This is a genomic window from Haladaptatus sp. R4 (assembly GCF_001625445.1).
In the GTDB taxonomy this organism is placed as follows: domain Archaea; phylum Halobacteriota; class Halobacteria; order Halobacteriales; family Haladaptataceae; genus Haladaptatus.
Window position 1 is genome coordinate 670446 of sequence record NZ_LWHG01000011.1, and the last position, 113322, is coordinate 783767.

The 113322-nt window shown below is 59.5% G+C and carries 115 protein-coding genes, 2 tRNA genes and 4 pseudogenes (1 of these 121 cut by a window edge); 75 read left to right on the forward strand and 46 right to left on the reverse strand.

The genetic code is table 11. The features are described 5' to 3' along the window. Positions 1-60: 60 nt before the first annotated feature. On the reverse strand, positions 61-957 hold the full coding sequence (locus A4G99_RS07090) for a complex I NDUFA9 subunit family protein (RefSeq protein WP_066141223.1): 897 nt from the start codon (positions 955-957) through the stop codon (positions 61-63). A 187-nt stretch (positions 958-1144) separates the two neighbouring features. Between A4G99_RS07090 and A4G99_RS07095 the strand changes: the two genes are divergently transcribed. Next, the gene (locus A4G99_RS07095; protein ID WP_190303713.1) at positions 1145-1372 is read left to right on the forward strand and encodes a hypothetical protein; all 228 of its coding nucleotides are present in this window, start codon (positions 1145-1147) and stop codon (positions 1370-1372) included. Positions 1373-1396: 24 nt separating this feature from the next. Here the strand turns inward: A4G99_RS07095 and pyrF are convergent, their stop codons facing one another. Further along, positions 1397-2194, reverse strand: coding sequence for an orotidine-5'-phosphate decarboxylase (gene pyrF, locus A4G99_RS07100; protein WP_066141232.1), 798 nt, complete (start codon positions 2192-2194; stop codon positions 1397-1399). A 74-nt stretch (positions 2195-2268) separates the two neighbouring features. On the opposite strand from pyrF, the gene A4G99_RS07105 reads away from it, so the two are divergent. Together A4G99_RS07105 and A4G99_RS07110 are read left to right on the forward strand one after the other, a co-directional pair. After that, the gene (locus A4G99_RS07105; RefSeq protein ID WP_066141234.1) at positions 2269-2931 is read left to right on the forward strand and encodes an HAD family hydrolase; all 663 of its coding nucleotides are present in this window, start codon (positions 2269-2271) and stop codon (positions 2929-2931) included. 147 nt (positions 2932-3078) lie between these two features. Next, positions 3079-3846 (forward strand): ZIP family metal transporter, encoded by a 768-nt coding sequence (locus A4G99_RS07110; protein WP_066141238.1) that lies wholly within the window; start codon positions 3079-3081, stop codon positions 3844-3846. Between the two features lie 45 nt (positions 3847-3891). On the opposite strand, the gene A4G99_RS07115 is transcribed toward A4G99_RS07110, so the two are convergent. After that, complete coding sequence (locus A4G99_RS07115) at positions 3892-4266, reverse strand: hypothetical protein (protein WP_066141241.1); 375 nt, start codon at positions 4264-4266, stop codon at positions 3892-3894. 24 nt (positions 4267-4290) lie between these two features. Next, the gene (locus A4G99_RS07120) at positions 4291-4737 is read right to left on the reverse strand and encodes a DUF2240 family protein (protein ID WP_066141242.1); all 447 of its coding nucleotides are present in this window, start codon (positions 4735-4737) and stop codon (positions 4291-4293) included. Between the two features lie 91 nt (positions 4738-4828). Here A4G99_RS07120 and A4G99_RS07125 point away from each other — a divergent pair, with 91 nt between their 5' ends. Next, positions 4829-5206 carry a 30S ribosomal protein S8e gene (locus A4G99_RS07125; protein ID WP_066141244.1) on the forward strand — a complete coding sequence of 126 codons (378 nt, stop codon included), beginning with the start codon at positions 4829-4831 and terminating at the stop codon, positions 5204-5206. Positions 5207-5423: 217 nt separating this feature from the next. On the opposite strand, the gene A4G99_RS07130 is transcribed toward A4G99_RS07125, so the two are convergent. Further along, positions 5424-6419: a phosphate uptake regulator PhoU gene (locus A4G99_RS07130; protein ID WP_066141246.1), complete on the reverse strand. Its 996-nt coding sequence runs from the start codon at positions 6417-6419 to the stop codon at positions 5424-5426. A 323-nt stretch (positions 6420-6742) separates the two neighbouring features. Between A4G99_RS07130 and pstS the strand changes: the two genes are divergently transcribed. The 5 genes from pstS (at position 6743) to phoU (ending at position 11331) form a co-directional block, all read left to right on the forward strand. Further along, the gene (pstS, locus tag A4G99_RS07135; protein ID WP_190303714.1) at positions 6743-7855 is read left to right on the forward strand and encodes a phosphate ABC transporter substrate-binding protein PstS; all 1113 of its coding nucleotides are present in this window, start codon (positions 6743-6745) and stop codon (positions 7853-7855) included. 15 nt (positions 7856-7870) lie between these two features. Then, positions 7871-8839: a phosphate ABC transporter permease subunit PstC gene (gene pstC, locus A4G99_RS07140; protein WP_082837725.1), complete on the forward strand. Its 969-nt coding sequence runs from the start codon at positions 7871-7873 to the stop codon at positions 8837-8839. Continuing rightward, a complete protein-coding gene (pstA, locus tag A4G99_RS07145) occupies positions 8840-9718 on the forward strand; it encodes a phosphate ABC transporter permease PstA (RefSeq protein WP_082837726.1) in 879 nt (292 codons plus the stop codon). Positions 9719-9795: 77 nt separating this feature from the next. Then, the gene (pstB, locus tag A4G99_RS07150; RefSeq protein ID WP_150123051.1) at positions 9796-10647 is read left to right on the forward strand and encodes a phosphate ABC transporter ATP-binding protein PstB; all 852 of its coding nucleotides are present in this window, start codon (positions 9796-9798) and stop codon (positions 10645-10647) included. Between the two features lie 6 nt (positions 10648-10653). Beyond that, a complete protein-coding gene (gene phoU, locus A4G99_RS07155; RefSeq protein ID WP_066141254.1) occupies positions 10654-11331 on the forward strand; it encodes a phosphate signaling complex protein PhoU in 678 nt (225 codons plus the stop codon). A gap of 624 nt (positions 11332-11955) precedes the next feature. Here phoU and A4G99_RS07160 read toward each other — a convergent pair. Then, complete coding sequence (locus A4G99_RS07160) at positions 11956-14178, reverse strand: CDC48 family AAA ATPase (RefSeq protein WP_066141257.1); 2223 nt, start codon at positions 14176-14178, stop codon at positions 11956-11958. 200 nt (positions 14179-14378) lie between these two features. Here A4G99_RS07160 and larC point away from each other — a divergent pair. Beyond that, positions 14379-15796: pseudogene (gene larC / locus A4G99_RS07165) on the forward strand (nickel pincer cofactor biosynthesis protein LarC). Positions 15797-15806: 10 nt separating this feature from the next. Here larC and A4G99_RS27040 read toward each other — a convergent pair. Beyond that, a pseudogene (locus A4G99_RS27040) lies at positions 15807-16534 on the reverse strand (hypothetical protein). Positions 16535-16726: 192 nt separating this feature from the next. Here A4G99_RS27040 and A4G99_RS07175 point away from each other — a divergent pair. The 4 genes from A4G99_RS07175 to A4G99_RS07190 all read left to right on the forward strand — a co-directional run bounded on the left by A4G99_RS07175 (position 16727) and on the right by A4G99_RS07190 (position 19451). Beyond that, positions 16727-17062, forward strand: coding sequence for a cupin domain-containing protein (locus tag A4G99_RS07175; RefSeq protein ID WP_066141260.1), 336 nt, complete (start codon positions 16727-16729; stop codon positions 17060-17062). A 121-nt stretch (positions 17063-17183) separates the two neighbouring features. Continuing rightward, positions 17184-18179, forward strand: coding sequence for a thiamine pyrophosphate-dependent dehydrogenase E1 component subunit alpha (locus tag A4G99_RS07180; RefSeq protein WP_066142431.1), 996 nt, complete (start codon positions 17184-17186; stop codon positions 18177-18179). Further along, positions 18179-19198, forward strand: a complete 1020-nt coding sequence (locus A4G99_RS07185) for an alpha-ketoacid dehydrogenase subunit beta (RefSeq protein WP_066141263.1) — start codon at positions 18179-18181, stop codon at positions 19196-19198. The genes A4G99_RS07180 and A4G99_RS07185 overlap by 1 nt, the downstream gene beginning before the upstream one ends. Next, the gene (locus A4G99_RS07190) at positions 19191-19451 is read left to right on the forward strand and encodes a lipoyl domain-containing protein (RefSeq protein WP_066141264.1); all 261 of its coding nucleotides are present in this window, start codon (positions 19191-19193) and stop codon (positions 19449-19451) included. Before A4G99_RS07185 ends, A4G99_RS07190 begins: the two co-directional genes overlap by 8 nt. Before the next feature lie 722 nt (positions 19452-20173). Here the strand turns inward: A4G99_RS07190 and icd are convergent. Both icd and A4G99_RS07205 read right to left on the reverse strand, forming a co-directional pair. Then, entirely contained in the window at positions 20174-21439 is a 1266-nt protein-coding gene (icd, locus tag A4G99_RS07200; protein WP_066141269.1) for an isocitrate dehydrogenase (NADP(+)), read from the reverse strand. A gap of 781 nt (positions 21440-22220) precedes the next feature. After that, entirely contained in the window at positions 22221-23609 is a 1389-nt protein-coding gene (locus tag A4G99_RS07205; protein WP_066141271.1) for a PQQ-binding-like beta-propeller repeat protein, read from the reverse strand. Between the two features lie 204 nt (positions 23610-23813). Between A4G99_RS07205 and A4G99_RS07210 the strand changes: the two genes are divergently transcribed. Both A4G99_RS07210 and map read left to right on the forward strand, forming a co-directional pair. Then, complete coding sequence (locus A4G99_RS07210) at positions 23814-24713, forward strand: isoaspartyl peptidase/L-asparaginase (RefSeq protein ID WP_066141273.1); 900 nt, start codon at positions 23814-23816, stop codon at positions 24711-24713. 67 nt (positions 24714-24780) lie between these two features. Next, the gene (map, locus tag A4G99_RS07215; protein WP_066141275.1) at positions 24781-25674 is read left to right on the forward strand and encodes a type II methionyl aminopeptidase; all 894 of its coding nucleotides are present in this window, start codon (positions 24781-24783) and stop codon (positions 25672-25674) included. A 95-nt stretch (positions 25675-25769) separates the two neighbouring features. Here the strand turns inward: map and A4G99_RS07220 are convergent, their stop codons facing one another. The 3 genes from A4G99_RS07220 to A4G99_RS07230 all read right to left on the reverse strand — a co-directional run bounded on the left by A4G99_RS07220 (position 25770) and on the right by A4G99_RS07230 (position 28528). Next, a complete protein-coding gene (locus A4G99_RS07220; RefSeq protein ID WP_066141277.1) occupies positions 25770-25970 on the reverse strand; it encodes a hypothetical protein in 201 nt (66 codons plus the stop codon). A 205-nt stretch (positions 25971-26175) separates the two neighbouring features. Then, positions 26176-27849: a TrkH family potassium uptake protein gene (locus A4G99_RS07225; RefSeq protein ID WP_066141281.1), complete on the reverse strand. Its 1674-nt coding sequence runs from the start codon at positions 27847-27849 to the stop codon at positions 26176-26178. Position 27850: 1 nt separating this feature from the next. Next, positions 27851-28528, reverse strand: a complete 678-nt coding sequence (locus A4G99_RS07230; RefSeq protein WP_066141284.1) for a TrkA family potassium uptake protein — start codon at positions 28526-28528, stop codon at positions 27851-27853. Positions 28529-28788: 260 nt separating this feature from the next. On the opposite strand from A4G99_RS07230, the gene A4G99_RS07235 reads away from it, so the two are divergent. From A4G99_RS07235 to A4G99_RS07245, 3 genes are all read left to right on the forward strand, one after another. After that, positions 28789-29325 carry an HIT domain-containing protein gene (locus A4G99_RS07235; protein WP_066141287.1) on the forward strand — a complete coding sequence of 179 codons (537 nt, stop codon included), beginning with the start codon at positions 28789-28791 and terminating at the stop codon, positions 29323-29325. A gap of 92 nt (positions 29326-29417) precedes the next feature. Then, a complete protein-coding gene (locus tag A4G99_RS07240) occupies positions 29418-30374 on the forward strand; it encodes a cation diffusion facilitator family transporter (protein ID WP_066142433.1) in 957 nt (318 codons plus the stop codon). Positions 30375-30464: 90 nt separating this feature from the next. After that, positions 30465-30989, forward strand: a complete 525-nt coding sequence (locus tag A4G99_RS07245; protein ID WP_082837727.1) for a plastocyanin/azurin family copper-binding protein — start codon at positions 30465-30467, stop codon at positions 30987-30989. A 56-nt stretch (positions 30990-31045) separates the two neighbouring features. On the opposite strand, the gene A4G99_RS07250 is transcribed toward A4G99_RS07245, so the two are convergent. Both A4G99_RS07250 and A4G99_RS07255 read right to left on the reverse strand, forming a co-directional pair. Further along, positions 31046-31360: a hypothetical protein gene (locus A4G99_RS07250; RefSeq protein WP_066141293.1), complete on the reverse strand. Its 315-nt coding sequence runs from the start codon at positions 31358-31360 to the stop codon at positions 31046-31048. 358 nt (positions 31361-31718) lie between these two features. Further along, positions 31719-32972, reverse strand: a complete 1254-nt coding sequence (locus A4G99_RS07255; protein ID WP_066141296.1) for a tRNA (N(6)-L-threonylcarbamoyladenosine(37)-C(2))-methylthiotransferase — start codon at positions 32970-32972, stop codon at positions 31719-31721. Positions 32973-33039: 67 nt separating this feature from the next. On the opposite strand from A4G99_RS07255, the gene A4G99_RS07260 reads away from it, so the two are divergent. Both A4G99_RS07260 and A4G99_RS07265 read left to right on the forward strand, forming a co-directional pair. Continuing rightward, complete coding sequence (locus tag A4G99_RS07260; protein ID WP_150123052.1) at positions 33040-33318, forward strand: hypothetical protein; 279 nt, start codon at positions 33040-33042, stop codon at positions 33316-33318. Between the two features lie 211 nt (positions 33319-33529). Next, positions 33530-34257, forward strand: a pseudogene (locus A4G99_RS07265) (hypothetical protein). A gap of 22 nt (positions 34258-34279) precedes the next feature. On the opposite strand, the gene deoC reads toward A4G99_RS07265, so the two are convergent. After that, complete coding sequence (gene deoC / locus A4G99_RS07270; RefSeq protein ID WP_066141301.1) at positions 34280-34915, reverse strand: deoxyribose-phosphate aldolase; 636 nt, start codon at positions 34913-34915, stop codon at positions 34280-34282. 515 nt (positions 34916-35430) lie between these two features. Between deoC and A4G99_RS25100 the strand changes: the two genes are divergently transcribed. The 5 genes from A4G99_RS25100 to A4G99_RS07290 all read left to right on the forward strand — a co-directional run bounded on the left by A4G99_RS25100 (position 35431) and on the right by A4G99_RS07290 (position 40712). Continuing rightward, complete coding sequence (locus A4G99_RS25100) at positions 35431-35613, forward strand: hypothetical protein (protein ID WP_150123053.1); 183 nt, start codon at positions 35431-35433, stop codon at positions 35611-35613. A gap of 37 nt (positions 35614-35650) precedes the next feature. Continuing rightward, a complete protein-coding gene (gene tgtA, locus A4G99_RS07275; RefSeq protein ID WP_066141303.1) occupies positions 35651-37123 on the forward strand; it encodes a tRNA guanosine(15) transglycosylase TgtA in 1473 nt (490 codons plus the stop codon). Between the two features lie 391 nt (positions 37124-37514). After that, positions 37515-37913 (forward strand): SPW repeat protein, encoded by a 399-nt coding sequence (locus tag A4G99_RS07280; protein WP_066141305.1) that lies wholly within the window; start codon positions 37515-37517, stop codon positions 37911-37913. Positions 37914-38054: 141 nt separating this feature from the next. Beyond that, the gene (gene arcS, locus A4G99_RS07285) at positions 38055-39806 is read left to right on the forward strand and encodes an archaeosine synthase subunit alpha (protein WP_066141308.1); all 1752 of its coding nucleotides are present in this window, start codon (positions 38055-38057) and stop codon (positions 39804-39806) included. Between the two features lie 102 nt (positions 39807-39908). Then, positions 39909-40712: a GNAT family N-acetyltransferase gene (locus A4G99_RS07290; protein ID WP_066141311.1), complete on the forward strand. Its 804-nt coding sequence runs from the start codon at positions 39909-39911 to the stop codon at positions 40710-40712. A gap of 605 nt (positions 40713-41317) precedes the next feature. On the opposite strand, the gene A4G99_RS28625 is transcribed toward A4G99_RS07290, so the two are convergent. The 3 genes from A4G99_RS28625 to A4G99_RS07300 all read right to left on the reverse strand — a co-directional run bounded on the left by A4G99_RS28625 (position 41318) and on the right by A4G99_RS07300 (position 43038). Further along, positions 41318-41440 (reverse strand): hypothetical protein, encoded by a 123-nt coding sequence (locus tag A4G99_RS28625; protein ID WP_255359054.1) that lies wholly within the window; start codon positions 41438-41440, stop codon positions 41318-41320. 89 nt (positions 41441-41529) lie between these two features. Next, on the reverse strand, positions 41530-42600 hold the full coding sequence (locus tag A4G99_RS07295) for an archaeosine biosynthesis radical SAM protein RaSEA (RefSeq protein ID WP_066141314.1): 1071 nt from the start codon (positions 42598-42600) through the stop codon (positions 41530-41532). 15 nt (positions 42601-42615) lie between these two features. Next, a complete protein-coding gene (locus tag A4G99_RS07300; RefSeq protein ID WP_066141318.1) occupies positions 42616-43038 on the reverse strand; it encodes a VanZ family protein in 423 nt (140 codons plus the stop codon). 196 nt (positions 43039-43234) lie between these two features. On the opposite strand from A4G99_RS07300, the gene A4G99_RS07305 reads away from it, so the two are divergent. From A4G99_RS07305 to A4G99_RS07315, 3 genes are all read left to right on the forward strand, one after another. Continuing rightward, positions 43235-44410, forward strand: coding sequence for a PQQ-binding-like beta-propeller repeat protein (locus tag A4G99_RS07305; RefSeq protein WP_082837728.1), 1176 nt, complete (start codon positions 43235-43237; stop codon positions 44408-44410). A 406-nt stretch (positions 44411-44816) separates the two neighbouring features. Beyond that, positions 44817-47123 (forward strand): PQQ-binding-like beta-propeller repeat protein, encoded by a 2307-nt coding sequence (locus A4G99_RS07310; protein WP_066141323.1) that lies wholly within the window; start codon positions 44817-44819, stop codon positions 47121-47123. A gap of 297 nt (positions 47124-47420) precedes the next feature. Further along, the gene (locus tag A4G99_RS07315; protein ID WP_066141326.1) at positions 47421-48641 is read left to right on the forward strand and encodes a PLP-dependent aspartate aminotransferase family protein; all 1221 of its coding nucleotides are present in this window, start codon (positions 47421-47423) and stop codon (positions 48639-48641) included. Here the strand turns inward: A4G99_RS07315 and A4G99_RS07320 are convergent. From A4G99_RS07320 to A4G99_RS07350, 7 genes are all read right to left on the reverse strand, one after another. After that, positions 48638-48907 (reverse strand): hypothetical protein, encoded by a 270-nt coding sequence (locus A4G99_RS07320; protein WP_066141329.1) that lies wholly within the window; start codon positions 48905-48907, stop codon positions 48638-48640. The two genes, A4G99_RS07315 and A4G99_RS07320, sit on opposite strands and share 4 nt — an antisense overlap. 24 nt (positions 48908-48931) lie before the next feature. After that, entirely contained in the window at positions 48932-49411 is a 480-nt protein-coding gene (locus tag A4G99_RS07325) for a hypothetical protein (protein WP_066141332.1), read from the reverse strand. Positions 49412-49493: 82 nt separating this feature from the next. After that, positions 49494-50459 (reverse strand): aldo/keto reductase, encoded by a 966-nt coding sequence (locus A4G99_RS07330; protein ID WP_066141335.1) that lies wholly within the window; start codon positions 50457-50459, stop codon positions 49494-49496. 157 nt (positions 50460-50616) lie between these two features. Then, on the reverse strand, positions 50617-50880 hold the full coding sequence (locus A4G99_RS07335; protein ID WP_066141338.1) for a hypothetical protein: 264 nt from the start codon (positions 50878-50880) through the stop codon (positions 50617-50619). Between the two features lie 219 nt (positions 50881-51099). After that, entirely contained in the window at positions 51100-51906 is an 807-nt protein-coding gene (locus A4G99_RS07340) for a ZIP family metal transporter (RefSeq protein ID WP_066141341.1), read from the reverse strand. A gap of 361 nt (positions 51907-52267) precedes the next feature. Beyond that, complete coding sequence (locus A4G99_RS25105) at positions 52268-52525, reverse strand: hypothetical protein (protein ID WP_190303717.1); 258 nt, start codon at positions 52523-52525, stop codon at positions 52268-52270. Between the two features lie 355 nt (positions 52526-52880). Continuing rightward, on the reverse strand, positions 52881-53744 hold the full coding sequence (locus A4G99_RS07350) for a winged helix-turn-helix domain-containing protein (protein WP_223301754.1): 864 nt from the start codon (positions 53742-53744) through the stop codon (positions 52881-52883). Positions 53745-53896: 152 nt separating this feature from the next. Here A4G99_RS07350 and A4G99_RS27045 point away from each other — a divergent pair, with 152 nt between their 5' ends. Next, positions 53897-56923 carry a S8 family serine peptidase gene (locus A4G99_RS27045; protein ID WP_223301755.1) on the forward strand — a complete coding sequence of 1009 codons (3027 nt, stop codon included), beginning with the start codon at positions 53897-53899 and terminating at the stop codon, positions 56921-56923. A 14-nt stretch (positions 56924-56937) separates the two neighbouring features. Further along, positions 56938-58722 (forward strand): NosD domain-containing protein, encoded by a 1785-nt coding sequence (locus A4G99_RS27050; RefSeq protein ID WP_223301756.1) that lies wholly within the window; start codon positions 56938-56940, stop codon positions 58720-58722. Positions 58723-58935: 213 nt separating this feature from the next. On the opposite strand, the gene A4G99_RS07360 is transcribed toward A4G99_RS27050, so the two are convergent. Then, a complete protein-coding gene (locus A4G99_RS07360) occupies positions 58936-59709 on the reverse strand; it encodes a lamin tail domain-containing protein (RefSeq protein WP_066141349.1) in 774 nt (257 codons plus the stop codon). Between the two features lie 674 nt (positions 59710-60383). Beyond that, positions 60384-60581, reverse strand: a complete 198-nt coding sequence (locus tag A4G99_RS07365; protein WP_066141351.1) for a hypothetical protein — start codon at positions 60579-60581, stop codon at positions 60384-60386. Between the two features lie 696 nt (positions 60582-61277). Here A4G99_RS07365 and A4G99_RS07370 point away from each other — a divergent pair. The 7 genes from A4G99_RS07370 (at position 61278) to A4G99_RS07390 (ending at position 67105) form a co-directional block, all read left to right on the forward strand. Beyond that, on the forward strand, positions 61278-61517 hold the full coding sequence (locus tag A4G99_RS07370) for a MarR family transcriptional regulator (RefSeq protein ID WP_223301757.1): 240 nt from the start codon (positions 61278-61280) through the stop codon (positions 61515-61517). 82 nt (positions 61518-61599) lie between these two features. Further along, positions 61600-62661, forward strand: a complete 1062-nt coding sequence (locus A4G99_RS07375; RefSeq protein ID WP_150123056.1) for a hypothetical protein — start codon at positions 61600-61602, stop codon at positions 62659-62661. 76 nt (positions 62662-62737) lie between these two features. Then, complete coding sequence (locus A4G99_RS25115; protein ID WP_150123057.1) at positions 62738-63409, forward strand: hypothetical protein; 672 nt, start codon at positions 62738-62740, stop codon at positions 63407-63409. 3 nt (positions 63410-63412) lie between these two features. After that, complete coding sequence (locus A4G99_RS07380; RefSeq protein ID WP_066141360.1) at positions 63413-64162, forward strand: hypothetical protein; 750 nt, start codon at positions 63413-63415, stop codon at positions 64160-64162. Between the two features lie 23 nt (positions 64163-64185). Then, a complete protein-coding gene (locus tag A4G99_RS25120; protein ID WP_150123058.1) occupies positions 64186-65163 on the forward strand; it encodes a hypothetical protein in 978 nt (325 codons plus the stop codon). Positions 65164-65707: 544 nt separating this feature from the next. Then, a complete protein-coding gene (locus A4G99_RS29800; protein WP_082837729.1) occupies positions 65708-66061 on the forward strand; it encodes a WYL domain-containing protein in 354 nt (117 codons plus the stop codon). A gap of 207 nt (positions 66062-66268) precedes the next feature. Then, entirely contained in the window at positions 66269-67105 is an 837-nt protein-coding gene (locus A4G99_RS07390) for a hypothetical protein (RefSeq protein WP_150123059.1), read from the forward strand. A 222-nt stretch (positions 67106-67327) separates the two neighbouring features. Here the strand turns inward: A4G99_RS07390 and A4G99_RS07395 are convergent, their stop codons facing one another. Continuing rightward, complete coding sequence (locus A4G99_RS07395; protein ID WP_066141368.1) at positions 67328-67567, reverse strand: hypothetical protein; 240 nt, start codon at positions 67565-67567, stop codon at positions 67328-67330. A gap of 547 nt (positions 67568-68114) precedes the next feature. Next, positions 68115-68396: a hypothetical protein gene (locus A4G99_RS07400; RefSeq protein WP_066141371.1), complete on the reverse strand. Its 282-nt coding sequence runs from the start codon at positions 68394-68396 to the stop codon at positions 68115-68117. Positions 68397-69032: 636 nt separating this feature from the next. Between A4G99_RS07400 and A4G99_RS07405 the strand changes: the two genes are divergently transcribed. The 7 genes from A4G99_RS07405 to A4G99_RS25835 all read left to right on the forward strand — a co-directional run bounded on the left by A4G99_RS07405 (position 69033) and on the right by A4G99_RS25835 (position 73356). Next, positions 69033-69683 carry a hypothetical protein gene (locus A4G99_RS07405; RefSeq protein ID WP_150123061.1) on the forward strand — a complete coding sequence of 217 codons (651 nt, stop codon included), beginning with the start codon at positions 69033-69035 and terminating at the stop codon, positions 69681-69683. An 86-nt stretch (positions 69684-69769) separates the two neighbouring features. Continuing rightward, entirely contained in the window at positions 69770-69940 is a 171-nt protein-coding gene (locus A4G99_RS25825; RefSeq protein WP_190303718.1) for a hypothetical protein, read from the forward strand. Continuing rightward, positions 69940-70176 (forward strand): hypothetical protein, encoded by a 237-nt coding sequence (locus A4G99_RS25125; RefSeq protein WP_150123062.1) that lies wholly within the window; start codon positions 69940-69942, stop codon positions 70174-70176. The genes A4G99_RS25825 and A4G99_RS25125 overlap by 1 nt, the downstream gene beginning before the upstream one ends. Positions 70177-70420: 244 nt before the next feature. Continuing rightward, on the forward strand, positions 70421-71668 hold the full coding sequence (locus A4G99_RS07410; RefSeq protein ID WP_066141378.1) for a site-specific integrase: 1248 nt from the start codon (positions 70421-70423) through the stop codon (positions 71666-71668). Between the two features lie 263 nt (positions 71669-71931). Further along, on the forward strand, positions 71932-72096 hold the full coding sequence (locus A4G99_RS25830; RefSeq protein WP_190303719.1) for a hypothetical protein: 165 nt from the start codon (positions 71932-71934) through the stop codon (positions 72094-72096). 314 nt (positions 72097-72410) lie between these two features. Further along, entirely contained in the window at positions 72411-72647 is a 237-nt protein-coding gene (locus A4G99_RS07415) for a hypothetical protein (RefSeq protein WP_066141380.1), read from the forward strand. Between the two features lie 535 nt (positions 72648-73182). Next, positions 73183-73356: a hypothetical protein gene (locus A4G99_RS25835; protein WP_190303720.1), complete on the forward strand. Its 174-nt coding sequence runs from the start codon at positions 73183-73185 to the stop codon at positions 73354-73356. A gap of 371 nt (positions 73357-73727) precedes the next feature. Here the strand turns inward: A4G99_RS25835 and A4G99_RS07420 are convergent, their stop codons facing one another. Beyond that, on the reverse strand, positions 73728-74744 hold the full coding sequence (locus tag A4G99_RS07420; protein ID WP_066141382.1) for a hypothetical protein: 1017 nt from the start codon (positions 74742-74744) through the stop codon (positions 73728-73730). Further along, positions 74741-75352 carry a hypothetical protein gene (locus A4G99_RS07425; protein ID WP_150123063.1) on the reverse strand — a complete coding sequence of 204 codons (612 nt, stop codon included), beginning with the start codon at positions 75350-75352 and terminating at the stop codon, positions 74741-74743. The genes A4G99_RS07420 and A4G99_RS07425 overlap by 4 nt, the downstream gene beginning before the upstream one ends. Before the next feature lie 117 nt (positions 75353-75469). Here A4G99_RS07425 and A4G99_RS07430 point away from each other — a divergent pair, with 117 nt between their 5' ends. The 14 genes from A4G99_RS07430 (at position 75470) to A4G99_RS25840 (ending at position 85399) form a co-directional block, all read left to right on the forward strand. After that, positions 75470-75940 (forward strand): hypothetical protein, encoded by a 471-nt coding sequence (locus A4G99_RS07430; protein WP_066141392.1) that lies wholly within the window; start codon positions 75470-75472, stop codon positions 75938-75940. Positions 75941-76025: 85 nt separating this feature from the next. Next, the gene (locus A4G99_RS07435) at positions 76026-76217 is read left to right on the forward strand and encodes a hypothetical protein (protein WP_066141395.1); all 192 of its coding nucleotides are present in this window, start codon (positions 76026-76028) and stop codon (positions 76215-76217) included. 2 nt (positions 76218-76219) lie between these two features. Next, complete coding sequence (locus A4G99_RS07440) at positions 76220-76549, forward strand: hypothetical protein (protein ID WP_066141397.1); 330 nt, start codon at positions 76220-76222, stop codon at positions 76547-76549. Then, positions 76546-77109, forward strand: coding sequence for a hypothetical protein (locus tag A4G99_RS07445; RefSeq protein ID WP_066141400.1), 564 nt, complete (start codon positions 76546-76548; stop codon positions 77107-77109). Before A4G99_RS07440 ends, A4G99_RS07445 begins: the two co-directional genes overlap by 4 nt. Positions 77110-77111: 2 nt before the next feature. Then, positions 77112-78188: a hypothetical protein gene (locus A4G99_RS07450; RefSeq protein ID WP_066141402.1), complete on the forward strand. Its 1077-nt coding sequence runs from the start codon at positions 77112-77114 to the stop codon at positions 78186-78188. A 1-nt stretch (position 78189) separates the two neighbouring features. Continuing rightward, entirely contained in the window at positions 78190-78690 is a 501-nt protein-coding gene (locus tag A4G99_RS07455; RefSeq protein WP_066141406.1) for a hypothetical protein, read from the forward strand. After that, positions 78675-80933 (forward strand): hypothetical protein, encoded by a 2259-nt coding sequence (locus A4G99_RS07460; protein ID WP_066141409.1) that lies wholly within the window; start codon positions 78675-78677, stop codon positions 80931-80933. The genes A4G99_RS07455 and A4G99_RS07460 overlap by 16 nt, the downstream gene beginning before the upstream one ends. Then, entirely contained in the window at positions 80921-81208 is a 288-nt protein-coding gene (locus tag A4G99_RS07465; protein WP_066141412.1) for a hypothetical protein, read from the forward strand. The genes A4G99_RS07460 and A4G99_RS07465 overlap by 13 nt, the downstream gene beginning before the upstream one ends. Positions 81209-81215: 7 nt before the next feature. Next, the gene (locus A4G99_RS07470; RefSeq protein ID WP_066141415.1) at positions 81216-81491 is read left to right on the forward strand and encodes a hypothetical protein; all 276 of its coding nucleotides are present in this window, start codon (positions 81216-81218) and stop codon (positions 81489-81491) included. Beyond that, the gene (locus A4G99_RS07475; RefSeq protein WP_066141416.1) at positions 81491-83029 is read left to right on the forward strand and encodes a LamG domain-containing protein; all 1539 of its coding nucleotides are present in this window, start codon (positions 81491-81493) and stop codon (positions 83027-83029) included. Before A4G99_RS07470 ends, A4G99_RS07475 begins: the two co-directional genes overlap by 1 nt. Further along, positions 82980-83972 carry a hypothetical protein gene (locus tag A4G99_RS07480; RefSeq protein WP_066141419.1) on the forward strand — a complete coding sequence of 331 codons (993 nt, stop codon included), beginning with the start codon at positions 82980-82982 and terminating at the stop codon, positions 83970-83972. Before A4G99_RS07475 ends, A4G99_RS07480 begins: the two co-directional genes overlap by 50 nt. Next, a complete protein-coding gene (locus A4G99_RS07485; RefSeq protein WP_066141421.1) occupies positions 83972-84328 on the forward strand; it encodes a hypothetical protein in 357 nt (118 codons plus the stop codon). The genes A4G99_RS07480 and A4G99_RS07485 overlap by 1 nt, the downstream gene beginning before the upstream one ends. Position 84329: 1 nt before the next feature. Then, positions 84330-84644, forward strand: a complete 315-nt coding sequence (locus tag A4G99_RS07490) for a hypothetical protein (protein WP_066141423.1) — start codon at positions 84330-84332, stop codon at positions 84642-84644. Next, entirely contained in the window at positions 84641-85399 is a 759-nt protein-coding gene (locus A4G99_RS25840) for a hypothetical protein (RefSeq protein WP_066141426.1), read from the forward strand. Before A4G99_RS07490 ends, A4G99_RS25840 begins: the two co-directional genes overlap by 4 nt. Positions 85400-85583: 184 nt before the next feature. On the opposite strand, the gene A4G99_RS07500 is transcribed toward A4G99_RS25840, so the two are convergent. The 3 genes from A4G99_RS07500 to A4G99_RS07505 all read right to left on the reverse strand — a co-directional run bounded on the left by A4G99_RS07500 (position 85584) and on the right by A4G99_RS07505 (position 87952). Continuing rightward, the gene (locus A4G99_RS07500; RefSeq protein ID WP_066141429.1) at positions 85584-87287 is read right to left on the reverse strand and encodes a hypothetical protein; all 1704 of its coding nucleotides are present in this window, start codon (positions 87285-87287) and stop codon (positions 85584-85586) included. Beyond that, complete coding sequence (locus A4G99_RS28630) at positions 87284-87415, reverse strand: hypothetical protein (protein ID WP_255359055.1); 132 nt, start codon at positions 87413-87415, stop codon at positions 87284-87286. The genes A4G99_RS07500 and A4G99_RS28630 overlap by 4 nt, the downstream gene beginning before the upstream one ends. A 385-nt stretch (positions 87416-87800) precedes the next feature. Next, positions 87801-87952 (reverse strand) — tRNA-Met (locus tag A4G99_RS07505). A gap of 192 nt (positions 87953-88144) precedes the next feature. Between A4G99_RS07505 and A4G99_RS07510 the strand changes: the two genes are divergently transcribed. Further along, positions 88145-89212, forward strand: coding sequence for a hypothetical protein (locus A4G99_RS07510; RefSeq protein ID WP_223301758.1), 1068 nt, complete (start codon positions 88145-88147; stop codon positions 89210-89212). A gap of 140 nt (positions 89213-89352) precedes the next feature. Here A4G99_RS07510 and A4G99_RS07515 read toward each other — a convergent pair whose 3' ends face one another. Next, positions 89353-89688: a DUF5830 family protein gene (locus tag A4G99_RS07515; RefSeq protein WP_066141433.1), complete on the reverse strand. Its 336-nt coding sequence runs from the start codon at positions 89686-89688 to the stop codon at positions 89353-89355. A 114-nt stretch (positions 89689-89802) separates the two neighbouring features. Between A4G99_RS07515 and A4G99_RS07520 the strand changes: the two genes are divergently transcribed. Further along, entirely contained in the window at positions 89803-90450 is a 648-nt protein-coding gene (locus A4G99_RS07520; RefSeq protein WP_066141436.1) for a TVP38/TMEM64 family protein, read from the forward strand. Here the strand turns inward: A4G99_RS07520 and A4G99_RS28635 are convergent. Next, on the reverse strand, positions 90444-90566 hold the full coding sequence (locus A4G99_RS28635; protein ID WP_255359056.1) for an HVO_2523 family zinc finger protein: 123 nt from the start codon (positions 90564-90566) through the stop codon (positions 90444-90446). The genes A4G99_RS07520 and A4G99_RS28635 overlap by 7 nt on opposite strands. A 182-nt stretch (positions 90567-90748) precedes the next feature. Between A4G99_RS28635 and A4G99_RS07525 the strand changes: the two genes are divergently transcribed. The 4 genes from A4G99_RS07525 to A4G99_RS07540 are packed head-to-tail and all read left to right on the forward strand — an operon-like array spanning position 90749 to position 93198. Continuing rightward, positions 90749-91063, forward strand: coding sequence for a PGF-CTERM sorting domain-containing protein (locus A4G99_RS07525; protein WP_066141440.1), 315 nt, complete (start codon positions 90749-90751; stop codon positions 91061-91063). 2 nt (positions 91064-91065) lie between these two features. Continuing rightward, positions 91066-92598, forward strand: coding sequence for a molybdopterin-dependent oxidoreductase (locus A4G99_RS07530; protein ID WP_066141445.1), 1533 nt, complete (start codon positions 91066-91068; stop codon positions 92596-92598). 40 nt (positions 92599-92638) lie between these two features. Next, positions 92639-92914, forward strand: coding sequence for a winged helix-turn-helix domain-containing protein (locus A4G99_RS07535; RefSeq protein WP_066141447.1), 276 nt, complete (start codon positions 92639-92641; stop codon positions 92912-92914). Beyond that, positions 92911-93198, forward strand: a complete 288-nt coding sequence (locus A4G99_RS07540; protein ID WP_066141450.1) for a hypothetical protein — start codon at positions 92911-92913, stop codon at positions 93196-93198. Before A4G99_RS07535 ends, A4G99_RS07540 begins: the two co-directional genes overlap by 4 nt. 51 nt (positions 93199-93249) lie before the next feature. Here the strand turns inward: A4G99_RS07540 and A4G99_RS07545 are convergent, their stop codons facing one another. Then, positions 93250-96333 (reverse strand): adenosylcobalamin-dependent ribonucleoside-diphosphate reductase, encoded by a 3084-nt coding sequence (locus A4G99_RS07545; protein ID WP_066141453.1) that lies wholly within the window; start codon positions 96331-96333, stop codon positions 93250-93252. A 349-nt stretch (positions 96334-96682) separates the two neighbouring features. Between A4G99_RS07545 and A4G99_RS25845 the strand changes: the two genes are divergently transcribed. Next, the gene (locus tag A4G99_RS25845; RefSeq protein WP_190303733.1) at positions 96683-96838 is read left to right on the forward strand and encodes a hypothetical protein; all 156 of its coding nucleotides are present in this window, start codon (positions 96683-96685) and stop codon (positions 96836-96838) included. 10 nt (positions 96839-96848) lie between these two features. On the opposite strand, the gene trpG is transcribed toward A4G99_RS25845, so the two are convergent. The 4 genes from trpG to trpD are packed head-to-tail and all read right to left on the reverse strand — an operon-like array spanning position 96849 to position 100709. Continuing rightward, entirely contained in the window at positions 96849-97460 is a 612-nt protein-coding gene (trpG, locus tag A4G99_RS07550) for an anthranilate synthase component II (protein WP_066141455.1), read from the reverse strand. Further along, a complete protein-coding gene (trpE, locus tag A4G99_RS07555) occupies positions 97457-99073 on the reverse strand; it encodes an anthranilate synthase component I (RefSeq protein ID WP_066141458.1) in 1617 nt (538 codons plus the stop codon). Before trpE ends, trpG begins: the two co-directional genes overlap by 4 nt. After that, positions 99070-99708 carry a phosphoribosylanthranilate isomerase gene (locus tag A4G99_RS07560; protein ID WP_066141461.1) on the reverse strand — a complete coding sequence of 213 codons (639 nt, stop codon included), beginning with the start codon at positions 99706-99708 and terminating at the stop codon, positions 99070-99072. The genes trpE and A4G99_RS07560 overlap by 4 nt, the downstream gene beginning before the upstream one ends. Next, positions 99705-100709 (reverse strand): anthranilate phosphoribosyltransferase, encoded by a 1005-nt coding sequence (gene trpD / locus A4G99_RS07565; RefSeq protein WP_066141464.1) that lies wholly within the window; start codon positions 100707-100709, stop codon positions 99705-99707. Before trpD ends, A4G99_RS07560 begins: the two co-directional genes overlap by 4 nt. 166 nt (positions 100710-100875) lie before the next feature. On the opposite strand from trpD, the gene A4G99_RS07570 reads away from it, so the two are divergent. Both A4G99_RS07570 and A4G99_RS07575 read left to right on the forward strand, forming a co-directional pair. Continuing rightward, positions 100876-100949, forward strand: a tRNA-Val gene (locus A4G99_RS07570). Between the two features lie 441 nt (positions 100950-101390). Further along, the gene (locus A4G99_RS07575; protein ID WP_066141467.1) at positions 101391-101597 is read left to right on the forward strand and encodes a hypothetical protein; all 207 of its coding nucleotides are present in this window, start codon (positions 101391-101393) and stop codon (positions 101595-101597) included. Positions 101598-102434: 837 nt separating this feature from the next. Here A4G99_RS07575 and A4G99_RS27055 read toward each other — a convergent pair. Then, positions 102435-102863 (reverse strand): hypothetical protein, encoded by a 429-nt coding sequence (locus tag A4G99_RS27055; RefSeq protein ID WP_223301759.1) that lies wholly within the window; start codon positions 102861-102863, stop codon positions 102435-102437. Positions 102864-103274: 411 nt separating this feature from the next. Further along, positions 103275-103577: a lycopene cyclase gene (locus tag A4G99_RS07585; RefSeq protein WP_066141470.1), complete on the reverse strand. Its 303-nt coding sequence runs from the start codon at positions 103575-103577 to the stop codon at positions 103275-103277. 95 nt (positions 103578-103672) lie between these two features. Here A4G99_RS07585 and A4G99_RS07590 point away from each other — a divergent pair, with 95 nt between their 5' ends. Beyond that, positions 103673-104815: a CBS domain-containing protein gene (locus A4G99_RS07590; protein ID WP_066141473.1), complete on the forward strand. Its 1143-nt coding sequence runs from the start codon at positions 103673-103675 to the stop codon at positions 104813-104815. 77 nt (positions 104816-104892) lie between these two features. Here the strand turns inward: A4G99_RS07590 and radB are convergent, their stop codons facing one another. Then, entirely contained in the window at positions 104893-105591 is a 699-nt protein-coding gene (gene radB / locus A4G99_RS07595) for a DNA repair and recombination protein RadB (protein ID WP_066141476.1), read from the reverse strand. Positions 105592-105776: 185 nt separating this feature from the next. On the opposite strand from radB, the gene A4G99_RS07600 reads away from it, so the two are divergent. The 6 genes from A4G99_RS07600 to A4G99_RS07625 all read left to right on the forward strand — a co-directional run bounded on the left by A4G99_RS07600 (position 105777) and on the right by A4G99_RS07625 (position 111835). Further along, positions 105777-107423: a CTP synthase gene (locus A4G99_RS07600; protein ID WP_066141479.1), complete on the forward strand. Its 1647-nt coding sequence runs from the start codon at positions 105777-105779 to the stop codon at positions 107421-107423. Then, the gene (gene guaA / locus A4G99_RS07605) at positions 107423-108340 is read left to right on the forward strand and encodes a glutamine-hydrolyzing GMP synthase (RefSeq protein WP_066141482.1); all 918 of its coding nucleotides are present in this window, start codon (positions 107423-107425) and stop codon (positions 108338-108340) included. Before A4G99_RS07600 ends, guaA begins: the two co-directional genes overlap by 1 nt. Further along, positions 108340-108660: a CTP synthetase gene (locus tag A4G99_RS07610; RefSeq protein ID WP_066141485.1), complete on the forward strand. Its 321-nt coding sequence runs from the start codon at positions 108340-108342 to the stop codon at positions 108658-108660. The genes guaA and A4G99_RS07610 overlap by 1 nt, the downstream gene beginning before the upstream one ends. Positions 108661-108732: 72 nt before the next feature. Beyond that, on the forward strand, positions 108733-109134 hold the full coding sequence (locus tag A4G99_RS07615; RefSeq protein WP_066141488.1) for a GNAT family N-acetyltransferase: 402 nt from the start codon (positions 108733-108735) through the stop codon (positions 109132-109134). Between the two features lie 256 nt (positions 109135-109390). Next, positions 109391-110347 (forward strand): DUF5787 family protein, encoded by a 957-nt coding sequence (locus A4G99_RS07620; protein ID WP_066141491.1) that lies wholly within the window; start codon positions 109391-109393, stop codon positions 110345-110347. 78 nt (positions 110348-110425) lie between these two features. Further along, positions 110426-111835, forward strand: a complete 1410-nt coding sequence (locus A4G99_RS07625; RefSeq protein ID WP_223301760.1) for an arylsulfotransferase family protein — start codon at positions 110426-110428, stop codon at positions 111833-111835. A 3-nt stretch (positions 111836-111838) separates the two neighbouring features. Here A4G99_RS07625 and A4G99_RS07630 read toward each other — a convergent pair. Both A4G99_RS07630 and A4G99_RS07635 read right to left on the reverse strand, forming a co-directional pair. Next, a pseudogene (locus tag A4G99_RS07630) lies at positions 111839-112656 on the reverse strand (MBL fold metallo-hydrolase). 3 nt (positions 112657-112659) lie between these two features. After that, positions 112660-113322, reverse strand: partial view of an ATP-binding protein gene (locus tag A4G99_RS07635; protein ID WP_066141494.1) — the 3' end only. It continues 666 nt past the right edge of the window; 663 of the gene's 1329 nt are visible here — the last part of the coding sequence; the start codon falls outside the window, past its right edge — the gene reads right to left on this strand; the stop codon is at positions 112660-112662.

Sequence of the window (113322 nt, forward strand, 5' to 3'; positions counted from 1 at the left end):
TGATTTGTATCATATGCCCCCTCTTTAAGTCTGCATATATCCAGAATGGTCTCGTTCGTGTTATGTCGGATCGACGGACTCAACCCCGAGATATTCCTCCAACGTAGTCAATTCTTCGGATTTAATGTCGAAGTTCCGAACATCGTTGTCCGACGTCGTATTGTCGAACTTCAGTGATCGATACTGGTCCGCACCCATCGGGAATCCCGGAATCGCGCCGCCGACTTTCAGCCCGACGCCCGCGAGTTCCATCGGTATCGGGAGCACGGTAACCGATTGTCCCTCGGCCCGTCGAGCGAGTTTCGCAACCTCCGCCAAGGTCAACACTTCCGGACCGCCGATTTCGTAGATTTTCCCGTCGTGGGATTCGTCCAGTCCGTCGGCCAGTATCGGCACGAGGTCGTCCACCCAGATGGGCTGAAACCGCGTTTTGCCCCCGCCGGGAAGCGGCGCGAGGTACGGCGGCGTGAGTTTCTTCGTGAACGAGACGAACTCACCGCCGTCGCCGAAGACGACCGACGGGCGGAAAATCGTCCACCGACAGTCGGACTCCTCCACGACTTCCTCGGCCCGCCCCTTCGCTCGGATGTACTCCGTCGGGCCGTACGGATCGGCCCCCAGCGCGCTCATCTGGACGATCTTTCCGACGTCGTGTTCCTCCGCCGCCCGGACGACGTTCCCCGTCCCGTCGAGGTGGACACTCATGTGCGACAGCCCGCGCGGCGGTTTGAACAGCGGCGAGAGCGCCACGAGGTTGACGACCGCATCCTGTCCCTCGAACGCCTCCTCGATGGAGGCGTACGCCGTCACGTCACCCATTGCCGTCTCGACGCCGTCCGGGAACTCGGCTTCGTCCGGGTTCCGCGCCAACGCCGTCACCTCGTGGCCGCGTTCGTGCAGTTCGGGGACGAGGTTTCGACCGATGAATCCGGTGCCGCCGGTCACGAGAACTTTCATACCGTAGATATATGCTCCACTGCTGGTAAAGGTATCTCCCAACGAAACCGGCTGGGAAACGCGAGTAATCGGTAGCGGAAGGTGTGGCCCTCGCGATGCGGGACGGTGAGGTTCGGTCGTCCAAAACGTACGTCCCGTTTTCGACGCCGCCCGCAGACTGATGGTGGTCGCTCCCGTCTCTCGAACCATGAGCGTCAGTGGCCTGTGTCAGATCTGTGAAGCAGCGGAGGCAACACACGACTGTGACCGCTGTGGGGCACTCGTCTGTGACGAACATTGGAACCGGTCAAGTGGGTACTGCGTCGAGTGTGCGGCCGAGTTGGGTGTCGGCGGGGAGCAAAATCGGACACCGAGCGGGCCGGGGGCGGAGGACATCACGCCGCCGGATACGGACGACGAGACACACCAACTCTGAGTTTCGAATCCCCTCCGGCCCGGTTCATCGATACTGGTTCAGCTGTTTCTTGAGCCGTTTCGCCGCTTGTCCGGAGGCTTTGGCGAACTGCTCGCCCGCGTCCTCGCCCGCGAAGATGATGCCGCGTGAGGAGTTGACGAGTCCGGCACCGTCCGCGAGGGCGTAAGTCGCGGCGGCTTCTGTGTCGCCGCCCTGTGCGCCGACGCCGGGGACGAGGAACGGGAGGTCCGGGACGCGCTCGCGCAGTTCTTCGAGTTCGTCCGGGGTCGTCGCGCCGACGACGAGGCCGACGTTGCCGTTGCCGTTCCAGAGGTCGGCGAGCGAAGCGACCCACTCGTACAACGTCTCGCCGGAGGCCAGTTCGAGGTTCTGCAAGTCCGACCCGCCGGGGTTGGAGGTTCGACAGAGGATGAATACGCCCTTGTCCTCGCGCGAGAGGAATGGGTCGAGCGAGTCCCGTCCCATGTAGGGGTTGGCCGTGATGGCGTCGGCCGAATCGAGGAGCTTCGCGTACTGACGGGCCGTGTTTCCGATGTCGCCGCGCTTCGCGTCCAACAGGACGGGGACGCCCTTTCCGTGGGCGTACGCGATGGTTTCGGCGAGCGCGGCCCAGCCGTCGCCGTCCTCGTAGAAGGCGGCGTTGGGTTTGTAGACGGCCGCGTGTTCGTGGGTCGCGTCGATGATGCGGCGGTTGAACGCCCAGCGCGGGAGGTCGTACTCGTGGAGGTGGTCGGGGATGCGTTCGATGTCGGGGTCGAGCCCGATGGAGACGATGCTGTCGGTGGTCTCGATGCGGTCGGCGAGCCGGTCGAAGAAGTTCATATTCGGAGATTTTCGCGGTGGCTCAAGGAGTTATCGAACTGGTAAAGGCAGTTCGGACCCATGAGTTCTGTACAATGCCTGTGACCGCTGTGGGCTTCGACCTCGACGAGACTCTCGCCGTGACCGAGAGGGCGCGAGAGAAACTGCTCGCGGATGCGACGAAGGCAGTCGGTGCTCCATCACTCACCCGTGAGGAGTATCTCGATGCCCACAGTCGTCATTTGACGAGCGACTCGCGGAAACCCATCTTTGCCGACCTGCTCGCCGATGGCCTCGGAGCGGATGCGGAGGAACTTACCGACGCCTATCAACAGGCGATTCTGGACTCGCTCGCGTCGGTCGGCGACATCCCGTCGCTCCTCTCGGAGCTCCACCGGGAGTATCGTCTCGGCCTGCTCACGAACGGCCCGGTAGAGGCACAACGCGGAAAGCTTCACCAGTTGGGGTGGGAGGAGTACTTCGACGCGACGGTCGTCACCGGCGAACTCGAAGCTGGAAAGCCGGACCGCCGCGCGTTCGATGCGCTCTGTGAACGACTCGACGTCCGACCCGAGGAGATGGTGTACATCGGCGACAACCCGGAGGCGGACATCCGCGGCGCGGGCGACATCGGGATGAAGACGATACAGGTGCTGTTTCCCGACGGACCGGAACCGGAACCGTCGGCGGACGCGTACGTCGACCGTGAGGAACTTGTGTCCGCGCTTCCGAGGATAATCGCAGAACTAGGGGAGTAAAACGAAACGGAAGAGTACAGCAGCTCCGTTGAATCCTGTTGTTACGACACTCTCGACGGTGAAACACCCGGTACGTGTAATCACGGAATTATTTTGGCTCGCCTAAAACTCGCAATCTTTTTAGCAGCCCTATCTCTCAGAGGTCGTATGGCGCTTACGACGCTGGAAACGGTCGCACTCGGAACTGTCGCTGGTGGGACAGTCTATCTCGGGTTGCCGGTCGCACGATTTTCCGTTTCGAATCGAACCACTCATATTCTCAACGGCGGCGCAATCGGTGTTCTCCTGTTTCTTCTCGTAGACATCCTCCACGGCGCACTCGAACCCGTAGAGGAAGCCATCGAGGTAACCGCCGAGACCGGAACCCTTCACGTTGCGCTCCCCCTCGCGCTTCTGATCGGCTTCACGGGAAGTATCGTTGGCCTCGCTTGGTTTAACGACCGCTACGTCGGTTCACAGTCGAATCCACAGACGACCGCGCTGATGGTGGCCGTCGGTATCGGATTTCATAACTTCAGCGAAGGGCTCGCCATCGGTCAATCGGCAGCGACGGGTGCGATATCACTCGCAGCGGTGCTTATCATCGGCTTCGCCCTCCACAACGTTACCGAGGGATTCGGTATCGCTGCTCCGTTGACGAATACCGAGAGTTCGGCATTCCAACTGGTGACCCTCGGACTGATCGCTGGAGGACCGACGTTTCTCGGTACCATTATCGGACAGAGCTGGACGTCGCCAGCGGCGTCAGTCCTCTTTCTCGCTCTCGCGGGAGGTGCACTCATCTACGTCATTCAGGAACTCTTCTGCATCGACCGTCGTGGCCTTGCTCGCAGCGTCCTGTTTTCCGCGGTTGCAGCGGGATTCCTCGTTGGCTTCGCTACCGAACTCGCCGTCTATCTCTCGATGGGGGGCTGAACTATCGATCGCGAAACGTGACTCCCGAGAATTTCGACGGAGCCATTACAACGACTCGACGACGGAATCCACGGCTCGTTTGACCTCCGCGCCGCTTTCCACGAACACGAGAACGCGGGGCGGGCGAACCGCCTTCGGGCGGACGCGAATGTCGGATTCAGCGGCTTTTCGTTCGACGGCTTCGACGTCCCCGGTCAGTTCGATACGGACCCTATCAGGATGGACGAACACCTCCGCGAACGGGTCGTCGTCCCCCTCGTGTTCGAGTTCGTAGGCGAGCGCCCCGTCCTCGGTCGATTCGACGTCCGGGTCGGCGTTCACGACGGCGACGGAATCGAGCGGTGGATCCTCCCTGCCGTCGAATTCGGAGGAGAGCAGTTGTGCGATCCGTACCCCGTCCGTAATCTCGTCAACGACCATGGTTCGGATTGGGAGAGCGTCGGTTTACGTTTTGAGATCCGAGAGCGCCTCGGTCGCTTCGGTGTTCACGTCGATACCTTTCTTCCGCGCATAGACGACCGCGGCGGCCTCGACGGTGATTCCGGCGTTCCGCTGGAGTTCGTTGATTTCGGCGACGGCGGTCTGTTTGGTCGTCCCGTGTGCGACGGTCTTGTCGAGCACCTTCTCGAAGGTCGATTGCTCCTGCAAGAGGCTCTCGTCGGGAACGAACTCCTCGGGAATCTCGACTGTCGAGGGGTCGAACTCCGCGACGAGTTCGTCGTCGTCGTGTGACAACAATCCCTGACTGCTGGCGACGTCAACGAGGCGCTTCGCTTGGTCGGGCGAAAACCAGTCCCTGTCGAGCGACAGCGAGACCACAAACTCGCTCTCACGCATGCGTTCGCGCCCCTGCTGCTGAAACGGCGTTGCGACTGCTATCCGCAGACTCATCGTCCGGCGAGACTGGACACGAGGGCCTAAATCTGGCGATGTGGGACTGCGAACCGAGCCATTGAAGTATTTCGTAGGCTACTTCCCCGATATGAAAGACCAAGGACGCTCCACGCGAAAGCGAACCGGTGGACGACTAAAGCCCTTCCACAAGAAGAAAAAGCACGAACTCGGCCGTCAGCCCACCGAAACACAGGTCGGCGAACCGCGTTTCCGCACCACGGACGCCCGTGGCCGTAACTCGAAGATTCGCGCGCTCACGACCAACGTCGCCAACGTGACCGACGGCGGCGAAACGGTCAGCGCGACGATTCAGGACGTGCTCGAAAACGGCGCGAACCCGAACTACGCCCGCCGTAACATCATCACGAAGGGTGCGGTCATCGTCACGAACGAGGGCAAGGCCCGCGTGACCTCCCGTCCCGGCCAGACCGGACAGGTCAACGCCGTCGCCGTCGACGACGAATAATCGACCCCGATTCTTTCGGTTCGCAGGGAACGTAGCGACTGCGTCGTTCCGAGTGAATGATTTGTGCAGTACTCTCGCTGCTGATCGAACTTCCCTGCTTGGCTTGCTCATACTCTTCGTCGCGCCGCCAGCGTCGGCACTGCTGTACGTCTGGCAACGGGGACGACACGCGAGCGTTCGAAAAGCAGTTGTCGAGTAGCTGTCCGGATTCGGTTTTCTACGGGCGCGGCGCGGCCTTTTGGAGCGCAGTCTCGGCGATGTTGCCGCCGTAGTCGGCACACCGAGAGAGCGAGTCGACCACCAGTCCGAGCAGTTGTGCCTGTTGTGGGTCCTGCTTGCGCAGGAGTTTGTCGATCGCGCGCGCGTGTTCGTCGATGTCGAGAATGGACTCTCGCGCGTCGTTCGCCAACTCCGTCGCCTCCTCGCTGTCGTCCGTGAGCAGGGCGTCCATCGCCTCGTCGATGACGGCCGTCGAATCCTCGTGCAGCGCCTCGTAGCTCTCGATGACTTCATCGTCTATCTCGGGGAGCTGAAGCGTGAGCTGGCCTATTTTGGCGGCGTGGTCGGCGATGCGTTCGAGCTGTCGGGCGCTCGAATGGTAGTCGAAACACACCTCGCGGGACATGCCGAGTTCCTCCGTCGCCTTCGCCGTGCGAAGCGTCGCCCGGAAGATACGCGAGACGACGAACCAGAGGCGGTCCACGTCCTCGTCGCGCTCGATCACGTCGCGGGCGATGTCGTTGTCGTTCTCCGCGAGCGCGGTGACGGCGTCTTCGAGCATCGAGAGGGCGATGAGTCGCATGCGCGTGACCGCGTTGTGGATCGACAGTTCCGAGGAGTCCAGCAAGTCCTGAATTACGACCTTGTTCCCCGTTTCTTCGAGGACTTCCAGTCCGACGAGGCTCTGGGTTGCGGCGCTGATCGTACGGCGCTGCTCGGTGGTGATCCGAGTCGCCTCCAGCGTGATGATGTCGAACCCGCTCACGTACATCGTGAACACCGCTCGCCGGAGTTCCTCGTCCTGAAGGTTCGTGATGTCGATCGAGCCTTCCAGTTGCCCGCGTTCGTTCTTCGGCGTGAGCAACAGCGAATCCGATTCGGGATAGAACTCGACGACGCTCCCTGCCTCGACGTCGTTCTCCGTCGCCCACGACTTCGGAAGCGAAACGGTGTACGTCGAACCGCCAGTTACCTGCACCTTGCGCGTCTCCATACCCGGGGAGTGGTTTGGCCGAGACCATAAATCCAACTATATCTATATACTATCTTAGAATTGCGAGTATATCCTCCGAGACTATGGTTCTCGCTCCGATCCTCGTCAGGTGGATGATGGTTTCACAGCAGTAAACGAACAAAATTAGAAAATACATACGTAGTACAAATAACGTCTCTCTGCCAAAGCGACGATATCCCACCGCATACGGCGATTGGTGGTGGATTATGAGATCGCCCGACGTTCGTAGAACAGTACCAAACAGAGGACTATATAGAAATAATAGCAACGTATTATTACGTTCTGTCCTTGGATTTGAGTGTATGTCAGGCAAGTCGTCAGGCGGTGTTTCACGGCGGAAGTTCCTCGCGGCAACGGGAACGACGGGCGCACTCGCGCTTGCGGGATGTAGTAGTCTCGGTGGATCAGGTGGCTCATCCTCCCTCGACGCTGCGGGTTCGTCGTTCGTCGCCCCACTGATGAACAAGTGGGCGGACGAGTACAACAAGAAAAACGATGTCGAGGTCAACTACCGTTCCATCGGATCCGGTGCCGGTGTGAGCAACCTGATGGACAAGACGGTCGTGTTCGCGGGTTCGGACGCGCCGCTCAGCAAGGACCAGTACAAGAAGGTCCAGAAGGAAGGCGGCTGTGTCCACATCCCCGAAAGTCTCGGTGCGATTGCACCCGTGTTCAGCGTCGAGGGCGTGGACAGCCTCAAGATCACCGGCGAAGTCCTCGCCGATATCTTCCTCGGCAACATCACAAAGTGGAACGACTCGAAGCTGAAGAAACTCAACCCCGACGCCAACCTCCCGAGCGCGAACATCACGGTCGCACACCGTTCGGACGCGTCCGGGACGACGTACGGCTTTACCGGCTACCTCAGTCAGGTTAGCAGCAAGTGGAAGAGCCAAATCGGACAGACCGAAACCCCTAGCTGGCCGGTCGGTGTCGGTGGCAAAGGGAACGAGGGCGTCTCGGCGGCGATGAAGAAGCAGAAGAACGCCATCGGGTACGTCGAACTCACCTACGCCAAGCAGAACGACCTCGACGTCTTCAAGATGAAGAACAAGTCCGGAAAGTTCGTCGAAGCGTCCCCGGAAGGCGTCTCGGCGGCGGCGTCCGGCGCGGCGAACGACCTCCCGAAAGGAACGGACGACTGGTCGGACGTCTCCATCAGTAACGCCCCCGGCGAGAAATCGTGGCCCATCTCGACGTTCACGTACGTCATCATGTACAAGGACTTCGGCAAGGCCTACGAGGATTCCTCGAAGGAGGAGATGAAGAAGGCGCTCAAGTTCGTCAAGTGGGCAGTCAACGACGGCCAACAGTACGCGCCGAAACTCCACTACCCGAAACTGCCCAGTCCTGCTGCCAAGCTGGACAATTCGACGCTTAAAAACATGACCTTTAATGGCGACACGGTGCTTTAAGCCGAATTGAGTATTATGTCCGGAACGAACGACGCCGAAACGACGCGGACGGCATTAACCACGACCGACGAGGGCGTGGCGATGGATTCCGCGTTCCGAACGCTTACGCTTTTGGCCGGTTTGGTCATCGTCGGGATTATCGTCGTCATCCTCGGTTCTCTGTTGCTTCGAGCGATGCCGTCGATAGAACAGTTCGGTGTAGGCTTTCTCACCTCCGCCAGTTGGAACTCGACCAAAGAGCAGTTCGGAGCGCTTCCGTTCATCAGCGGAACGGTGCTCACCAGCTTCATGGCGCTCATTCTCGGCGCGCCAGTGAGTATCGGTATCGCCGTCCTGCTCACCCAGTACACGAAAGGAATCGTCCGGGAGACGTTCGTCTTCCTCGTCGAACTGGTCGCCGCAATCCCGAGCGTGATCTACGGCCTCTGGGGATTGCTGTTCTTCGCGCCCATCGTCGATAAGTACGTCATCCCCGCCATCAACGCGACGCCGCTGGGCGTGCTTCCCATCTTCGGGCAGCAGTCCTACAGCTACAACATGCTGCTCGCGTCGCTCGTCCTGGCACTCATGATAACGCCCATCATCGCATCGTTCAGTCGGGAGTCGCTCATCCGCGTCCCGACGGACCAGCGCGATGCAGGCATCGCACTCGGGTTGACGCGCTGGGAGGTCATCACCGGCGTCGTTCTTCCGTACGCGCGCACGGGAATCATCTCCGCTATCATCCTCGGTCTCGGCCGTGCAATCGGTGAAACCATGGCCGTGACCATGCTCATCGGGAATAAGTATCAGGTGACCGCGGACTTCTTCAGTCCCGGCGCGACGATGAGTTCGCTCCTCGCGAACGAGTTCAACCAGAGTCCGAGCGTACTCCACAACTCGGCGCTGTTCGAAGTCGGCTTGGTGTTGTTCCTCGTCGCGTTCGTCGTGAACAGCTTTGCTCGGCTTGCAATCACCCGTCTCTCACACGAGGGGTCGAGCTAGATGTCCTTCGAAACCACCGGCAAACGACATCGGTACCGGAAGATGAAGGCCCGCGTGATGGTCGGTCTCTGCGTCATCGCGCTCCTGTTGGCCATCGTCCCGCTCGGAGCCGTCCTCTTCATGATCGCCACGAAGGGGCTCTCGATGCTCTCGCTGGAGTTCATCACGACGCTCCCGCAATCCCCGATGGCGGGTGACGGCGGCGGCGGTGTCCAGAACGCGATCATCGGTACCTTCTGGGTCGTCTTGGTCTCCTGTCTGTTCAGCATCCCCATCGGTATCCTCTCGGGAATTTATCTCAACGAATACGGCGACAATCGCATCGGACAGACCGTCCGATTCACCACGGAAGTCCTGTCTGGACTCCCGTCCATCATCGCCGGTGTCGTCGTTTACGGCATCGTCGTCGTCGCCATGGGCGGCGTTACCGCGTTCGCCGGTGGGATCGCACTGAGCCTCCTCGCCATCCCGTGGATAACGGTCGCGACCGAGGACGCGCTCGGATTGGTTCCGCAGGCACACCGTGACGCCAGCCTCGCACTCGGCGTGAACCGGACCCACACCACCCTCTGGATCGTGCTGCCGTCAGCGTTGGGCGGCGTCATCACCGGAACGATGCTCGCAGTGGCTCGTGTGGCTGGTGAGACGGCACCGCTGATCTGGACGGCCGGGTTCTCGAAGTTCGAGTTCCACGGCGTGTTCGACCAGACCGCGACGCTGTCGATTCTCATCTACAACTACGCCACCTCGCCGTACGATGCGTGGCACAACGTCGCATGGGGAGCCGCCGTTCTCCTCGTCGGCCTCATCCTCGTGACGAACATCCTCGCACGAGCGATCTGGGCAGTCAAACGGCGTTCAATGGAGGGTAGTCGATAATGTCTCAACAAAACCAAGACAGCACGGTATCGGAAGACCAAAACGGACCTGATCCGAAGAGCGATCAAGACGTATCAATGCGGTCCGTAACCACCGAACGTACCGGCGAGGAAGAGAACCGAGACCTCTCCGAAACGGAGACGAAAATCTCCGTCGAGGACTTGGACGTCTACTACGACGACGATCAAGCGCTCAAGAGCGTGTCGATGGACATCCCGGCCAACAGCGTGACGGCGCTCATCGGTCCGTCCGGCTGTGGGAAATCCACCTTCCTCCGGTGTCTCAATCGGATGAACGACGAGATCGACGCCGCGAGCGTCGAGGGATCGATAGAACTCGACGACGAGGAGATAAACGAGGCCGAAATCGACCTCGTGGAACTCCGACGCCGCGTCGGGATGGTGTTCCAGCAACCCAACCCGTTCCCGAAGTCCATCCGCGAGAACATCACCTACGCGCCGAACAAACACGGCGAGATCAAGACTGGTCTGCTCGACCGCCTGCTCGGACGTGCGAACACCGAGGAAGCCGAAAAGCTGGTCGAAGACAGCCTCCGCGGTGCCGCGATTTGGGACGAGGTGAACGACCGTCTCGACGAGAGCGCGATGGGTCTCTCCGGCGGTCAACAACAGCGACTCTGCATCGCCCGCGCCATCGCCGTCAGTCCGGACGTGATCCTGATGGACGAACCGGCGAGCGCGCTCGACCCCGTCGCCACCTCGAAAATCGAGGACCTCATCACGGACCTCGCGGAGGACTACACGGTCGTCATCGTCACGCACAACATGCAGCAAGCGGCCCGCATCTCCGACCAGACCGCCGTGTTCCTCACCGGCGGCGAACTCGTCGAATACGACAACACAGACAAGATCTTCGAGAACCCCGAAAGTCAGCGCGTCGAAGATTACATTACGGGTAAGTTCGGATAATAATCTATGCCACGAAACGACTATCAGGCGCAACTCACGGACCTCCGTGAGAACGTCCTCTACATGAGCGAGGTCGTGATGGAACGGCTCCGTCTCGGTCTCAACGCACTGGAACAGAAAGACCCGGAACTCGCCCAGGAGGTCATCGAGGGCGACGACGAGGTGAACGAGCTGTATCTCACGCTCGAACAGGACTGCATCGACCTGTTCGCGCTCCAACAGCCCGTCGCGAGCGATCTGCGAATGATCGCCGCGTCGTTCAAGATCATCACCGACCTCGAACGCATCGCCGACCTCGCGGTCAACCTCGGCGAGTACACGCTCGAAGCCGACCACGACGTGTTCCCCGAAGTCGACATTCAGGAACTGGGCACCATCACCCTCGATATGCTGGAAGTGACGATGGACGCCTACGCCGAGAACGACTCGCAAGACTGCTACGCCGTCGCCGAGCGCGACGAGGAACTCGACAATCTCTGTGAACGCGCGAGCGCCCTCGTCGTCCGTGACCTCATCGAGACCGAACTCGAAGAGAACACGGAAAAGGAAATCGAGCGACTCCTGCAGGACGTCTCCCGTCTCCTGCTCACCATCCGCGACCTCGAACGCATCGGCGACCACTCGGTGAACATCGCCGCCCGGACGTTCTACATGGTCGAAAACGACGACGAACTCATCTACTAGCACCTTTTTCTGCGGTCGGGAGCCAAATCAGCGCCACACGGCGCTGATTTCGGCCTACCTCCCTGGAAAAATCTGCACCAAAAGCACAGCGTCACCCCCTCCGAGGGTTCCTCGGCCCGGAAAATCGGAGATTTTCCGGCGTCTCAGAATCGCACCGCGATTTTGATGGCTCGAAAGACCGCAGGTCTTTCGGTGAGTGCGCTGGTCTCCGCGGTTTTGTCGCTGGCCGTTTCTGTCGGTTGTGTTTCCACCAGTGGTTGCGACCAGTCTCGCACAGTCGTTTTCCGAGCCAACAGTCACTTCGAGTTCGTTACCATCCGGGTCCGAGAAGTGAATGCTCGTCTCGGCCACCCTGACTTTGATGTCTCGTTCCCGAAGTCGAGCGGCTACCGGAAAGTGGACAAATCATGTATCAGCATGGGAATAACCGCTAGTCGCTAGAACTCTCTCCGGAAAATCGGAGATTTTCCGGGCCGAGGAACCCTCGAAGAAACGCGACGACTCGCGGAGCGAGTCCGTCGGCGTGACTGAGGGGGTGACGAAGTGCTTTTGGTGCAGATTTTTCCAGGGAGCCAGCAGGAACGACGCGGTTGTCGTTCCTGCCTGCGACCGCAGAAAAAGGTGCTATTGGAAGCCAATGCGGCCGCCGGTCTGGCGCTGCGGACTGGACGACCCGCCCTTGAACTCCTGTTCCATCTGGGAGTAGTAATCGAGCAGGTCCTCGGTGATGGTCGCGCGGACGCTCTCCATCGCGGCGCGGAAGTGTCGCATCTCGACCTCTTCGGCGTCGTCGTCCTCGCGCAGGGCCTCGATTGCGGCCTCGCGGGCGATGGATTCCAGGTCGCTGCCGACGTAGCCGTCGGTCATCTCCGCGAGTTCGCGCAGGCTCACGTCGGGCGCGAGCGGACTGTCCTCGGTGTGGATCTTGAGGATCTGTTCGCGGCCTTCCTCGTCGGGTTGACCGATCATGACGAGACGGTCGAACCGACCGGAGCGGATGAGCGCCGGGTCGATCATGTCCGGGCGGTTGGTCGCGCCGATGACCATCACGTCGCCCTTGTCCTCCAACCCGTCGAGTTCGGTGAGGAGTTGGTTGACGACGCGTTCCGAGACGTTGCTCCCGACTTCCTGTCCCCGTCCGGGGGCGAGGCTGTCGAGTTCGTCGAAGAAGATGACCGTCGGGCTGACCTGCCGCGCCTTGCGGAACGTCTGCCGGATGGCCTTCTCCGATTCACCGACCCACTTCGACAGCAGTTGCGGGCCACGGACGCTGATGAAGTTGGCGTTCGTCTCGTTGGCGACGGCCTTCGCCATGAGCGTCTTCCCGGTTCCGGGCGGCCCGTAGAGCAGGACGCCGGATGGGGGTTCGATTCCCATCCGTTCGAACTTCTCGGGCGAGGAGAGCGGCCACTCGACGCTCTCTTTGACCTGACTCTTGGCGTCTTCGAGGCCACCGACGTCGTCCCACGACACCTTCGGGAGTTCGACCAGCACCTCGCGCATCGCGGAGGGTTCGACCTCGTTCAGCGCGCCGCGGAAGTCCTCGCGCTTGACGATCATCCGGTCGATAAGCGACGGCGGAATGGACTCCTCGTCCAGGTCGATCTCCGGCAGGTAGCGCCGGAGCGCCTTCATCGCGGCCTCCTTGGTCAGGCTCTCGATGTCGGCACCGACGAACCCGTGGGTGTCGTTCGACAGGCCGGGGAGGTTCACGTCGTCCGACAGCGGCATCCCGCGGGTGTGAATCTGCAGGATCTCCGTGCGGCCCTCTTCGTCCGGCACGCCGATCTCGATCTCGCGGTCGAAGCGACCGGGGCGACGGAGCGCCGGATCGACCGAATCGACGCGGTTCGTGGCGGCGATGACGATGACCTGTCCCCGTGCCTCCAACCCGTCCATCATCGTCAGCAGTTGGGCGACGACGCGGCGTTCGACTTCGCCGGTCACGTCCTCGCGCTTCGGCGCGATGGAGTCGAGTTCGTCGATGAAGATGATGGAGGGGGACTCCTCGGCGGCGTCCTCGAAGATTTCACGGAGTTGCTGTTCGGACTCCCCGTAGTATTTCGAGATGATCTCCGGACCAGCGATGGAGAAGAAACTCGCGCTGGTTTCGTTGGCGACGGCCTTCGCCAACAGCGTCTTCCCGGTGCCCGGCGGACCGTGCAGGAGCACACCCTGCGGCGGTTCGATGCCGAGCTTTTGGAAGATCTGCGGGTGCTTCATCGGGAGTTCGACCATCTCCCGCACGCGCTGGATTTCGTTCTGGAGGCCACCGATGTCCTCGTAGGTGATGCCGCCGCCGGTCTTCTCGAAGCCCGATATCGGCTCCTCTCGGAGTTCGACTTCGGTGTCCTCGGTGATGAGACAGACGCCCTGCGGGTCGGTTTCGACCGCGATGAGCGGGATCGCCTGTCCCGGCGAGCGCATGAATGGGTGGTTCGTGCTCGACATGACGGGCACGATATCGCGCTCGACCACCGGGCGCTTCAGAATCTGTCGTTTGACCATTCCGGCCGCGTCGCTGCCGAACTGGACGCTCGCTTCCTCCGGCGGTGCGAGCACGAGTTTGTCGGCCTTGTCGGCCTCTGCTTTGCGGATTTCGACACGTTCGCCGATCCCGACGTCCGCGTTCTGGCGGGTGAAGCCGTCGATACGGACGGTGTCGGTGTTCCAGTCCTGTCGGTCGGCACGCCAGACCTTCGCGGCGGTCGTATCGCCTCCTTCTATCTCGATGATATCTCCGGGGCTCAGCTTCAGATGCAAGAGCGTGTCCGGGTCGAGACGGGCGATGCCGCGTCCCGAATCGTTCGGATACGCCTTCGCCACCTCCAGTTGCACTTCGTTCATGATTGTTCAGTCACAGGGGGGATAGTTGTGGGTGATAGTTCGCAGGGCATAAGTCCTGTGTTACCGGGAACTTCGGCCATCTCCGATACCGTCGGACGGTGCCCGCGTTCGATGGCTGTCACTACGTGGGGGCAGTACAAAGGGATAGTGGTGGCGACATGACCGCAGGGACTTTCCCGTTCCGCGTCGGGGAGCGACGTATGAGAGCGCTTGCGTTCGACGGGCGAATGGGTGCCAGCGGTGATATGATTCTCGGGGCGCTGCTCGACGCGGGAGCGAGCAGGGACGCACTCTCCCCCGTCGAAGACGCGTTGCCGGTGGCGTATTCGGCCGAGAAAACGGTCAAAAACGGGATTTCCTCGACACGCGTTCACGTTCTCCTGACGGAGGGTGATGGAAAATCGGATCGTTCCCACGACCACACTGACGACCACGATCATCACGACGACCACCATAACGACCAGCATCCCACGACGACCACACACACAGCCACCAGCACGAACATAGTCACGATCACGATCACCAGCATTCCCACGACGAGCACCACGACCACGAACACGACCACCACCACCACAATCACGACCACGACCACGATCATCACGATCACCACCACGCCGAGGGTGCCGGTCAGGCCCGAACCTACCGCGAGGTCATCGACGTGCTCGAATCGATGGAACTCGACTCACCCATCGAGCGGGACGCGAAAGCCGTCTTCCGGATCCTGGGCGAAGCGGAGGCGAGCGTCCACGACACCGACCTCGAATCGACGCACTTCCACGAGGTCGGCACCGACGACGCCATCGCGGACATCGTCGGCGCGTCGCTGCTGTTCGCGGACCTCGACGCCGAGCGAATCGTGACGACGCCCCTCGCGACCGGCGGCGGCGAGGTCGGGATGAGTCACGGAACGTTCCCGATACCCGCGCCAGCGGTGGTCGAAATCGCGGCCGGGGCCGAGTGGTCGCTCTCCGGCGGTCCCGTCGAAGCGGAACTGCTCACGCCGACCGGGGCCGCGATTCTCGCCCACTTCGCGGACGGGGTCGAAACCCTGCCGACGCTGAACGTCGAGGACTCGGGCTACGGCGCTGGCGGCTACGATTTCCCGGAGCATCCGAACGTCCTGCGGGTTCTCGTCGGCGAATCGTCGGGTGGCCTCGTGCGCGATGACATCTCTATCCTCGAAACGAACCTGGACGACACGTCGCCGGAGGTGCTCGGCGGGCTACAGGAAACCCTCGCGGATTCGGGTGCGCGGGACGTCTCGGTCGTCCCACTTTCGATGAAGAAATCCCGCCCCGGACACCTCGTGAAGGTCGTCGTCAAACCGGAGGACGCAGCGCGAGTGGCTCGAAAACTGGCCGAGGAGACGGGAACGCTCGGCGTTCGGCAATCGGGTGGCAGTTATCGGTGGATCGCTCGCCGGGAGTTCGAGACGGTGACGCTGGATATCGATGGATCGGAATACGACGTGACGGTGAAGGTCGCGAGCGACGATTCCGGGTCGGTCTTCGACGTGAGCGCGGAGTTCGACGACGCGCAGTCTGTTGCAGAAGAAACGGGAGTGGCGGTGCGGGAAGTCATGCGTCGAGCGGAAGGAATCGTTCACGAAAACGAGTGACTGCGAATTTTCACTCCTCGCGGTGTTCCGCGAGCGCCTCCTCGATGTCAAATCGCCCGCGGCGACCCGCCGTGCGAGTTCCTCGTCTATCTCGCGGTTGTCGGCCGACCGCTCGCGCGACCGGCGTTTGATCACGCCGAGTTCGCCCGCCGTCGGTTCGATGTCGCGCTCCTCCACGATTTCACCTTCCATTCGGGCGATGTTGACCGCCGCGAGAACGTCGCCCATGCCCCGCGCGCCGGTCCCGAGGTACGGCGTCGTTCCGGTTTCGTCCACCAGTTCCACTTGCACGTCTTCGAGTTCGCGGATGAGTTGCGCTCCTTGAAGCCGTGCCCCGTCACCGATTCTGACCACCGGGTCGATGGCATCCTCTATCTCCTCGTGGACCACCTCCGCGGCGTCCGCGAGCGGGACGTGAAACGACGCGATCACCATCTCGCCCGAGAGGACGGCGATACCGGGGCGCGTGCCGGGGTCGATGCCGATGACGGTCCGTCCGTTCTCACCACGGAGCGCGGTCAACGCTTCCTCGACGGCCTTTCGAGGCCGCTTCGGGTCGGCCACGATGACCGGGAGTCCGGTCTGCACCTCGTCGTCCTCCGCCCGGATGACGATCCGTGCACCATCCGGGAGGTCCGAACCCGGTTCGACCGTGGTGAAGCGAACACCCCTGTCGCGTAGCTCGCCGACCACGTCGTGGTACACCTCGAAGTCCTCCGTCGCAACGACGACTGTCACTACCGGGAGTTGGTCGGGGTGGAATAAAGTCGCCACGGTCGCGACGAACACGGATAGAAAACGTAGCGGGACGTTGCGTTCGGTGCAACGACAAAGCAAACCCGCTGACGATTCTCGAACTCGTCGTCGGTCTCGTCTTCGTGTTTAGCTGTTCGCCGGGGGATTTACGACGGTTGCATGTGAGTGTTCCCCATGGATACGAATGCCCTCTCGGATCGTGAGGCGACGGAAGTTGCGGACGGCGTGTATCTCGCACAGTTGGCCGTCGGCCAGCGGATGAGCATCCAGCACTTTCACATTGAACCCGGTGCGACCGTGCCGGAACACAGCCACGAACACGAGCAAACCGGCTTCATCTATGGGGGTGCGCTGACGTTCATCGTGGACGGCGAGGAGTTCACCACCGAACAGGGTGACTCCTACGCGATTCCGAGCGATGAACCCCACGCGGCGGAGAACCGAACCGACAAGCCGGTTCGCGGTATCGATATCTTCAGTCCGCCGCGACTCGACGTACCCTGGGAGTGATGGAAGTAGCCAGAATCGTGTCGGGTGCGATTCACGTCGCGTCGTAACTGAAACTTATTATCGTGAGGGTTGTCCCTCTGCGTGGTAGTGTGCCATGATAGGAATCAGCGGACTGGAGGAGATGTTCGAAAACATGGTGACGGCGCGTCACTACGAGGAACGACTACAGGAGGAGTATCTGGAGGGGAAACAACCGGCGTTCGACATTTCTGCCGGGCCGATACCGGGGGAGTTGCACCTCGCCGCAGGCCACGAGGCGTCCGGCGCAGGTGTGTGTCAGCATCTGCGTGACGACGACACGGTGACGGGACCGCACCGACCGCATCACATCGCCATTGCCAAGGGCGTGGATTTGGAGCGGATGACCGCCGAGATATTCGGCCGTGAGACGGGCCTCTGTCGGGGGAAAGGCGGGCACATGCACCTGTTCGATCCGGACGTGAACTTCGCGGCCAGCGGCATCATCGCCGAGGGGTGTCCACCGGCGGTCGGTGCCGGACTCGCGGCGAAGATTCGAAACGAGGACAGCGTGGCCGTGGCGTTCCTCGGCGAGGGAGCCATCGACCAAGGTGGGTTCCTCGAATCGTTGAACCTCGCCAGCGTCCACGACTTGCCGGTCGTGTTCGTCGTCGAGGACAACGACTGGGCCATCAGCATGCCGAAGGGACGCGTGACGGACGTGGAAAGCGGTGCCCAGCGCGCGGACGGGTTCGACATGCACGGTGAACGTGTCGATTGCGACGACGCGGTGGCCATCTACGAGGCGGCGGGTGAAGCCATCGGCCGCGCCCGGGACGGCAACGGGCCGACGCTGTTGGAGGTGCAGGTACACCGCCGGATGGGTCACTTCATGGGCGACGCCGAAGGGTATCGCCCGACGGAGGACACCGAGCGCGCACAGCGACTCGACGCGATCGACCGACTGGAGGAGGATTTGCGCTCGATGGGAACCGACGATGAAACCATCGATGACATCCGCTCGCGCGCAACGGAGCGCGTCGAGGACGCCATCGCGTGGGCGAAGGAGCAACCGGAACCCGACCCGGAGGAGGCTTACGAGGACGTGTTCGTGAATCCGCCGGACGGCTACGCGGAAACCCTGCGAGGTGATGAGTGATGGCTGAATCGGACGGAAAGGAACTGACGATGAGTCGTGCGATGGTGGACGCCATCGCCCACGAGATGCGCGAAAGCGACGACGTGTTCGTCATGGGCGAGGACATCGCCGACTACGGCGGCATCTTCGACAGCACGCAGGGACTCCTCGACGAGTTCGACCACGACCGAATCATGGACGTGCCCATCAGCGAAACCGCGTTCATCGGCGCGGCGGTCGGCGCGGCCCAACAGGGGATGCGCCCGATTGCCGAGTTGATGTTCGTGGATTTCTTCGGCGTCGCCATGGACCAGATCTACAACCAGATGGCCAAGAACACCTACATGAGCGGCGGGAGCGTCACCGTCCCGATGGTGTTGATGACGGCCGTCGGCGGCACGTACAACGATGCCGCACAGCACTCCCAAACCCTCTACGGAACGTTCGCCCATCTGCCGGGCATGAAGGTGGTCGTCCCGTCCACGGCGTACGACGCCAAAGGACTCATGCACGCGGCCATCCGCGACGACGACCCGGTCGTCTTCATGTTCCACAAGCGCCTGATGGGTATCGGGTGGATGCCCGCCCCGGAGGGACCGAAAACGCCCGTTCCGGACGAGGACTATACCATCGAGTTCGGCGAGGCGGACGTGAAACGTGAAGGCGATGACGTCACCGTCGTCACGCTCGGCCTGCACGTGCACCGTGCGATGGAGGCCGCCAAGGAACTGGCGGATGAGGGCGAAGTGGACGCGGAAGTCATCGACCTCCGGACGTTGGTGCCGCTGGATACCGAGACCATCGTCGAATCGGTGGCGAAGACCGGCCGACTCGTCGTGGTGGACGAGGATTATCACTCGTTCGGCGTCTCGGGAGAGATCATCGCGCGGGCCGCGGAGAACGGACTCTCAGACCTCGACGCGGTCGAACGCGTGACCATGCCGGACGTGCCGATTCCGTACGCCCGCCCGCTGGAACAGGAGGTCAATCCCGGAACCGAAGACATCGCAGACGCCATCCGCTCCGTGAACGATGAGTGACGGAGACCTCGTCCCGGTCGATTCGGCCGCCGTCTGGCCGGAGGATGCGATGGACGTCGAGGAGGCGGTCGTCTCGAACTGGTTCGTCAGCGAGGGAACGCAGGTCGAGGAGGGCGACACCATCGCCGAGATTCAGATCGAGAAGGTGAGCGTGGACGTGCCCGCGCCCGCGACGGGCGAGTTGATGGAACGACTGGTCGGCGAGAACGGTGAGTTCGAACGCGGTGACGCGCTGGCGCGAATTCGGCCTTAGCACGTCGCTGATTTCCGTTTGTTTTCAGAAAGATTTTATTATCGCTCTTATTTCATATCTACATGTCTCGGCTGACACGTCGGGGATTGCTCAAATCCGGTGGGGCGGCGTTCATCGTCGGTCTTGCTGGCTGTTCAGCGCTCAGCGAGCAGTCGCCACCCCCACTTCTGTCGAAACTAGAGGCCGTAAATCACGACCGTCGACCCCACACTCTTCGCGTCCTCTTTCTTGACGATGGAAAGCCTATCTACCGGGCTTCGAAAGAGATCCCCCCGGCCGACGGGTCCAATACGGGACCCATCCGTTTCGAAGGCTACCCGACCAAACCGGACGGGTATGTGCTCCACGTTCGCATCCAAGACCAGCCCAAATCCGGTTGGAGACGGTTCAATTTCGACCAACCGAACACCTCGTGTTACGGATTGTTGTTATGGATCAGTGCCAAGAACGGACATCCGTTCGTCGATCTCTGGCAGACAACTGGGACGCTCTCGTGCGAAGGAGTCCGAACGACGAACGAGAGCGAGTAAGGGAGTCATCCAGTTAACCGATAGCTCCGACGAGTCGAGCAGTAAGAATATAACGAGATAGTGGAGCCCAAAAACATTCTACGAAAGTTTCTCGATATTCCCAGAAATCTTCGATTTATGGGCGCACGAAAAGTTGTATATAACAACTTTTCGATGTCTTCGCGGCGGAGCCGCGAAGGTCAGAAAAACTCTCTACGAGAGTTTTTCTATATTCTCGACGATGGCGTCAGCGTACTCGCTGGTGGCGAGTTTGTTGCCGCCTTCGATCTGGCGTTCGAGGTCGTAGGTGACGTCGCCGGAGGAGATGGTCTCCTCGACGGCGTCGTAGACGAGTTGGCTGGCGTCCTTCCAACCCATGTAGTCGAGCATGAGACGGCCGGAGAGGATCATCGCGGTCGGGTTGACCTTGTCCTCACCGGCGTATTTCGGGGCGGAACCGTGGACCGGTTCCGCGAGACAGCGGTGTTCACCGAAGTTCGCACCCGGTGCGATGCCGAGACCACCGATTTGGGCACCGGCGGCGTCGGACATGTAGTCGCCGTTCAGGTTCATCGTGGCGATAACGTCGTACTCGTCGGTACGGGTCAACAACTGCTGGAGCATGTTGTCCGCGATGCGGTCCTTGACCACGATCTTGTCCTCGGGCTGTTCGCCGTCGTACTCGTCCCAAAGCTCGTCCTCGGTGATGGTGACGTCGCCGAACTCCTCCTCCGCGAGTTCGTAGCCCCAGTCACGGAACGCGCCTTCGGTGAACTTCATGATGTTACCCTTGTGGACGAGGGTGACGGAGTCGAGTTCGTTCTCGATGGCGTACTCGATCGCTTCGCGGACGAGACGCTTCGAGCCGAACTCCGTGATGGGCTTGATGCCGATGCCGACCGGACCGTCGTGGATCACGTCGTCGTAGCCCATGTCCTCCTCGACGAAGGTCTTGACTTCCTCGACTTCGTCGGTTCCGGCTTCCCACTCGATACCGGCGTAGACGTCCTCCGTGTTCTCACGGAAGAAGACCATGTCCATCGCCTCGGGGTGTTTGACGGGCGACGGGACGCCGTCGAGGTGGTAGGTCGGGCGCACGTTCGCGTACAGGTCGAGCGTCTTGCGGAGCGCGACGTTCAGGCTGCGGAAGCCCGCGCCGACGGGCGTCGTGAGCGGCCCCTTGATCGCGATGTTGAACTCCTTGATCGCCTCGACGGTGTCGTCGGGGAGGTTCTCGTCGTACTTGTCGCGGGCGCTCGAACCGGCGTAGACGCGCATCCAATTGATCTCTCGGCCGGTCGCTTTCGCGGCGGCGTCGAGAACTTTCTGTGCTGCCGGGCCGACGTCCGTCCCGATTCCGTCCCCGTGAATGATGGGGATGATGGGGTTCTCCGGTACGTCGAGTTCGCCTGTCTCCTCGTCGTACGTGATTTGGGCCCCGTCTTCTGGAACCTCTACTTTGTCGTACTCGTAGCTCATGAACGTGTGAACATCGGAAGGTGGAGGATAAAAGGCCTGCCGTTTGTCTTTGCGTGTGCGATATACTCCCTTTGATTCCTAGAATGTTGTGACGGGAACGGTCGCAATCTCCTCCCACACACAAAATATTTGTTCGGATAAAATTGAGCAACTCTCGATGAAATCAATAGGACCACTGAAACTTCGACGGTTGGGTCTCGTCGTCGCAGCGTTCGGGTTGTTTTTCACCCTGTTCGGTCTCTATCAAGTGTACGTCTTTTGGAACTCACCGCCTCCGTCGATCACTTCCGGAAATTCTCCTTCAGCCACGAAGATCGGAATCGTTTTGGCTGGAATCATCTTCCTCGTGGTCGGTTTATACCTCACATGGAAGATTTATCGGTGGTCTCTCGCCCCCCCAACCGGGCCTCGTTCTACAGCAGAGACATCTCCGACGGAATCGACGGTACCGCTGAAAATCCGACGATTAGGGCTTGCCGTCGCGGCGTTCGGGCTGTTTTTCACACTCGCTTTGCTTCATAAGGTGTACGTATTTTGGACCGCTCCACCTCGGCTATTCACTGCGCACACTTCGCCTCTCATCGTGAATGCCTCGCTCGTTTCGACGGGAATCATCGTTCTCGTGGTCGGCCTGTACGTCACGCGGAACATCTATCGGTGGTCCGTCGCAACCCCGGACTCTCGTCGTTCCGAGTAGCCGCTTCGGATTCGCTCTCGAATCACTGTCCGAGGACGATTACGACGTATCCTCCAACACGATCAAAAATATGAATCGCGTGCGTCAGCAACCGTCGTCCGAGTCGTCGGAACCACCCTCATCGGAATCGTCGGAGCTGCTGTCTCCGCTTCCGTCGCCGGACTTGGCAGCGGTCAACGCGACGAGGTCCACCCCCGCAGCCGTCATGTAGATGGTGTTCCCGACGGGAATCAACTCCTCTGGAAGTGTATTCTCGAACGTATGCTTCGAGATTCGTTCACCGGTCTCGGCGTCACAGGCGACGATGGAATCCGGCGACGGGTCGTACGTCGAGTCGGGGTCGGGGGCTGGTGCCTCGGTGTAGTACACCACATCGCCGCTGACGACGAGTTCCTGCTGTCGTTCGCCGAGGTCTTTTGTCCACAGTTCGTCCCCGGTTTCCGCGTCGAGCGCGTGGTGTTGCGTACTCTCGACGTGTAGGTGTACCCGTCCGTCGCCAACCGAACGTACGTCGATGTACTTGTTCTCCGGTTCGCCTTGCGGCGTGTACGTCCACGACCAGACCGTCTCTCCGGTTTCGGGGTCGAGGGAGAGGAGTTCGTCGAATGCGTCGTAGAAGAGGTCCGACTCGGTCGCCAACAGTTCCACCACCCCTACGTCTTCGAATTCTCGGCCCCACTCGGTCTCCCCAGTGGCAGCCGACAAGGAGTACAGTGTCCCCGCCTGGCCATCGTCGGACTTGACGGAGACGTACACTGAGTCGTCCGTCGCTACTACCAGACCGTCGAATCTACTCCCGAAGTCTTGCGTCCACTGTACGCCCCCGTCTTTTCTCGATACGGACGTGAGGCCTCGCCCTCCGACCGCATCCTCGAAGACGAGTCCGTCGTGGGTCAAGACGAGCCAGCTGTTTCCGTTCTCGATCGACCACACCTCGTCACCAGTTGCCGCGTCGAACGCCCGTGTTCCCTTGCCCCAATCTTCGTTCCAGCTGAGATAAACCCGACCGTCGGCGACGGCGAGGTTGTTACTACCGAAGTTCTTTTGAATACCACCCGCTTCGACTTCGACGTTCCACCGTTCTGTACCAGTGGCCGCATCGAGCGCGTACAGCGTTTGTTTGTACGGTTCGCTCGTGGCATCGTGAATATTGGTTATCGCGTAGACGGTGCCGTCCGAGACGAGTGGCAAGTCGATGCCGTCGTCCGAGAGGTCGAACTCCCACCGCGACGTCACCGCTCCCGTCGGGGGATTCGGATTCTGATTGTAGCGCGTCATACCGCTGTCCTGCTGCAGTAGCGCCCACCCCGTGTCGTCGAAGCTTAGTTCGAAATCGGCGTACTCGGCAAGAACGGACTTGGAGGAACTGGTACTGTTGGCGGTTCGTTTGGCGATGGCGGTCCCGCTTCCGACGAGACCGAGGGCGGCCATCGACAGCACGGTTCGTCGGTTTGCTTTGAGTCGGTCGCTCATGCAACTACTGATGAATATTAATACATTTTAATTATCAGTATTATAATTAAATATCCAGGCAAAATACTCCATTAGCAGTCAGATAATCCAACAGTATCCGTGGGAATATTGTCGTATCCATTGAACTGGTTCGAAGGGAAACGAATTCGCGTACCGGACTGCCGTTTGACGTGTATTTAAGCCACCGCACGCGAGAGCACCCCCATGAACGTCATCGTGCACGGCGGTGCGGGCGGCGAACCCGACGAACCGACACCTCGACAGGGCGTCCTCGACGAAGCGGCGCAGGTCGGCGGCGAAGCGGAAACGGTCGTGGACGCCGTCGAAGCCGCGGTCCACGTCCTCGAATCCTCGCCGCGATTCAACGCCGGTGTCGGCGGTGCGGTCCAGAGCGACGGGGTAGTCAGAACCGACGCGGGAATCATGACGAGCGACCGCGAAGCGGGCGCGGCCTGTTCCATGCCCGGCGTCGAACACGCCGTCAGCGCGGCCCGCGTCGTGATGGAGGAGACGCCGCACGTGTTCGTCAGCGGCGAGCACGCGGTGGACCTCGCCGCCGACTTCGGCGTCGAAACGGGCGTCGACCTCTGGAGCGAAAAAAGCCGGGAGCGATGGGCGGAGGAGGATACGCCCGAGGGGTCGCCGAGCGAGCATCTCGATTTGCTTCGCGAGAAATTCGGGGGGAGCGCGGCGCGCAGCGCCGCGGAGGAGTCGAGCGGGGGCGACCCGCGAGACCACGATACGGTCGGCGCTGTCGCCTACGACGGCACGCAGTTCGCGGCGGCGACTTCGACCGGCGGTAGATGGCTCGCGCTCGCTGGGCGGGTCGGCGACGTGCCGCAAATCGGAAGCGGGTTCTACGCGGCCCCCGCCGGTGCGGCGAGTTCGACCGGTGCCGGTGAGGACATCGCCAAAGCGACGCTCACCCGCCGAGCGGTTCGCCACCTCGAATCGGGATACGATGCAGGGGAAGCGGCGGACCGCGCAATCGAGGAGTTCGCGGAACTCACCGGATCGGAAGCGGGCGTCATCGTTCTCGACCGCGATGGTAATTCCGGAAGCGCGTTCAACACCGACGCGATGCAGACCGCCGTGAACCGGTAGATTCGTCGCATTGCCCCCGTTTCGCCGTAACGCAAACTCTTTCCGGCGTTCGGATGAATAACGGAGTATGAGCGAAGAGGTAGACCTCTCTGCCGAGAAGTACGAAAAGCATCGGGAAGCCGGTGAAATCCTCGCACAGGTGCGAGCGGAGGCGGCCGAAAAAGTCGACGTCGGCGTGACCCACCTCGAAGTCGCGGAGTTCGCCGAGGACCGAATCCGCGAACTCGGCGGGAAACCGGCGTTCCCCGTCAACATCAGCATCGACGAGGAGGCCGCCCACGCGACGCCGGGCATCGACGACGAAACCACGTTCGGCGAGGACATGGTCAACCTCGACATCGGCGTCCACGTCGATGGCTGGCTGGCGGACACCGCGATTACGGTGGACCTCTCCGGGAACGACGACCTCGTGGAGGCGAGCGCGGAAGCGCTCGACGCCGCGCTCGAAATCGTCGAACCGGGAGTCGAGACCGGCGAAATCGGGGCGAAAATCGAGTCCGTCATCGACGGATACGGCTACAACCCCGTCGTCAATCTCTCGGGACACGGTCTCGCCCACTACGAACAGCACACGGACCCGAACATCCCGAACCTCGCCGTCGAACGCGGCGTCGAACTGGAAGTCGGTGACGTTGTCGCCATCGAACCGTTCGCCACGGACGGCAGCGGGAAAGTCGGCGAAGGAGCGGAGGAGGAGATTTTCGCCCTCGAACGGGAATCGTCGGTTCGTGATCGAAGCGCCCGGAAAGCGCTCTCACAGATCACCGAGGAGTTCCGTACCCTTCCGTTCGCCACTCGGTGGTTGGACGTCTCCCGACCGACGATGGCACTCCGCCGCTTGAAGATGAACGACATCGTTCACGGCTACCCGGTGCTCAAGGAAGAGGACGGCTACCTCGTCAGCCAGAAGGAACACTCGGTCATCGTCACCGAGGACGGTTGTGAAGTGTTCACTGAATAATCAACTTTTCTGTAGTCATATTTCGGTGACACGTGCTCCGGAACGACCACGAGATCGAGGATAGTGACTGCCGCCGACTAGAATCAGCGATTCGATTACGCGTTGTTCATCCGCTGGCTTTTCTCCTCACCACACGACTGACATCGCGTGACTCGGTACGGTTCTCGGGAGAACTCGGCGTTTTCCCGTTTCTTGCTCTCGGTTCTGATTTCCACGGAGACCTCGTGTGACGTCTCGCGGCCGCAATTATCGCACAGTTCTACCATTGCCGAGAACCCCTGATTTTTTGTTGCCATAGTGACTTCCTGCTCGGATCATACAAGCCCTGACACGAGCATAAAAACCCCTCTCTGTTGGGTGGCGTTCGAACCGTTTATTCCAACGCCTTCTTGCGGTTTTGCCATTCCACGGGTTCTGAGTGTCCCATTTCGTTTATAGAGCTCCCTGAACCGTTAATGAGGCTGGAACACTCTACAACAGCCGAATACTTTAAATACTTGATTAGGGGTTAAGTCCGAGGACGGCCGAGCGGAGAAATACGAGAACCGGGATTATCTCCAGACGACCGACCCACATGTTAAGAACGAGCATCCCCTCGCCGAGCGACGACATCGTCGGGCCGACGATTCCGGTCGAGAGTCCGACGTTCCCCTGTGCGCTGGCGACTTCGAACAACGAGTCCGCGTAACCGTGCCCCGGCGCGACGTTGACGAGAACGAGGCTCCCCGAGATGAGCAGGATTATCCACAGCATACTCACGATTGACGCCTCGCTGAACTCCTCGAACATCTGGTCTCGCTTGAGCACGCGGTCCCCGATTCGGACGTTGACGACGGCCGAAGACGGGAGGAAGACACGGGTGAACTCCCACTGAATCCCTTTGCTTATCATGTAGCCACGGATGATTTTGATGCCGCCGACCGTGCTCCCGGCGGCCCCGCCGAGCACCATCGCCGCGCTGAGGATGAGTTTCCCACCGGCGCTCCACTTCCCGATATCAGAGGACTGAAAGCCGGTGCAGGTCAGCGCGCTCACGAACTGAAACGTCGCATCGCGGGCCGCGTCGGCCGCCGTCGGCGACACTCCGAGATTTCCGAGTCCGATCCAACCGACCGCGCCGAACGCCTCGCTCGCGGTTGGGAGTGCGACGATGTTCTGGATGGAGAGACCGAGGATGCCGACGGCGTAGAGGATGAACAGCCAGCGCGTCTGGGTGTCCGAAATCAGCGGTTTCGCGTCCCTGTTCCGAAGCATGACGTAGTGAATCGGGAACGCGATTGCGCCGAGCGTCATGATGGGGAGCAACACCCCTTCGACCAGCGGCGAATCGTAGGACTGGATGGAGTTGTCCGTCACGCTGAACCCGCCCGTCGAAAGCGCGGTCATCGCCTCGTTGAGCGCCTGCCAGAAGACGTCGAACAGCGGTAACTCCGGCTTTGCGACGAGGATGGCGAGAAACAGCGCCGACACGGAAATCGCGGTGTAGAGCAGGAAGATACGCCACACGGTCTGGACGGTGTGGATGATGCTCGGATGAATCCGCTCCTCCCGTGCTTCCGCCCGGTAGAGCGCGTAGCTCCCGCTCCCGGGTCGGGCGAGGATTGCGGTCGTGAGGACGATAACGCCGACGCCGCCGACCCACTGGATGAACGACCGCCACCACTGGACGGCACGCGGCAACGACGGTTCGTGTACCGCCATCGTCAGGCCGCTCCCCGTCCACCCGGACATGCTCTCGAACAGCGCGTGAAGCGGGTTTTGGAAGTACGCGAGGCTCGACATCGTGGTCGCGCCGCCGACCTGGATCGGTTGATACTCCGCCCCGACCGGAACGTAGGTGTTCATCACCGAAACCGGCGTGAGGTGTGCGGCGAGAAACAGCGGCAATCCACCGAACACCGCGGTGGCGAACCACCCTCCGGCGGCGATGACCATCCCGTGTTTCATCACCGGATCGGGTGCGTCCTCGAAGAGCCTCCGGGCCGCACCCCCCATTCCGGCCGTGATTCCCCCGGAAAGCAGGAACGCGAGCGCCACGTACCACTCCCGAAACGCCAGCGCGACGACGACGGTGAACGTCATCATCACGGCCTGTATCAGGACGAGTGCACCCACGTCCCGAAGGATGGTTGCGAGGTGTGCCGGAACGCCCGCGACCGTATTGCGTCGAACCATCTCAGCCGTGATCCTCGTAGTGACCGAAGATGTCGGTCACTTTCGGCGTCGCACCGTTTTCGGAGAAGACGGTGACCACGTCTCCGCCCTCTATTTTCGTGTTTCCGCGGGGCGTGATGACCTCGTTCTCGCGGTCGATAGCGACGACGAGCATTCCCTCGTCGAACAACCCGTCGTCCGCCGCTTCCGACAGCGTGAGACCGGCGATGGGGGCGTAGGAATCGACCGTGATTTCGAACACCTCGGCCGTCTTTCCGACCTTCATGTAATCCTTGATGGACGGGCGTTTGACCGCCCGATAGAGGTAGTTCGCGATGAGTCGTTGCGGGTTCTCGATGACGTTCACGCCGAGTTGGCGGAAGATGCTCATGTGCTCGGTGTTGTGCACCACCGAGACGAGCGACGGGATTTCCAGTTCCTGTCCCAGCAGGCAGACCATGATGTTCGTCGCGTCCTGGTCCGTCGTACTGATGAGCGCGTCCGCGCGGTTCGCCCCCGCTTCCTCCAACGTGTCGAGAATCGTCGCGTCGTTGTGGAGGACGAGACAGTCGAACTCCACCGACGCGCGTTCCGCCCGCTCGGCGTCCTTTTCGATTACCACCACGTCGTTGTTGTCCTGTGTCGCAATGCCGATGAGTTGCGAGCCGATATCGCCCGCGCCGACGATGATGAGATACATTCGTTACTCCTTCCTCCGGAGTCATCGGTTGAAAAGATACTGTTGTCACGTCTCTCTGACATCGTCCTCCGCCGGTCGTGACGGCGGTTCGATTCCGGTAAGTGTTCCTTTCGACACGGTTATGAATGGCTTAAATCGACTGTAACCGCTGTTTAGAGGGAAATTCGTTCACTTCGGGACTAGCCCTGCACTTCCCGCTCGAAACGACCGCCCCCGAGACGAGTCTGAAAACCTAAACCGTCCCCCGACGACATCCCGATATGAAACAGGTCTTCGCACCGTGGCGGATGGAGTGGGTCGAGCGCGATAGCGACGAGGAGTTCGACGGCTGTGTTTTCTGCGAGTTCCCGCGTCGGGAGAACGCGCGGGAACATCTTGTCGTCGCGCGCAACGACCGCGCGTTCGTCATGCTCAACAACTACCCGTACAACCCGGGGCACGCGATGGTGATTCCGGACGTGCACGAGAGCGACTACGCGAACCTCGACGACGAAACACTGCTCGGCCACGCACACCTGAAACAGCGGACGTTCGACGCGATGGAGGCCGCGTTCGGGCCGGACGGCTTCAACGCCGGACTGAACATCGGCGAGGGGAGCGGCGGGTCCATCGACCACCTGCACACGCACGTCGTCCCGCGCTGGAGCGGCGACACGAACTTCATGCCCGTCATCTCGGACACGAAAGTCATCGTGGAGGGGCTCGATGACACCTACGAGAAACTGCACGCCGCGTTCGCCGAACAGGAGGGTGCGACCGTGCCGAACCCGGACGCGGCGGTTTCGTTCGAGGAGTGAGTTCGTCGCCGACTCCCGCCGACAACGATCCGCCCGCCGACAACGACCCGCCCGCCGACATACCCATACGGCGTGCGGTCCAATCACGAACGATGAATCGGGCGGGGGCTATTCGAACGGCGGGAGCCATCATCCTCACGGCGAACCTCCTCTTAGCCGTCGCCAAAGGAGCCGTCTGGTTCCAGACCGGGAGTCTCGCGGTCGGTTCGGAGGCCATCAACAGCCTCTCGGATGCGATTTACAGCGTCGTCGTTCTCGCCGGATTGTACCTGACGACACAGCCGCCGGACTTCGAGCACCCGCACGGGCACGAGCGAATCGAGCCGTTCGTCTCGCTGTTCGTCGCGCTCGGGGTGTTCGCGGCGGGCGGGTTGGTGCTGTGGCGGGCCGGAACCTCGATCCTCTCCGGCGACATCACGACGACGACGAGCGTTCTCGCGGTCGTCGTCCTCGCCGGTACGGGCGTCGTGAAATACGGACTCTATCGCTACTGCCTGCGAGTCGGTGAGGCGGTCAACTCGCCCGCGGTGGTCGCGGCCGGGTTGGACAACCGAAACGACATCCTGACCGCCACGGCGGCCCTCGTCGGTGTGCTCGGCGCTCGGATCGGGCTTCCCGTCCTCGACCCCCTCGCGGCGGGCGTGGTCTCGTTCGGGATTCTGTACACCGGCTGGGAAATCGTCCGCGACAACGTGGACTACCTGGTCGGCCGCGCACCGCCGGAGGACCTCCGTGCGATCATCGTCCAACGCGCGCTCTCACATCCGGACGTCGAGGGCGTGCACGACGTCGTCGCCCACTACGTCGGCCCGGAAATCGACGTGAGCATGCACATCGAGGTGGAAGGCGACCGGACGCTCATCGAAGCCCACGACATCGAAACCGACCTGATGAACAGCATTCGGAACATTCCAAACGTGGACGACGTTTTCATCCATATCGACCCGAAGGAACTCGGCGAATGGAAATCGGACGCCGAGGCCGACAGGTTGGCGGAGACGCCGGTCGGCGACGAGGAGGGGCGAACGGATGGGTCATCATCGCAATAAACTAAGGAGAAACGTCCTTCGGGTTTTCAGTAACTGAGAATCGGTATCAGTATTCTTTTATCGAGAGGAGAGAGTGACGAACGTACTCTCATGACTCCCTCTCTTAGCAGGCGGATGCTACTGAAGGCGACCGGAACGACGGTCGTCAGCGCGACGCTCGCTGGCTGTTCGAGCAGCCAGCCCGAGCCGGACGAGACTCCTGCGGACACGACTGTGATAGTCGGTGCGAACGGCAACTACCGATTCGACCCCGAGAACCTCACCATCACCGCCGGAACGACGGTCGCGTGGGAGTGGAAATCGAACAGACACAACATCGTCGTCAACAAGCAACCCAAGGACGCGAACTGGGAGGGGACGCCCGGCGGGAAGGGCAAACTGTACCACGACGGCTATCGCTACACCCATTCGTTCGACGTTCCCGGCTACTACCACTACTACTGCAACCCCCACCGTTCCATCGGGATGGTCGGCTCCGTGACGGTGAAGGAGAGTTCGAAAAACGGCGGGACGAAAACCAACGAAACGGACGGCGGTAGCGGGAAGACGACGACGGGAAGCAAAGCGACGACGACGTCCGGAGAGACGACGACAACGACCGGAAACGGGAACTGACTGACGTCCTTCGATATCCATCGTCCTCGGTTCGTCCCGCCGCTCCGATATTCGTTCTACTCCTCGACGTCTACTTTTGCGGTGCCGGTCACGGCCCCATCGATGCGAGTGCTTACCGTCCCGGTCGTGTACTCCGTCCCGAACTCCTTCGACCACTCGACCGTTCCGTCGGCCGCGACCGAGCGCTCGATGATAGTCGATTCGTCGTCGTCGGACATCTCGTCCGTCGGCCAGTACAGCGCCGCGAGGAACCGTCCGTCGTTCTTCGAGACTTTTTTCGCCGTGAACGTGAGTTTCGCGTTCGAACCTTCCATCGTCGCGTCGAACGACTGGAGTTCGAACTTCGGAGCAGGCTTGGAGAGTTTCGCCACCGCGTCGTCGGGGAGCGACCACTCGGCGCTGTCGTCGTTGTACCGACATCGAATTCGTCCGCATAACCCATGCCGTAACGAACCTCACCACGTTCCGCGAACCGTCGGGTTTACAACGGCAACCCACGCCTCGCCGACGGCTCAGAAGCCTGACCGTTCGCGGAAAACATAATTGAATAGTTGAACAGCTATTCAACTGGCAGTATCGGTCTCGAAACCGTCCGCCTGATCACGCGAGCGTCGCTCAGTGACTTCGGTGATTTCTGGACCGGTATCGGAGTCGCTACTGAAATCGCGGGAAAACAGAACGCGCTCGCTCGAAGAAAACGATAGAGCCGAAATCCCCGCTATCGACGCTTCAGACCGGTTTGCCGAACGCGTAGACGGTCTGGTGGCTGGTGATCTCCACGTCGAGGAAGTCGCCGGGTTCGATGCCGTGCTCGGAGGCGTGCTGGACGATGATCTGTCGGTAGGCTCCGTCCCGGCATTTCACGGAGTCGCCGGTGCCTTCCTCCACGACCATCACGCGCTTTTCGGTGCCGACCATGTCGTCGTAGGCCGCGCCGACGATGTCCATCTTGAGTTCGGACATCGCCTTGGAGCGCTCCTTCTTGATCGTCCCGCCGAGACCCTTCATGTCCGCGGCGTCGGTCCCCGGCCGCTTGGAGAACCGGGTGACGTTGAGCTTCTCGGGGCGCGTTTCTCGCAGGAGCGCCATGCTCTGTTCGTGGTCCTCGTCGGTTTCGGTGGGGAACCCGACGATGAAGTCCGTCGAGAGCGTCCAGTAGTCCAGATACTCGTCGAACGTCTCGACGATTTCGACGTACTCCTCGACCTGATGCTGACGGCGCATGTCGCCGAGCACGTCGTTCGACCCGGACTGCACCGGCGCGTGGATGAAGTTGTACAGTTCGTCGTTCTCGGCGAACACCTGTGCGAGTTCTTCGCGGATGCCGTGAACGCCCTTCGGGTTGGCCATGCCGACCCGAACCCGGAAGTCGCCCTCTATCTCGTTGCAGATGCGGTCGAGCAGGACGTGGAGTTTCCGCTCGCCTTGGTCCCATCCGTAGACGCCGGTGTCCTGTCCGGTGATCCGGAGTTCCTTCGCGCCCGCGTGGACGAGCGCCCGGGCCTTCTCGACGTTCTCCTCGACGGACGGCGACTCGATTCTGCCCGTCGCGTGCTTCGTGATGCAGTACGAGCAGTTCGACATGCACCCGCGGGCGATGGGGAGGATGCCGACGACGCCGTCCAACACGGGTTCGACGCCGGGGCCGGGGGTCGGACATTCGCCGTTCGTGACGGCCGTGGGCACGTCGTCCCAGTGGAGGATTTGAGCGTCCACGCCCTCGGTTCTGAACTCCTCGCCCTGTGCGAGCGCCATACAGCCTGTGATGATGAGATCCGCCGTCTCCGATTGCAGTTCTTTGGCCCGGCGAACCATGTTCCGCTCCGTCTTCTCGACGACGGTGCAGGTGTTCATGATAGCGACGTCCGCACCCTCTGGTCCCTCGACGCGGTAGTGGCCAGCGTCGCGCAGCGCGGACTCTATCTGGCGACTCTCACCTCGGTTCGAGGTGCATCCGTAGGTTTCGATGTGATACCGGGCCATTCACTCCTCGCTTTCGCCTACGCGGGCAAAAGGGCGACGATTGGGTGGCGTTCGTGCCGCAAACGGTGTGATACGTGCACATTCCGCGATGGAGAACTCGGGCGGCGGGGACACCCGGTTCGACGCGAAGCGTTGGAAACGCGAGTTCGAGAATTCGGTCCGGAACGCGTCCGTCATCGCGGGCGGAACGCCGTTCGTCGCCACCGAGGAGACGGGGGACTGCATTGATGTTGTACGCGCTCCGAGAGGACTGAATCTTCCCCAAATCCTGTCATCGGTTTCGCATCCGACGGTAATGGTTCGTGTCCCCGCACCCGGAGACGACCGAAATCACAGCGAAGGCTGACTCTTTCGTCCACGCCGTTTCGCGCTCAGATTGTCCTTATTCTGTCAGTATTCCGGATTTCGTTCCCTTTTTCGGACACCATTCGATGAGAAACGTAACCGGATTCATTCGACGTTACCCTTCTACTCGCACGATTTAGGCGGCCAACAACAAACTGGCTGTGGCCCAACCAACGTGTGAACCACGCGACTGCGTGGGGAGAGAACAAACCATGACACAATACGACATCCTTTTACAAGCTAGTGGACTCCCAGGATGGGTCCAAGACCCCGTTTCGGGGTTCATCGCACTGCTTCCGCGTCTCGTCGGCGCGATCGTCATCCTGCTCATCGGCTGGGTTATCGGTCGCGGCGCGGCCGCCGTCGTCCGCCGAATCGCCGACAGGATCGAACTCGACAGAATGGTACTCGACACGCCGCTCGGCCGGATGCTCGGCGGAACGGAAAGCGCCGTGTCGGGCGCGTTCGGCAAACTCGCCGCGTGGTTCATCTACGCACTTGCCATCCTCGCGGCGGCGAACGTGCTCGCCATCTCGACGCTGTCACTGTGGGTTTCGACGGCCGTCTCGTACCTTCCGGCGCTGATCGCCGGACTGCTCGTCATCGTGCTGGGCTTCGTCGTGGCCGACTTCATCGGCGACGCCATCATGCGAACCCGCGCGGCGACCACACCGACTACACGACGTGGTTCGCCACGGGTACCCGGATGTTCCTGTACTTCACCGCCATCGTCATCGGCCTCGATACGATGGGAATCGACGTGGGCATCCTCTACCTCTTCGCTCGCGCCCTCGCGTGGGGCGTCGCCGCCGCCATCGCCATCGGTGCCGGTGTGGCGTTCGGTTGGGGCGGACGGGACTACGTCGCCGAGCACATCGACGGCTGGATGAGCAGCGCTCGACAGGGCACGCCCAGTCCGCAACCGAGCGACGACGACTGAAAGATGGGTGGGTTTTCGCGGCCTATCCGCGGAAATCCTCGACGATTTCCACGCCGCTGCTCGCGCCGATGCGCTCCGCACCGGCGTCGAGCATGGCCTTCGCTTTTTCGTAGTCGCCGATACCGCCGCTGGCTTTGACCGGCAGGTACTCCGCCATCAGTTCCACGTCCTCGACTTCAGCGCCGCCGTCGGCGAACCCGGTCGAGGTCTTGACGAACGCCGCGTCGGCCTCCTTCGCCAACCGGCAGGCGTCGTGTTTCTCCTCGTCGGTGAGGAGCGCCGTCTCGATGATGACCTTCACCGGGACCGGCACGGCGGCGACGACGTCCTCGATATCCGCCCGCACCGCGTCGTGTTCGCCCGCCTTCAGTCGTCCGACGTTGATGACCATGTCCAGTTCGTCCGCGCCGTCGTCCCACGCGACCACCGCTTCCTCGCGCTTCGCGTCCGTCGCGTGCTGCCCGTGCGGGAACCCGACGACCGTCGCGAGCGTCACGTCCGGTTGATATTCGGCCGCCTCGGCGAGGTAGCACGGCGGAATACAGGCGTTCATTCCGTACTCCTCCGCTTCGTTCATCACCTTCTCCACGTCCGAGAGGGTCGTCTCCGGTCCCAACACCGTGTGATCGATTTTTTCCGCGAGTTCGGCTTCGTTCATAGCCGGTGGGATGGACCCGCAGGGTAAAAATCCCGCTATCACGATGGTGATGAATGGGTGTTTCGTGGGTTGGTGGCGGTTCGGTTCCAGTTTACTTGCGACGAACCGACGTTTTCGATTCTTCCGCGGCTTCTGTTGCCGAGAGGAGACTTCGTCACGCTCGCTTCGAAATGACCCTACTTTTCGTGAGAACACAGCTACTGCGACGAAGTCTTAGAAAGCCCCTGTCCGGTTCACGAGGACTTCGCGTGCCGCAGCGGCTGTTCGTCTCGATCAGCTCGTCCAACAGGGTGGCGCGCGGGCAGCAGGACGAGGATGAATACTATCCTCGGTCCTGCTGGCTATCGTGCGAGGGATGACGGAGGGAAAGCTTTGCTCTCCCGGAGGAATCGGCTGGGGAGGTGTGTGGTCCGGTGCTGTCGTGTGGGTGGGGGTGAAAGGGGCCGCCCGTTCGCGCACCGCCTGGTCGTCTCAGTGACCCCTCTCGCCGAGGCAGGCGGTTATGCCGAGGCGAGATGTCGCTGAGCGACCGCGAGCGGGCGGGGGCTTTCGAGGAAGTCTTCCTCGTAATTGCAACTACACATCAGCCAGACACGACCCGTAGCGAACGGACGGGGGCTTTCTCCGTCTCCCTCGAAGACGCTGTGCTCCCGATAAAACGACCACCCAACGAATCGAATCCGTCATCCATCCCGTAGCGCAACCCTTACCCACGCGCTCTCGCAATCGCGGGTAATGAGCAGAGAGAACTTCGAGATCCGCGATCAGGACGGCGGGGGTCGAATCGGCGAACTCACCGTCCCACGGGCGGGCGTGACGGTGGAGACGCCCGCGCTGTTGCCGGTGGTCAACCCCCACATGCAGACGGTCGAACCGTCGCGACTCGAATCCGAATTCGGGGCGGAAATCCTCATCACGAACTCCTACATCCTCTACAAGAGCGAGGACTTCCGCGACGAGGCGCTCGATGTCGGCCTGCACGAACTGCTGGACTTCGACGGGGCCATCATGACGGACTCGGGGTCGTTCCAGTTGGCAGAATACGGCGAAATCACGGTGACGACCGAGGAAATCCTGCAGTTCCAACACGACATCGGTTCGGACATCGGGACGCCGGTGGACATCCCGACGCCGCCGGACGTGGACCGCGAACAGGCGGAGGACGAACTCGCGACGACCCAAGAACGCCTCGAACTCGCGGAGACGGTCGATGTGGGCGACATGCTCGTCAACGCGCCGGTACAGGGATCGACGTATCCTGACCTGCGCGAGGCGGCGGGCCGCCACGCGGAGGACACCTCGCTGGACGTGTTCCCGGTCGGTGCGGTCGTCCCGCTCATGAACGAGTACCGCTACGGCGACATGGTGGACGTGGTCGCGGGGGCAAAGCGCGGGCTGGGCGCGGACGCGCCGGTGCACCTGTTCGGTGCGGGTCACCCGATGATGTTCGCGCTGGCGGTCGCCATGGGTTGTGACCTGTTCGACTCAGCGGCGTACGCGCTGTACGCCCGCGACGACCGCTATCTGACGGTTCGCGGGACGGAGCAGTTGGAGGACCTCGATTACTTCCCCTGCTCGTGTCCGATCTGTGCGAACCACACGCCCGCGGAGATTCGAAGTCGTGGCGACAAGGAGCGGGAGCGACTGCTGGCGGAGCACAACCTCCACGTCACCTTCGAGGAGATTCGGACCATCAAGCAGGCGATTCGGACGGGCAACCTGTTCGAACTGGTCGAGAACCGCGCGCGCGCCCACCCGGCCATGCTCGACGGCTATCGGGCGCTCGGCGACCACGCGGCGCAACTCGAACGCACCGACCCGGCCTCGAAGGGAGCGTTCTTCTATCTCTCCGGCGAGAGCGCGGCCCGGCCGGAAGTCGTCCGTCACCATCAGCGACTCTCGCGGCTGAATTCCGAGGGACGGGTGCTCCTGACCGAGGGCAACCCGAGCAGTCGCTACGACGAATCGTGGAACGTCGTCCCGCCGTTCGGTCCGTTCCCGCGTGCGCTCTCGGAGACGTATCCGCTTACCGCCGAGATTCCGGACCGGATGGACACGGCGGGGTACGAGTCGGCGGCCCGCGGCGTGGCTCGGTTGGTCGAGGAGAACCCGGAGACGGAGTTCACGCTCGCACACCGTGGCTGGCCCGAATCGGCGCTCTCCGTCGTTCCCGATGCGGTGCGAACCGTAGACCTCTCGACCGTTTGAGCGACCGCGGATCCTCGTCGGCATATATATTCCATTAATTCGAAAGCGAAACCATTGGGACGGCTCCATCCTTTATTTCAGGTGCCGGGATGGTATGGGTCCCGGTACTGGACAACTTATATTGGCTGTCACGGACTCGCTGTGGAGGGCGAGTACCTTCCGTGACCAGCGTTGCCCATCCGGGTCGGTGGCGGCGTCAACTCACTTCGACCCGACGGCTACGCTGTCCTTCTCTTCGGCCGTTACTTCTCGCGATCAGTAGCGTGGCTACTCCACGGAGCTTTGGACCCCTCGTCGTTCAGATAAACTGCCTGCCATGGAAGCCAGAGTTCCCCTCCGGACGCATACCGTAGTAGGAGTGCCGGGAAAACCCGGTACGAGGTGACTATCAATGAGTTCGACCAACGAATCTACACCGTCGAAATGGGTGTCCGGTGCGAACGTTCTGCTCGGGTTGTGGCTGTTCTTCGTCCCGACGTTCGTTTGGTCGGCCAGTGGCACGAGCTTCTGGAACGACATCATCATCGGTGCGGCCATCACCATCATCGGCGCGTACGGCGTGTATAGCGCGACGAACGGCGGTTCACCGGCGAACTGGAGCAACGGACTCAACACGCTACTCGGCTTGTGGATGATCGCGTCCGCGTTCATCTGGGCTGTGACGAACCTGTTGTTCTGGAACGACATCGTCGTCGGCGTCGTCGTCGCGGTCCTCGCCGGGTTCGCGACGTTCACCGGTTCCGGTACCCGGACGGAGACCAGTCAGGAAGCGAACGCGGGCAGTGAGTAAGTATCGTCTCCACCCAGTAGTTGCCCTTTTTTCGAAAACGATAGTTCGAGGGAGTCACGTCCCCTGCCGGACATCGCGGTCTCGATGACGGACTCGCGGAGTTACGCAAGATAGTTCAATCCGCTTCCCCGAAACACGGGTATGACCGACTATTTCGAGGTTCACGGCCGCGACGGGGCGGCCCGAATCGGGGAACTCCGCCTCTCCGAGTCAGTGACCACGCCCGGACTCGCTGACGACGTGGTTTCCGACGGCGGAAGCCTCTGGTTCAAGGAGCGCGACGTGCCGGAGGGTGACGAGTCGAAACTGACCGTACTGCCACACCGCGCGTTCCCGAGCGGTACCGACGACGAAGTGATGGAGTCGTTCGCCGTGGACTACCCGGACGTGGAGTTCCCGAGCGCCGCCGTCGTCTCCCCCGAGACGGCCGAGGACTTCGGTGCTGACGCCTACATCGTCTCGGGTGCCCGTGGTTTCGTCGGCCACGGAGCGGGATTCAAGGATGCCGTCATCGAAACCCGCGACGCGATTCCCGGCGACAGCGCGCTCATGCTGTCGGGCGTCGCCACGCCGGAAAACGTCGCCACGCTGGTGTACGCCGGAGTTGACCTCGTGGATTCGGATTTGGCCGTCGTCAAGGGAACCCAAGGCAAGTATCTCACTACCGAGGGTCAACACTATCTCGACGACCTCCACGAACTGCCGTGTTCCTGCCCGGCCTGCCAGCGTCCGCTGGACGAGTTCACGCGCGAACACTGCGTCGAACACAACGTCAACGCGCTCCGGGCCGAGTTGGCCATCGTCCGCGAGCGAATCCGCGCGGGGCGACTCCGGGACTACATCGAGGGGCAGGCCCGCCACGAGCAGTGGCTCACCGCGGCGTTCCGCGAGTTCGACCAGGAGTGGAGCTACGTGGAGGAACGCACCTCAGTCATCCGCAATTCGGAACTCGCGGCCGCCACCGAGGACAGCCTGCGCCGCGTCGAGATTCAGCGCTTCGCCGACCGCGTGACGACGCGCTACCGAAATCGGTTCGACCGCCCGCTGGTGCTTCTTCCCTGCTCCGCAAAAAAGCCCTACAGCGAATCCCAGAGCCACGGTCAGTACCACGACGCCATCCAGTTCCGCGCGCACAAGGTGTCGATGACGAGTCCCATCGGCGTCGTCCCGCAGGAACTCGAACTCACGTACCCCGCACAGCACTACGATTCGGTCGTGACCGGTCGCTGGAGCGAGGACGAAAAGGAGTTCGTCGCGGAAGTCCTCCGGCGGTACTTGGAGCGAAACGAGTACCCGAGGGTCATCGCGCACGTTCCCGGTGAAGGCTACCGCGACGTCTGTGAGCGCGTCGAGGACGCGCTGGACATGGAGTTCGAGTATACCGTCGAGGACCACCCGACGACGACCGAATCGCTCGCCAACCTCGCCAGCACCCTGACCGGCGAATCGAAGTACGGCAAGCGCGACCGACAGCACAACACCGTCCGGGCGATGGCCGACTACCAGTTCGGTGACGGCGCGGGCGACGAACTGTTCTCGGAACTCAACATCCAGAGCCGCTACCCGAAACTGCGCGTGCACGACGACGACGGCGAGCAACTCGCCGCGATGGTTCCCCAGTACGGAATCCTCTCGTTCACGCTCAACGGTGCACGCCACTGGGTCGAGAGCGGCGCGCCGGTCAAGCGCGTCGAAATCGACGCCTTCGCCCCGCACGGAAGCGTCCTCGCACCCGGCGTCGTGGACGCGGACGACGACATCCGCCCCGGCGACGAAGTCGTCATCGAGGGCCCGAAGGCGTTCGCCATCGGCCGCGCCGAGATGAGCGGCCCTGAAATGGTCGAATCCACCCGTGGCATCGCCACCGAGGTTCGACACGTCGAAGAAAAGTAGGCTGATTCGCTCAGAATTTATAATTCGTTCGCGAGTTTATAATTCGAGGCGCGACTTTTTAGGCGATAAATAATAAATCCCCTCGGGGTGGTATCCTCTCCTATGGGAGCACCTGCCGACCTCGAGTTCGAAGACGCGATTCAACAACGTATCTACCACCACGTCGAGACCAGCGGGGCGGCCACCATCGGGGAGGTTCGCGACGAGGTCCGAATCGACTCGCCGTCCGGGTCGAAACCGGCCCGCTCGGGTACGACCGAGCCACGGGTTCGAATCCCGGCGGAGGAGTTCCACAACTCCGTCGCCGCGCTCGTGGATTCCGGTCTCCTCGTCCAGAGTGAAGGGGAACTCCACCTCGCGATGGACGACGACGTCGAGGAGTACGACGAAACCGACCTCTCGTACCGAATCCGGCAAGCCCACCAGTCCGACTGGCGGGGCATCGAAACCGCGATTCGTGAGGTCGCCGACGAGGGCGCGTCGATTTCCGCCAAACGCGTCGCGGCCGACATCGGCGACGAGGGCGCGCTCCTCCGGCGCAACGACCGCCGCTCGCGCATGTTCTACGTCGCCACCGTCACCGGCGGCGAGAACGACGGCGAAGTCGCCGGATGGGTCCACTTGGACGCGCCGGAACTCGACGAACTGCGCCACACCGCCGAGTTGACCGTCGGCGTCCGCGGCCCCTACCGCGAACACGGCATCGGCGGCCGCTTGCTCGAACGCGCGATGAACTGGGCCGCGGAGACGGATTTCACCAAGGTTTACCAGAGCCTCCCCGCCACCAACGAAACCGCCATCGAACTGCTGCAGGACTACGGCTGGGAGACCGAGGCCGTCCGTCCGGACCACTACCTCGTCGGCGACGAGTTCGTTGACGAAGTCATGATGGCCCGAAAGCTCTGATTCGAGAAATACGTCTCCGATAAACGTGACAAGCCGTGGTCTTCGTGTTTTTCGTCAGTCGTCAGTGACGACGAGATGTGTTTGGTGGTTTTGCGATTGCAGTTGCTAGGAGGTAGACCCCGAAAGCTCGCCCGTCCAAGCGAGTGGCCGCGCGCGAGAAACGCGTGCGAGGGATGACTGAGCGACCTAGAACGAGCGAGGGAATCGGCTGGGGAGGCGTGTGGGCGGTAGTGGTGCTGTCGTTTGGGTGTCCCTGTGAGTGTGCGAACTGGCTCGTCGGAGCGTGTCTCCGACGGGTGGATTGAAAGGGGCCGTCCGCTCGCGCATCGTTTAGTCGCTGTGGAGGCCCTATCCGCGCGGTTGTGTGGAGAGCGCGGATATCTTCCACAGCGACCGCGAGCGGGCGGGGGCTTTCGAGGAAGTCTTCCCAGCAACTGCACCCGTAAAAGTACCAAAATATCTCCGACGAAACGAACGTAGCGGGAGTGTTCGAGGACGTCGTTGTCGGTCTGTCTATCGCGTCAGCAGTTTCCACACTGCGCTGACGATGAGGACGCCGACGAAAAGCAGGACGAACGGCCACAGAGCGACCGGTTCGACGTACATCAGCGCTGTACCTCGGTCGGTGTGTCCGTGGCTATCCACTCCGCGGTTCGCTCCGGATGCCGTATTTCCATCCAGCCGTTCGAGCAGAACACCGTCTCGTACGTACCCCCTGTCTTCGTCATCACTACGGGCTGGTGCCCATCCCCCGTCCGACGAATGGCGTGGAACGTACTTTGTTATCCACGCCGTAGCCCCGATAAGTCGGCCCTGACTACCGGGCCAGCGGGAGGCTATAACTCGTTTCCCGCTCCATGACCGCGTCCCACGTGTGCTCACACTCGCAGGTCACTTCCTCGAACACGGAGGGGTCCTGGCGCAGGTCGAAGTCCTTGATGGCCTTCTGGACGAGGTCGTCGCACTCGCCGCAGTTGTGTGCGCCACGGTCGCTGCCGTGCCCGACGGGATCGGAAACGACGATTGCCGGGGCGTCGGCGGTGTCCTCCAGCACGTCACAGACGCTCCAGAGCCACGGCGGACGGTAGCCGTTCCGGAAGTACAGTTCGTCGACCATCGTGTACCGTTGGACGTTCGTCGGGTTCATCGAGACGGTGTGGGCGTACTCGGCGCACTTCCGGATGGACTCCTTCATGTCTTGGACGGCTTCCGGTTCCGAGAGAAACGGCGGCTTCATCAGCAGGTATGCTTTGATACCCGCACCGACCGATGCGGCGTTCTCGCTGGCCTGGATGAAATCGTCGAAGTCGAAGTACTTGTTCACACAATCGTGGCGAACGCGGTCGTTCGCCGTCTCCAACCCGATGGCCACGTCGGTCTCCAGTCCCTCCTCGCGGAAGTCCCGTAGCTTCTCGGGGGTGACGAAGTCCGGCAGGCTCTCCACGACGATCCGGTCGCGGTCGGAAAACGTCTCGGCGATGGCCTTCCGCGTCTCCGCGTCGACTTCGCGCTCGTCCAAGAACGACCCCGAGGTGTAGATTTTGATGAGGCCGCTCTTTTCGTCTGTGCCCTCGCGTTCGTGTTCGAGACAGACACCGATCTGATCCATCAGCGCGTCGTGGGGGACGCTGCCCCCCTCGACGGATTCGGCGACGTACCCGCACATCGTACAGCCACCGGCGCGCGCCCAGCGACAACCGCCGGTGTTGAGGATGATGGTCAAACTCTGGTACACGCCGTCGGGCGTGTTGTCCTCGTCCAACCACACCCGCGTCGGTTCGTGTGGGTCGTAGTGCTTCTCCTTCCGGGAGCGAATATCGCGCATCACGGAGTTGTGGGCGTCCATGCCCTTGCCCCGCTCGTAGCTCTCGGGCGTCGGCGTACTCATTGTCGGAGAAAACGGTTACGAGCGTAAATCGGCTTCGTCTCGTCGGGCGACGCGCCGCGAGCAGGCGAGGGCCAGCGCGCCGACGATTGCTCCGACCGTATCGGCGAGCGCGTCCCACACCGACGGGTCCCGAGGGACCGGTATCTGTGCAATCTCCATGGCGATGCCGAAGACGACGGCCGCCACGACCCCGACCGCGAAGACCACGACCCGTCGATAGTCGGGGCGAGACGCCGAGAGCGCGGCGGCGATGGTGGCGGCGAGCACGGCGTAGCCGCTCGCGTGAAACCACTTGTCCCGGCCGACGACCCCGAGCGGACCGAGTTTCTCCACGCCGACGTCCGGCGACGCGAACACCGAGAAATAACAGATGACGGCCGCGACGAAGATCACGAGGAGCCATCGGAGGCGGGCGGATTCGATTCGGGGCCGGGTCATTCGTTCGACTCATTGGCGGGAGATTTGTAAAGGACGACGGTTCTCCTGCGAACACGGTGCGACGCTGGTCAGTTCTTCGATCGCCGGTCCCCCACTCCTTCATTACAGATCTCCAATCCTCGATTGATTATATGTATTCAAATAGTCAATTTAACGGATAGATAGTAAATATAGTATCTGTCCATCTTCATCACGCATGCGTAAGAACTCACGTAGAACGTTCCTGAAGGTCGCCAGTGTGACCATCGGTGCTGGTTCCCTCGTCGGAACCGGCGCGACGAAAAGCGCGGTTCGAGCCGCGGACCTGCGGGACGCATCTTCCGATTCGGAGAACGACGCTCCCGCCGATTCGAATCCCGATAGTAACTGGACGGTTACCACATCCAGTACCATCTACGAACCGGCGGCCGTCTCCGACGAGGCCGTCTTCGCAGGGTCGATCGATGGCTTCGTGTACGCGATCGACCGGGCGACGGGCGACGAGCGCTGGACTGCCCAGCCGAACGACCAGCCGAAGTTCACGCCGGTTTACGCGGACGGAATGCTCTATACGAGGGGGAACACGACCTTCTCTGCGTTGGACGCCGACTCCGGAAGCGTCGTGTGGAGTACGACCATCGAAGACGGCACCTCCGCGGAGCCGGTCGTCCGCGACGGCGTCGTGTTCGTCCCGTCACCCCACTTCGACGCTCCGGAGAAACTGTACGCGTTCGATGCGGAGACGGGCGAGACGAGATGGACGTTTAAGGGAGACGGCTGTAAGTACGCCCGTGGCACTCCTGGCGTGCAGTTCGCGGGCGACGAACTTCTCCTCCTCGACGAAAAGACGCTCTGGAAGCTCGATCCGGACGACGCGAGCGTCCTGGCATCGTACAACTATGGGAAGTACGACGACTTCTACAGGTTGGCGACGAACGGCGAAATGGCGTATCTCAGTACGAGTACCGACACCCCGACGGACACGTTGGCGATCGATGTGAGCGACGGGTCGAAACGGTGGATGAAATCGTTCGGGACCGATACCCCCGTCCACACGATCTCGATGGACGACACGCTCTACGTCTCGAACGCACAAACCGGCGACAGTCGGCTCTTCGCGCTCGACGCCACGACCGGCGACCGACGCTGGCGGTTCGACGAACCGCGCGGAAACGTCAACATGACGCGGGCAACCGTCCGGGGCGATGCCGTCTTCGTCGGATCCGAGCGACGAGTGTACGGACTCGACCCGAGCGACGGAAGCGAACGAACCCACTGGGAGACGTCTGCGAGCGTGACGACCACGCCAGTCGCCACCGAGGATGCGGTCTACTCCACCAGCCACGACTTCGACGGCAACGGCTACGTCTACTCCTTCGAACGGGACGAGTAAACGCCGTCGAGTTCTTTTTCTGATTCACTGCGGTGCGTCCGTCATCCTGCGAGAATCGTCGCCGTATCTGTGTATATCGACATGTTCACCAACCGCGACTCAGCGAACGAAATCCACCGGTTTATTCATCATTATCGGACAGTTAGATGTGCAACGATGAGAGGAAAACTGACAACGTGTTCGATCCTGATTTTAAACAGAGTAGATGGATGGAGAAAAATCGTCCGTCAGTCGATGTCGTCGAGAAGTTGTCGAGGATCCCTTGATGACAAATGTACAACTGTTGTCTGCGATCTAGCACCCATCTGACCTATATCTACGATATCACTTATGGTGACCAGAAATCCGGCGGGAGAGTATTTAGAAACTCGATAGCAAAGATGGTTCGGTTGAATGAACTATCTGTATGTCCAAGGATACACGACGGACGTTTCTCAAGACGGTCGGTCTCGGCGTCGGGACCGTAGGTATCGTCGGTGCGGCCACCGAAACGAATATCGGCGTTCTCGCTGACGACGGTACCCCCTCCACACCCCCCGTATCCGAGGAGAATTGGTCCACGTTCCAGTACGATGCCGCGAACACCGGTCACTCACCGGGTAGTGCGCCGTCGGAGTATCCCTTCGTCGAATGGAGCAAGCAAATCGGCGACGGTGGATACATCATCTCCCCGCCGACCATCGTCGACGGCACGGGATACACCGTCGACACCAACGGGACGCTGACCGCGTTCGATTTGGAGACGAGGGAAACCGACTGGCAGGTATCGCTACAGAACGGTACGCCGCAGAAAGACGGACAGCAGACGCACAATCTCAGTCCCACCGTCGCCGGTGACGTGGTACTCGCGTCCGTCCACGGCGTCCTCCACGCTCGCAATATCTCCGACGGAAGCGTAAAATGGACGAAGTCCTTCGACAACGCGGACACGGAAAACAACTGGATCCTCTCCCCGACGACGGTCACCGACGGAACGGTGTACGTCTCCGCGGACGAGGACGGACTGTACGCCCTCGATTTGACGGACGGATCCGAGCGATGGTCCGTCGACGCCTCGGGGGAGATGTACGCTCCCGCCGTCGTCGATGGAGTGGCCTACTTCGTCGCGGACGACGGAATCCACGCACTCGATGCCGACGACGGTACCGAACAGTGGCACGTCGAAGAAAATCGCAACCCGCACGCAGCACTGACCGTCGCCGACGGCCGTGTCTACGCGGACAATCGAGAGTACGTCATGGCGTACGACGCGGACGACGGAACGGAACGCTGGTCGTACGATGGCTCCGACTATTTCGGCGGTTCGTCCGCGTACGCGGACGGAACGCTGTTTTGCATCACGGAGTCGGGTAATCCGTTCGCTCTCGACGGTGCGACCGGAACGAGGTTGTGGCACTCGTCGGAAGTCGGTGGTTCGTCGTCGTCGCTCAGCGTCGCCGATGGCGTCGTGTACGTCGTTAACGACGGCGTGTTCGCCACGAACGACGAAATCGGTGCGTTCGGACTCGACGCGAAAACCGGCGACGTGCTGTGGCGATACCAACCGCGTGACGTGAGTCACTACGCCTACCAACCCGCGTCGCCGACCATCGCGGACGGGACGCTCTACGTCGGCGACGACATGGGCTACGCCTACGCACTCGCGCCGACGGCACCGGACGGCACGAACTGGCGGTTCGAAATCGCGTCCGAGACGACAGAGGAATTCATCCGGAATTCGCACCTTTCACCCGCCGTCGGCGAGGAGACGGTGTACAGCAGAACCGGCTGGGACGTGGTCGCCATCGACGATGAGAGCGGAACGGAACGATGGCGGTTCGAGGAGGAAATCGAACTCTATCTCGCTCCCGTCTCCGCCAACGGAACCGTTTTCGTCGTCGGCGAGGGCGACAACACCGGCGAGGACTTGCTGTACGCGCTGGACGAACAGGCCGGAACGGTGCAATGGAGACACTCGTTCGACAGTCGAGTTCATCAGATAACCGCCTCCGAGGACGGAACGGTGTACGCGTACTCCGACGAACAACTCTTCGCGCTGGACGCCGACACCGGAAAACAGGAGTGGGTCCTCACCGGCGATGATTGCTCGCCCATCCACTCCCCCCGAACCGACTTCGTCGTAACCGACGACGACATCCTCTATGGGGCGTACAGCCACCTCTACGCGATCGACCGAACCGACGGGACGATTCGATGGTCGGAGTACCACCGTCTCATGTACACCGGTCTCGCCGTCGAGGACGGAACCGCCTACGTCGGCGTCAACGGCACGAGCGACGACGAACCGAACAACGTGTTGGCGTTCGACGTGGCCGACGGAAGCGAATTGTGGAGTACCCAAGTGACAGACATGCCTATCGACGGAATCGCCGTCGACGGCGATTCCCTGTACGCGACGCTCGGGTTCGGGAAAACACCGCTACTCGTCCAACTGTCGGCCGACGACGGAACCGAACGATGGCGGTTCGAGGGCAACGCGAAAGGAGATGGCGTCGTCACCGCACCCGTCACCGTGGACGATACCGTCTACTTCGCGGCGAACAGGCGGGTGTATGCGTTCGACAGTGACGGGAACCGAACCGAACGCTGGGAGACGACCGGGACGATAGCCGAACCACCCGTCGTCGCGGACGACGCGGTGTACGTCCCGAGCGTGGAACAGGTCGGTAGTGGACTCCTCTGCTTCGTCTACTCCTTCGACCGCAACGAATAGCGACGGGCACGCTCCGGACCCGTTCGTTTCTCCTCGTCTTGAAGTGACCGTTCTTCCGTCGCCGACGCGGTCATCCTAACCGGTATTGAACCGCACGACGTACAACCGGAGAGCACGCGCGCGAGCGAATCGCCGTCCGAAACCGCCGATTCGACGCCTGAGTTTAGCCGAAACACCTCGGAAATTTTCCATCCCGATGTCCCACGATAATTCAAAATAAATCGCCATTCTCGCGGCGCATGGCAACATCTGCCGGATCGAAAGCTTCTAAGTCTGGTTCTCGAACGGGACGATAGGATGTCCGACGAATCCGGAGACTCCCCGAAATTCGAAACGATGGCGGTGACGCACGCGGAACAACCGCCCCACCACGAACGAGCAGGCGACGTGACGATGCCGATTCACCTCGCATCGACGTACGAGGCGGGCGGTATCGACCCGGACGTGGGTCTCGAGGATTTGGATCCCGACGAGAACCAGTATCTCTACTCGCGTCTCGCCAACCCGACCCGCAATGCGCTGGAACACCGACTTGCGGCGCTCGAAGGCGGCGACTACGGGATGGCCTTCGCCTCCGGAACCTCCGCAATCGTCGCCACCATCACGGCGTCGGTTCGGCCCGGCGACCACGTCGTCGCGTTCGACGACCTGTACGGCGGCACCAAGACGATGCTCAAGGAGTTGTTCCGCGAGCGCCTCGACGTGGCCGTGGATTTCGTGGACGCCCGGGACACCGACGCCGTCTCCGACGCCGTCCGGGACGATACCGCTCTCATCTGGATGGAGACGCCGACGAACCCCCTGCTCCGACTCTGTGACATCGAAGCCATCGCCTCCATCGCCGAGTCCGTCGATGCGACCCTCGGCGTGGACAACACCTTCCTCTCGCCGTACTTCCAGCAGCCACTGGAACTCGGCGCCGATGTGGTCGTCCACAGCACGACCAAGTACCTGAACGGCCACAGCGACTCCATCGGCGGTGCCGTCATCACGGACGACGCCGACCTCGCCGACGAAATCGGCTTCCTCCAGCAGGTCGGCATGGGCAACATGCTCGCGCCGTTCGACGCCTTCCTCACCCTCCGCGGGTTGAAGACGCTCCCGCTCCGGATGCGTCAGCACGAGTCCAACGCCGCCGAAATCGCCGCGTACCTCGACGAACACGACGCGGTCTCGACGGTGTACTACCCCGGACTCGAATCCCACCCGCAGTACGAACTCGCCCAGCATCAGATGGACGGCGGCGGTGGCGTCCTCTCGTTCGAAATCGACGGCGGCCTCGAAACCGTGGAGCGCTTCGTCGCCGAACTGGAGGAGTTCCCGCTGGCCGTCAGTCTGGGCGGCGTCGAATCGCTCATCGAGCACCCGGCCAGCATGACCCACGCGCCGCTGACGCCGGAGGAACGTGAGGAAATCGGCATCTCGGATTCGTTGTTGCGCGTGTCCGTCGGCGTGGAACACCCGAAGGACCTCATCGCCGACCTGGAGTCGGCCTTCGAAGCGCTAGAATCGCGTTAGAGGTACCAGAACACCGCCATTCCGACGAGGAACGAAGCGGCGGCGAGGGCTAAAATCGCGAGTCGCTGTGCTACGCTCGCGGACTCCGGGTCCGCGACGCGGTTCGAGCCACGGAACTGCATGACGCCGATGGCGACGAGCGGTAGCCCGACAATCGAACCGAGTATCGCGTACGGCGAAACGAGAGTGGAACCGACGAGAAACGCGAGGGCCGTCGTGACACCGATGATGATGGACCCGATTCCCCGCTTTTGATGTCGTTCCATACGTGAATTCCCCGTTCGAATCAGTTAGTCGTTCGGTTGTCTCGATGACACCCGCTTCGAACCGAGTGCACCGGTGAGGACACCAACCAGCAACAGACAGACGACCGTTCCGGCGAGGACGGTGATGTCGCTGTCGGCGACGAGCCATTTTCCGAGTTCCGCGACCAGTCCGTCGCCCCCGACGAACAACGCGGACCCTCCCGCGAGAATCACGAGCGATATGGCGGCGGTGAGCAGTCCGTGAACCCCACCGCGAACCGAATTACCCCCGGCGAATTTCCCCGTGACGTAGCTACCGACCGGAAACGCCAGCGTGCTGGCCAGGGCCGCCGCGCCGAACAGCGTGTCGAACACGCCGACGAGCACGAGGAGCGCGGGAACGAGATGTGCTCCCAGCGTGATGATCAGTCCGACTGCGACCGCCCCGCCGTCGATTCGGGACGGTGCCGACGGCCGACTCTTCGCCCGGCGAACCCTGGTCAACGGCGGGTCGTCGTCGCTCATTCGTCATCCCCCCGTTCGATGGTCGGTTCCGTCCATACTATCGAATCGTTCGCTATCCCTCAAAAACGCTTGGCTCCGGAGATTACGCCGATTTCGCGTCCGTCAGTCGTTTGAACTGGTCGTCGGTGAGCGACACCTCGGTCGCGGCGAGGTTCTCGTCCAACTGTTCGACGGTTCGTGCGCCGATGATGGGTGCGGTGACGGCGTCGTGTTCGAGCAACCACGCGAGGCTGACCTTCGCGGGCGTCGTCCCGATTTCGTCGGCCACTTCTTCGACGACGTCCAGCACGTCGAAGTTCTCCTCGGTGAGGTAACTGTCACGGAACTGCTGGTCGGTCGCACCGCGGGTGCCCGCCGCCGGTTCCTCGTCGCGTTCGTACTTGCCGGTCAGGAAGCCACCGGCCAGTGGCGACCACGGAATGATACCCATGTCGTACTCCTCGCACATCGGGATGTAGTTCGGTTCGGTTTCCCGGTTGACGAGGTTGTAGCGGGGCTGTGCGAGGCGGAACGGCTCGTACTCCATCTCGTTGGCCTTGACGACCTTCCACGCGTTGGGTTCGAGCGTCGAGGTGCCGAGATAGTTCACTTTCCCGTCGCGGACGAAGCCATCGAGCGTCCGCATGAACTCGTCCGCGGGCGTGTCGTCGTCCCAACGGTGGATGTAGAGCAGGTCGACGTAGTCGGTGCCGAGGCGGTCCAGAATGAGGTCCATCTGTCGTCGCAGGTGCTTCCGGGAGAGACCGCGGCCGTTCGGGTCGTCCTTCCGGGTCGGCCAGTATATCTTGGACGCGATGACGAAGTCCTCGCGGTCGCGGTCGGCGAGCCAGTTGCCGATGTATCGCTCGCTTTCCCCGTTGCCGTACATGTCGGCGGTGTCGATGAAGTTCCCGCCCGCGTCGGCGTAAGCGTCGAGCAGTTCGTGAGCACGGTCCTCGTCGATTTCGACCTCGCCTTCGTCGTTTTCGTGACCGAATCGCCACGTTCCAAACGCGATTTCGCTTACTTTCGTTCCGGTGTTCCCTAGCGATACGGTTTCTAGCTCCATATCGCATCGTATTCGTGCGTGACGGTTAAATCGAGCGAAGGAAGGCGGCTAGCCGAGCAGAACGGCAGGGACCGGAGGGCGACAGCGGGGACCGGAGGGCGACGACGGGGACCGAAGAGCGACAGCGGGGACTCGAATGGGGCGGACGAGTGGTCTGTTACTTCCGTCCGTACGCGTGTCCGATGAGGAGGGAGACGACGTTACAGCCAAGCAGGCATAAGAAGGCGGTCATCTCTGCGTCAGAGAGACCATTCAGGAGTAAAACGAAATAGCAGAACGGAAAGACGACTGCCGACCAGAAGCCAACGAACTGGATCGGCGTCGTCAGCGAATGCTCGTTGAATCGCGCGTGCAGTGCGGTGAGTTTCCGGCGGCCGACGGCGAACGACTCGCCATCGTCCTTGTAGGTTGTTCCCGACATGGTAGCACACCCGTGCCCGGCTAAATCGTAGACGAGATACCCCTTATAACGGGCAGAGCGTTAGGATGGATTCACACCGTTTACCGTTGATGAACGGACCTGTCTATTCCCCTCTAACTCCCTCCAATCGTCCTATTTGATTTAAAATCGTTTTTGAACCGGTCTGAGAAACCGCGTTTTTGTGAAGGACCGTATCAGTGGACAGGTTTGCATCAGGGTTCAGATGAACGCTAGCGGGAGCATCAACAGAACGCCGAGGGTGAGCCCTGAAACCAGTTCGCGGTGTCCATCCCCCGGTAGGCTCTGCCCGACTTCGAGCGCTTCGGGGATGAACTCCGAGAGGACGAGGTAAATCATGGCACCCGCGGCGAATCCGAAACCCATCGGAAGGAACCCGCGTGCGCTACGCACGAAGTAGAAGGCGATGACCGCACCGATCGGTTGCGGAAGGCTGGAAAAGACCGACCACCAGACCATCCGCCACTTTCCCACGCCCATCGCGTTGAGCGGGATGGAAATGGCGACCCCCTCCGGGATGTTGTGAATCGAGATGGCAGCGGTCATGAAGATGGCGAGCAGGGGGATCACGAATCCGTCGAAGTGGTAGCCGCCTTGGAATCCGAGGTCCGCGAACGAGACGCCGATGGCGACACCTTCCGGAAAACTGTGGACGGTGAGAACGCCGAGGATGAGGACGAGTTTCTTGAAATCCGCCTCTTCGTACTTCTTCGGGTTCACGTCCGCTCCGGAGATTACGTAGTCGCTGACGACGACGAGTGCGACGCCGACCAGTAATCCGATGACGACGCCCTGTACGCTGCCGCCGTTTGCACTCGATAACCCTTCGGAGATAAGCCCGAAGACGGATGCCGAGACCATGATTCCCGATGCGAGTCCCCAAAGGACGACGTTCCAGCGGTCGTTCACCTCTCGGACGAGAAAGAACGGGAGCGCACCGATCCCGGTCGCCAGTGCCGTGATCAAGCCCGCGATGAACACCAACGTCAGATTCGCAAAGAGATCCATACTTCGGGTAGGTACTCGATGCGGTTAATAGTTATCATCCTAGTTACCATTTTTTGGTGGGCCTAAACTCTATCGGGCTATTGTGGGAACAACAGTTTAAGAATAGGAAAAATTACTTTCGTCATTCTCGGATATGTCTCGTCAAGCGAAGTTCCTCGGAGGCAAAAAACGAGTGACCGACGACGAGAATCGATGGCGAACCGATGGCGAACCGTCGGAAGATATCCGGAGTATCGAGACGAAGCCGGGAAAATAGAATGTCGGGGAGTGGGGGCGTAGATTCAGGGCGTGAAACCGGGGGGTGTTGGCACGGGGTTGGTGTCCCGATGCAGGGGACACGGGCGATTCGTGTTCGTCGTCCTCAATCGCTCTTGTAGCCGTGGCCGACGAGCATCGCGACGAGGTTGAGCACGAGGAGCGGGCCGAGCGCGTCGATGGAGGGGGCGAAGCGGCTCCCGTAGAGCAGGGGGAGGTATCCGAACGGAAGCGCGACCGCCGACCAGAAGCCGACGAATTGGACCGGGGTGAGGAGTTTTTTCACCGCCGTCCCGACGCCGCGCTGGTCGGGGAATTCGAAGTTCGATGCGCGTTCGTTCCGTAGCGTTGGAGGACTGGACATGATTTCTCCGGGATGTATTTCTCTCTATGACTGGAGGGGACATATAACAGGTCGAGAGTAAACAGAAATTCACGACATTTCACCCGCCTCTGTCGATTTAGCGACGTTTCATAACGGCTTCAAAATTCCTTAGACCTTTTAATATTCGATTAGAACCCATATCATCGATCTGGTAGTGTATGGATCAGTTATTGACATTCTCGGCTATCTTGACTGATTCATTCTGTGTCGGATCGAATTACATTTCTTCCCGATTGGTCGCGTACTGATCATTGGTCGCTCTCCGCGCCGTTCCAAAATCGGATCCCATTCGGGCGGCGGAGGAGGGACGGGAGAATCGTGGTCGATCGCTTCGTTACCGTTCGAAGTTCGGGAGCATCTCCACCCGATGGCCGTCCTCCCGTCGTGTCTCGTACGTGTTCGTTGCCCACTCGATCAAATCAGTACTTTCGCCGTCGAGACACGCCCGTACGTTTCCGAGGTCGTCGAACACGCACACCAGAACCCGTTCGCCGTCGAGGATCAACACACCGAACGGGAGTTCCCCCGCGACGCTGTGGAGGTCGAAGTCATCGATCGATTCGGCGGGTTTCAGTTCCGTGGAGCGCTCCATGGACGATCTGAGGCTCTCTTCGGAGACGACGAGTTCCGTTCGTGCCCCGTTATCGAGGAGTTGCCGACCGGCGTCGGCGAACAGGGGACTCATTATGGGCGTGAGTCCGCGAACCCGCTCGATCGATGGCGTCGTGAGCACGTCGATGAGGTACGTGATCGTTCGATACGGATCGCTTTTCGTCGACGCGACCATCGTCGCATACGTCGTCGCGTGTATCGGAAACGGGTCTTCGGTGTCGCCGAGGTGCGTGAGAAACTCGTCGTACTCTTCGACCCACTCTATCGTTCGGATCAATTCCTCGTACGCGCCCAAAACGAGTTCACCCGCTTCTGTAAGCCGGTATGCGCCATCGACACGCCGAATCCAGCCATAATCGGTGAACGTTCGGAGGGTTCGGTGCACGGTCGAACGCGACATCGAAAGGGTGTCCGAGAGCGCCCCGACCGTTTCCCCATCCTCCTCGCGAAGCGCCTTGACGAGGCGGATTCGGTTCGACGAACTGGTGAGAAACGCGGCGGATTCGTACGACGTCATCCGTTTTCGAGACCCGTTCCTGCCGAGTAGTCCGTAGTGAGACCCGCCACTTGCTGCTGTTCGTTCCATGCCGCGTGTCGCATCCATCGACTGTGTGTGTCACGGTCCGCATCGCGTCTCAGATATCGAATTGATTGCATCGTCTGAAGTTTTATTCATTACATAGATATATATTAATTATGTGTGGACATCGTTATGTGCTACACAAAAAACGGAAAATAATGGCACTCGCACTCGTTTGGGTGCTTCTGATTTCATGCAGTGCGCCGTTCGCCGGTGCCGCTGCAAGCGCACAGACCGAAAAAACGACCACGACTCTCGATACCCGGGGGACGTCGGTGGCCGATACGTCCGCCGCACCGATCGATCCGGCGCTGACCAAAGCCTCCGGAACGGTGACGGTCGTCGTGAGAATGGAGGAAGCGAATCCTTCGGTAAGCGCCGACCGTGCCGCCGCGATCGACACGCTCCGAACCCACGCGGAACGGAGCCAACGTCCGGTTCTCTCGTACGCGAAGCGACACCCGGACAGCGTGACAGTTCTCAACCGACTGTGGATCACCAACGCCGTCGTCCTTCGCGTCGACAAGAGTACCGTCGACCTGAAGAAGATCGCAATGATCGACGGCGTCACACAGTTACACGAGAACTTCGAACTCACGCTCCCGAAACCCGTCGATTCCAGCGCGGACGACACACCGGTTGGGATGTACGGCGCGAACGCGTCCGACTCCGCCGAGTCGAGCGAGTACAACACCACCTACGGTCTCGACCAGATCAACGCGACGGACGTTTGGGACGCCTACGGCACGAAAGGTACCGGCGTCAAGGTCGCGGTGCTGGACACCGGCGTTGACGTGGACCACCCGGACATCGACCTGTACACCGAAAACGAAAGCGACCCGACCTATCCCGGCGGATGGGCCGAGTTCGACAGCGACGGAAACCGCGTGCAGGGAAGCGTCCCGCACGACACCGACACGCACGGGACCCACACGAGCGGCACCGTCTCCGGCGGAAGCGCCAGCGGCGAATACATCGGCGTCGCCCCGAACGTCAGCCTCATGCACGGCCTCATCCTGCCCAGCGGGAGCGGGTCCTTTACCCAAGTCGCTGCGGGAATGCAGTGGGCGGTCGAACAGGACGCCGACGTCATCAGCATGAGTCTCGGCGCGACCGGGTACTACAGCCAGATGATCGACCCCGTTCGGAACGCCGAAGCGGCGGGTACCATCGTCGTCGCCGCTGCCGGAAACAGCGGCGAAGGGACGAGCGGGTCGCCCGGCAACGTGTACGAATCGTTCGCCATCGGCGCGTCGAACGAGAACCGCGGCATCGCGTCGTTTTCGAGCGGAGAGGAAGTCGATACCGCGAACGACTGGGGAAGCGACGCACCGGATTCGTGGCCGGATTCGTACGTCGTCCCCGACGTTTCCGCACCCGGAGTCGACGTGAAAAGCTCCGTCCCCGGTGGCGGCTATGCGGAGTACTCTGGAACCTCGATGGCGACGCCACACACCGCCGGTGCGGTGGCGTTGATGATCGCCGCGGCGGGCGGTGACCTCCAACCGTCTCGGATTCGGTCCGCCTTCCGAGAGACGGCGACCAAACCCGAAAGCTGCTCCCCGAGTTGTTCGCCGCGCGACGGGAACGACACCCGGTACGGTGCGGGTATCATCGACGTGAAGGCGGCGAGCGACCTCGTCGCACTCGAAAGCGGCATTACCGGAACGGTGACCAACCAAAGCGGAGCGCCCATCGCGGGGGCGTCCGTCTCCCTCGGAAACGGCCACTCGACCGTGACGAACGCGTCGGGCGGCTACACGCTCCTGGAGGAACCGGGGACGTACGACGTCACGGTCGATGCGTTCGGGTACCAACCCACGACTGCGACGGTCGATGTCGAAAACGAGACGTTCACCGATCACGACGTCTCGCTGTCACCGGCACTCGGCGTTCGCCTCCTCGACGGCCAGTCTGACGCGGTCGAAGGCGGGGATTCCGTCACCGTCACCGCCGCCGTCCGGAATCTGGACACGTACACCGCCGACCTCACCGGCGACTACGACACGGCCAACGCGACGCTGCTCGTCAACGGCGAGGAGCACCCGTTCGGCCAAGCCATCGACATGGACGGCTACTCCGGCGAACTCAACGTGACGGTTCGGACGAAATCCGGCACCCACGGCTCGTTTTCGCTCGCCCACACCTTCGAAGGGATGGGTGACAGCGTCGAGAAAACGACCGGCCCGACGAACGTCTTCGAGGAGTTCACGACCATCGCCGTGGTCGATTCGGACGAGGGCTACGGCGACCAAACCGCGGCCGCCCTCGATGCGTCGCTTCCCGCGAACTACCAGGTGACGGTCGTACAGGACGAGAACGCGATGGACGCCGTCGGCGAGTACGACTCGTTCGTCATGCAGGACTTCGACCCCGCGCAACTCGACGCACAAGCGTTCGTCGATGCGACGAACAGTCCGAGTACGGGTGTCGTCTGGCTCGAACAGTGGGGTGACGCGAGCGACACCGTCACGTCCCGGTCCGCCGCCGTGGGTGACCCGGCGAGTACGGACGACGAAGGGTTCGGTGCCGGAAACCCCTACTTCACCATCACGAAGTCGAGTCCCCTGTTCGAAGGTGTCGGGTCGGTCGGCGACAACGTCACCGTTCACACCGGAAGTTGGGGCGACCACGCGTGGTACAGCGGCTACAGCGGCACCACCGTCGCCACGGTCGGCGACGACGACGGCACCAAAGGGTCCGCCATCGGCGTGGACCGACAGACCGGAACCGTGCTCGCGTCGTCTCTCGGTCGAACCTCCTACGTGGGGAACGACGACTACACCGAAGAAGCGGACCTGATCCTGGCGAACGCCGTGCAGTACGTGAGTACCGCCCCGGCGGTCGTCGTGAAATCCGGACAGCCACGGCACGTGAACCCCGGCGAGGAGGTGCAGGTGAACCTGTCCGTGAACCAACTCCGCGATATCGAGGTCGATCTGAGCGAGAACTCTACGCTCTCGGAGGACGACCTCTCCCTCTACATCGACGGTTGGGGACCGCTCCCGTTCGGCCTCCCCATCCTCGAACGGCCGCCGGAAACGACCGACGACTACACCATCACCGTCGTACCGGACGAGGACGCGGTCGGTTCGTTCTCGCTCGAAACGACGGCGACGGCGGGCCCGACGCGGAGCGGGTTACGCTCCGAACCGGACCGACCGCCGTCTACGACGCGCCGATAAACGTCCCCGGCGACGTGAAGTCGCTGCAGGAAGCCGTGGACCTCGCGCCCCCGGGCGCTGAAATCGTCGTCGGAAACGGCACGTTCGCCGAACAGGTGGACGTGGACACGCCCAACGTCACCATCCGCGCCGCCGACGGTGCCAGTCCAGTCCTCACGGCGCCCGAGAACGCGACGGGAAGCGTTCTCACCGTCTCCGCACCCGACGTGACCCTCGACGGCTTCACGGTGGACGCGGGCGGACGGACGACCGGTCTCACCGTCGATGGTGCCGACGATGCGACCATCGACGACGTCACGGTTCGTAACGCGACGACCGGAATCGCGCTCGATGCCGCGAACGGCGCAGTCGTCGACGGCAACGCAGTCCGGAACGCGGCCGTCGGCATCGACGCGAACGCACCCGGTGCATCCGTCACCGACAACACCGTCGAGGACGTGACCACCGGTCTCAGGTTCGGCACCGCGAACGCGACCGACGTGCGGCAGAACGACGTTTCGGCGGAGACCGGCGTGCTCGTGGACGGCGCGGACGCCGACGCCGTCTCGCTTCGATTCAACGACCTCGAAGCGACGGACGTCGCGGTCGAATCGACGGTGGACGAGACGTTCGACGCGCGACTGAACTACTTCGGCGACCGCGGTCCGGCGAACACGACGTTCACCGGCGACGTGGCCCACGAACCGTTCCTGACCGCACACCCCGAGAACGTGAACACCGACTCGCCGACGAAAATCGGTGTCGACCTCGACATGCCCGCGACCGCGGGTAACGGGCAGGCGACCTACTACACGGTCGGCATTCCCGGCCCGACGGACCAGACCGTCGGCGACATCTTGGGTCCGTTCGACGGAACGGTCTACGGCTACGACGCTGGATCGAGTCAGTGGGAGCAACTGACGGACGACTCGTCCGTCGATGCGCTCGATGCGCTGTTGGTCGCGACGACGAGCGACGCTCGCGCCATGCTGACCTTCCAGCACACGCAGGGACCGCCGTCCCCGCCGGGACAGGCGACCCTCGGTGAAGGCTGGAACTTCGTCGCGGCACCGCAGTACGCCGGAGCGGACGACGCGTTCGGCGTCTCCTCCGGCGACCCGTCGCTCGTGCAGGAGTACGCGACGCAACCGAACGGGCAACTCGGTCCACGCAGCGAACTGACCGGGACCTACGAACTCGGAAGCGACGAACCCGGCCCGAATGTGAGCGCGTTCACGGGTTACTACGTCTACTCGGAGTCCGCTGGAACGCTCCCGACGTATCTCACGAGCGATCCGACGATGCAGGAACTGTACGACGGGCTGAACATCGCGACCGACGACCGCGGACTCCCGATCAGTGACGCCTCGGTGACGACGATGCGAACCGTCTCACCCGAGGACGTTACCGTCGATTCGAAGGCGAACGCCGAACCGCTCCCTTCGCTCCCGGCGACGTTCTACGGGACCGTCACCGTCGACGGCGAACCGGTACCCGCCGGAACGACCGTCACGGTCAAAGTCGGCGGCGAGAAGCGCGGTACGTTCACGGTCGGCGAGAACGGTAAACTCGGGGTCGCGAGCGGAACGGCGAAGAAACTCGTCGTGGCCGGAACGAAGGACGACGCGGGTGCTCCCGTGACGTTCTCCGTGGACGGCACGACGGCGACCACCGATTCGAAAGTCACGTGGCATCAGGGACAGGTCGAATCGGTTCACCTCTCGGTCAAGTCGGGCACGTCGTCGCGAACGAGCGACGATTCGAAGGCGTCGTCCGACGAGAAACAGCAATCGAAGGAACGCCACCCACTGCTCGCATAATCGCCATCCTCGGCGGTTTTCACGACGGCCGATGACGACCGGTTGACGAACAGTGAACCGTTCCGTCCTCTTTTTCTATCGACGCTACCGCTCGATCCTTCGTTCGATGAGTTCCCCTGCCGGACCCGGACTTCACGACTTCGCTACCACGGTCCGCGTGAAAAAACGAACAAAACCGTGCGTTCTCAGAAAATCGTCCGTTCTCGGCCGTCGTTAGCAGTCGTCCGTGTCACCGCTGTTCGAGTCGTTCGACGATGTGCTGATGTCGGAATCCGACCCGCTGGAACTGTCACTGGTGGTGGTGTCGCTCGATCCGCCGGAAGTCTCGTCGCTCGTCGTGGTCGTCTCGTTACCGTCGTCGGTAGTGGTCGCCGTTGTCCCGTCGGTATCGTCAGTCGTGGTCGTTTCGTCGCTCGTCGTGGTCGTCTCTTTCGTCGTGGTCTCTTCGCTCGTTGTCGTGGTGTCCTCCTCCGTCGTCGTGGTGCTTTCGTCCGTGGTCGATGTCTCGTCGGTCGTCGTCGAGGTGTCGTCGCCACCGCCGGAACCACCGGAACCGCCACCGAACATGTCGTCCTCGCTGTTTGCGACCTCGTTGCCGTTGGAATCGAGGAGTGCAATCACGTCGCTGCGATTCCGCTCGATGACCCGTTCGTCGAACGACGGTTGAACGACGACGTCGGCGTCGTCGACCGATACCGCACCGGAGGCAATTTTGATTATCCCACCGGACCCGACCGTCGTCCCACTTGGAATCGTGCCGGTCTGGTCCACGCTGTCGTTTCCGTATTCGAAGTCGACGGTCCACCCGGAGAGATCGACCGATCCACTGCTATCGTTGTAGAAGGTGATGGTATCCTCGGTTGCCGATACGTTCAGCACCTTGAACGCCGGTGTCCCGTCCTGCTGTCCGAACGCTTGTGTTGCACCGCCGCCGATCGCGAGTGTCGCTCCTATCCCAGCAAGAACTGTTCTTCGAGTGGGTTCCATGATACATTCGCACCAACACAGATTATACACTTAACATGATTTGGTCACTGAAGTTCATATCTACGGGAATATAATTTAGGGATGAGTTGACAACTTTAGCGATAAATTCCTAAAATTGAGCTCATTCCATTGAGTCACTAACGGTGTCGTCCGGCGATATTGGGGTGGTATCGCGGATGGACATTTCGAATCAGAAACTAGACAATATTCTTCCAGGAATCTATTTTTGGATCGTGATGGGAAATAAAATCACGACAGATCGCCGTTATGTGGTTCGCTCAAGAAGGCGGCGTTTCGTGTCGAAAGAACCCGATGTACTAGCCGTTCGACACCATTACACGACCGACCACACCTTCGGCTACGAAGGAGTAGTTTTTCGTAAGAATACGATGCCCGGGGAGGGCACGGAACACGAAGTTCCGAATCCCACTTTAATAGTATAAGTCAGCACCCGATTTTGGCCTCGATCCGTCATCGGTCGTCCTCCGAGTAGTACGCGCCACCAGAAGCACCGCCGTTTGGGAGATGATCGGGACGGTTAGGGCAACCATAACGGTGACCCACTTCGAGATTTTCTGGGGTACGGGTACAGCGAGCCCGGCAGGTCGAACAGCGGAACTCATTCTCATGTTCAACTGAACGCGCGTACGAGGCGAGCAGTTTCTCGGTGGACATCACCCCATCACCTCCTGGGCGAGTTCCAGTTCGCGTTTGACCTGCTCGATGTCGGGATCGCTTCCGCAGTGCATGAGTGCCGTAAGTGCACAGGCGCGTGCAAACTCATCGTCACAGTGACGGAGGATACTCACCAACGTATCCTGATTCTCCTTTAACCAGCGCCGCGCGTCTTGGGGTGTATCGAATCGGCTCATCGGGAATCACCTCCCACCCGAGACTCGAGATTCACTTTCGATTCGGTAGCAACTCTTAGGTATGTGTCGTGTTTCTGTCTGCATGCTTCTCTCGCAAGGGAAGTGCGGTCTCGGTGCTTCACCACCGAGGTTTTGTCATGAGTGCACTCCGATATGTCTCTTTGAGTACCTTCGTTATCAAACCGTGCCTTACGTCCAGTGAAAGTGAAATCGTTGCCGTCCTCAGCTGAGTCGGCGTTTTCAGGCACAATATCTTGAGAGCTGATTGCAAGCTCGCGTGCGGTGATCGGGCTGACCGGACAACCACACGGGCTAAGAATGTGCGCGGATGGCCCACACGTGACGAGCGCAAGGGTCGGTTCGTCGCAGTAGGGGCAGTTAGTAGTCGATTCGTTCGGACAGTCGGGGCTTTCAAGACCCCGCGAGTTTTCTTCGTACATGGCTTCCGTACCTGAGTTACGGAGGCTATCGCGGATCCGGTGCCCTAACACCGATCCGCTTGCTTTCTGCAATGGATCCATCGGAGCGACAGATCCGCGTGTAGCTTCCGTTATCAGACAAGTCTATAGACCGAGGTAATAAACCTACTGCATATACGTAGTTTACAACACACATTCATGAACCCGAATGGTAAAGAACAGTAGAACTAAGCGCGCTTCCTCTTGATTCTGGTTTATGCGCCCGCGAGTAGACTGGATGACTCGTGCAGACGATTACATCCTTGAGTTACTAGATGAGGCGGGTATCGCGGCAAATCCCAGTACAATCGGGTTCAATATCGACTACGACCGCCGATACGTTTCTCAACGTTGTCGGGTCCTCTCTAAGAATAGCCTGCTTGAGCGAGTCGATGAGGCGAAAGCCATGTACCAAATCACGGATAAAGGGCGGCAGTATCTTGCTGGCGGGCTCAATGCGGGTGAGCTTGAAGACTAAAATTCAGAACCAGATGTTCTGGATATCGTATTTGAAATCCACTACATTTATGTAATTATGTTACCAATCCAAAGATTAGCTAATGGCGGTAGATGATCAAGTACCTGAATCACGATTTAAATATGAAGGTCATCTAATATTCAACGGCCTTTATACAACAGAAGTAGAATCTATCTTCGATAAAGCTGAATCAAATGAGGCATTAGAAGCTCGTTTAGAGGATAAACTTCCCTCATTAAAAGAGAAATATAACGGCGGCCCACGCAAGGGCTACAGAGACATGGATTTGAGCTATCATCTCAATCTTGAGGAAAGTGACAGTTTAACATCTCACCACAAAAATCTTGCTGAGAAGCTGGTCGCAAAAGAATATCTTGATGAAGAACTCGGTGACGCGACAACGGTTTTTTCGGATGACAAGGGAAGAGTTTCTGGGAAGAGATTAGATAAAGATAATGCATATATCTACTGGTTGTTACCTAAACTTTTGATGGTACAAGGTTCTAAGCCAGAAGTAGAGACAACGCTAAGTGATCTCTATTCTTCACTCGGTCTTACGCAGGATCAGCAGGAAGCATATGCCACTCTTCGTCCAGTGGAGTTTGATAAACATTTCTTATTGTGGCTTGTTTACCGAGATTATATCGGAAAAGACATTGGAAAGAATGTTTCTCTTCATAGTATTAGTGAGATAACTATTAAAGGGGGCAGAGATTTCTTTGGTGAAAGTGCTCAGGTTACAGAATCGACTGATATCCTGCGCTCCACTGCTTTTATTGAAGGATTGTTTAAGAATAAACTGCCAGTGCATCTCAAAGCGATCTTCAAGGTAGGTGGGCAAAATCTCATGGTAGATATCTCCAAAAGCGGCCGCATACATATATTGTCTAAAGAAGATATAAATAGTTCAACGAAGTTAGAAAGAGTTATGATTGGGTTACACTTTGTGAGCGAGTTCACCACTCTTCGACAAGATTGGGAATTCTATGATCCTGATAAAAAATATGTTCCTCCAACATTCATAGAGGAACTAAATGATGTTGCTAAAGACCAAGGTGCCGAAATAACATTCCGCCGGGAAATCATACCAGAGTTGTTAGATAAGAGAGGAGAGGATCTGGAGGATTGGGACCTTGATTTTTAGAAGGGATAACGAAAGAGAGATGTGTTGCCCAAAAATATACCCTCTACCAGCGACTAGTCTAATTGGAGGATAGAAAATGCCTAGAACTCGTGATAGCGTTAGACAGGCTGATTTCTCTTCACTTCCAGTAGAAAACTCTATCCAAGATGTCTCTGATGAAATTGAGCTATATGATGTAAATACAATCTCCATCGAAGTCTATTTGGAAGACTCTGAGGAGTATCCATTTGAAGAACCAAAAAAAACAGAAGGGAAATTCAAATATGAATATTCAGACCAATTGGGTACTGAAACAGCGAGCGGGACGTTTCAACTTCGTCACTCATCTCAGTTGTTTGTTGTAAGGAAAGAAAGTGGCACTGCAAGATTAGATCGTATTGTTAGTGTACTTAATAATTCTTTAGATGATGCTTTAGAGAGCGATGTCACCATTCACAATCGTTTCCGACCTACTAGAGAAGGTATTTGGACGTTTATTGAGAACGCAACTTGGAGAAATTACGTGGAAATTCTCACAGATCTTGGTGAAGAGAAACGTGTGAGTGAATATTGTGAAGAAACAGGAAAGAGCTTCGAGAGTATTGTAGGTCGATATCCTATACTAAGAGCAGAATTTGTTCTAGAATTGCCTTGGAATGATTCAGTTGACGTGGTATATGATCAAGGACACTTAGAAATATCTACTGATAATATAGAAGACTACGAATATGTTCTACAACGTTTCGAGACAGATGTATTCAGTAATTAAACTATGACGATATTAGGTTGGGTTGCAAAGAAGATAAGCAAACGGACTTCAAAGCCATACGATTTGATTTATGAGAGCTTCCACGAATCCTATAAATCATCCTATCACAAACAACTTGCGCATACTCTTCAAACAGTTCTTTGGGTGATCGCTTCGATTTTGAGTGGATATCTTGCTTATCGAACTGGGGATGCTACTAAGCTACTCCCCACTCTTACATTCGTTATTATTGCTCTCTTGGGTGTTTTATTTGTATTCCCAATCTTTCCTTATATACATTGGAGATATGCGAAACCATTCAACTTTATTCCTAAATGGTTCCCGTTAACACAAGATCCAAAAGCACTCCAGCAAGCGCACTATGATAAGCTTCGACTTCCAGATGAAGATTCATACCGGATAGTAGTTTTCTTTGATATACCCGGTCATATTGAGGAATATGACTTCAAACTAATCTCTTCACATGAGGAGTTGGAATTCGAGGTCTTCCCAGAAAAGCAAGGAATGTCTCAAACAATCTATCCAGATGACAAGGGAATCTACAGTAGCACCGAAATCAATAATGACAATGTTTTCAATATATACACTGTTCAGAAGCGATCCCCCTTTGGAGGAGACCCAAGCCATTTTCTAGAGATTTTAGAGGTGTCAAATATATCTGGTTTAGCGCGTGGAGATTCTGGATATAATCTTGACGAGGAAATCGCTCGTGAAGAAGGAACTAATATACTGCACATTGATGTTGACGAATGAACCAACAATGCTGGTGATATAGAATGAGCGGAAAATCCTTCTCTTATGATGGGCACCTAATATTTAATCGCATTGCTAGATTCCCTAGTGAGCTAAATTCCGTATTAGAAAGGTTAGCATCTCATGATGAAGACGAAGAGTCAAATTACAGCATGAGAACATCATTCGAGGAATTAGAATTGTCAAAATATGATGGATTTCCCGAATTAGACCCATCTTTTCGGATTCTTTCTGAAGAACTTAATTTACTGCGATTTACTAAAGAAAGCGCCGGGTCTATTTCTACAGTACTTACTGAAGATGGATCACGGGTCAAGGCACGCCCCATCCATCAATCAGTTGTTGATGTCATTTGGAAGACACCAGAAAGAGTTTTTTTCTTCGGAGGCCGATCTGAGACGGATAATGCGTTCAAAGAGATCATAAAGCAATCTAATATAGATCGCCCTAAGCAAATATCGTTCAATCCATTCTTTTTCCTTTGGGTATTCTACAAGTATTTTGAAGATGACAAAATAGGGGACATAGATATACTCTCGCTGAAGGAGGCAAAATTTGATGGGGACGGGTCTGAATTTGGTCGCCAACTTTCAGTCAATGGGTCTGATTTAGAAAAAGATATGAGCGTCATAGCGGGTCTGTTAACGGGAAAAAAGTTAAATCAATTAGGAGGTGTATTTTCCATTGAAGGCCATTATGTTGATCTTACACTACATTCAAATGGCAGAATACATATCAAAGCTGCAGAGGATATTCAACGATCAAACAGTCTCGTACGCTATCTAACTGCTATCAATACAATCGAATCGATAACAAAGTTATACGAGAGTTGGACTCATAGACCAGATGAACGCCGATACCCTCCCCCTGATTTTTATTTGAATCTTCGAGAATATGCCAAATCAGAAGGGGTAGATATTCAGTACAATATTCGTCCCCCCATGGAAGAGCTGGCTCAAAAGCGAGGCAATGAATTGGATAGTTTTCTAGAGGACGATTAGCCAACAAGGACTCAGCTTCTATTGAACTTCAAAGGACGTCCTATACACTCTATAGCCGCTTGTAGAGATAATAATCTGTCAGCGTAGCACGATAGCTCGGCAGATCGAAAATTCTGACCTACCCTACTGTAACCCCCACGAAGTGCGACAACGTATTTCTCCCACCAACAAACGGCGGATACGCCAACAGGACCAGCACGTACCAAACCGACACAACGGCCCCGAGAACGAGTAGACCAACCGTAAATGATTGTCCGTGATGCCACCCACCGACTCGCAGTGAGCCACGAAGCTCGTAAGTCGCCTCGACGTTCCGCAGCAACCATGACGCGTAGCAGACCGGCACCAAGATCAGTACGAACGCCAGCGGCGTCGTCGTGTACTGAAGCACGTTCCAAAACGCGCCATCGAGCGCAAAATCTCGATTTTCTACCAAAGGGACTGCGTGGAATGGATTTCTGATGAATAGTTAGTACAGAATTAACTAGAATATGAAAACATTTCTAACATATGTATTTATATTATTGTGAGATAATTAACAACTATGGCACAATCGATTGATGAGATTCACTCACTGATTCTCGAAGCGATGGAGCGGCGCAAAACAATCACACTGGAGTATAAAGGCGAAAGTGAACAACGCTATCACGAGAGGGAGTTCGAGCCGTGGTGCTATGGGGTACACCGCACGACTGGAAATCGCGTCCTCCGCTGTTATCAAACCAGAGGTCACAGTGAATCTGGTATGCCTGATGAGTTGCCGTTCTGGCGACTTGCTCGGGTAGACCGGATGAGATCGGTTTCCATCACAGACAATAATATTCGTGATGACTCTCCCCCGTACTACAACCCCCAGGACAAGGATATGAGAAGTTATTTCGACAGTCTTCCGAAATAGATCCTGAATCCAGTCTCGATTCAAGGTGACTAGTTGTTAGTCCTGCCAACGAGGGCTAAAACAGCATCCACATCAGAGCTCATCCATCAGTCGTACTCGTACGCCCGCTTCTCGGTTTCTTCAACAGCGTCTGTCTTACCCATATCGATTGGTTTCATCTCGTTAGCGATGCTGTTTAGAGTGGTCCAGATTAATTGTTGATGTAGGATGGGAAAAGAGATGAATGAATACATCGTAAATCTGACTGGTTTAGAAGACTACAAAGAGTTCGTTGATTCATTTTCGATTGAACACACCGATGCGGCAACGCATAGAGCCCGAAGAATCACAAATAACACAAAATGGAGAGAGAGGACAGGTGTGGGTTTGATGTTATTAATGGTTATTTCTACCGTGCTCACGCTGTATAGTCATGATTTCGAAATAATATTAGCTGGCGCTCTTTTTATAGTATTTATTGTCGTGTTTGCCGATAATATACTTAATTCAGCATCAAGCTATCAAGCTCGAAAATCGGAGACAACAGATAAAGACCTCATATACTACGAATTTAATTGTGCTATACAAGACTACCAGAGTGAAGATTATAGGGAAGTCTACAACCATATGTCAAATATCAATTCCGTTATTAGAAGAGGGCAGAGAAAAAGACAGGGTCTTTCCTACCGATCATATCAGTGGTTTAGAATATACATTACTGCCTTAGAAAAAGCGCAAGATAAAGAACAGGCAATATCAGAGACATTTGGGCGGTTTGCCGAAGAGCAGCTAAAGAATCTCATGAATAATCAAACCGATTTGATAAGAGATATTGTTGATGAAATTGATTATGAAGAAGATAGTATTGAGATGAATGGAACATATAGGGCGATTCTAGATGTCTGGAAGACTTTCACAACGTTCGTATCAAGTGGAATCCTTGTGGCAGTTCTCTCGATTATAGGCGGGGTTGTAGTCATATATGTATTCGATGAAAAGGCAATAGGGATCGCAATCCCAAGCGTGATTCTATTGATGTATCAGATAAATCTTCAAGAGAAATAGTATGCTCTGAAATGTATGGTGTCCAATAATTGAAAACATCTACATACGCCCTATTTTCGGTCACCACGACTGGATTACCCCCTATAGTCGTGTAGCGCTATCAATTCGCTGTTTTCGATCTCCGGCTGAAGAATGCATCTCTCCGATCTTTGCTCGCTACATGAAGAGCGCTTGCTTAACTGAACACGCTAAGAAAAGACGCCCTACGCCTTCTGTAGCCGCTTATACAGATACCACACCCAACCCGAACGTCACACCGACCAGCAGCGGCCACGCATGCATCGGATCACCACCGCTCTCCGAGCGACGTATCGCCGTCACGTTCAGATACATGAAGTACGGGAGGTAGAGCACGCCTAGTGCGCCAGCGATGAGTCCCACCACGGAATTCGCGAGAATGTACGGTGGAAGGCCGTGGGTGATCAATCCCAAGCCGACGCCTCCAAGTGACTCTCTCGGCATGAATCGCTACATCGACGACCACTGTCCGACGTGCGGCCATCGTTTACTCCTCGGTGTGACTAACTCCAGTCACACGATTTGCCCTCGATGCCAGTCTCAGCTGTGTAGGTGTGCTGGCGCAACTGTGTCTTGCGGTCCGTAACACCAAGGCGTGTCGATGACAACCACTCACCACGGGGTAGCATCAGTATGAGCGAGAACGCGGCTACTGTTGTTCGTATGGTCGAGCACAATACGGACGAACAGAATCGAGAGACGATAGATCGCGACCTTATTGGTGTCATTGCACGCCATCACGGCCGCTTTGACGGGACCGAGAACTCAACCTTGAAGATCAAATACCGATAGCAGCTGGTGGAAACGGTTACTATGTCATCGAAACCGAGGACGAGCTCCAGCACTACATCGATAGCCTGGAAGGAAGGAAGGATGCTAAGTATTGCTGACCGGAAGTACGGCGTCCGCAGAGCGACGCAAGCATGGGATGGTGAAATTGAGCCCTCTGATGATCTCGACTTTCTCTAATTCAGAGTGAAGTGAAACCAAATTAGTGCTCTCTATTCCCGACTTCCCAATTCGTCTTGGCTTCAACCGGAAGCTCGTCAGTATCCAGCAGTTCCGCGATCTCTTCCGCCGTCACACTTCCCTGTTGTTCGGCTTTCTCCATCAGCTCGACGAACGCACCGTTCGGGACGGCAGCAGTGTCACCTCGCATCTGGAGATAGAACTCGGCGGCGCGATCGAGCGCCTTACTCTTCGTCTTCTCACCGGTCGCCTCGAGGAGATACTCCATCCGTCGTTCCCGCGTATCGGTCATTCGGAGACGCATATTTTTGCACACGTCCCCCCGAAACCTAGTTTCATCGGGTAACTGGAACAATGATCATTTATAAAGAACCCTGAGAATCGCTCGATCCGTCTCGTCGAATCGAGTTCGCTCCGATCGCGACCAGCCGGTTTTGCACACGGCAGTCCGAGTAAACGTGTGCAATTTTGCGGATTCGTTTCTCGCGTTCTACAACCCCCAGGAGAACGTCAGAAAAATCTTCATTCACGCGGTATCGAACTTCTAAGTGGAAGTAGACAATCCTCGGCTCCCTTGTCTCCATTTATGCGCCGCATTTCTAAGCCGCAACCTAAACTATGTGTATCTCTATACTAATACACTATTGGCAACTTGGTGCAGTACACTAAGTAGCGATGCTGGTAGCTAAGTACAGACAATTGATCTCCGAACCTTCTTTATTGAATATCAAAGTTACACGATGATATGCTCCTAACTCTCTTTAGTTCCAATCAGCACACGTTTATCCCCATTTATTCAACCGTGTCTGATGATCTCCTTATGACAAGATAATTCTCGTAATACCAGTCTGGGAGACCTGCAGAAATCTTAACAATGGTGTCATGACATCATATAATGACATAAAGCTATACTTATAGTGCTAACACTTGTGATGGATGTATGGGGAAATCACACATTCTCATGCGGAAGGTCAATCAGGTCAAGCCCGACAACTATGAGGAGATTCTTCAAATCAATGCGCCAAACGGAGGTCTTTCGGGCGAGGTACAGACTATTGCGATAACACATGTATTAAAAAAAGATGCTGAAATGTTAATTCAAGTAGATGGTGGGGGTGTTGAAGGTGGTCTTCTCTGTTCTTCGCTCCGTGAATACGATTCTTCTGATCTCTCGTTGGGCATCTCATTTGAAGAAGAGTTAGTAATCACTGGAAAAAATATCGCTAAAAGTCCGGGTTCCTTTACTCAATTTTGGGTTATTTACAGTGTTGATAAAGGAACTCTTCTCCCGAAAAGGTCAGAGACCACAAAACGACATGGAGTGGAGTATGAGAAGAAGTGGTTCAAAACTAAAGACGGAGTAGAATACTCCGTCGAAGTGCCTCGTGCTCTCGAGACTGTCTCCCGAACAATTGCTGATGAGGACACCGTCTTTAAAGAAAGGGATGAAGGCCGAATCACGGGTCGAGTAAAGGCCTATCTTCGAAGACAGGTTACTGAGGACGGTGGACATGATCTACCTTGGTATTATAATACTCCCAGCCAGCAGATGTCTACCAGTTTGATGATCAAGAACAAGACTGGGAATTAGAGCCTACTGACATCGAAGAAAAGCCAGAGTTATCTGTTACCCTACCTGGATCATCTCGGTCCATACTCACAGACGACCAAATAAATTTGGAAGATGAGGGGGTGGAGACTGACGAAGACGAAGGAACAGAAAGCCAGATATTCTCATTTGAATTCAATTTCTATGATACAAAGATCCCAAACTACCAGGGCCCACTCGAATTAAAAGCGACATTTGAAGAAGCTGAAAACATCCCAGCTATCATTCACTTGGTCTAATGGTCACTGAAACTACGCTTAAACTGGTCGGAGATTTTTGTCTCTTCTTTGCAGCAACAATTCCACTCGCCGCGCAAGTAATTGGTACGAAATTTGTCGATAAACCAATACCAGGACGATCGGAGGAGTATATTGATAAGTATGATGGATTACATGGTGGGGTTCTGATTATGGATGTGCTGTTTGCTGCTGCTGGACTGTTTATTAAAATCCTTATTTACGTTCAAGGACCCTAACAAATGAGTGAGCTTACTGGTTTGCTGGATCGAAAAATATCTCATCAGTATTTAACTGTATTATTTTCATTCATATGGTGGATGGTATTGCGGTTCCCTTCTATATGAATTTGGTATTGTGGATGCTTCTACAGGGGCAAAAAAAGATAGCAAACATACTGAACGGCTAACAGAGGTCGTGGTTTCGTTTTTCCCTGAAATTCCATGCCCACCCTTTAACCCTCATTTTTCGGAACCACCACTTATGACCGCTGACCCGGCTGGCTCTATCGAGAGATTGCGCAACCGCGTCGAAAGATCAGACACGATTACCCCACAAGATCGAGAGAACATCCTCGCGTTCAGTAATCGAATGGCACTACTTCGAAGCGAATACTCCGACCAACGCCACGAGAAACTGCTCGGCCATATCACTCGAATGGCTGAACAGATCGAGGACATCAGCGATGCGCTCGATGATCGGAAGAAAGCCGAGGACGTCGTCCGCTGGATCAACCGCAACTACGACAACGAAGAGACGAACAAGGACTACCGGATTGCGTTTCGTGTATTTGCCAAACGTGTCACCGACGGTGATGATACGCCGGACAGCATCGATTGGATTCCTTCCGGCTACTCGAACAACTACGATCCGGCACCGAACCCGAAGAACATGCTCCGGTGGGAAGGAGACATTCTCCCGATGGTCAAGGGAACGCGCAATTCTCGTGACGCTGCTCTCGTCACGGTCGCTTGGGATTCCGGCGCACGTCCTGGTGAGCTACAATCGCTCACCGTCGGCGACGTCACAGACTACAAACACGGACTCCAAGTCACGGTTGAGGGAAAAACCGGTCAGCGAACCGTCTCGCTAATTCCGAGTGTGCCTTATCTTCAGCGTTGGTTAACCGACCATCCTGATTCGGGCGATCCGAATGCACCTCTATGGAGTAAGCTCTCTTCCCCGGATCAACTCTCAAATCGGATGCTACGAAAGGCGCTGAACAGCGCGGCAGACCGAGCAGGTGTGAAGAAGCCCGTAAATCTCACCAATTTCCGAAAATCGTCGGCCTCGTACCTTGCGAGCCAAAATGTGAACCAGGCACATCTGGAGGATCACCATGGCTGGACTCGTGGGAGCAAAGTCGCTGCACGTTATGTATCGGTATTCGGTGGAGACAGTGACCGGGAGATCGCCCGCGCACATGGACTCGATGTCGGGGAAGATGAACCGGATCCGATTGCTCCATTAGAATGTCCCCGCTGTAAGCGAGAAACACCGCGCCAGGAGGAGTTTTGTGTTTGGTGTGGACAAGCAGTTGAACCCGGTGCTATCGAGACGATGGAGAATGATCAGCGAGAAACACGAGCTGCGTTACTTCGGCTTGCACAAGAGGATCCCAAGCTACTTGATAGAGTCGAGCAGCTACAGGATGTTATGGCCCTTACGGACGAACACCCAGACCTCCTTCCTGATGCTCAGCGATTCGTGAACACGCTTCGCGAGGACTAAAATCGGACACCGTACGTCGAAGTCGTTTTTTCGAAGGGGTCGAGCCGGTCGTGTCAAGGAAGATTCAAATTTGTCTCCCTGTCGATATGTTGTAGTTAACATCTTCTATGATCCCTGAATTTTGCATATGGGTTTGATGGCTGGTTGTACAATTCGGAGGCTTGTCTTCCCTCGTTTAATGATCAGCAGATGACACACACAAACCACCTTCCACAAGGGACTATCGAGTAAGTGTTAAGTCAGTTGGATTACCTAATTTAGGTGTGGCAAAAGCCAAACAGATTGAATTGAGGAAGAATCAACAAGAACGATTCAAACGGGCAAAGATGGCGTTACAACACGATTTGAACGGCCTTGACCTCAATGATAGCAAGACTGTGGAACTGTTGGAAGAACATTATTTCGTCGAGGGTTCCAGCGATGAGTGAATCTATTGGTGTTGAACGGAAAGGGCCGTTAGTGCGGTCATCCCCACCTGTGGCATTCGAATTTGAATTAGGTTCGTGCCAGCGTTGGACGGATGCGGACACAGACGCGATGGCAGTCAATATTGGCAGACATTTTCTTTCGGAGGGAATTGAACTTGCATGATATATAGTTCGACTCGGGTGGTTCTGACTCACTGCCGCTGAACGGTATAATGAGAAGTTCAAACCTGACACCACGGATTTAGGCGCTAAATCCATGATACAGATCTCTCGAAGGCATAAATTCATTAGTTCTAACTATAATACACTGTATCATGGCTCATGAGTGGATCAATCCAGACGGCCCATTCAAATCGTTGAGGAACCTACTTGGTGCGCTTCTCTTCTTAGGTTTTGGCTTGGGCGTTTTCACTCTATTCGCACCTGCATCGATGGGTGGGGATGACGGTGTGATTTTCCTCCTGATGCTGTTCATCATCGGACCTGGTATATTGGTACTTATCGGTGCGGCTTGGGTCATCGATAACATTCTCTCGTACATGAAGGGCTGATGAATTGCTGGCGGAACCGTACACTTCGAATTAGGACGAAAGAGAGAATCGAGACAATGGCACAACAAGATTCAGACACTAATTCACCCGGACGTAGTGTGCGGGCGTGACAGTAATATACCATAACACATTGGTTTCAAACGATGACAGCCTATGTTTTACCAAGAGCAGACAGGTACCACATCTCGACTGACTGCGAAGTTATTCGAAACGCGAAAAGCGATCATTACGAGATTCCTATTAAGAGAGCAGAAATGCAGGGCCTTGATCTGTGTACGAAGTGCGAGTCAAGAGACCGATATAATATCTAAGTACGGGTGATGAGACGATGACACAAACGTAACAGCAATTCTGATTACACGACTAAGCGGAATTTTCTCACGGTCTGATCCTGTCTTTTCTTAATGAATATAATCATGTTGAACAGTACTTAATAGAGGGTAAACTGACACCAGGACGAGGCACGACCTCAACCCCACCCATCATCATGTCAACACAACCACCGACGTTAGCCAACGACACCGAAGAACCATTGATGTCACTCACCGCCCAAAAACAAGGCGGCTCCATTGCCATCATCCTCCGCGCCGAAGGAGCCCGCGAAATCGGCCTGGAGCCGGGCGACCTCGACACCGGCGACTCCCTCAAATTCTTCTGCTCAAAATCCACCGTGTACGACGGCCGCCTGATCCTCGACCTCAAATCGTGAGGCTACGAAACCTCCCGGCAACCCTCCTTTTCCTCCTTGTCTACACCTTCGTAGTCGGCCCGCTCGTCCTGCTGGTCTACGTCGGCCACGCGATCGGCGTCCTCGACGAGTGACGCGCTGGTCACACGACTCTAATTTTCCCACGCGCACGCGAGAGAACCGCGACCGTCTCGCCACCCCTCGCGATCGGTCCGAAAACGAGTGTGGTAACGCCGCGCCGATCGTGGTCATCACCGAGTCGGTCTCCCCCGTTGGACCAGAAGCGCCGAGCGGGGTGCCTCGCGTGTATAGTAATATGTCTTCTATCGGGTTGGTAATTGGTAGTCGGTCAAAAATCGCATGCAGGCGTTGCATTCGACGCTGAATGACGATTAATCGCCCATACTTGGCGCTGGCTGTCCCTCTCGAAGCTGTTGCTTTACGTTCGACACATGGCTTTGACTCATCTTCGCGATATCGCCGATGTCTCCCTGTGAAACATCGAATTTCGGATGTTGGAGTATCCGAGAAATAATGGCATCGCGCTCGTCACGCCGTGCCTCCTCCCGCACTTGCTCGATAATAGCCTGATGCTCCGCCTGTTCGACGTAGCGGTCTGATCCGTCATCGCCCGGATTTCGGAGACGTTTGCGCTTCTCCTTGGTGAGTGCCCGATACACGGGATTACCCTTGTCGATGTCGGACCATTCGAGTCGCTGGACCGGCACAGGGTATTTTTTCTTCTCGAATGGGTTGTTCCGCAGGCTGTAAACCCGTGCGAGACCGCGCCTCTGGACCAATATCCAGTAATGCGCCAAATCGAGAATGTTCTTATCGATGTGATTCGAGGCGGGCATGTTCAGGGTCACATACTTCTGCTCGACCCGGCCCATACTGACGATCTCGCTCATCATCCGGTTAATCTTCGTCATCGCCTCCCGGCTGCCAATCCCGGCCTCCGCTTCGTCCAGGGCTAACGCACTCCCTTGGGGATGGTCGGTATACCCGTTAATCACCTTCTGCGGCACGATAGACGCCTTCTCGGGCGTAAATCCCGCGTCGGTTCGGTCCATTTTCTTACACAAATCAATAGTGAGAACGGTCTTGCCGGTACCCCTGTCGTTGTGATAATCCGAAATCAGTATCAGCAAGTCCTGGCCGTTCTTGACCCGTCGTTCGTAATCCTGCCAGAACGGCGTTGATTCGAACGGCATCCGCTCGGGTACGTCGGGTTGGATCGAAAGCAACGAGTCGGGCAACGACATGGCCGGAGGGCGCTGTTGGAGTTCCGGTGAGACCTCCTGGAGAGTTGTGGGTTGAGACGGTGCGAGCGGCGTCACGGGCGACGTAGAAGCTAACTCCCGGTCATGTTCGATGAATTCCGTCACGTCTTGGGTTTCGGCGCTCATTCGTCGCTACCTCCGTCCGCGTGGAATTTGGCCGGTTGCTCTTTCTTGAGGGTGTCCGGGGCGTCATCAAGGTGGCTTTCCGGCACATCGGAGCCGGGTTCGGCGGCGAACTCCAATTGAACGATCGCGTCCTGTAGAGCATCGTAGGCGTGAACCGCCATCTCTTTCGGCATATGAATCGGCCGCTCTTCGTCCTGCTCGCTGTTCGGCTCGCCTAATCGCTCTTCGGTGCTTGGTACATCAACCGACGAGAATCGCCAATTATCGAGCGAATAGAGACCAAACACTCCGATCGGCTGTTCACTGACCGACCCATCTTCATGCTTGATCGATCGGGTGCGGAGATTTCCCTCTTCGTCGCGTTCGAGATGCAACGGCTTTTGATTCGCCAATTCGGGAACGTGGGACAGATACGGCCGAACTCGGTTGTAGAGGCGCATCACGGCGATGTGAACGCTTTGGAGTGCATCGCGCTGTTGATCGCTTTGGCCGTTTTGGTGGGAGGCGATTAGCGCGTCGATCGCGTGATCCGCGTCGCGGCGGGCCTCGTGGATGTCGGTTAGTGCGTTTTGGGCGCGAAACGCGGCAATGTCGTGGTCATTCGCCATATCTATCGCCACGGTGTCAGAATCCAAAAGGAATGCTTAAACACGATATAATGGTGTTAAACACCGTTCTACTGTGTTTAAGATATATATTTTGTAGAGCAGATCAATCATAGTGATATGTCGGCAACGACAGTCAGCACGACCGAACGGAACGGCAAACCTGAGAACAACCATCCTACGATCGAAGCTCAGTCAAACGACGGCTTCGTGGCCAATCTCGCCGAGGAACATCTCTCGGAGAAACTCGTCGAAAACATCCGCTATGAAGCGGATATGTACGGCGCCTATCAGACCGAGAAAAGCGAGGAACTCGCCGCCAAGTACGCGGGCGCTATCGCGAAAACGCCGCTCTCGCTCAATCAGGCACAGGCCGTAATCGGCGGGGCGCTCGGGGTCATGGCAACGCTCATGATTGGCGTCGTGGTCTTGGGGAAGATCGACGGCTTCACGGGTGACCTCAACGGTCCGTGGCAGGAGACGGCGAACTCGACTTCAACGCAGTCACAACAGACGTTCGACTTCCTGAACCTGGTGCCGTTCCTGATAGTGGCGCTGTTCGTTCTTGGTATCATGGCGAGTCGGATGTAACGGTATCCGACTGAAACGCCCGAAACCACCACTCACACCCCTTCATTACCCTATTATGATTCGTGGACTTGCAGCAGCGATTGGAGTGCTCTTGCTCCTCTACGCCTTCGTTCCAGCGGCATCGACGGCCACGGACGCCGAAATCAGCAATCAATCCGCGACACACATGGACGAGTTCGCGCTCTCGCTTGCAAGCCTCACGAACGGCCTGGGGTCGCTCGTGCCGGTCATCGCGGGCCTCGTGGTCCTGATTGTGTTCTTCAAAGCATCCACCTAACCATGCTCATACAACTTTACCTCACCCTGGTTGTACTGGCGTTTCTCGCGTCGTATCACGCGATTAGCCGCCAAGATACGTACAAAAGCATCGCTGAGGAAACGCTCGCCTGCGCGGTCGGAATCTTCGGGTTCGGCCTCCTGGCGATTGCCTCCTACAATATCGAAATCGTGTCGCAGGGAAGTATCGTCACGACCACAAACGAGTATATCTCGCTGTTGTGGGTGGCGATGGCGCTTCTGAACGTCGTGTATCTCGTCGTGACGATTCTCGACGACCTCGCCGATGCGGGGAGTAACACGATGGGCGGCATGATTGGAGGGAACCGATGAGTTCGCCCGCGAGCGCACCGAGTGGGCCGAGTGGTCCCAGTGGACGCTCACCGTCGCGAAATGGTGATTCAGCATCCTCCGGGGGTATCGATCAGAAGACGCTCCAGAAAATCCTCTCGGGCTACGGGACCGATTCGGACGCCGATTATCTCGCGACCGTCGTGAAATCGAAAGTCGGCGCGAAGTACCTCCGCGTGATGAAACCCGAATTCGACCGCGCGAACGTGCTCGCCAACCGCTCGGACGCTGAGACATACGAGGCGAGGTGGTTGATTCGGCTCCGCACGAACGCCTATCTCCACGAACATCCCCCAGAAGGGTCGAAGATGTCCGGCTCGTTCCGGAGGCTCGTCTATGGGTCGGACAAAAAGGCGCTGTCGCCGGGTGAGGTGCGTGAAATCATGGCGATAGAACAGGTCTTGTTGGCCCGAGTCACGCAGTCGCGGAATATGGAACAGCAACGGATTATCAAGGAAATGCGCTCGGAGCAGTCGCTCACGCGTGAAGATTCACGGGCGACGGGCGGTATCGGCGCGAAAATCAAACAAGCATTCAAATAACCATGTTCGATGACATACCCAAACTCAAAGCAAGTCCCACCGCGAAGGTGTGGGAAATCGTCTGCAAACCGATGTGGCTCTTCGCCGTCCTCCTCCAAGGAACGACCGCGATCCACTTCGATGCCAACGGGATCGAATTCAAAAACGCCACGCGGATCGACGACCCTGACGGCGTGCTCGTAGACGGCGAGTTCATCCCGGCAGACGGGCCAGGGTCGTTCTACCGGCTCTATAACACCGATTTCGTGATTACGGTCGGTGATATGACCGAACTCCTCACACCGGGCGCACTCGCTGACCTCTCGCAGGTTGATGACGCCGTGGTCGCAGATGGCGGCATCGTCACGGCGGGCGACGGAATTCAGCTTGTCGTACCAACGAACGGGCGCTCTCTCGGGGCGCTCCTCGCGAAACCGATTTGGTTCGCGGCGCTCTCCATACAGGGCGCGACCGCCATCCAGATCGACGAGAACCGGCGACTCTCGTTCAAGAAAGCGAGCCGCGAGCGCACGCCTCAGAATGGCTACGTCGTTGACGACGAGTTCAAACGAGCGGACGGGACAGGCGCGGTGTTCACAAAATACGGGTCGGACGTCGTGCTCTCGCTCGAAGGGTGGGAATCGCTATGGAACCCGGCGACGCCTGAAATCCTCCGGGCGAAAGACGTGGCCGAAACGAACGGCGAGCAGATCGGCGCGAACGACGGAGAGAAAACCGTCGTCGAGTGTCGGCAGACGACGGCCGTCAACGTCGATCGTCTTGCCGAGTATCCGCCGTTTTCGATGCTCGACGGGACGAGTACGCGTCAACAGATGAACTCGGCGTATGAAGCGCGCTCGAAATACAAGGACGGTTCGACACTCGGGAAGATTCTCGCGATCCTGACGGCGTTCATGCTCGGCGCGATTAGTCCACGCTTGAACGGGGCCGTCAGTGGCGGCAGCGGCGGCGGCGGGAGCGGCTTCTCGATGCCGATGCCGTATCTGGCACCCCCACCGATGGACCTCTCGATGCCAGTAATGCACCTGTCCACGTTCCACCTGAGCAATGTCGCGATAGTCATGCAGGGGATGATGTGAGATGCGAATGGATGCAGACGGAACCGCTCGCGACGGGCGGTATCCGACCGATGAGACGGACGACACCGAGAAGACGGACGAAACGACCAACTCCGACCGATACAACCGCCATTACAACCAGAAACAGGAGCAGATCAAAGAGGGAAGCGACCCCGGCAGTACGGACACTCAACAAGCGACGGAACCACAGACGACGGCACCGATACGGACACCGGCACCGATACGGACAGTGGGCGCTATGACCACCGCTACGGGAACGGGAAATCGGAGCAGATCAAAGAGGGAAGCGACCCCGGCAGTACGGACGACTCAACAAGCGACGGAACCACAGACGACGGCACCAACCAACCGCCGGGCCTCACGCCGACCTCTCCCGAGGAAAAAGAGCAATCACTCGGTCCGGCACCCCACCCGAACTGGCACGATACGACGCCGTCGCCCGGTGCCACGCCTAACGTGGTGTTTCGAGATGATTCTACGACGACGGTGGACGACAATCTAAATCTCAACGATGAGAATGTCCAAACGGCCGTTTCGAACGCTCGCAACGAGTTCGAAGCCGAGTATCCCGGCCTGGAATCGAACGACTTTCAGATTGTCGTGAGCGGCGCAGCGGCCCACGTCGAACTCACCGAGAGCGGCAAACGCGAACTCACGGCTCGACAGACGCGTGAGAACGTCAAAGAGGAGACGGGCGCGGAATCCGTCCAGGTGTGGTTTTCGGACGACAAAGTCCACGCCAAACCGATCTTTGGAGACGAGCCGGACGAACTCCAAACGCCGGATGGCAAGTACCCGATGACCACGGGCGAAGGTGGCGGCCCCACAGTCGGAACGAAGGAGTTCGCCCGCGATTACGCGGAGGCAACCCTGGAACGCCATATCGGTCGCAATGTCACGGTCCAGTCGATCGATGACGACGGCCATGTAAACGCGATCGTTAGCGGCTCGCGATACGACTACTCGCCGCAGAAAAAGGCGCGAGCGGTGGAGTACGATGTTGAGCACCAGCCACAGCAAACGGGTTCCTCGCGCTACACCGGGCCGGGACGAATCCATGAGATGCTGCTGGAACGCGAAATCGAATCACAGCATCCGGATGTGGACGTGAATGTCTATCGGGATGCGAGTGGGTCGGTGAACGTCGAAACGCTCGGCCGAGAGGAACAGTTTGGAGATATCAAACTCACCGTTCCAGGGACGAACAAGCGCGTTGAGTCCTATCTCCGCGAAGGGAGCAATACGATTCAGCACGGGATTTCGGGTGTTGCGAGCGGTCTCTTCGACGAGGGTGGCGTTGCATCGGATTCGATCATTGCCGACGGTCTCCGGGCGACCGGGCATGATACCGCTGCCAACGAGTTCGAGCATGGGATTCGCTCGTTTGGGAAGGGACTGGTTGAAGGTGGTGGCGCGATCGCCGACGTTCCTGGCGTGGTCCTGGGCCTGAAAGAAGCCGGGGAATTTGCGGCCTATGGCGGGTCTGAAATCCTCTCGGGCGATTACGAGGATTTCAAATCGCAGACGGAAACCGCACTTGTCGCCGCGGGCAGTCAGGCGATCGCCTACGGTCAGAAAAACCCGTTCGGCGCGGCGGGGATGGTTGTCGGGTCGCTCGGCGGGAGTTCGACACTCATGAATGGGGCCGAACGAATCTCGCCGCGACTCGGGACCGCTGCTCGGTGGTCGATTCAACCCGGCGAAGAACTCGCCGGGTCGTTTGGCAGTCGTGTGACGCGGACCGTTGCCGGAGACCGCGCCGCGGACACGCTGTTCCCTGGCGGTGAACCCATCTTCATGAGCGAGGAGACCGCCATCCGGGCGGGCAAGCGGGCGAAGGCCGGAGTTAGCGACACGCTCACACTTGATGACGCAACGGTCGTGCGGCTCCGGTCCGGATTCGCGGACGAACGCGGGCAAGTTCAGATGCAAATCCAACGTGAACGCCCCTCGACGACCGTTGAGGAAGAGACGCCAACCAACGATGTGCGTGAGGTGACGCGTGCCGATTTCGAGGAGGAGGAAGCGCAATCGGTCTATGGAGTCGGGCGCGACGATCTTAATGAGCGACTGGCTGAGATGCGCTCGACCGTCCCCCGGAGCGATCTACGCGCGTCGGAGACGACCATCTCGACGGGGATGGGCGACGTGTTCGACGTGTGGCAACGCAAGCGCGAGGTTGGTTCGGCGTTCGATACCGATCGGTTCCAAACGACGCGCGCACGCCGTGCGTTTGAATCGGATTTCGAATCGACGGAACCCGCCGGATTCGAGACGGAGACGACCCAACGCCAACGCTTTCGAACGGAGCTCCGAACCGACCAATTGGTCGGACAGACGCAAGGGGTGAGTTCCGACGTGGGGACACATCTCGCGACGGATGTCGAGTCGGACCTCACGACCGATGTAGTGACGGGCCTGGATTCTGAGATTGGTGTTGAAGCGGAAACGCTGTTTGAGTCTGAATTAGCATCCGAGTCCGACCTCTCCACGGAATTCGAGTACGAGTCAGACTTTGCATCGGAATTCGAGTACGAGTCTGAGTCTGAACTCTCCACGGAATTCGAATACGAGTCGGAATTTGAATCGGAATTCGAGCAAGAAACCGAACAGGAAGCGGAGTGGACGCTCCCGAAGAATCCATCGGATACCGACCAGGACGCCGGAAGCGACTGGTCGGAATGGTCGAAACGCTATGAGAATGAAATTGCGTCGAGTGAGGAGGTGTTAGGATGGGAGTTCTAACCCGCTTCCGACGCGATACCGGCGGGTCGGGCTTTCACATCATCATCTTCTTCGTCTTCTTAATCGGCGTCTCGATCGTCATCGCGACGCTTTCCACGCCGATGCAGAAAGCAAGAGACCACAGTGCCAACGTGACGGCCGGGACAGAATACGCGGGGGACGCCGCGACGATGCGCGCCCGGACGTGGGACGCCTTCAGCGCGCTCCCACTCGTGGCGCTCGGGATGGGTTTCCTCTTCGTGATTGCGATGGCCCTCTTACGGAGTTCGAGGTGATTCGAAGATGGTGAACCCACTCAAACCCTTCGTGGTGCTCGCGTTCACGATCTTCGCGGTCATGCTCTTCTCGATGATCGGCCCGGCGCTGCTCGGCCCGCTCGGGCACCTGGCGAAGACCTCGGACGGGTCGGACGGCCAGGGCTTTTCGGTGTCGAATAAGACGATCGACCAGGGCGCGCATATCGCCTTAGTTGATGTGCCGTCGTTGACGATCGCCGGGATCGCCGTGTGGGCGTTGCTCGCGCTGTTAGTCCTACTCGCGTATTCGGGGGTGATCTGATGCGTCGCGCCGCAATCGTGGTCTTTGCCCTGGCGGCAACGTATCTGGCGGTCTCCGTCGCGCCAGTGAGTGCGGCCTCGGCAGGGCTGGCGGTCGGCAGTCGGCACACGACAACGAGTGATTTCGCGGCGGGCACCCTCGTTGATACCACCGCGGAAAATGACTCGGTGGTCTTTACCGGTAGTTCGGTGTCGAAGCCAACTCCGGCACATGCCTGGAACTTCGAGGCCGGGAGCGGCACCACGGCCACGGACTCGGTTGGGTCGGCCGATGGATCGATCTCCGGGGCCACTTGGTCGTCTGATAGCCCCTCCGGATCGTACTCGCTCGCATTTGATGGGGCCTCGTCGAAGGTTGACCAACCGGGCGTGACTGATGTTGGCGATACGTTTACGTTGGAAGCGCGGTTTAAATCTGCGTCTGATGTGCAAAGCGACAGTTACGCGATTGTGGCAATCAACGGCCACCAAGGAGGGCACCAGAATTTTAAGGTCATCCTCCAAGATGACGGCTCCGGCGGGTTACGTGCCAATATCGGTAGTGGGTCGTCGAAAGTGAAGGTCGGTCACTTCGATTATCAGGCGAACACATGGTATCATGCGTTTGTAACATATGACGGCACCACGTTGAAATTCTACGTCAATGGGGAGCTAGTCGGCCAAAAGGATGCCTCGATCTCGACCTATACCACCTCGGCGTTTACTACCGGCTATGGTGTTTCGGACCTCGATTCCGCATCCGATTATTGGGAGGGCAAAATAGACGCGGTACAACTCTATGATTCGGCACTCTCCGCGGGCGAAGTGACCGGAGAAGGCACGGGAGAATACACCTCGACGACGCATACTGCAGGCAATGTGAAAAGGGGGTGGGCGAATCTCTCGCTCACGAATACGACCGCGGCGGTCGAATGGCAGGGTTATGATGGCAATGCATGGCAGACGGTCAATCAGAGTTCGCACGCAGTGACCGGCAATTACACTGCTAACCTCTCGGGCGCTGCTTATTCACAGTGGCGCGTACAAGTGTCGTTCACCGCGACGGGCGAGAACGCGACAGGCATCCTCGCCGACGAAGGGGTGTTAATCCAACCCGAACCCCCAACGTTCACCGGCGGCGCATCCCCCGCGAACGGCTCGAATGCGATCGGTTCGAAAATCACGTTCTCCATTGGTGTCGATGATCCCGATTTCACCGGCAGTCTCAGACACCCTTACCGCAACCTTCCGCGTGAATGGGTTGGTGGTCGGCACCGATACCACCTCGTCGGCGGGCGTCGTCTCGACCGAGGTGAGTGGCCTGGATGGCGGCCCACACTCATGGTCAGTGACTCTCTCCGACTCATATGGCTATTCGGTGACATCGGCGACCCGAACTTTCTCCTCGCCGTTTGTGCTCCATATCTACGACGGCGCAAACAACTCCGAACTCCTCAAACAAGAGGTGAACCTCACAGCCAGCGGGATTGCGGTGTCGTCGTCGTACCACATGGAAACGACCGTCACAAATGGCACGGTCGCACTCTCACAATTCCCTGAAGAAAGCATTTACCTCCGGTTGAACACCACCGGGTACCGCGCGCGGCAACTCATGCTGGTCAATCCATTCGCAACGAGTAACCGCTATACCGTGTTGTATCCCGAAAACTCCTCATCGACCTTCAACCAGTGTTTCAGCCTCGATAACCAAGGCGCAGGCTTCGCACCTGATCGCTCCTGGCTGCTCGTGCGCGCGCACTTCGACGGCGACTGGCGGACCGTAGCAGGCGGTTACTTCGGCCCAACCAACCGGCTGTGTGTCGATTTGCAAGACCAAACTGAGTATCGCCTCGTCGTGCAAGATAACGACGATCGGCGTTCACTCGGCGGCTACGTCGCCGAACAAGCGTTTGGCAACCAAGTGATTCCGCTCCCGGTCAAAGGCTTTCAGCTGTCGCTCGACCGCGGGGACACGTATCGATGGGAGGCCAGCGCGTCGAAAACGGACTCGGGGGGGCAAATCATCTTCAAGTTTGATAGCCGGGAGACCACCGCGAAAAACCTCGACGTGCGGGTGTACGAACAGGGTAACGAGTCGAATCAGTTAGACGCGGCTAGCGTCCCTGGCACGATCGACCAAAATTCAATGTCCTTCAACCTCACGGAGGATCAAACCGCAACACGATGGGTCGTCGCGTGGAACGCCACCGTTGACGGCGCACCCGAACACGGTCAGTCGATCGTCTCGGCCGAACTCGGCGGTGCGGGCGTTGATCTCGGCCTCTCCGACGAAATGCAAAACGTCGCCATCGGCGGCTCGGTCATCCTCGTCGGAGGCTTGTTCGGTGCCGTCTCCGCGCCGATCGGCGCCGTCGTACTCGCCGGATACGGCGGGCTGTTGTTCCTGCTCGGCTTGCTCGATATATCGAGTGTCGCGCTCTTTGCCGCGCTCGGGATCGCGGCCGTTGGCTTTGCGGCCTCCCACTTCGGAGGTGCGCGCTGATGCGGGCCACAAATCTCGTCATCGGCCTCTCGTGCCTGCTCGCGACCGTGACGCTCATGAATGCCGCGCTCGGTCCGGCGCTCGGCATCAATCTCGTTACCGGCGAGCAGCACTCGGTGGACCACACCAAGAAAAACCTCACGAGCGACGTGGATACCGGCATCACCGACCAGGGGCGGCTCTCGCCACTCACGGCCGCGAAACAATTCGTCTCGATGATAACTCATCTCACGAGTTCGTCGAGCATCCTCTACAACCTGGGAGTGCCTGCCGCCATCGCCAACTGGCTGACCGGACCGATGGTTTTCGTGATGGCGCTCGGGTTAGTGGCGCTCGTTATCCGCACGAGGCTCTAACATGCTCGGCAATATCCTTCTCGGCATCGGTGCTTGTGACGCCTCGAACTTCACGAGTGGGTCGTGGATGCAGGGCGTTATCTGTCCGTTCCAACAAACACTCGGGCCGGTGTTCGTGATCTTCGTCGGCGTGACGGTGTTCGCGGGCCTCGCGATCTACACCCGAAGCATGACCATTCCGGCCATTGTGTCCATCCTCCTCGTGGGGATGCTCGCGCCGGTCCTGCCGGTCTTGGGCGCGTGGTTGCTCATGCGCTACGTCGTTATCGTGGCGGCTGTCCTCCTGTTCCTGCTCTATCTAGCGGTGAAAGGATGACGTCCGACCTCTCGCCGGAGCAGTTAACCCGCGTGTTCGCTTGCGGCATCGGTGGCCTCGAAGCGGGATTGATAGTCAATACCGGGGCACGCCTCTCACTCACGCCGACGGTCTGGCGGTCGGTGCTCGCCGCGGTCGGTCTGGGGGTTCTGCTCGTGACTGTCGCGGGCGTCCCGCTCGTCCTCGCGCTCCTCTCGCTTCGTGCGCGCGGTGTCCTGCCGGAGCGAGGGACCTCGCGCGGAGTGTGGGCGTCGGTGTGGGCACCGGCGAATCTCGCGCACGAAGCGACGCATGCGCTCGTGGCGCTCGTGCTCGGCGTCGAGTTCGATATGGTCCGGCGTGACGATGGGCGACTCGGGATTGACCTCGCGATTGATGAGACGGTGCCTGTCTGGGGCGTCGTGCTGGCGTCACTCGCGCGACACTCGTCGGGGGTGTCCTTGGCGCGGTGTTGCTCCCGTGGATTCTGGGGGCACTGTCGCCCGCTGTGGGCGTCGGGAGTGCGGTGGGGCGGCTCGTCGTTGGGATGTCTCTCGTGCGCTTTGGGTGGCCGTCGCGAGCGGACCTTGCGTTTCCAGCGTTCGCGGTCCGATACGTGGTCGCGAAGCGCGTCGCGGCGTGACGCCAGGGCTTCCGCTGTTTTTGCGGGGTGCGTTTCGAGTGTTTCGAGTGGAACGAGATTTCGGGTGCGGTGCGAAGGCGGGGCGGTGTATTTTTTCAAGCCGGAGGCTTGTGCCCTTAGGCACACTCCCTAAGGGGGTATTGCCATCTGCTGGAAACTGCATGTCCATTCTGTCGGCAAGGTGTCGGTTTCGATATAGGGAGAGTCATTGCCAAATACAAGTTGACTTGTGTAAATGTGCTCACGATGGCTGTTCTCTGAAATTTTACTTGTATAAGGAAGAGGGAGAGAAAGGGTTGCCACTCACACGGACGGCGCTACGGGAGAACGTTACTCACGCGATACGTCGCGACCCCTCCCTTTCCATCCGGACACTCGATGAGTGCCTGTCTGAATTCGGAGGGTTGGAAGTCGTTGCCCGTCCAGGCCATGAATCCCTGATCAATCACGTCTGGAAGTGACGGGACGCCAAGCGCACGCGCATCGTAGTCAGTGCGACCGAGCAGCGCCTCAATCTTGATGACGCGATCGGCGTGGACGGCATCGCTTTCGACGATCTCAACGCCATACTTCTGCATCCACTTGCGAAGGGTGGAACCGACATTTTTGAGGTTGCCATCCGCGAGCCGGAGCATCCTCTCGGTTGCTTTGCGTGCGTATTCGACTTGTCCCTCTGCAACCGCGAAAATTTCGCGTAAGTCCTCGTGGACTTTCTGACAGACGAACTCCAGCGTTCCGTTGTTGTTCTCGACGAGTTCGTTTAGACCGGACAGGGCACGGTACACGGTCGAAACCGACCCGAGTTCGTCGGCCAACGCTTCGTAGTGGGTGGTCCCACCGTCGGCCATGATTCGGTGTAAGGCATCGAGTTCGCGATCGTTGGCATCGGCGAGTGTGCGCACGAGTGCGCTTCGACGACTCGTCTCCATGTGAGGCGTTGGGTCTTCGGTGAGTTCGGTCGCGCGGTCGCTCGACTCCGGTGTGAAATGCAGGTCGGGAACGAACACGTTCGGCGCGTCTGGCTCGATCGGGATACCCGCCCAATTGAGGCTGTTAACGAGAAATCCCTCCAGTTCGGAGACGAGCTTATTGCGCTCACTCCAGGGCACCGAGCGGCTGTTCAGTTTGAGGTTGTCGTTTTTGTTCTTCCCGAGTCGGAACAAGACCTCATATTTCGGATGTGCGAGGGCGTCGCCTTCGGCTAAGAGTTCTTCGCTGCGGACGTTCTTCGGGTGGTACCATTCGAGCTTTACGCCGTGCTCCAGGCCGGGGAGTGGTTCAACCGAGTGGTCTGGGAGTTCGACCTTGTTCTGATAGCCAATCGTTTCGGTGTTGTCTAGATCAAAGCGGATATGAGAGCCTTTCTCGGTCGCATACAACTGTTGCAGTTTCGAGAAAATCCCATCGCCTTTGCACATCGAATCGGTGAACTGGCGATGAATACGGAGGTATCGCTCGTGTTGGAAGATTCCCGAAATCCAGGGCACTACGTCACCCGGTCGGAAGTGGCGGCTACTCCATCGTTCGCCGCACTCGTGGGCGATCGCGCGGCACGTCTCCTGAATGACGGTGATGTACTCGTCGGGTTCGAGGTTGCTGCCTTGGAGAAGCACCTCCACCCCTTCGGTATAGTCTGATTGGGAGTCGAAGGGCGTCGAAATCTGGTTCCCGCTTTCGACGTGGCGCATGTTTTTCCAGCGGGGTTTGATCTGCATCGAGACTTTGCGTTGCCCATCGCCGGTCCAGTGGAGATCTAGCTCCCACATTCCCTTATCGGGGTCGCGTGAATCCTTGAGACGGGGAGCGATTTTGCCGGTGTGATAGGTGAGCGAGATTTTCGCATCTTCCGGTCGTCCGTCTGGGCCGGTGGGTATCTCGGCGCGGATCGGTTCGTCGGCACGCGTCCCGCCATCGAGGGAACGAATGAACTTCCCGAGCGTAAAATAGGGAGCGATACTGGGCCAGTAGAGTTTGGCACCGAGTTCGTGGGGGGCGCTCGCGACGTGATACGGCCGTTTCATTGCGGGCCTCCTGTGAGTCCCCACACGAGTTGGCGGGCACAGCGAACGTGATACGCGGCGTTCTCGGGGTCATCGGTAAAATCGGCCGCGTTGAGATGGCGATCGATCTGCTCGAGGACATCCGCCATCATCGACCACCCTTCGTGGCGATGATATCCTTATCGCTGGTCCCTCCCCATCGTTCTGGATTGCTTTCCGGGTCGGGGATGCCGATGTCGAGACCGGCAGCACTCCCCCGCTTTACGCGAGTTCGTGAATCACATGCGTAGCACCGGTGTACGTAATCTTCGTCGTCTCCGAAGACGCGACAGAAGTGAGAGGAAACGTGGGCGTCACAGTGAAGACACTGATTTTTGTCCCGGTCGGGAACAAGTCGTGACGCCATCTAGAACTCACCCCTCTGTTTCTGGACTGGAAACGAAGGGCTCAGTAGCTGTGGCTGGCTTGTGGGTGAGAATTGGACGGGAAGTCGCCCCTGTCCTTTAAATTTCAGATCCGGAACGAATGATAATATGCCCGGGGAGGGCTCCGAACCCTCGATCTCCGCATGTCCCAGATTCGAGACCTGGCGGGGTCTCTCGGGCGCATGGGAGGCTTCCAAGGCCTGAGCGCCAAATCTCAGAACCCTATGAGTGCGGCGCTATGTCCAGCTAAGCCACCCGGGCTCAATTACGGGTAGGCAACTGGTACTCTTTAAAGTTCCCATCTCACTTGAGGATGTGAGAGTGTCGATTGCCACCGCGTCACTCGATTTTGTCCACGCGCGAACCGTCTCAGTTAGTGTTCGAGAGGATATGAGTTTTCTCCCTGTCGTGTCTACCCATCGGTTTTAAGACATGGGCATGACCATTCCCACCATGAACGTTCCGGGAATCGTCCAGTCCAGCCTCGGTGACGAACACGTTGCCGCCAAAGTGTCCCTCGGAGGGGAAGACACCCTCTACGTGACGCCGACGCGGACGCTCATTTACCGCGCCGACGGCTTGCTCAGCGACGAGTCCGTCGAAGAGTATCCGCACGACGCGGAGCGAATCACCGTCTCCGAAGGTCGACGGAAGTCCTCCATCACGCTCGACTACGGCATCGACGGCACAGAGCAGTTCAAGATTCCGACCAAACGCCTCCACGATGCGCTCCATCCCGTCATCGCCGGTGTGCTGAACGGCGCAGGTGTCACCGACTCGAACGAACAAGTCCTCCAGACCTACCAATTTAGCGAATTGACACTCGTCCTCACGAGCGCGCGCGTCGTGAAACACGTCGGCGAGGCTATCTGGGATACGGACTTCGAGCAGTTCCACTTCGCGGACGTGACGCGTCTCGATGTCGAGGAAGGAAACGTCTCCTCGCAGATCATCATCGAAGCCGACGGCCGCCCACAGCGGATCAAAACCCCGACCGACCGGACGCGGGAGGTTCGTGAACGAATCGAGCAGGGACTGCTGTCCTACCACGACGTGGGAAGTTACGCCGAGTTCGAGCAACGCGTGGCCCCCGAGGACCCGGAACCGGACCCCGACGAGAACGTCTCGCTCGAAGGTGACGACGTGTTCGGTGGTGGCGTCAAACCCCTCGACGCGAACCCACCCGAACTGGACACCGAGGGGCAGATAATCGACACGCCCGGCGACGACCCGCTCGGCGACAGTGAACCGCAGACGACGGCCGAATCGCAAACGACGGCTGAACCGCAGACGTCCCCCGCCGCCGAAACCGCACCCACCGAGGAAGCGTTCGATCGGACTGAGGTGACGAGGGCGGCAACGTCGGGCACGGCGACCACGGCGACTACGACGAGCGGGATTGCGACCGAACCGGAACCCGAGGAACCTCGTCGGACGAACCCACCGGATTCGCCGACTCGGGTTTCGAGTCCGCGAGCGAGAATCTGGACGACCCCGTCGAATCGCAACTCGCGGCGCTGACCGAAACGGTCGAACGACAGAACGAACTGCTCGAACGACAGCAGAAAACCATCGAGCAACTCATCGCCGAACTCAGCCGCGCACGGTAGGAACCTTCGATCCGATTTCTACCCTCGCTTATCCTCGTTCCCACTTACACTCTATTCCCGCCCGGTTACCTTTCGGATGCAGGAGGAACCGAACGGGCCGAGTTCGCCCGCGTCGAGGCGGATGAAATGACCCGTCGAGATGCCGGTGCCACAGCGACGGCAGGTAAAATCGCCCTCCTTCGTCACGACTTGGCTCTCGAAGCGGACGAACCCGCCGCCGCTCGGTCGGATGATTCCGTTTTCCCGGTCGATGACGCCGCGTTTTTCGGCCTCGTCGAGGATCGTTCGCGTCGTCGTCGGGTCGGTCGTGATCGTCTCGATACGGTCCACCGCCTCCGCGACCGATAGCTCGGGTTGTTCTAGCTTGCTCAACAGTTCGACCCCCATCCGCCACGGGGTCGGCGTCCGCGTCCATCGTTTATGGCTGTGATACGAGGCGGATTAAGCGTTGCGCGCTCGGGTGGAAAGAACTTAACCACTCCTCCGGCAACGATGGGTCAGATGGAACTCTCGGGGAATCGACGACAGGTAACCGGAATCGCGCTGGTCGCGGTGGTCGTCGTCGCTGGCGTCCTTCTCTCGCCAAAATTCCTCATCGAACAGGTAAAGCACGTCAAGCAGACGCCGCTTCTCGCGGGCGGACTGTTTCTCGCCGTCTATCTCGTCCGCCCGATGTTTGCCTGGCCGACGACGGTGGTCGCCGTCGCCGTCGGCTACGTGTACGGGCCTGTCGTCGGGTTTCCTGCCGCGCTCTGTGGGACCGTGATGAGTGCGTATCTTCCGTTCGTGGCGGCCCGGTACTTCCGCGTCGATTCGGGCATCTTCGGCCGCCTCGGTGACTCCGGAGAACGGTTTTTCGACACGACGGGAGATCTGCGCGGGATGATCGCCTCGCGTCTGTTTCCCGTCCCCTCCGATGCGGTCTCGGCGGCCGCCGGACTCTCGAACGTCTCCGATGGCTCGTTCCTCCTCGGAACGGCCATCGGCGAAGTGCCGTGGATGGTCGTCGCCGTCCTCGCCGGAAGTTCGTTGGACACGCTCTCGCTCGACGGGATCGAGGATAACTGGATGCTCATCGCCGCCGCCGCGCTCGGGGGGATTCTGTTGCTGGCCGGTCCCGCCTACCGGGCCTACACCGACGATCAGTAGAACGTGTCCGCACAGTCGTAGACGACGCCGTGTTGCGGGCAGACGTACTTGCAGTGGCGATGCATCATCGACGCACCGCAAAACGGACAGGGCCGTCCTTTCGGCGTCTCTTCCATACTCCTATCACGTGTCCCGTGAGGTATCACGTTTTCCGTCGATGGTGTCCGGGACGCGGCTTCCCACATCTGCATTGCATCACGGATTTGGAAGGAATTTGGAAGAGAGTGGAAGACAGTGCGAAGGGAGTGGGGTTGGAGTTCGAAAAACGGCTATTTAGCGAGGAGAACTCGATTCGGATATGCGATCCAAACACGCACTCGCAGTGGCACTCGTACTGACGGTCTGTGCCGTTCCGCTCACGGTGAGCGCCGGAACGCCGGTCGATGACGTTTCCCCCGTTCAACTCGCACAGAGTTCGACGACGACGGAGACGATGCACAACGGGACGATGGACGACACCATGACCGACGACAACATGTCCGATACCACTACGGACGACACGATGAACGACGGGGAGAGCGGCGGTTCGGGCAACTCCCTTCCCGGATTCGGCATCGGCGTCGCGCTGGTCGCACTGGTCGCTGGCGCACTGTACATCGCACGGAACCGATAACCATGACCGACGACCTGCGCGAAACTGACCGCAGCGATTTTCGGCTCGTAGCGGTCGAGGGAGTGATCGCACTCCTCGCCGGAATCGCCGCCGTCGCCGGGTCGTACGCCGCAGTCGGATTTACCCCGTCGTTCGTCGCCGCGCCGGTCAGCACGTTCGTCGTCGCGACGACGCCGAGCGCGGTCATCACGTGGTCGATACAGACGCTCGGGGACCTCGGCGACCAACTCGGATTCCTGCTGGCGCTCACCCTGACCGTCCTGCTGTTCGCGGTGACGGCGGCCATCGGGACGCGAGCGGCGGATGCGATTTCCGCACCCGTCCCCGTCCCCGCGTCCCTCGCGGTCGGCCTGCTCTGTGTCGTGCCCGCGCTGGCGTTGACGGGTGCTCCCATCTCCGCGTTGGGGGCCGGAATCGGTGCCGGACTGGTCGTCGCCGCCGCGTCCTTCGGCTCGACGGCTGTACCCGGATCGGCCGGTTCGACCGATTCGGGCACCGATTCTATTTCGGCAGCGCGGAGGAGTCTCCTCCAGGCTATCGCTGGGACCATCGCTATCGGGAGCATCGGCGGCGTACTCGGCTCTGGACGTGGCAGCGGTGGCGATACGCCGAAACCGTCCGGGCCGGTGGCCGCGGACGTGGGGTCATTGCTCGCCGAAGCCGAGGACAAATCGCTCGCCGTCAATGGGCTCGAAGGCTTGCTGAGCGAGGAGTTCTATCAGGTGGACATCAACAGCGTGGACCCCGTCGTCTCGGCGTCCGACTGGAACCTTCGGGTGACGGGTGTCGTCGAGGAGGAGTCGTCCTTCAGTCTCTCCGACCTCAAATCGATGGACGAGGAACATCGGTTCATCACGCTCCGCTGTGTCGGCGAGTCGCTGAACGGGAAGAAAATGGACAACGCGCTCTGGACGGGGGTGCCGATTTCGGCGCTGCTGGACGAGACGACCGTTTCCGACGAATGCTGCGTCATGTTCCGGGCGGCCGACGACTACTACGAGGAGTTCCCCCTCGCGGCGCTCAAGGACGGCTTTCTGGCCTACGAGATGAACGGGCGACCGCTTCCCCGCAGCCACGGCTATCCGGTGCGCGCGCTGATTCCCGGTCACTGGGGCGAAATCAACGTGAAGTGGATCACCGAGATCCAGGTGCTGGAACAGGAGGCGGAAGGGTACTGGGAGAAGAACGGCTGGCACGGGACCGGCCCGGTCAACACCGTCGCCAAACTCCACGCCGTCAACCACCTCGACGGCGGTAAAATCCAAGTCGCCGGGCACGCCTACGCCGGGACGCGCGGCATCGAGCGCGTCGAGGTTTCGACCGACGGCGGTTCGTCGTGGACCGACGCCACCCTCTCGGAACCGCTCCCCGGAACGGACGTGTGGCGGCAGTGGGAGTACACGTACGAGCCGAACGGCCCGCACGAAGTGGTGGTTCGCGCGACGGACGGGGAGGGGAACCGTCAGCCGAGAGAACAGGAGAACGCGTTCCCGAACGGGGCATCCGGGTGGGTGTCGAAGCGTATCGAGCCGTAGATATATCTGGCTGCATGACTCGCAATCAAGTGACCGTTCGATGGACAAGGCGCTCTGGTATCTACTCACAGCGACACGCGGCGGTGAAAACCGCGCGCGCATCATTCGCGCCCTCTCGGAGCGCCCACGAAACGCCAACCAACTGGCGTCGGAACTCGGCGTGGAGTACAAGACGATCCGACATCACCTCGACATGCTCGTCGATCACGGCGTCGTGGAACCGGGCGACAACGAGTACGGCAAACTCTACTTTCTCACCGACCGGTTCGAACACCATCGGGACGCATTCGAGGAAATCATGGAGCAGATAGAATGAATTCGATACAACTCGCAAGCGGACTCGCGGTCGTGAACATCCTCCTGCTCGCCGTACTGGTGGGCGTCTGGGTGCGAAGCTACCTGAAGTTCCGTACCGCGCTCGTCCTCGGACTGTTGGCTTTCGCCCTCGTGATGCTCGCCGAAAACGTCGTCGCCCTCTACTACTTCTTCGGCATGCAGATGTTCTACTCCGGCAATCCGGCGGTACAGCAAGCGGTGTTGGTGCTCCGGACGCTCCAGTTCGTCGCCCTCGTGTTCCTGACGTGGGTGACGGTGAAGTAGTGAAATCGAGAAAACGCGACCGAAAAATCGAATTCTATTTTTGCGACCTATTTACGAACACTCGCTCCAGCCACAGGACTCGCAGGTCTTGCAGCCTTCCGAGAAGTACAGCGAGAGCGACCCGCACTCGGGACACTCCGGACTCTCACCAGCGTCGATGAGCGACTGGGAGGCGTCCTTCTCTTCCGCTTTCGCCGCGCCGCCGTCCGTTTCCGTGTCGTCGGCCGTCTCTTCGAGCGTCTTCTGTTGCGGGTAGGACGCCTTCTCGATTTCGCCGTCGAGGTAGCGCCGCATTGCGACGCCGATGGCGTCCGGGATGGAGTTGATCTGCTCGCCTTTGTCCCACGCGACCTTCGGGCTACGGATGCCCTGCAGGTCGGAGGCGATCTCGTTCGGATCGACACCGCTACGCAGCGCATAGCTGATGACCTTCGCCAGCGCTTCGGTGAAGGAGTTGGTGAACCCGCCGGAGTTGCCGATGGTGGCGAACAACTCGAACGGTTCGCCGTTCTCGTCCTCGTTGATGTTGACGTACATCTTGCCGTAGCCCGTGTCGACGCGCTGGGTTACGCCGTGAAGCACGTCGGGACGCGGTCGTTCCTTGGCGTACGCGCCGCCGGTGACGCCCTCGTCCAGGAGGTCGCCGAGTTCGTTGCCGAGTTTGGCTTGGACTTCCTCGCTCTCGATGAAGCCTTCGACGCCGCCGAAGACGGTCTCGATCTGCTCCACGATGGTTTCGGCCGCTTCCTCCTCGTCGGCGAATTCGGCGTTGTCGGCCCGCGTGGTGAGCACCTGCTTCGAGCGCGTGCCGTCGCGGTAGACCGTGACGCCCTTGCCGCCGTGGTCGTAGATGTAGCGGTAGACTTCGTCCATGTCCTCCTTGCTGGCGGAGTTCGGGAAGTTACACGTCTTGCTGATGGCCGAGTCCACACCTTTCTGGCAGGCACACTGGACTGCGGCGTGTTGCTTGCCGGTGAGGTCGCCCGTCACGACGAACAGTTCGCCGATGGCGTCCGGAACGGTGTCGAGTCCCTCGACGCCGGAGAACTCGTTGTTCGCCATCTGGTCTTGGGCCTCCTGTTTCACCGCTTCCACGTCGATGTCGTTCGCCTCCAGCGTGCGGAGGAAGTAGTCGTCGAACTCCACGAGCATCTCGTCGCCCTGCACGTCGTCGGAGACGTTCTTGTAGTACGCGACGTTGTAAATCGGTTCACAGCCACCCGTGGTGTTGCCGACCATCGAGGTGGTGCCCGTCGGCGCGATGGTGGTCGTGTTGTGGTTGCGGACCGCGAAGCCGTCCGTCCACTTCTCGGCGTCGAGGCCGGTCTGGCCTTCGAACCATTCGGGGTAGTCGGTCGGGTTCGCGTACTTCGAGTCCGACCAGTCGTTGAACGAGCCGCGTTCCTCCGCGAGTTCGTGGGAGGCCCACTTGGACTCGTGGTTGATGTGGGTCATCAACTGCTTGGCGATTTCGTTGCCTTCCTCGGAGCCGTAGCGGACGCCGAGTTGGATGTACAACTGGGCGAGACCCATGACGCCGAGACCGATTTTTCGCATGTCCCGGACCTTCTGTTCGATCTTTTCGACCGGGAAGTCGGACATCGTGACGACGTTTTCGAGGAATCGGGTACCGTACTCGATGCGGTAGTCGAACTCCTCCCAGTCGATACCTTCGCGGAGGAAGGCATCGACGGCTTCCGAGAGCGACCCGTAGTCCCCGCCGTTGTTCTCGTACCAGACGCGCCAGTCCGGCGCATCGAGGTCGGCCAGCGTCGAGAGGTTGATGTGGCCGAGGTTACAGGCTTCGTACTCTTCGAGCGGTTGTTCGCCGCACGGGTTCGTGGCGAGAATCCGGTGGTCCGGGTGTTTCTCCACGTCGAAGGAGTGTTCCTTGTTCACCCGTTCGAGGTAGATGATTCCGGGTTCGCCGTTCTCCCATGCACCGTCGACGATGCGGTCCCAGAGGACCGTCGCCGGAATCGAGAGCACTTCGCCCGGCGTGACGTAGTCGCCGAGGCCGAACATGTCGTACATCTCTTCCGTGTGTTCGGTGGCGACGTGGGGTTCTTCGGTGCGGGGATTGGTGAAGACGAACTCCTCGTCGTTGTACAACGCGTCCATGAAGTCGTCCGTGACGCCGACGGAGATGTTGAAATTAGAGAGATGGCCTTCGGCGGCGTTGCGGAGGTGTTTCGGGACGCGGCCGTCCTCGTCGATGAGTTCGCGGGCCTCTTCGAGCGCTTCCTTGAACGACGTGTGCGTGTAGTCGTCGGGGTCGTTCAGGCGGAGCGTGTTGGCGAGGCTCACGTCCTTGTTCTTCGCGTGGATGAACTGGATGACGTCGGGGTGCGAGACGCGCATGACGCCCATCTGTGCGCCGCGCCGGGCACCGCCCTGCGCGATGGTTTCGCACATCTGGTCGTACGTGCGCATGAACGTGATCGGACCGGACGCGATGCCGCCGGTCGAACCGACGGCGTCGCCGTACGGTCGAAGTTTCCAGAAGGCATACCCCATCCCGCCACCGGACTGGAACACCTCGGCAGCTTCCTTCGCAGTCTGGTGGATGTCCGTGATGTCGTCGCCCGGGGAGTCCACGAAACACGCCGAGAGCTGTTGGAGTTCGTCGCCCGCGTTCATCAGCGTCGGGGAGTTCGGGACGAACGAGAGCTGTCCCATCAGGTCCTCGAACTCGTCCCGGGTCGACTCCACGTGGTCGCGGATGTCCTCGGGAAGTTCGGGAACGACCGTGTCGTAGGCGAACTTGTTGACGTTGTAGATAGACAGCGTCGTCTCTTCGTCGTCTTCCGTCGTGGTTCCCTTCCCGAACACTTCCGCGGCGAGTTCGTCGCGGCGCGGGTGACCGGGCTTCAACTGCTCGGGCGTGACGGTGAGTTCGACGCCCTGTTTTTCGGCCTCGTAGACGGCCTCCGCGAGCGCGATGTTCTTCGCCACGCGCGGGAACAGGTCGTCCTGTGATTCGACGAGGTTGCCGTCCGCGTCCTTGCGGAGATAGCGCGCCGGAAGGATGTTTTGATAGGCGTTTCCGGTCATCCGGTCCTCCAGCGTCTCCCCTCCCGTCCGCTTGACAGGAAGCGTGACCTCGTCGGCGTTCGCCTCGTGCGCGTCGCTCATGTACGCGCCACCACCGTTCGTTCAGTACTCTGCACGTCGATTCTCACTTGGTTTCTCACGTAGACCCGTTTCATTCGTGACGAAGAATCCATTTCTCCCAACCCCAATTAAGCTTACTTTCTTTATGTCAACTGTAGTTGAATAGTGATGCCTCTGCGATCTTTCTTCTCGCTATCTCTGAGTAACACGCCGAGCAATATAAGAGTGTTCAGACCGGAGCGAAAGTGACCGGAATGACGATATTTCCCATGGTAACGAGTCATTACCGTGCTTCCGTCTGTCAAGTCTCACTCGATTGAAAACCGACACCATCGATACGTTTACCAACTGGTAGGGTGTCATTTCGCACATGTTCCCCCTCGCCATCGAGCCCGTCGGGATCGTCGTCGCCATCGTCGCCGTCATTCTCCTCATCGCCGCCATCCGATTCGCGATCAGCATCCTCTTTCGCGTCGGTATCGTCGTCGTCCTCGTCGCGCCGCGCTCTACGCGGCGGGCGTGCTGACGTTCTGATTTTACGCTAGTCGATACTCCCCGGCGAGGAAGTTTCCGATCAGTTCCCGACCACGCCCCGTGAGAACGCTTTCCGGGTGGAACTGCACGCACTCGATGGGATACTCCCGATGGCGGATTCCCATCACGAGTTCCGTGTCCTCGTGGGTCGTCGTCGCGCTCACTTCGAAACAATCCGGGACGCCGGTCGTCACGAGCGAGTGATACCGCCCGGCCTGGAAGTCCTGCTCGATTCCCTCGAAAACTCCCTCTCCGTCGTGTTCGACGGGGAACGCCTTGCCGTGGATCGGTTCCGGCGCACGACCGATTTCGCCGCCGTATTCGTAAATCGCCGCCTCCAACCCGAGACAGACGCCGAGCGTCGGAATTTCCGGCGACAACTCCCGAAGGACGTCCGCCGTGACCCCGACGTCCCGCTCGTTTTTCGGGTGGCCGGGACCGGGACTGATGACGATGACGTCGGGGTCGAAGTCGCGGATGTCCGCGAGCGACGCCGTGTTCTTCACCACCCTCGTTTCGAACTCCGCTTCGTTCGCTCGAAGCGCGTCCTCGGCGTACTCCACGAGGTTGTACGTGAACGAGTCGTAGTTGTCCACGAACAGCAGGCGCGTCATTTGGAGGCCTCCATTTCGACGGCTTCTGTTCCCGGTTCCAGTCGATCCAGCGCGGCCAACACGCCGCCCATCTTCTGTTCGGTCTCCTCGTACTCGGACGCCGGGTCGCTGTCGGCGACGATTCCCGCGCCCGCTTGCACCGTTATCTCGTCGGTGGTTCCGTGCGAGATGGTTGCCGTCCTGATGGCGATGGCGAAGTCGGCGTCGCCGGTCCACGAGATGTAACCGACCCCGCCGCCGTAGACGCCGCGGGTCGTCCGTTCGAGGTCGTCGATGATCTCCATCGCGCGGATTTTCGGCGCGCCGGTCAGCGTCCCCGCCGGGAACGACGCCCGCACCGCGTCGAAGGCGTCGCGGTTTTCGGCGAGCGCCCCCGTGACGGTGCTCTCGATGTGCTGGACGTGGCTGTACTTGATGACGTTCATGAACTCCTCGACGCGCACGCTGCCGGATTCCGCGACCCGGCGAACGTCGTTTCGCGCCAGGTCCACGAGCATGGCGTGTTCCGAACGCTCCTTCTCGTCGGCGAGGAGTTCACCCGCGAGCCTGCGGTCCTCCATCGGGCTGTTGCCGCGCGAGCACGTCCCCGCGATGGGGTTCGAGACGATTTCCTCGTCTTGCACCGAGACTAGCGTTTCCGGGCTCGCGCCGACGATGCTCAGGTCGTCGTAGCCGAGGAGGTACATGTACGGCGAGGGGTTCACGTCCCGGAGCGCCGCGTACAGCGCCCGCGGGTCGATGTCCGCCTCCACGGTTCGTTTGCGCGAGATGACGCCTTGGTAGATGTCGCCCGCCGTGACGTGTTCGTTGGCCCGCTTCACCGCGGCCTCGTACTCGTCCTGCGGCCCTGCCGTCCCGCTTTTCGGACGGTAGTCGCCGAACGACGGTGCGGTCGCGGATTCGAGTTTCTCGGTGACGCGGTCACGTTCCGCGACCAACTCGTCGTACCGCTCGTCGATGTCGTCGTCCGGCGACACGAGCGGCGTGAACACGAGCGACAGCGTCCCCTCGACGTGGTCGAAGACGAGCGTCTTCGTGCTCAGGACGAACTGCGCGTCGGGTAGTTCCGTGTCGGGGCGTTCAATGCCCTGTTCGTCCAACCAGAGGTCGTAGACGGCGTTGTACGCGAGGAAGCCGACCAGTCCGCCACAGAACCCTTCGCCGTCCGGAAACCCGCGACGCGGGACGTCAGGGATCGCTGTCCGAAGCCTGTCGAGCACGTCGTCGTCCTCGGTGCCGTCGGCGTTCAGTTCACGATTCCACTTCTCGCGTAGCACCTGCACGTCGGTCTCGTCCGGAGCGACGGACACCACCGCCGCGGGGTCGTAGCCGACGAATGAGTAACGCGCTCGGCTGTGGTGGCCGGTGTCGGCCTCGTGTGTACCCGCGTCGAACGCGCCGTACGGGTCGCTGGAGGCGACTTTGTCGGCGCTTTCGAGGAGGTAATCGTACTCCCCACCGCCGAGTGTCGAGTAGGCCGTGAGCGGGTCGATGGACGCGTCGAGGTCGAGTTCCGCCGAGACGTAGACGACCGCACCGTCGTTGGCGTCCCCGTCGTCGCTTTCGTTACAGTCGATACTCCCCGCCAACTCGCTGAACTTCCCTCGATTCATTGATGAGCGATTGCCTGTCGACCACGCTTCGCGTTTCTGACGAACGATTCGACGGCGTCGTGGTCCTTTTCCCCGCCACTCGATTCGACGCCGCTCGCGACGTCCACGGCGAACGGTTCGACCGTCTCCACCGCGTCCGCGACGTTCTCGGGTGTCAGTCCCCCCGCGAGCAGGACCGGCGAGGAGAGCGAGTCCGATAACTCCCGTGCCCGGTCCCAGTCGTGCGTCTCGCCGGTGCCGCCGACCGCCCCGGCGTCGAGCAGGAGGCCGTCCGCGACGGTGTCGTATCGCTCGGGCCGGTCGGTGTCGGGGGCGATGACGGGAATCACGTTCGCATCGATGTTCGACGAGAGATACGCGAGGTCGCCGACGCTGGTGTCGTGGACCTGTACGATGTCGGGTTCCACGAGTCGAGCGAGTTCGACGGTTCGCTCGATTCGCTCGGGCATCGTCACCAACACCGTCGAGACGAACGGCGGGATTTCGCGGGCCAGTTCGGCGGCCCGGTCCGAACTGATTTCGCGCGGCGAATCGACCGGGACGTCCACCAGCAAGCCGATCGCGTCCGCTCCGGCGTCGATGGCCGCCGCGAGGTCGTCCTCGTTCGTCAGGCCGCAGATCTTTACGCGAGTCATGCCGACAACGCCCCCGTCATTGCCGCCAGTTTCTCGCCCGCGCTTCCCGAATCGATGGCCTGCCGTGCCTGTTCCACGCCGTCTTCGAGCGAGTCGGCCCGTCCGGAGACGTAGATCGCCGCTCCGGCGTTCGCCAGTATGATATCGCGCTTCGCGCCGCCCACGGTCCCCTCAACGATGCCGCGGAGGTCGCGGGCGTTCTCGGTCGGCGTGCCACCGGCGACGGCGGACACGTCGTGCCGTTCCACGCCGAGGTCGGTGGGCGAAAGCGTGTACTCCTCGATGCTCCCGTTCTCGACTTCGGCGACCGTCGTCTCGTCGTGGATCGCGATTTCGTCCATGCCGGAACCGTGAACGACGAGCGCATGATCCACGTCCATGTGCGAGAGCGCACGGGCGAGGACGGGAACGAGGTCGGGGTCGTAGACGCCGACGACTTGTGCGTCCGCTCCGGCGGGGTTCGTCAGCGGCCCGAGGACGTTGAACACGGTTCGCATGCCGAGTTCCTTCCGTGGCCCGATGACGGCCTTCATCGCCGGGTGGAACACCGGCGCGAGCATGAACCCGATTCCCTGTTCCTCGATGGCCTGCTCGACGGCGGCCGGTTCGGAGTCGATGACGACGCCGACTTCGTCGAGCACGTCGGCGCTGCCGGAGGAGGAGGAGACGGAGTAGTTGCCGTGCTTCGCCACCGGAACCCCCGCACCGCTGGCGACGATGGCGGACGTCGTCGAGACGTTGATGGTGTTGTAGTCGTCGCCCCCCGTTCCGCAGGTGTCCACGAGCGGCGTCCGGTCGGGGGAAATCGTCCGGGCCGCCCCGCGCATTCCCTGCGCGAAGCCAGCGATTTCGGCCTCGGTTTCGCCCTTGGCACGCAATCCGGTGAGCAGCGCACCGATTTGGGCCTCCGTGGCCCCGTCGAAGACGGCCGTGGCCGCCTCCCGTGCTTGGGTGAGTGTCAAATCCTGACCGTCCGTAACGAGTTCGATGTAATCCTGCATAGTGAGCACCAATGAACTTCTTTGGGTTACAATGAACACATACGTACATCAACTTAAAGCTGTCGTGCGGTACGTTCACGAATAAAACCGTGACAGGGCGGCGCGTTTCGAAAGGTTCAATTACCCTTGCGGGTAACTGATGAATGCGTTCAGACAGAGGCCGACTGGGTTTGTGGTCTAGTTGGTTATGACACCTCCTTGACATGGAGGAGGCCGGCAGTTCAAATCTGCCCAAACCCATACTTTTCCGCGCTACTATCCGACGAGCGAAGCGAGTCGCGGTAGCGCGGAAAATACCTGTTTGGCAGTTTGAACCAGGGAGTGGAGCGGAGCGAAACGACCGTGGTTCAAATCTGCCCAAACCCACTCAAATTCTCTCGAAAACAGCTTCTCACAGTGAATTCTCTTCCTTGTTATTGGGAGATTTGAACTAGACGAGACGCAGCGCGCGAACGTATGTGAGCGTGACCGTCTCGGCGTGGTTCAAATCTGCCCAAACGAATAGTTTCCTACGAAAACAACTCCTTCCAGTGAGTTCCGTTCGTTCATACTGTAAGACATTCATAAATAGATGCAGTGCCGAGCAACGCGAGGCAAGCCGGGAGTGAGTCGCTCAAACGTGCATTCCAGAAAACCGCTTCATAGAAATCATTTTATGTTTACTTTCTATCTCAGTGATGTATGGACGAATCCCCCCGCCAGACTCAACTCGACCGAATCGAGCGACGGCAACAGTACATCCTCGCTTTGCTTATCGTTCCGTATTTCATCTGGTTCGCGACGATAATCGACGTCGTGATTGCGGCGTTCCTCTACTTCGTGCTGGGAGTCATCGCGTTCGTGCTGATCACGATCCGCAGACGCAACCGAGACACTGCGGAGCAGTAGCGACTCGACTCCATCCGCTCGAACAGACGGAAACGAGCACTCGACACGAGTTCGACGCGGCGGGACGATGGTCGTAGAGGGGGGTCACCGCAGCAATCGAACCCAGTATCGCCTTCGTGCTGATCGATTCGACACACGCTGAACGCGTTTCCGGGGACGATTGCCGAGCGGTACGCTTTTCTTTCGGAAAATCGGTCGGGACATACTCCGATAGCCCGAAGCGGGCAGGTCGATGTACCGAGCGCCTGCCCGTTACAGCGACGCCCTGTCGTTTCGTCCGGCGTATTTCGTCTTGCGGAGGTACTTCTATCGGACGGAGGGGACGGTCAAAGTCGCGTTTCCGCGACTTCACGGGTGAAAAACGGGTGATGGAATAATCGCTTCCGGCGAAAACGAATCGTACCGGGGAGGGCAATGCTGTACGGGAGTTCCGGACGGATCGGAACGCTCACGCTGACCACAAACAGGCGGTTTCTGATGATAGTGGATGGATACTATTCGAGTACTATCAGCACATCGGTACAGCCAACGTATCGGATCGTTCGGTTAGGAAACCCGTAGGATGAGCGGATTTTGGGTAGTCACCTCGTCCGAATGAGATAGCGGACTACAATCAGTCTGTTAATAACAGTTTATTGGTTTTTCCTCGTCGGTCGGTCCATGCTTCGTGCAACCGCTCACAACCGAGAAATCAGAAAATCGACTCACGGAGGGTCTACCGTCCGGTAACGGTCGATTCGAGAGATGGGTGAGAAGAACCCCCCATTCTGAGCCATCACATCGGTGAACCACACCCCCGTGGCTCCGGATATCGATGGTCTGAAAGCCGAATCCGAATTACTCGTCGGAGACTTCGGGTGCCTGTTCGCCGGTTGACGGTGCGTTCCGTGCGTCGTAGGTGTGTGCTATGGCGACGACGGTGAACGCGACGACGACGAGCAGTGCGAGTCCGATATCAGTGATTCCCGCGAGCGGCGGGACCTGAAGCCACGCCGCGGTAAGCAGTGCGAATCCGGCGGCCGCGATTCCGAGGTATCGCTTGCACCACGAGATGTCGTCTCGGGTATTCGTTTCGAGATACGGGTCGAGTTGTTCCGCCGCGGTGGAGAGCTCGACGATACCCCTGTTTTGGTTGTAATCTACGATTCCTGCGTCGTCCAATTTCGGGAGGTGGGACTGGTAGAGTGCGGTGTAGACCCGTTTTCGCTCCGCCGCCGAGATCGCGCCGAGTGGTGTCGTTCTCCCACGCGGCGACCTGTTCCGCAAGGTCGCTCAACTGCACGGTTTCGTCGGCCTGCTTCAGATAGTGGAGCGCGTACCGTCGCCGTTGGTTTTTCAGCACGTCAAAAACCATATCGCGGGAGAGCGGTGTTGCTCGTTCCTCGTGCGAGCGATTCGAGTCGAGGATATCCGAGACCTGCTCGGCGACAGTCGAGTCCGATTCACTTGGTTGGTTGTCCGTGTTGTTGTCTCCTGTGCCTGAGGAGTCACCGATTGTGCTCATTACTACGCCACCCCTTGCTCGTAACCCAGCATGGATTCGAACATTGCCGGGTTTGTTCTTTGTTATTCACCATTTACCAGTCGTAAACGAGTGGTTACCAAAAACTTCAGATAAATTGTACCCCGTCGCCGTCCGGCGGTAATGACCCGTTACACGGACTTTTTCACCCCGTTTCACCACCGGAGCAGGTTCTCGTGTATTCCGAGGACGAGGGCCGGGACGACGACGATGAAGATGTGTTCTTCGAGCGGAATGCCGAGTAGTTCGACCCCTGTACGGAGTGGAATCGCGAATACACCGATCGTCAGGGTGTACCAATCCCACACGAACCCGATGGGATAAATCACGAGAAGGGTTTTCGCTGCGCGCGAGAGCGCCTCCGCTCGAACGAGCAACCACAACGCGACCGATCCGAACAGAATTTCACTGACCAGATAGGTGTAGGGACCGAACACCGCGCCGATGTCGGGAAACACGTCGGAAACATAGGTTTCCAACCGGGAAAAACCCCGCTAACATGCCTTCTCCGCGACAAAGTTCAAGACCGATGGACGCGTCATTCAAAACGCCGATGGATATCTCTGACATTGCGACCACAGATTACTTCGAAATCGAAGCGGAAGAGCGACTAGGGAAGGCACGCTCGATATTCGAAGAGGAGAACCCAAAGGGAATCGTGGTCACCGAAGCCGGCAAGTACAGCGGTGTCATCACGCAAAAGCAACTCCTGCAGTCACATATTGAGGACCAAACCAAAGTAGCGACACTCACGAAGCCGGCACCGAAAGTGAACCGAGACGACGACGTGCGCGACGTCGCCCGCGCCCTCGTCGAAGGCGGGTCGAAGGTCGCACCTGTCTTCGAGGATGGCACGCTCTGGGGAATCATCGACGAGGACATCATACTCGAAGGCGTCCTCGAAAACTTGGACGCCCTGACCGTCCAGCAGATTTACACCGAAAACCCCGTCACGATCTCGGAGGATGCCACGCTCGGACGCGTCATCAATCTCATGCGCGAGCACAGCATCTCCCGCCTTCCCGTCGTGAACGAGAACGGCTTCCTGACGGGTATGGTCACGACCCACGACATCGTGGACTTCGTCACCCGCAACATGGACAAGCCCACGCGTGGCGAACGGATGGGAGACAGCGACCGTATGCTCGACCTTCCCGTGTACGACGTGATGAACAGTCCCGTCGAGACCATCTCGCTCGACGACTCCGTGCAGACGGCAGTCGAACGCATGTTCGAGAAGAACTACGCCGGACTCGCCGTTACGGCGGAGGACGACGACCGAGTCGTCGGTGGCGTCCTCACGAAGACCGACGTGCTCCGTGCGCTCACCTACACGGAGGAGGATCACATGGACGTGCAGATCACGAACATCGACCTCCTCGACACCATCACCCGGCAGGCCATCCGGGAGAGCGTCGAGGGGATCACCGACAAGTACCAGGACATGCAGGTGCGCCACGCGCACGTGAGATTCCACGAGCACAAGGAGAAACTCCGCGGCACGCCGCTCGTTCAGTGTAAGATCCGCCTCCGCACCAACCGCGGACAGGTCGCCGGGTCCGGCGAGGGCTACGGGGCCGAACAGGCGTTCAACGTCGCCCGAGACACCTTGGAACGCAACGTCCTCGAACTCAAAGGCGTCCAGAGCGACCGCGAGTACGAAGGGCAGTTGCTCCGGAAACTCAACGAACTGTAGACGGCCGACGAAAACCCGACGCGGCCGCGAATCCCGTTTTTCGACTGCTCCCGAATTACCCTCGATCGGAGCGATTCTCAAACGCTCTCTTGTGGCCCTTCGAGGCCGGAATCCGTAATTTGGAATTGGGTTCGTCCCCCGGCCGGTTTCGACCGATGCTTTTCGAGCGTCGCCCGGCGGTTGCCGCCGCGGAAGCGGTCCACGCGAAGCACGACGCCCGTCCAGTGTTCGAGCGTGTGTCCGCCGAGTGGCCGCGTCCCGTCGGAGTTCGGGTCGGTGTACACCTGATTTGTCAGCAACACCGCTATGTCGTGTTTGCGTGCGAGCGAGAGGAGATGCGTCACTTGGCGGGCGACCCCTCGGAGTGCCTCGCCACCCTCCCGGTCGTCGCCGCGTTCGAGGCGGTAGAACCCGGTCGCGCTGTCGAGGACGACGAGGTCGGCGCGCTCGGCGAACTCCGAGACGTCCTTGACGGCCTCTTCCTGCTCCCCGAAATCGAGCGCTTCCTTGATGACGATTCGGGACGCGACTTCGTCCACGTCGTTCGCCCGTGCGTCCGCGATCTGCTCGAACCGGTCGATGGACAGTCCTTCGGTGTCGATGTAGATCACGGTGCCGCCGTTCCGCGCGGTCTCCACCGCGGCCCCCAGCGCGACGTTCGTCTTCCCGGCGGCGGGCGGGCCGTACACCTGCGTGACGGTCCCGCGCTCCAATCCCCCTCCGAGCAAGTCGTCCACCGGCGGGCACCCTGTCGTCAGTTTCTCGGCGTCGGTCACACCCCGGCCTTGGCGCTTCTCACGCAAAAGGTTCCGGTTTTCACGCTCTTGGCGTCGAAATCATCCTCCGTTCGGCTCCTCGAATTCATCTCACGGTCGAACTCTGATGTATCCAACATATGCCATCTTCTGGCGAAGCAGGACGCCTCCGAAACGATTTTCAAGACCGCTCGCAGAAACTCAGTATGCCGACTAACCCCGAGACAGACTACGACCCCGATATGGGGAAGAAGTTCATTTTCGTCACAGGGGGCGTCATGTCCGGACTTGGCAAAGGCATTACCGCCGCGAGCACTGGGCGACTGCTCGCAAACGCCGGGTTCGACGTGACTGCCGTGAAGATCGACCCGTATCTCAACGTGGACGCGGGGACGATGAATCCCTATCAGCATGGAGAAGTGTACGTACTGAAGGACGGTGGCGAGGTTGACCTCGATTTAGGCAACTACGAGCGTTTCCTCGACATCGACATGACCTTCGACCACAACATCACGACCGGGAAGGCCTACCAGTACGTCATCGAGAAAGAGCGCGCCGGGGACTACCTCGGAAAGACCGTCCAGATCATTCCGCACATCACGGACGAGATCAAGCGCCGAATTCGTGAGGCCGCCGAAGGTCACGACGTGTGTCTCGTGGAAGTCGGTGGCACCGTGGGCGACATCGAGAGCATGCCGTTCCTCGAAGCGCTCCGCCAGTTCGCCACGGAACAGGACGAGGAGGATTTCCTGTTGACCCACGTCACGCTCGTTCCGCACTCGAAGAACGGCGAGCAGAAGACGAAGCCGACCCAGCACAGCGTGAAGGAACTGCGTTCCATCGGCCTGCAACCCGACGTGCTCGTCGGCCGTTGCAGCGACGGTCTGCAACCCGAGACGAAGGAGAAGATCGCGCTATTCTGCGACGTCCCGACCGACGCCGTGTTCTCGAACCCGGACGTCGAGGACATCTACCACGTCCCGCTCGTCGTAGAGGAGGAGGGTCTGGACGACTACGTCATGCAGCAACTCGACCTGACCGACGAGGCGACGCCGAGCGACGAACGGAGCACCGCTTGGCGCGAACTCGTCACGCAGGAAACCGAGGGCGAAGTCGATATCGCCCTCGTCGGGAAGTACGCGCTCGAAGACGCCTACATGTCCATCCACGAGGCGCTCAAACACGCTGGACTGGAGAAGAACGTCGACGTGAACGTCCTCTGGGTCGATTCCGACGAGATGGACGACGACCACGAGGAACGACTCAAGCAGGCCGACGGCATCGTCGTCCCCGGCGGATTCGGCAGTCGCGGAACGGAGGGTAAGATCGAAGCCATCCGCTACGCCCGCGAACACGACGTGCCGTTCCTCGGCCTCTGTCTGGGCTTCCAGATGGCCGTCGTGGAGTACGCCCGGAACGTCCTCGGTCTGACCGACGCGAACTCCGCCGAACTCGACGCGGACACGCCACACCCCGTCATCGACATCCTGCCCGAACAGTACGAAATCGAGGACATGGGCGGCACGATGCGACTGGGTGCACACGAAACAGAGATCGAGACCGGAACGCTCGCGGAGCGGGTGTACGGCGGCACGAGTTGTACGGAGCGCCACCGGCACCGCTACGAGGTGAATCCCGAGTACTTCGAGGACTTCGAAGGCGAGGAACTCGTGTTCTCCGGCCGCGCCGGAAACCGGATGGAAATCCTCGAACTGGAGGACCACCCGTACTTCTTCGGGACGCAGTTCCACCCCGAGTTCCGGTCCCGCCCGGACCGCGCAAGCCCACCGTTCGTCGGCCTGCTGGACGCCGTGCTTGACGAGGCGGAGAAACGAGAGGAGGTCGAAGCTTAATGGTAGACACTGGAAAATTCATCGAGGAAGCGGTCGCGGAGATTCGAGAAGCAGTCGGCGATTCACACGCCATCATCGCGCTGTCGGGCGGCGTGGATTCGTCCGTCGCCGCCGGACTGGCGTACAAAGCCATCGGCGACCAACTCACGCCGGTGTACGTCGATACCGGCCTGATGCGCAAGGGCGAGACGGACCAGATCCGAAAGACGTTCTCGTACATGAGTTCGCTGGAAGTCGTGGAAGCCGAGGAGCGCTTCTTCGACGCGCTCTCGGGCGTCATCGACCCCGAGGAGAAGCGGGCGGTCATCGGCGAGCAGTTCATCCGCGAGTTCGAGCGCGAAGCGCGCGTCACGGACGCGGACTACCTCGTGCAGGGGACGATTTACCCCGACCGGATCGAGAGCGAGGGCGGCATCAAGTCCCACCACAACGTCGGCGGCCTGCCGGACGTGGTGGACTTCGACGGCATCGTCGAACCCGTCCGCGACCTCTACAAGGACGAGGTACGCGAGGTCGCTCGCGCCCTCGGCATGGAGGAAATCATCGCCGAGCGCATGCCGTTCCCCGGCCCCGGACTCGCCGTCCGCGTCGTCGGCGAAGTCACGCCCGAGAAGGCCCAAGTCGCCCGCAATGCGTGCCACGTCGTCGAGGAGGAACTGGATGAGTACGACCCGTGGCAGGCGTTTGCCGCCGTCGTCGGCAAGGGTACCGGCGTCAAGGGCGACAACCGCGTCCACGGCTGGATCGTTGCGGTCCGCTCGGTCGAATCGCGCGACGGCATGACCGCCCGAGCGCAGGAACTCGACTGGGAGACGCTCCAGCGGATTCAGTCGCGTATCACGGGGCAGAACGAAAACGTCGCCCGCGTCGTTTACGACGTGACACATAAGCCCCCGGCGACCATCGAATACGAGTGATGCGTGCAGTCATCGCAGGTTCCGACGAAGACGGACTCGGTCGCGCCCTCGAATCCGAGGGCGTCGAACTGACGACCATCGACGGCGTCGCCTCCCGCCCCGCGCTGGAAGACGCCGCCATCATCGACGCCGACCTGTTCGTCCTCATGGACGTCGGGCAGGCCACTGCAATCGCGGTCGCAAAGGACCTGAACCCCGAGGTTCGCGTCGTCGTCTACGACGAGAACTCCATCCCGGAGTTCGCCCGTAGTCAGGCCGACCTCATCCTCGACCCGGATCTGCTGGACGCGGCGACGGTCGCGGAAGAACTGGCGGCCTGATCGGTCGAAGAACTACCGACGGATTCGGCCGCGATGGGTAGAACTAATCGACGGCCCGAACAACCCTTTTTCATGTCCTACGAAGTCAGAGACGAATTGCCGACGGTCGACGAGTTCGTCGCCCTCCGCGACGCCGCCGGGATGGTCGCCCGGAGCAGGGACGCCGTCGAGCAGGGGCTTCCGAACACCGTCTTCGGCGTGATAACCGTGGACGAAACGGGTGAAACGGTCGGGATGGCCCGCATCCTCGGCGACGGCGGGATGGTGTACCAAATCGGGGACATGGCCGTCCACCCCGACCACCAGCGGCGGGGACTTGGGTCCCGGATGATGAAGCGACTGATGGAGTACTTAGAGGAGAACGCGCCGGAACGGGCGTACGTCAACCTCATGGCCGACGTGGAGGGCTTTTACGAGCAGTTCGGCTTCGAGTACACTGCCCCCGCCTCGCGCGGGATGTACCGTCGAATGTGAATCGAAGATATTGCTATCGTTACTCCGAACGCAATCCCGAAGGAATCGGTTGGAGGAGGTCTGTGGACCGAGACGGTCGCGATGCGGGGTGGTCTTCATGCGATTCGGCGACTGAAATCGAAGAAAAAGAACGATTTCCTCGGAGCGGGTGTTCCGGCCCGGAAGTCGTTGTCGTAGTGAAACCACAATCGGAGCCATCTCGTCGTGAACAGGCTCGTCCGAGGTATTTTTCAGCTCACAGCCCCACCCCAATCATGTGCGAGAGTTCCCGTTCGAACTGAAGCTGTGCACGCACCTCGAAGCGACGACGGAGCGGATCATCGCCCGGCAGATCGGTGCCGGTGTCCACGCGCCGTCGAATCGGGTTATCGACGTGCTGTGCGTCGAACCCGGCCCGGAGTTCGCGGCGCGGACGGAACTCACGAGCGAGCGGATTCCCGCCGCCGCCATCGAGAGCGACGTGGGCGTCGGCGAGGCGTGCTACTGGCGGGACGCGTTCGACACGTCGCCGGAGTACGCCCGCGAGGTGGTCGATCGGGCGGTCGAAATCGGCTTTTTCGAGCGCGATCGACGGGGCGGCCGGGAGTACGTCCGACAGGTGGCGCGGTATCCCGACTGGTTCGGACGGCTGATCGGCATCGAGAACAAACCGGACCTCGCCGCGCCCGGCGACCTCGAAACCCAACTCCGGAAGGACGTGAGTCTGGGACTGGTGGACGAGGTGATCCTGGCGACCGAGAGTTACGTCACCGGCGCGCATCTGAATCGGATTCCGGAAGCGGTGGGCGTCTGGCGGTTCGACGCCGAAACGGCGAGGGTGGAGGTGATTCGAGAGCCGACACCTCTCGACAGCGAAGGAGCGGGAACCGAACTGATCGATACGCACGTCGGGCGGACCGACGTTCGCGTGGCGAGCGCCGCGGCGAAGGAAAAACGCCGAAAGCGGATGGCGGAGCGGGCGTACGGCAAGGGGTGGCGGAGTTACGACTTGCCGGGGTGTGCGGCGGTCGAACCGCGCTCGGGTGGGGTTCCGTACTGTGGCTGGAAGGATCGGGTGGTCGATCCGACGAATTGCGGGCCGGAGTGTCCGGGCCACGACCCCGCCGACCCGCCAACGATCGATTGGGAGGCGGAGCGAGACGGTCGAACACCGTGGGTCGCGGAGCCGACGGGACGAACGCGCCGCCAGTCCGGACTGGACAGATTCGGGTAATTTAGGCGTGAAAACAAGGTATCGAGTGACGGACGTGAAGTGTGAACATACAAGAACCACGATCAAGAATGGGGTTGTATGCAGACGCTCTCCCGGCGGCAGTCGTTGGCCGTCGGCGCGATACTCTTGTGTTGTCTCTCCCTGTTCACCCCGACGTTGGTTGCCCAATCGGACGACCAGGGAAGCGTTGCTTCCAATCCCTGTACGGGTACCATCACGCAGTCCGTGAACGGCACGACGGTCGTCGCGGTGCAGGGCTATTCGTGGGTCGACGGCGGGCAGAAACGAGACGCGAAACTCGTCGCCATCGGTCCGAACGGAACGGTGAAGTGGGTCCATCACACCGGCGACCACGGCATGGTCTGGGGGTACGACGTGGACCCGATGCCGAACGGTAACCTGTTCGTCACGGGGACGAAGAACGGCAAAACGGTCGTGTACGAGTTCAACCCGCGAACCCAGAAGCACGTCTGGAGCCAGACCCTCGACATCGAGGACACTCACGACATCGACCTCATCAACAACGGCACGCAACTGCTGGTCGCCAACCTGCGCAACTACAAGGAGGACGCCGAACGCAACGACGACAGCGTCTTCGTCTACGATTTAAAGAAGGACAAGGTCGTCTGGCGCTGGTACTTCCGGGACCACTATCCCAAGGACACGGCCAAGACCGGGTACCACAACTACACCAACGACTGGACGCACGTCAACAACGTGCAGAAGATCGGCGAGGGCGAGTATCTCGTCTCGCCGCGCAACTTCAACCAAGCCATCGTCATCAACCGTTCCACGAATAAAATCGACATGAAACTCGGGGAACCCGGGAACACCAGCATCCTCAACAAACAACACAACCCCGATTACTTGGAGAGCGAGGACGGCAAACCGACGATGCTCGTCGCCGACTCCGACAACAACCGGATGGTCGAATACCAGAAGGAGGGCGACAATTGGAACCGAACGTGGTCGCTCGGGAAGGGCGACGACCTCTCGTGGCCCCGCGACGCCGACCGCCTGCCGAACGGCGACACCCTTCTCGGCGACTCGAAACACGAGCGCGTGATGCAGGTGTCGCCGAACGGCACCGTCAAGTGGGAGTTCTACACGCCGTGGCTCGTCTACGACGTGGAGCGTATCGGAACGGGTGACGAATCGAACGGTCCGACCATCGCCGACCAGAACGCGACCGGCAGCTACCAACTCAAAGGTGCCGCAGACAACTACGACCCGCAGTCGATGCAGCAGTGTAACGCCTATCTCAACTCCATCCACGGTTGGGCCGATGGGCAGAAGCCGAACAACACGACGACCGCATCGAACGATTCCGGGGGCGTACAGGACAGCGACGGGGATAACGGCGGCAGCGCGAACCTCAGTTCCGGGACGACGGCCGATTCGGACACGTCGATGCCCGGATTCGGCGTCGCTGTGGGCATCGCCGGACTGCTCGTCACCGCCGCGTTGTTGATCCGGAAAGAGGAATAGAGTTCAGATTCGGTACCGCTCGCCGTCCATCGCTAGCGGCTCTTCGAACGCCTCTTCTTCGGGATAGAAGTGCGAGACGTGCACTAGTCGCGTCTCTTCCGCGCCGAGTTCGTCCGCCATCGAGAGCGCTCCTTCTCGCGTCATATGTTTGTAACCGAACGTGCGCGGTACGCCGTCGTCGGTGTGGTGGCGGCCCCCCGCCGGGTGGTACTCACAGAGCGACGCCGGAACGATGGCGTCGGCCAGAAACAGGTCGGCATTCGAGAGGGCCTCGCGGGACGCCTGTGGAATCGCATATCCCGTATCGCCGGTGAGCGCGAGTTTGGACCCGTCCTTTTCCACGACGACGCCGTAACAGAGCAGCGGCGGGTGTTCGACGGGGACGAACGTCACGTCGAACCCGCACGCCGAGAACGACGAGAGCGGTTCGTGGTCGTGAACCGTGATCTGTGCGAGGTAGTCGAACTTGTCTCGAATCGTCTCCGCGACGCTCTCGCCGGTCTCCGGGTCCGTCTCGTTCGTCGCGTGGACGGGCAGGGCGTCGAACAGTCGGTAGGCGTTCCCCAACCCGTCGAGGTGGTCGAAGTGGATGTGCGTGACCAGCAGTTCGTCCGGAAGCGGCACGTCGTGGGTGAGAAACTGCGAGCGAAAGTCGGGACTCGCGTCGATGAGCAGGCACTCGTCGGTCTCCTCGTTGCGGACGTGAACCGAAAACGCGAGCGTTCGACGTCGCGTTCGCGGGCCGCCAGACAGGTGTCACAGTCACAGCCAGCCGTCGGCGTCCCCGTCGTGTCGCCGGTGCCGAGGAGGGTGACTTCCATCGGTCAGTGGTCGTGTGAGTGACCGCTGATGTCCCCGCCCGCGACGAGCGCGTCGTGGTCGCCGTCGATCATGTCCATGTCCTTCAGGTGGTCACGCTCCTCGAAGTCCTGAATCGCGTAGTGGAGGTCTTCCTGCGTGAGTTCCGTGCGCTCCTCAGTCAACGCCTCCAGTACGGCCTCGCGGAGGACGAGTCGCAGGTCGCTTCCCGTCAGCCCTTCGGTCAACTCCGCGATTTCCTCGGGGTTGAAATCCGAGATTTTCATCCGTCGGGTGATGACCCGGAGGATGTCCGCCCGCATTCCCTCGTCGGGTTTCGGGAAGTTCAGGATGTCGTCGAACCGCCGCCACGCCGCCGCGTCGAGTTGGTCGGGGTGGTTCGTCGCGCCGATGAGCAACACGTCGTCCTCGATGAGCGAGATGTTGTCGATGCTCTTCAGGAGGGTGTTGACGGCGCGCTTGATGGCCGCGTGCTCGTCGCTTCGCCGCGTTTTGGCGACGAAGTCGAACTCGTCCATGAAGAGGATACACGGCGAGAGCCGTTTGGCCACCTCGAACACCTTCTCGACGTTCTTCGCCGTCTCGCCGAGATACTGGCTGGTTATCATCGACAGTTTGACCTCCACGAACGGCAGGTCCAAGTCGTATCCCAGCGCGCGTGCCGTCGA

Bases quoted from the DNA above. Each gene is read 5' to 3' on its own strand.
- A4G99_RS07370 (WP_223301757.1), top strand. From the start codon at position 61,278: ATGACTCGTGCAGACGATTACATCCTTGAGTTACTAGATGAGGCGGGT.
- A4G99_RS07105 (WP_066141234.1), top strand. From the start codon at position 2,269: ATGCCTGTGACCGCTGTGGGCTTCGACCTCGACGAGACTCTCGCCGTG.
- A4G99_RS07590 (WP_066141473.1), top strand. From the start codon at position 103,673: ATGGATATCTCTGACATTGCGACCACAGATTACTTCGAAATCGAAGCG.
- A4G99_RS25100 (WP_150123053.1), top strand. From the start codon at position 35,431: ATGTCGCTGAGCGACCGCGAGCGGGCGGGGGCTTTCGAGGAAGTCTTC.
- A4G99_RS07465 (WP_066141412.1), top strand. From the start codon at position 80,921: ATGGGAGTTCTAACCCGCTTCCGACGCGATACCGGCGGGTCGGGCTTT.
- A4G99_RS07560 (WP_066141461.1), bottom strand. From the start codon at position 99,708: ATGACTCGCGTAAAGATCTGCGGCCTGACGAACGAGGACGACCTCGCG.
- A4G99_RS07405 (WP_150123061.1), top strand. From the start codon at position 69,033: ATGGGGAAATCACACATTCTCATGCGGAAGGTCAATCAGGTCAAGCCC.
- A4G99_RS07525 (WP_066141440.1), top strand. From the start codon at position 90,749: ATGCGATCCAAACACGCACTCGCAGTGGCACTCGTACTGACGGTCTGT.
- A4G99_RS07500 (WP_066141429.1), bottom strand. From the start codon at position 87,287: ATGAAACGGCCGTATCACGTCGCGAGCGCCCCCCACGAACTCGGTGCC.
- A4G99_RS07120 (WP_066141242.1), bottom strand. From the start codon at position 4,737: ATGAGTCTGCGGATAGCAGTCGCAACGCCGTTTCAGCAGCAGGGGCGC.
- A4G99_RS07240 (WP_066142433.1), top strand. From the start codon at position 29,418: ATGAATCGGGCGGGGGCTATTCGAACGGCGGGAGCCATCATCCTCACG.
- A4G99_RS07235 (WP_066141287.1), top strand. From the start codon at position 28,789: ATGAAACAGGTCTTCGCACCGTGGCGGATGGAGTGGGTCGAGCGCGAT.
- A4G99_RS07225 (WP_066141281.1), bottom strand. From the start codon at position 27,849: ATGGTTCGACGCAATACGGTCGCGGGCGTTCCGGCACACCTCGCAACC.
- A4G99_RS07360 (WP_066141349.1), bottom strand. From the start codon at position 59,709: ATGGAACCCACTCGAAGAACAGTTCTTGCTGGGATAGGAGCGACACTC.
- A4G99_RS07515 (WP_066141433.1), bottom strand. From the start codon at position 89,688: ATGGGGGTCGAACTGTTGAGCAAGCTAGAACAACCCGAGCTATCGGTC.
- A4G99_RS07520 (WP_066141436.1), top strand. From the start codon at position 89,803: ATGGAACTCTCGGGGAATCGACGACAGGTAACCGGAATCGCGCTGGTC.
- A4G99_RS07180 (WP_066142431.1), top strand. From the start codon at position 17,184: ATGTTCGAAAACATGGTGACGGCGCGTCACTACGAGGAACGACTACAG.
- pstB (WP_150123051.1), top strand. From the start codon at position 9,796: ATGCGGTCCGTAACCACCGAACGTACCGGCGAGGAAGAGAACCGAGAC.
- A4G99_RS25105 (WP_190303717.1), bottom strand. From the start codon at position 52,525: ATGTCCAGTCCTCCAACGCTACGGAACGAACGCGCATCGAACTTCGAA.
- A4G99_RS07545 (WP_066141453.1), bottom strand. From the start codon at position 96,333: ATGAGCGACGCGCACGAGGCGAACGCCGACGAGGTCACGCTTCCTGTC.
- A4G99_RS07440 (WP_066141397.1), top strand. From the start codon at position 76,220: ATGCTCATACAACTTTACCTCACCCTGGTTGTACTGGCGTTTCTCGCG.
- A4G99_RS07530 (WP_066141445.1), top strand. From the start codon at position 91,066: ATGACCGACGACCTGCGCGAAACTGACCGCAGCGATTTTCGGCTCGTA.
- A4G99_RS07115 (WP_066141241.1), bottom strand. From the start codon at position 4,266: ATGGTCGTTGACGAGATTACGGACGGGGTACGGATCGCACAACTGCTC.
- A4G99_RS07540 (WP_066141450.1), top strand. From the start codon at position 92,911: ATGAATTCGATACAACTCGCAAGCGGACTCGCGGTCGTGAACATCCTC.
- A4G99_RS07290 (WP_066141311.1), top strand. From the start codon at position 39,909: ATGGGAGCACCTGCCGACCTCGAGTTCGAAGACGCGATTCAACAACGT.
- A4G99_RS07255 (WP_066141296.1), bottom strand. From the start codon at position 32,972: ATGGCCCGGTATCACATCGAAACCTACGGATGCACCTCGAACCGAGGT.
- A4G99_RS07335 (WP_066141338.1), bottom strand. From the start codon at position 50,880: ATGTCGGGAACAACCTACAAGGACGATGGCGAGTCGTTCGCCGTCGGC.
- A4G99_RS29800 (WP_082837729.1), top strand. From the start codon at position 65,708: ATGGCACAATCGATTGATGAGATTCACTCACTGATTCTCGAAGCGATG.
- A4G99_RS07130 (WP_066141246.1), bottom strand. From the start codon at position 6,419: ATGGAGACGCGCAAGGTGCAGGTAACTGGCGGTTCGACGTACACCGTT.
- icd (WP_066141269.1), bottom strand. From the start codon at position 21,439: ATGAGCTACGAGTACGACAAAGTAGAGGTTCCAGAAGACGGGGCCCAA.
- A4G99_RS25125 (WP_150123062.1), top strand. From the start codon at position 69,940: ATGGTCACTGAAACTACGCTTAAACTGGTCGGAGATTTTTGTCTCTTC.
- A4G99_RS25845 (WP_190303733.1), top strand. From the start codon at position 96,683: ATGTTCCCCCTCGCCATCGAGCCCGTCGGGATCGTCGTCGCCATCGTC.
- A4G99_RS07445 (WP_066141400.1), top strand. From the start codon at position 76,546: ATGAGTTCGCCCGCGAGCGCACCGAGTGGGCCGAGTGGTCCCAGTGGA.
- A4G99_RS07160 (WP_066141257.1), bottom strand. From the start codon at position 14,178: ATGAACGAAGTGCAACTGGAGGTGGCGAAGGCGTATCCGAACGATTCG.
- trpE (WP_066141458.1), bottom strand. From the start codon at position 99,073: ATGAATCGAGGGAAGTTCAGCGAGTTGGCGGGGAGTATCGACTGTAAC.
- A4G99_RS28635 (WP_255359056.1), bottom strand. From the start codon at position 90,566: ATGGAAGAGACGCCGAAAGGACGGCCCTGTCCGTTTTGCGGTGCGTCG.
- A4G99_RS07485 (WP_066141421.1), top strand. From the start codon at position 83,972: ATGCGGGCCACAAATCTCGTCATCGGCCTCTCGTGCCTGCTCGCGACC.
- A4G99_RS07450 (WP_066141402.1), top strand. From the start codon at position 77,112: ATGTTCGATGACATACCCAAACTCAAAGCAAGTCCCACCGCGAAGGTG.
- pstS (WP_190303714.1), top strand. From the start codon at position 6,743: ATGTCAGGCAAGTCGTCAGGCGGTGTTTCACGGCGGAAGTTCCTCGCG.
- A4G99_RS07300 (WP_066141318.1), bottom strand. From the start codon at position 43,038: ATGACCCGGCCCCGAATCGAATCCGCCCGCCTCCGATGGCTCCTCGTG.
- A4G99_RS07305 (WP_082837728.1), top strand. From the start codon at position 43,235: ATGCGTAAGAACTCACGTAGAACGTTCCTGAAGGTCGCCAGTGTGACC.
- A4G99_RS07455 (WP_066141406.1), top strand. From the start codon at position 78,190: ATGCGAATGGATGCAGACGGAACCGCTCGCGACGGGCGGTATCCGACC.
- A4G99_RS07410 (WP_066141378.1), top strand. From the start codon at position 70,421: ATGACCGCTGACCCGGCTGGCTCTATCGAGAGATTGCGCAACCGCGTC.
- A4G99_RS07415 (WP_066141380.1), top strand. From the start codon at position 72,411: ATGGCTCATGAGTGGATCAATCCAGACGGCCCATTCAAATCGTTGAGG.
- phoU (WP_066141254.1), top strand. From the start codon at position 10,654: ATGCCACGAAACGACTATCAGGCGCAACTCACGGACCTCCGTGAGAAC.
- A4G99_RS07320 (WP_066141329.1), bottom strand. From the start codon at position 48,907: ATGGAACGACATCAAAAGCGGGGAATCGGGTCCATCATCATCGGTGTC.
- A4G99_RS07610 (WP_066141485.1), top strand. From the start codon at position 108,340: ATGCGTGCAGTCATCGCAGGTTCCGACGAAGACGGACTCGGTCGCGCC.
- A4G99_RS07230 (WP_066141284.1), bottom strand. From the start codon at position 28,528: ATGTATCTCATCATCGTCGGCGCGGGCGATATCGGCTCGCAACTCATC.
- A4G99_RS07325 (WP_066141332.1), bottom strand. From the start codon at position 49,411: ATGAGCGACGACGACCCGCCGTTGACCAGGGTTCGCCGGGCGAAGAGT.
- A4G99_RS07340 (WP_066141341.1), bottom strand. From the start codon at position 51,906: ATGGATCTCTTTGCGAATCTGACGTTGGTGTTCATCGCGGGCTTGATC.
- tgtA (WP_066141303.1), top strand. From the start codon at position 35,651: ATGAGCAGAGAGAACTTCGAGATCCGCGATCAGGACGGCGGGGGTCGA.
- pstA (WP_082837726.1), top strand. From the start codon at position 8,840: ATGTCCTTCGAAACCACCGGCAAACGACATCGGTACCGGAAGATGAAG.
- A4G99_RS07510 (WP_223301758.1), top strand. From the start codon at position 88,145: ATGAACGTTCCGGGAATCGTCCAGTCCAGCCTCGGTGACGAACACGTT.
- A4G99_RS07125 (WP_066141244.1), top strand. From the start codon at position 4,829: ATGAAAGACCAAGGACGCTCCACGCGAAAGCGAACCGGTGGACGACTA.
- A4G99_RS25835 (WP_190303720.1), top strand. From the start codon at position 73,183: ATGTCACTCACCGCCCAAAAACAAGGCGGCTCCATTGCCATCATCCTC.
- A4G99_RS25120 (WP_150123058.1), top strand. From the start codon at position 64,186: ATGAGCGGAAAATCCTTCTCTTATGATGGGCACCTAATATTTAATCGC.
- A4G99_RS07480 (WP_066141419.1), top strand. From the start codon at position 82,980: ATGGAAACGACCGTCACAAATGGCACGGTCGCACTCTCACAATTCCCT.
- A4G99_RS07310 (WP_066141323.1), top strand. From the start codon at position 44,817: ATGTCCAAGGATACACGACGGACGTTTCTCAAGACGGTCGGTCTCGGC.
- A4G99_RS07365 (WP_066141351.1), bottom strand. From the start codon at position 60,581: ATGAGCCGATTCGATACACCCCAAGACGCGCGGCGCTGGTTAAAGGAG.
- A4G99_RS07470 (WP_066141415.1), top strand. From the start codon at position 81,216: ATGGTGAACCCACTCAAACCCTTCGTGGTGCTCGCGTTCACGATCTTC.
- A4G99_RS07490 (WP_066141423.1), top strand. From the start codon at position 84,330: ATGCTCGGCAATATCCTTCTCGGCATCGGTGCTTGTGACGCCTCGAAC.
- A4G99_RS28625 (WP_255359054.1), bottom strand. From the start codon at position 41,440: ATGACGAAGACAGGGGGTACGTACGAGACGGTGTTCTGCTCGAACGGC.
- A4G99_RS07600 (WP_066141479.1), top strand. From the start codon at position 105,777: ATGCCGACTAACCCCGAGACAGACTACGACCCCGATATGGGGAAGAAG.
- A4G99_RS28630 (WP_255359055.1), bottom strand. From the start codon at position 87,415: ATGGCGGATGTCCTCGAGCAGATCGATCGCCATCTCAACGCGGCCGAT.
- A4G99_RS07425 (WP_150123063.1), bottom strand. From the start codon at position 75,352: ATGGCGAATGACCACGACATTGCCGCGTTTCGCGCCCAAAACGCACTA.
- A4G99_RS07210 (WP_066141273.1), top strand. From the start codon at position 23,814: ATGAACGTCATCGTGCACGGCGGTGCGGGCGGCGAACCCGACGAACCG.
- A4G99_RS25115 (WP_150123057.1), top strand. From the start codon at position 62,738: ATGCCTAGAACTCGTGATAGCGTTAGACAGGCTGATTTCTCTTCACTT.
- A4G99_RS07475 (WP_066141416.1), top strand. From the start codon at position 81,491: ATGCGTCGCGCCGCAATCGTGGTCTTTGCCCTGGCGGCAACGTATCTG.
- trpD (WP_066141464.1), bottom strand. From the start codon at position 100,709: ATGCAGGATTACATCGAACTCGTTACGGACGGTCAGGATTTGACACTC.
- A4G99_RS07420 (WP_066141382.1), bottom strand. From the start codon at position 74,744: ATGAGCGCCGAAACCCAAGACGTGACGGAATTCATCGAACATGACCGG.
- A4G99_RS07575 (WP_066141467.1), top strand. From the start codon at position 101,391: ATGGACGAATCCCCCCGCCAGACTCAACTCGACCGAATCGAGCGACGG.
- A4G99_RS07190 (WP_066141264.1), top strand. From the start codon at position 19,191: ATGAGTGACGGAGACCTCGTCCCGGTCGATTCGGCCGCCGTCTGGCCG.
- A4G99_RS07090 (WP_066141223.1), bottom strand. From the start codon at position 957: ATGAAAGTTCTCGTGACCGGCGGCACCGGATTCATCGGTCGAAACCTC.
- A4G99_RS07390 (WP_150123059.1), top strand. From the start codon at position 66,269: ATGGGAAAAGAGATGAATGAATACATCGTAAATCTGACTGGTTTAGAA.
- A4G99_RS07625 (WP_223301760.1), top strand. From the start codon at position 110,426: ATGCAGACGCTCTCCCGGCGGCAGTCGTTGGCCGTCGGCGCGATACTC.
- A4G99_RS25840 (WP_066141426.1), top strand. From the start codon at position 84,641: ATGACGTCCGACCTCTCGCCGGAGCAGTTAACCCGCGTGTTCGCTTGC.
- A4G99_RS07400 (WP_066141371.1), bottom strand. From the start codon at position 68,396: ATGCGTCTCCGAATGACCGATACGCGGGAACGACGGATGGAGTATCTC.
- A4G99_RS07110 (WP_066141238.1), top strand. From the start codon at position 3,079: ATGGCGCTTACGACGCTGGAAACGGTCGCACTCGGAACTGTCGCTGGT.
- A4G99_RS07430 (WP_066141392.1), top strand. From the start codon at position 75,470: ATGTCGGCAACGACAGTCAGCACGACCGAACGGAACGGCAAACCTGAG.
- A4G99_RS07350 (WP_223301754.1), bottom strand. From the start codon at position 53,744: ATGGAACGAACAGCAGCAAGTGGCGGGTCTCACTACGGACTACTCGGC.
- A4G99_RS07205 (WP_066141271.1), bottom strand. From the start codon at position 23,609: ATGAGCGACCGACTCAAAGCAAACCGACGAACCGTGCTGTCGATGGCC.
- map (WP_066141275.1), top strand. From the start codon at position 24,781: ATGAGCGAAGAGGTAGACCTCTCTGCCGAGAAGTACGAAAAGCATCGG.
- A4G99_RS07220 (WP_066141277.1), bottom strand. From the start codon at position 25,970: ATGGCAACAAAAAATCAGGGGTTCTCGGCAATGGTAGAACTGTGCGAT.
- trpG (WP_066141455.1), bottom strand. From the start codon at position 97,460: ATGACGCGCCTGCTGTTCGTGGACAACTACGACTCGTTCACGTACAAC.
- A4G99_RS07175 (WP_066141260.1), top strand. From the start codon at position 16,727: ATGGATACGAATGCCCTCTCGGATCGTGAGGCGACGGAAGTTGCGGAC.
- A4G99_RS07295 (WP_066141314.1), bottom strand. From the start codon at position 42,600: ATGAGTACGCCGACGCCCGAGAGCTACGAGCGGGGCAAGGGCATGGAC.
- pyrF (WP_066141232.1), bottom strand. From the start codon at position 2,194: ATGAACTTCTTCGACCGGCTCGCCGACCGCATCGAGACCACCGACAGC.
- A4G99_RS07615 (WP_066141488.1), top strand. From the start codon at position 108,733: ATGTCCTACGAAGTCAGAGACGAATTGCCGACGGTCGACGAGTTCGTC.
- A4G99_RS07185 (WP_066141263.1), top strand. From the start codon at position 18,179: ATGGCTGAATCGGACGGAAAGGAACTGACGATGAGTCGTGCGATGGTG.
- A4G99_RS27045 (WP_223301755.1), top strand. From the start codon at position 53,897: ATGGCACTCGCACTCGTTTGGGTGCTTCTGATTTCATGCAGTGCGCCG.
- guaA (WP_066141482.1), top strand. From the start codon at position 107,423: ATGGTAGACACTGGAAAATTCATCGAGGAAGCGGTCGCGGAGATTCGA.
- A4G99_RS07315 (WP_066141326.1), top strand. From the start codon at position 47,421: ATGTCCGACGAATCCGGAGACTCCCCGAAATTCGAAACGATGGCGGTG.
- A4G99_RS07375 (WP_150123056.1), top strand. From the start codon at position 61,600: ATGGCGGTAGATGATCAAGTACCTGAATCACGATTTAAATATGAAGGT.
- A4G99_RS07380 (WP_066141360.1), top strand. From the start codon at position 63,413: ATGACGATATTAGGTTGGGTTGCAAAGAAGATAAGCAAACGGACTTCA.
- deoC (WP_066141301.1), bottom strand. From the start codon at position 34,915: ATGAACGAAGCCGAACTCGCGGAAAAAATCGATCACACGGTGTTGGGA.
- A4G99_RS07095 (WP_190303713.1), top strand. From the start codon at position 1,145: ATGAGCGTCAGTGGCCTGTGTCAGATCTGTGAAGCAGCGGAGGCAACA.
- A4G99_RS07330 (WP_066141335.1), bottom strand. From the start codon at position 50,459: ATGGAGCTAGAAACCGTATCGCTAGGGAACACCGGAACGAAAGTAAGC.
- A4G99_RS07280 (WP_066141305.1), top strand. From the start codon at position 37,515: ATGAGTTCGACCAACGAATCTACACCGTCGAAATGGGTGTCCGGTGCG.
- A4G99_RS07535 (WP_066141447.1), top strand. From the start codon at position 92,639: ATGGACAAGGCGCTCTGGTATCTACTCACAGCGACACGCGGCGGTGAA.
- A4G99_RS07395 (WP_066141368.1), bottom strand. From the start codon at position 67,567: ATGCCGAGAGAGTCACTTGGAGGCGTCGGCTTGGGATTGATCACCCAC.
- A4G99_RS07245 (WP_082837727.1), top strand. From the start codon at position 30,465: ATGACTCCCTCTCTTAGCAGGCGGATGCTACTGAAGGCGACCGGAACG.
- pstC (WP_082837725.1), top strand. From the start codon at position 7,871: ATGTCCGGAACGAACGACGCCGAAACGACGCGGACGGCATTAACCACG.
- arcS (WP_066141308.1), top strand. From the start codon at position 38,055: ATGACCGACTATTTCGAGGTTCACGGCCGCGACGGGGCGGCCCGAATC.